The following is a 112,690-nucleotide window of genomic DNA, read 5'->3' as shown; positions in this document are numbered from 1 at the left end:
ATGAAATTACATTTTATTTCGTTATTATTTTAAATTATATTTTTATATAAAATATAATTAGATTTAAATAGAAAGGATTTATTTGCATGTACGAGCATACATATGAACAATATATGGATACAAATGAGGTAAAAGAGTATTTACGTATTACAAATTTCACATTTAAAAAATTAATGAAAGAAAATAAATTAACTCCAATTAATAAAGATACTTGGCGATTAGATGGGAGTTTTTTGTTTCAAAGAGAAGAGGTTACTGTATTACAATCACATTTACATACAGAAGGAATCACATTAAACCAAGCAAGTAAACAGTTTCATGTTAGTATGTATCAATTATGTAAATGGATCGAAGAAGGGGAGTTATCCTATACAATTCAAATACATCGAAATAAAGAAACAAAATTTGTACAAGAGGAAGAGGTAAAACAATTAGCTGAAAGATTAGATGACGCCAATGCTCTTTATACATATTCTCGAAAATATAATGTTGTTTTATTTCAAAAATTTATACAAGGAAATACAATTGCTCGTATAACGTCTATTCCTAAAAGAGGAAATATTATAGTAACAGATGAATTTGGAAATGATATGACACTGCAAGAGGCGAAAGAAAGTGGCTTTTTTCCAGCATATCAATTATCAGATAAACCGAGGAGTCATCATCAAAAATTTGTAAAGTTTCGTTTTCTAAAAACACATCATTTACGAAGTGATATTTTTCAGCGAATGGATTACTTATTGCAATATGTATCTCCACGAAATCTTCGAATTTCCGAAGAACACAATTTTTGGATCGTTGAAATTCGCCAATCACTCATTCAAGTTCCTATGCAGTTTCAACAAGAGTGGATTGACTCTCTTATGCCATATATAATAGAAGGAAAATTAGCAAAACGTCTAAATAATAGTATTTACTTAGACAGCAATAGTGTTACGAAAAGCATAGTATTATCTTCATCTGAGTATCAGTCTATCTCAAATATTGTAAATGAAGAAAAGATTTCAATAGAAGAGTTTATTACTTCAGCAATTCGAGAAAAATTGGATCGGCATATAATGAAATATTAAAAGACTTATCATGTAGATAAGTCTTTTAATATACAAAAATTTTTAAGGTATCTAAAAAGCGGCCTTTCAGATTCCTTTTTTAGAGGGTTTTATATAAGTGGTAATGATATTATACCTATAATATATGAAATTCTATACAGAGGCTCAAAGAATCCTTAGATTCATTTGGATATATTTAGGTCCTATTTTCCCACATATAGTTTACATAATAATTTTATGTGTTAGAATTTTGAGTGAAAAAGAAAAGGATGTCTTTCTGTAATTTCGTGATATTGTTTAATTTCATTTGTGATTCTTTGTCTTCCTTTTTCACTTGTGTGCCAAGTATCGCGATTAATTTGTCGTTGATCTTGCAGTGGAAGAACATCTAAGATTTTATCTTCCGCAGCATATAGTGAGGCAAGTAATAAAAATCTTCGACAGAAAAAACTTTTTCCAGCAAGTAATACATTCCTTATTTCTTGATTATTGATTATGTTAAACGCACTTTTTATTACACTTTCTACATTAGAAAAATCTCCTGTAATCGGTTGGATTTTCTCATGAGGAACTCCTAGTTGAATTAATACTTCTCTATGATACTCAAATTCATTTGCTTGTAGAAATATATTAAAAATAGAAGGAATGAAAATATGTTTTACAATTTCTTGAGAGCAATGCTTTGCAACAAGTTCATTTAATTCTAGGAAATGACCGGGATGATACAGCATAATGTCTGTTTCTGTAAACAAGTGCTTGCGATCTATAAAAACTAAATCACTAATTATAGAAAAATAGTTCATCATGATAGATTCCTCCTAACAAAAATAAAGCCCTTTAGAAATTCAATATTGATTGACTAAAATCCTGTATGAAGGTCCGACAAAAATAGTTAATCGCTGTTGTTACAAATCTTTGCGGTAAAAGAGTAAATAACATTTTTTTATAAACATTGATAAAGAAAACATTATGTTATTATTCTGTTAACTCATTTAATATATATTGTGCAGATGCTTACAGTTAGGGGGCAAACGATGAATATTCAAATTGTATTATTTGATGGTTTTGATGAACTAGATGCCATAGGACCATATGAGGTATTAAAACGTGCTAATGAGTTCGGAGCAAATTTCGATGTGAAAATGGTTACATTAAATTTGAATTCGGTGACTGGGTTTTATGGCCTAACAGTCGAAGTGAATGATTTTCTTAGTGAAGACAATTGTCCAGATATTTTAATTGTACCTGGTGGTGGGTGGAATCATCGAGGAGAAAAGGGAGCAAAAATAGAAGCGGATAAAGGTATATTACCTGAATTCATCGCTAAATTTTATCAGCAAGGGGCTGTTATCGCTGGTGTCTGTACGGGCGGAATGTTGATGGCTGTTTCAGGAATTACAGCAGGACGGAAAACTACTATGCATCATCTTGCTAAAAACGAAATGGCATCATACGGATGTGAAGTGCTAAGTGCCAGAATTGTTGATGATCATGATATTATTACAGCAAGAGGAGTAACTTCAGGTGTCGATTTAGCTATATGGCTCATTGAACGCTTTGTAAATTCTGAAGTAGCTTATTCAGTCGAAAGAAGACTAGAGTATGAAAAAAGAGGGACAGTATGGAAAAGGATTTAAATCCTTGAATAAAGAATTGAATTTTTAGGAAAAATCAGCACTTTATAATAAAGTACTGATTTTTTTATTTATAAGCTTGAAATTAAATGGTATAATCTCAATAAAAAGTGTAATATTACACTTTTCATTGAGAGGAGAGGATCAATTGAAAAGAGGTAAAATAATAATTTCTGTAGCAATATACACCACCTTACTAACTGTATTAGTACATACGTATAAGCAACAACTTACTCAGCCTGTTATAACAGATTCAGGACGATTACTTCCGACAAAGGTTAAACGAATAGAGAGTGTTGACGATGAAAAAAAGCTGCAACAATTGGTTCGAGATGCAAATACTTCAAATGAAAAACTCTCTATTGCTGGGATGCAGCATAGTCAAGGTGGCCATACATATTATCCAAATGGCACTGTTTTAGATATGAAAAGTTATAATAAAATATTGGAGTTCGATCCGGAGCAAAAAAGAATTAGAGTGCAGAGCGGTGCGATTTGGAATGACATTCAAAAAGTTATTAATCCATACGGCCTTGCCATTCAAGTTATGCAGTCACAAAATATTTTCACCATAGGTGGTTCTTTAAGCGCAAATGTACACGGAAGGGATATTCGGCATGATGCACTTATAGATACAGTTGATTCATTTCGTTTATTAATGGCAGACGGCACAATTAAATATATAAGTAGAAATGAAAACTCAGAACTATTCTCTTTAGTAATAGGTGGATACGGTCTATTTGGAGTCATTCTAGATGTAACACTAAAGTTAACAGAAGATGAACTGTACCAAATACGAGCTAAAACGCTAGATTATCACCAATATACTTCTTATTTCAAGGAGCATGTTGAGGGTGATGAACAAGTGAGGATGCATTTAGCTCGTATTTCTGTCGCACCAGATTCATTTTTACGTGAGATGTATGTGACAAATTACGTTCTCGCTACGAATCAAGAGAATCGAGAGCAGTATAGTACTTTAAAAGAAGAAACAAGTGTTGCACTTCCAAAATTTTTTCTTGGATTATCTAGGTACAGCGACTGGGGAAAAACGATGTTTTGGAATATCCAAAAAAAATATTTTGAACGTACGGATGGATCTTATGAAACTCGTAATAATGTAATGCGATCAGATAGTGCATTCATGGAATATGAAAATCCGAATCATACAGAAATTTTACAAGAGTACTTTATTCCTGTTAATCACTTTTCTTCATATATAGATGACTTACGTAAAGTATTAGAACAAGAAGAACTAAATCTTCTTAATATTACTATTCGATATGTGACAAAAAATGATAGTGCGGTTTTGTCATACGCGAAAGAGGATATGTTTGCTCTTGTACTTCTTATCAATCAAGGACGTTCTGAAGAAGAAATAGAAAAAACAAAAAAAGTGATACAGAAAATGGTGAATGTTACTTTGCAACATGATGGAAGCTACTATTTGCCATATTATCCTTATACAAAAAAACATCAATTACAAAAAGCTTACTCACGTACAAACGAATTTTTTCAAAAAAAGAGGGAATACGACCCACAAGAACGGTTTGTTAATCTATTTTATAAGGAGTATGGTCAATGACATATACAAGATTTGTAGTTTCACAAAGTCTCATTATGATGGCAGGAAGTATGGTGTTTCCTTTTTATGTATTACTACTAAGAAACGTTGGCAACAGTTTTTCACAATTTGGCTGGGCATACGGTTTATTTGCGTTAACATCAGCGCTTGCTTATCCTCTAATTGGAAAAGTCTCTGATCGGTTTGGCGATAGAAAATTACTAATCGTATACTCTTGGTCAATGGCTATTTTAATGCTATGTTTTCCGATCGCTACAGAAGTTTGGCATGTATATATTTTGCAAATTATGATGGGATTCCTAGGAGCTATACAGAAAAATGCAGAAAAAACATCGCTTGCACGAAAGGTAGAACGTCAAGAAGCTGGTTATGAAATCGGAAAATATCACGTATGGACATCCTTAGGAGCAGCAATTGCTATAATTCTAACAGGATATTTAGTTGATTTTTTAACCATTGGAACTATTTTTTATGTCGCTTCAATTCTATATATGATAAGCGGTATCGTACTTTGGCGAACAAACAGCGAAACCACATACAACCGATAACATTTGTTTTCGGTTGTATGTGGTTTGAAAAGGATTAATTCAAATTTAAATGCTGTAAAAACAAAGTAGCTGATACGTAACGCTTCGCTAACCTTTGTACATAAGCAGTATGAACAGATAACGTTGCAATAATAATTGCATTTCGAATTGCTTCGCGTTGTTCTTTGTTTATATGTTCAATTTTAGCTGCTAATTGATCAGCTTTTTCTTTAATTGTTTGTTCAATAGTACGAATCGTATTCGTTGTATTGAATTGAACGTAACCTTGTTGATTCAGTTCTTCAAATAAAGAAGAGTAAAAAACATATAATTGAATAGGATTAATTAAATCATCAGTACGATCTGCAGGATCATTCACAATAAGCTTTAACAACTTTCGAATGGACTCAAAATCGAGTGCTGTTTTTAAATCTTCTACAATAAATAATAAGGCTGCTTGTTCAATTGAATATTTTTTTCCTTTTTGCGGAGAACCGATCATTTCTTTTATATCGCGTTTCACCCAGTTTTGCAGTGCTGTAATAGAAAAATTAGTGTTTTCAATTTGATTTCCAAGTGCGACGATTTCATTTAAAGAGAATCCAATATCAATTTCTTCTATTTTAATAAGCTTTTCAAAAATAGGTGCTAGTGCAGTTGTAAGAAAGGCCGTAACACTTTGACCACTCTCAATATCTTCTTTATGCGACTTTGTCCAAGCTTCTTGTAAAATTGCAAGAGGCTTTTTTGTATTCCACCCTCTAAGAGAAAGGAGAAGCATTGCCATTTCGTTTCGTGTGAGATGAAATGTTTCCATCTTTTCACCTCCGATAATATAAAAGTTCTTATGAACTTATATTATGTATTGTTTTATATAAAGTCAATTGTATTCTCGTGATTTTTCTGGTAGTCGAATAAAGTTAATAATCATAAGAAATAACTCTTGATTATTATTACAAAAGTTCATATAATAAGTTCATAAGAACCTTTCTATTAACTTTAAGGTTCATCTATCTTTTTCATAGTTTAAGAGAAGGATAGATACTATATACTTATAGTAGAAGGAGAATGAATATTATATGTTAAAGAAAATCGTTACACTATTGACTGCATTTATGTTTGTCTTCGCCGCTGGTAGTTTTATTTCAGTAGATAGTGCTTATGCAAAAACTTACAAATCTGGTCAAAAATCTTATACTCCAAGTTCAGGCCAAACACAAAAATCAACAGTGGATTTAAAGAAAAAAGATTCTCATGTGAATTCAAATAAAACGACAGGTTCAAAAACAAAAGCAACAAATACAGCACCAAAAAGCAATAAAGGAAGCTTTATGAAAGGTCTTTTAGTTGGTGGTATTGGTGGTTTATTAATGGGTAGCTTATTTGCTAACATGGGAGCTCTTGGTTCTGTATTAGCATTTATGATTAATATGTTCGTAATGGCTGGTATTGTAATGTTAGCGGTTCGCGCATTCAAATATTTTAAAAATCAACGTAAGAAACAGGTGGAAGAAGCAGCATGGAAACGATAAAAATTTCCGAACAAGAGTTGATTAATGCACTCTGTGTATATATTGCACAAAAACGTCAAGTTCCCCCGGAACAAGTACTTGTGGAACTGATGTACGATGACGATTACGGCTTCTCAGCTGAAGTAGAAGTAAATGGACGTCAGCAAATTTTAATTCAGGCAAATTTAATCGAGGCACTTCGCTTATGGCTTGATATGGAATATCATATTAATCCGTTTGCAGCAAGATTACAGCTTGAATTAGATGATGAAGAAGGTATTATCGCTTTGGCGAATTTAAATGATTCATATGAGTAATATAAAAAATAGCTGTTGAGATGTAACTATTCTCAGCAGCTATTTTTTTGCTTTAAAGAGAAAATATACGTTATAAATTGATGGTAATTTAGGATACTGCTGTTTTTCTCGTACATACTAACATAGTACATAAAAAAGGAGGGAATATAATGGATTTTCAGCAACAAGGTTCAACATATCAATCATTACAACATTATAAAGAAGGATTAGGAAAGTTTACGCAGCAAATCCCAGAAATCGCTGAAGCTTACAACGCTTTTACACAAGCTTGCTTCCAGGAAGGAACCTTAACAAAACGAGAAAAGCAGTTAATCGCATTAGGCATTAGTTTAGCTATGCAAGATGAATATTGTACAATTTATCACACAAAAGGTTGTATGGATCAAGGGTGCTCTGATAAGGAAGTACTAGAAGCGTGCGGCGTTGCATCAGCATTTGCTGGCGGCGCTGCAATGAGTCAAGCTGTTACACTTGTACAGGAATGTATGGAAGAATTACACCGACAGAAGCATTGAAAGATCGAAAAACTCCTTCTCATGAAGGAGTTTTTGTTCATTCATGAAAATGAATCATAGGAACTTGTTAATTATGGTGCATGATTTTCATCTAACGACTGAATGAAAGTATCTACTACTTTATTAAAACGGTCTGTTTCTTCTAAGAAAGGGCAATGACAGCTATCTTCGAAAATGATAAGCTGAGAGTTTTTAATATGTTTGTGTAAATGTTCACCTGCTGCAACAGGAATAAGTTTTTCTTCTCTCCCGAAACAAAGTAGAGTAGGAGTGGTAATTTGATCTAAGTAGTCTCGATAGTCCACAACAGATTGGTCAAATAAAACAGCACTTGCTATAGACTCCGGAATAGTTGTCACTTCTTTTAACATCCACTCAAAATCTTCTTCAGAAAGAGGATTTTTGAACATTAATGGTATAAATCCTTTCAGAAAGTCAATTCGATTGATTTGAATTTCTCGCATAATATGAATTAGAGCAGGGAAATCAAAAGCTCCAATTGGAAAATCAGGCCATTTAAAATCCGAAGCTAGTTCATCTACGATAACAGAAGCTTTCACATTACTTTCTCCAAATTGTTTCAAATATTCCCAAACGACAAATGCTCCCATAGACCAGCCAACTAATACAACATTCTCAAGGCATAATTTTTCTATAAAAACATGTAAATCACGAGCGTAGTTTGCAATGGTATGCCCAGATTGAGCGTGAGAAGAACGGCCGTGACTTCGCAAGTCCAGTGAAATCGCGCGGTAGTTTTCACTAAAATAAGGAAGTTGTTTATGGAAAAAGCGACTGCTCATCCAAACCCCATGTACGAATATAATTGGCGTTCCTTGACCTTGATCTTCATAATATATATTCACATCATTATCAAGTTTTATATAAGGCATGTACATAAACCTCCTTTTCACAGAAAAAATAAGTTTATATATTCAAAAATATGCTTTATTTCAGTTATGTATTCAAATCTTCTTATGATAATTCAATATCTTCTTTGGTATTTGAACAGAATAATTTTATACATTGGCACAGAAATCTTGAATTTACATGTAAATTCAAAAGAAAGCTAGATTATTTATAAAAAAATTCGCCTAAAATATTGTCATATTCTGTCCTTTAAGATATCCTTTTGTAGAGAGGTGAAATCATGGAAAAAGTACTTATTTTCGGGCATAAAAACCCAGATACAGATGCAATTTGTTCTGCAATTGCATATGCAGAACTAAAAAAAGAATTAGGAATGAATGTTGAGCCTGTTCGTTTAGGCGAAATTAGCGGTGAAACACAATTTGCTTTAGATCATTTTAAAGTAGAAGGACCACGTTTTGTTGAGACAGTAGCAAACGAAGTGGACAAAGTTATTTTAGTTGACCATAACGAACGTCAACAAAGTGCTAATGATATCGAATCTGTTCGTGTATTAGAAGTAATCGATCATCACCGTATTGCTAACTTTGAAACAAGTGATCCTTTATACTACCGTTGTGAGCCTGTTGGTTGTACAGCTACAATTTTAAATAAAATGTACAAAGAAAACGGTGTTGCAATTCGTAAAGAAGTTGCAGGGTTAATGTTATCTGCAATCATTTCAGATTCTTTATTATTTAAATCTCCAACTTGCACAGATCAAGACGTAGCAGCAGCCCGTGAACTAGCAGAAATCGCTGGTGTTGATGCTGAAACATACGGCTTAGAAATGTTAAAAGCTGGTGCAGATTTAAGTGGTAAAACAATGGAGCAATTAATTTCCCTTGATGCGAAAGAGTTCCAAATGGGCGATGCAAAAGTTGAAATTGCACAAGTAAATGCTGTTGACACAAACGACGTTCTTGCACACCAAGCAGAATTAGAAAAAGTAATCTCTGCAGTAGTAGAAGAGAAAGGTTTAGACCTATTCTTATTCGTTGTAACAGATATCTTAACAAATGATTCTGTTGGCCTTGCAATTGGTAAAGCAGCAGAAGTTGTTGAGAAAGCATACAACGTAACATTAGAAAATAACACAGCTACTTTAAAAGGTGTTGTGTCTCGTAAAAAACAAATCGTTCCTGTTTTAACAGAAACATTCCAAACTCTATAAGAGAAGCTTTGGACGAAAAGGAAAGAACAAGCCGATATACAGTCTGCTTGTTCTTTTTTTGTTTTTAGGAAGCATAAAAATTCGGATATTAAGGTCTGTTACTTTAATGTTTCATATTGGAAAGATGAAAATTGGGTAGGAAGAAGAGAAAAACCTGATGTTTTTATCTGTGAATGAAAAATGCTATGATTTTATTGCAAATTACTATTTCATATTTTAAAAAATGCAGCAGATTATATAGGATCGAAAGAGAAAAGAGGTAAGAAGGTAACAATGAAAAGATTATGCATCATTCCATGTGGGAAAAAGAAGATTTGGGATAAGTACCCTGATGAGGGGCCGACAGAAGCAAGAGAAGTGTACATTAGTCCATTCGGAAAAGCGTGCCAAGCGTATGCTTCTCAATTTTTTACACACTGGGTAATTTTATCCGCAAAGCATGGATTTTTACTGCCAACTGATATAGTGAAAGAAAACTATGATCTTGCTTTTAATTCGAAAAGTAGTGAGATTATTAATATAGAGCAACTAAAAAAACAGATGATGGATAAAGACTTGCTAGACTTTGATGAAATTGTTCTGCTTGCAGGCAAGAAGCATAAAAAAGTAGTGACAAAGCTATATCCAGAAGAGATTATTTCTTATCCATTAGAAGGCTGTAAGGGGATTGGATATATGTTGCAGAGGCTCAAGAAGGCGGTTGAAAATCATAACGAGATTCAGTAACAGTTAAAAGAATTTGATTTATGAGGGAGATTAATAATTAGTTATTGAAAAATAAAGGGGCATTAGGGATCCCCTTTATTTTAAAGATAATTTTCATTAAGATCATACTAAATGTTAGTTATAGTTTACTACTTGCTTCATAAGATTTCTTATCTCTTTAACTGGTGGTTTTTTATCGTATATATCAATATGTGAAAAATAATAATTTAAATTTCTAACAAGACCTTTTCCGATTTTTTCCTTTAGGAAAGGAAATACTTGTCCAGTGTAGTCTTCGAGAGATTTACAATAGTATTTCTCATCCAAATAAATGCTATATTTACATGTTAGTTCTACTAGTGGGTTACCTTCAGAATCATATACATCTTTAGATTCAATAATGTCTATTAGTGCAAATCTATCATTAAGATAAACTTTTTTCTTCTTTTCAGGCTTATTAGAAAGAATAAAAGCGATACCTATTGCGTTAATCAATATGTTGCCTCCTATAAATATAAAGTGAAACTTTAATCAGCCCTCATCAATCGGACTTTTATGGACAGCACATCTCCCAACTAATTTCTTTGCCTTTGCTGAATTTTGAGGTGGGGGTCTTACTGCCTATTAATACGGTATAAAAAAAGATACTAATAAAATATATCGATATATGTTAAATGTAAAGGGATAAGGTGGATTTAGAGAAGAATCTGTTAATTATGTTGGAGAAGCAAATATTATATACATGTAATTTGTTTTCAAAAATTATGGTTATTACTTAGATAACAATGGAAATAATCATATCAAATAGCGAATGATAATTTTGATATTAGTCATTTTTTTATTAATATTATTGCTAAAAATGGTTTTCTCTAGCTTTACATGAGTTGTTAATAATTATTCGTAAGCATGCGAAGTGTTGGAGAGAAGTAGAGAGTACAATGACTTTTGACTAATGGTATAATACTAATAGATGAAAGACTAAGAAAAGCAGGTGAATCTTTTTTGTTTACAAAAGCACAAGAACTTTTAGCTTCCTATTTTGGCTACTCGTCATTCCGTAGAGGGCAGAATGAGACAATTAAAAATATATTGGATGGAAAAGATACGGTTTGTATTATGCCAACAGGTGGCGGAAAATCTTTATGTTATCAAATTCCAGCACTCGTATTAGAGGGAACAACATTAGTTATTTCTCCGCTTATTTCACTGATGAAAGATCAGGTTGATACTTTAACGCAAAATGGAATTCCCGCTACATATATTAATAGCTCTATTTCAACTACTGAAGCAAATCAACGGATTCAACTGGCGAAACAAGGACATTATAAGTTGTTATATATTGCACCAGAGCGTCTTGATTCTATTGATTTTATCGACCAACTTATCGATATGAAGATTCCGTTAATTGCAATTGATGAAGCACACTGTATTTCGCAGTGGGGGCATGATTTTCGTCCGAGTTATTTACACATTCATCGAGTACTTGATTATCTTCCAGTACAGCCAATCGTACTTGCATTGACTGCAACAGCAACGCCGCAAGTACGACAAGATATTTGCAGTACTTTAGGGATAGCAGAACATAATACGATTATGACGACTTTTGAACGAGAAAATTTATCGTTTTCCGTTGTAAAAGGACAAGACCGTGATGACTTTTTATCAGGATATATTCGTCAGAATAAAAAAGAAGCGGGTATTATTTATGCAGCGACACGTAAAGTTGTCGATCAACTTTATGAAAAACTAAATAAAGAAGACGTTTCTGTAGCACGTTATCATGCTGGTATGAATGATAACGATCGTAATGTACAGCAAGAACGTTTTTTACGAGATGAAGTAAATGTAATGATTGCAACATCTGCATTTGGAATGGGAATTGATAAATCTAATATTCGATACGTGATTCATTATCAACTTCCAAAAAACATGGAAAGTTACTATCAAGAAGCTGGACGTGCTGGACGTGATGGCTTGGATAGTGAATGTATCCTACTTTATTCTCCGCAAGATGTGCAAGTACAGCGATATTTAATTGACCAGTCAACAGGAGCTTCTCGATTTTCTAATGAACTAGAGAAACTGCAACATATGACAGATTACTGCCATACAGAAAATTGTTTGCAATCATTTATTTTACAATATTTTGGCGAAGAACCAAAACAAGATTGCGGTCGCTGCGGCAATTGTACAGACGATCGAAATAGTGTCGATGTTACAAAAGAAGCACAAATGGTGCTATCATGTATGATTCGAACAAATCAGCGTTTCGGTAAGCAAATGATTGCGCAAGTATTAACAGGATCAAAAAATAAAAAGGTAATCGAATTTAATTTCCATACGTTACCGACATATGGATTGTTATCAAACAGAAGCATGAAAGACGTTAGTGAATTTATTGAGTTTTTGATATCAGAGGAACTCATTTCAGTTGAGCATGGGACGTATCCTACATTAAAAGTAACAACAAAAGGGAAAGACGTTCTACTTGGTAACCAGCTTATTTTCCAAAAAGAACGAGTAGAAACAAAACAAATTGTGAAAGATCATCCACTATTCGAAGAACTACGTCATGTGCGTAAAGAAATTGCACAAGGAGAAGGAGTACCACCGTTTGTCATTTTCTCTGATCAAACATTGCAAGATATGTGCACAAAATTGCCAAAAACACTAGAAGAAATGCTACAGGTAAAAGGTATAGGTGAGCATAAACTGGAGAAATACGGTAATATATTTTTACAAGTTATCGTAAACTTTCTTGAACAGCATCCTGATATAGATACGATGATTACGACAGAAATTGTAACAGAACGAAAGCAATCGAAAAAGGCAATGAAAAATTCTCATCATGCTACATATGAAATGTATAAACAGGGAGATACACTTTCTCATATCGCTGAAGTACGCGAACTGTCCATGCAAACTGTAGAAAATCATTTAATTCGTTGTTTTGATGAAGGGATGGAAGTAGATTGGCCAAGCTTTGTTCCGAAAGAATATGAATCTATGATTGCATCCGCAGTAGAGCAAGCTGAAGGTGGATTAAAAGCTATTAAAGAACAGCTTCCTGATAATATTAGTTATTTTATGATTCGTGCTTATTTACAAATGAACAAATAACAGAGTGATAGCGAGGGAGGAGAATATGCATTATGTTTTTGTATATGGAACGCTGCGAAAAAATGAAGCAAACGCTCATTTTTTACAAGATTCCATATGTATTGCAAACGAATCTTGGACATACGGTTCATTATTTGATACGAATGAAGGGTATCCAGCGATGATTCATTCAAAGGATAAGAAAGTATATGGGGAAGTATATAGAGTAACAGATGCTGTATTAAGAGATTTGGATAAATTAGAGGAATATACAGGGGACTCTGAACAAGATCTATACAACCGAATTACACAAGCTATCTATATAAACGAAAAGATATTAGAAGCTTATGTATATATAGCACAAAAGCAAGATATACTGCAGCATCAGATTGTAGAAGGTGATTGGGTATCCTATCGTAAATTATTATATAAGGATAGATAATGGAAGGAGAGGGAGAACCCTCTCCTTTTTTCATAAATATATACAGAAAGATAGAGAAAGCATGCCAATGATTTAATCAGAACAACTAAAAAAACAAATGCCTTCACCAGAATGGATTAAACAGTTAGTGTAGTTATTTTATAATTCGTGCTTATATACAAATGAACAAATGATAATTTGTATGAAGTCATTCCGCTTTACATGATATGAATGATTCGTATAGAATATAATCGATCTTTATTTCATGTCACTTCTAATTTATCCAGATTTTTAATACGCTAATGAATGAGAGAGGTTTGAAAGGGGCGTAAGGTATGAATAAACTAATATTTAAACAATTTGCAATGACAAGAAGTTATTTTATTAAAAACGTAGAATCATTTTCTAAGGAAATAACAAATGTACAGCCAGACAGTTTTAACAATACGATCCAATGGCATATTGGCCATGTATTAACGGTTACTGAACAGTTTATGCTCGGCTTTCCACATAAAACGACGCATCTTCCTGCAAATTATATCGAATTATTTGGAAACGGTACAAAGCCGGCTGATTGGAAGGGAGATGTACCTACCGTAGATAAACTCATTATAGAGTTGAAAGATCAATTAGTTCGTCTTCAACAAATTCCTGCTGAACAGTTAAATGAAACGCTGGAAAAACCATTTATGGGACTTGGAACCTTTGGAGAATTAGCCGGCCTTTCATTAATGCATGAAGCAAATCATTTGGGGCAAATTCAAGCGATGAAGCGCATTATTGAACACGCGGGAATAAAGAACTAACAAAATCAAAAAAATAATTTGATGACTTTCAAAAGGAGTTATTCTCAGATGAGATAGCTCCTTTTGATTTTGCAAAAGCACTTATAGGATTCTTTTTGATTTAATTTTCGTAATAATCAATAAATAAATTTAGCATAAGAATTAATTTTTGATTAATCTTTAAAGACACGTTTTATTTATTGATTTAGACAATTTTTTAATTGAATTTTATATTAAACTAAAAATATCGTGAGAAGAGGGAGTTGAATGACTATGATTCAAGCGAAACAACTCAATTGTATTGTTGAAATCATGAAAAATTTTAAACATCCGTGGTTTATTGCAGGGGGATGGGCTATTGATTTAGGAATAGGAGTAGTAACGAGAACACATGAAGACATAGATATTTGTATTTTTAGAGAACATGCTGAAGAAGTCTTTACATATTTCTCTGATTGGGACATTTATGTAGCAATTCCGGGAGAGGGACGAGTCGATCCATGTTTAAACTTAGAAGATATAGCTCTTCCAAGATATGGTTTACATCTATACAAAGAACAAGATTTCATCGAGATATTATTAACAGATAAGGAAAATGACAAAGTTTTATTTCGAAAAAATAAAACTATATGGATGGATTATAAGCACTTTGTTCATGAAGATGCACTTGGACGTAAATTTATTGCCCCTGAATGGCAGCTGCTATTTAAAGCAAAAGAGGGCAGAATAAAAGATGAACAAGATTTTAAGGCATATATACCATATATGAATGAACAACAAAAGTTATGGTTAACGAGTGCGCTAAAAGAACAATTTCCTTCGTCAGCATGGATTAAAGAGTTAATATAGGTTTTTCTTAGGAAATTTCCTCTAAACACTTGACTTACAGGCTTCATTTTTAATAGAATTAATCTTCGACTGAAAATTTCAACGAATAGGAGGGAATTACGAACATGAAGGAAATATTTGAACTAGAGTTAGAGAAATTAAATAACACGCTTTCGCAAATTAATCAGCAATTGCATAAGCTAGAGAGTATTCCAGTTTATCATGGAGAAAACTTTACAGAACAAGTACTTGAAACTATGCGAGAATCTAGCCGGCAAAGACTTCGAATCGCCAGTCAGGAGCCTTATTTTGGACGCTTAGATTTTCAAGAAGAAGGAGAACTACAGCAAAAACCTGTCTATATTGGTAAAGTTGGTGCTTCTGATGAAGAAACGCAGCAGCCGATCGTCGTTGATTGACGAGCACCTGTTGCAAGTATGTTTTATTCATTTACTGGAGGAGAGGATGTAGCTTTTTATGATTCTCCAGAAGGAATCGTTGAAGGAATTGTTCACTTAAAACGGAACATTGCTATTCGGAAGCAAACATTAGAACGCGTTGTAGATACATATGTCAGAGGAAGTGATGATCTATCACTAGCAGATGATTTTCTTCTCTATCGCTTAGGAGAAAATAAAGATAATAAATTAAAAGATATTGTTTCAACGATTCAATCAGAACAAAATGAAATTATTCGTGCGGAAAAAAATGTTCCCCTCATTATTCAAGGTGTTGCAGGTAGTGGAAAAACAACAATTGCCTTGCATCGTCTTGCTTTTTTAATTTATCAATATCGTGAGCAGCTTCGCGCTGAGAAAATGATCGTTTTTGCACCTAACAGTATATTTCTTGATTATATATCCAGCGTATTACCAGAGCTTGGTGTTGGTGATATTCATCAAACTACATTTCAAGATTGGGCATTACATACTTTAGAAAATAGTGTTTCTGTACAGAGTACTGATAAACAATTACAACAAGCATTCTCTATTCATAAGGACAAAGATGAGATAGCGGCTGGTAAATTAAAAGGATCCATGGAGTTTCAAGTATTTATCAATCAGAGTTTGTCAAACTACGAAAAAAGTATAGTGCTAACAAAAGATTTTGAGCCTTGGGACTATTCAGTATTACAAGGAGAGGTAATTCAGCAGTGGTTTGAAACAGAATATAAACATTATCCGTTAGGAAAGCGACGGGAACGGATTGTTGCTCGCATGAAACGTTGGATTGAGATGGAACTCAAGATGATCTCAGACACAAATAAAAGGAAGCAACTAAAAAAACAAGCAACGCAAAGACTTAATAGCTATTTAAAATTTTGGCCGAAGATGAATGCGCTATCCTTTTACAGTATGTTAATGAAACAAGAAGATATTTTAAGTGTGTTACCAGCTGAACTTGTACAAGAAACAGCAAAAAATTGCCGAAAAAAAGAGGTTACTCTAGAAGATTTAGCATCGCTCATCTATATTCATCACTATTTAGAGGGAATAAAACCTGGGCAAAAATTTCATCATGTTGTTATTGATGAAGCGCAAGATTTTTCACCGTTTCAACTTTCCATCTTAAAAGAAATAACACTTGGAAATTCCTTTACTATTTTAGGTGATTTATCACAAGCCATTCACGAATATCAAGGTATTCACGATTGGCAACAGTTTCAAGATGTATTTTATCAAAATGCCCAGTACTACGAATTAACGAGAAGTTACCGCTCAACAAAGGAAATTATTCACTTTGCAAATGAAGTTATTCAAAATGCCAATATTCCAGTAGGCCTTGCTAATCCTGTTTTTCGCAGCGGTGAAAGTGTAAAAATTATCTCGACAAATGATCAATTTCAATCTGTTTTATCTACTGTGAAGACTATGCAAGAACAACATGTAAAAACGATTGCTATCATTGGACGAACAGAAGAAGAGTGCCGTGAGATACATGTGAAGTTCAAAGAAGCTGGTATTTCTACAAATATAATAGAAGCGAATCAAACCAAATATGAAGGTGGTATTTCAGTCGTTCCTGTTTATTTGGCAAAAGGATTAGAATTCGACGCAGTACTACTTATCGATGTAGATGCAACTCATTATAAACAAACAAAACAAGATGCTAAATTGCTATATGTCGGATGTACTCGTTCTCTACATGACTTACGGATTTTTTATTCAGGGATATGTTCACCTTTAATTCAACAAATTCCGAAAGATTTGTATGAAGAAAGGATAGATGTTCAATCAAACTAGAACAGAAATTAAAAAGATGTAGCGCAAAAAAGTACTTTATACTAGTACCTTTAGGGCTACATCTATTTGTTCTGAGATATTAATTTTTTCACACCATTACTTTTACCAATAACAACTATATGAGCCATGTTAATGAATAATCCGGTCTCAACCACACCTGTTAATGTTTTCAAAAATTGATGTGTTTCAATTGGGTTTGCTATGAAATCAGGAAAAGCACAATCTACAATGAAATTTCCATTGTCTGTTATGTAAGGTTTATTATTTTGAAGACGTAGAGTAGTTGTACAGCCTAATAATGTGCAGATTTTCTGTGCTGTATGCTCTGCTGCAAAAGGAACAACTTCAACAGGCAACGGAAATTTCCCTAAGCGGGATACTAATTTAGATTCACCTGCTACAATAATAAGCTGTTTTGATGCAGTTGCGACTAACTTTTCGCGAAGAAGTGCACCGCCGCCGCCTTTTGTTAATTGTAAATCATCACTTATTTCATCTGCTCCATCAATAGTCAAATCAAGTTCATCTACTTCAGATAAAGACACTAAAGGAATTTGTAGCTCTTTCGCAAGTTGTTCTGTTTGTTTAGAAGTAGGTACGCCACGAATTGTTAGACCTTCTCTTACAAGTTCTCCTAATTTTTGTATTGTCCAAAATACAGTTGAACCCGTACCAAGTCCAATTGTCATACCTTCTTTTATGAAATCAACAGCGTATTCACCAGCTAAGCGCTTTGTATGCAACATAGTACCTCCTCAACGTACAATTATTCAGTTGGCCTTGGCCCCGCATCCATTCCGGAAGTCTCCACTGTTAAGACAGGGCGTACTGTCATATCTGCATTTACATACACTTGACACGATAAACGCAAGTAATCTTCTACACCTTTTTCCGCAAATGCATGTTTTTCAACTTTGTTAGGTTCACAAAAATCACCATCTAATATTTCCACTCTGCAAGTTGTACATTTTGCTTTTCCACCGCAGCGGTGAAGAATATTTACACCGTTATCTTCTAGCGCTAATACTAATTTTGTTCCCGCTTCCACTTCAAAAGTTCCTGTTCCTAGAACGGTTATTTTTGGCATTTTATCTCCTCCTTGTATAAAATGTTAATAACATAATTATCACCTTGCAATGTATATGGTAAACATAAGACTATATAACGTTTCATTAGTGAAAAAATTACTTTGAAAAATTCGTAGATACCGTAACTTTTTTCTTTGTTAAATCGTTTATTAAGTAAGCGCGCTTAAAAGGAGTGATCACTTTGAATACAAAGAGAAAGATGATTTCACAATCCGATTCGGATATTCAACAATCAAATAAATCTGTTATTGTTAAACATTATGCGGAACTAAAGCGTTATTGTACATTTTTAACGAAAAGTACATGGGACGGAGAAGACCTCGCACAAGAAACAATATGTAAAGTATTGAAGAAATATACGAATGCGGAATGGAACCAAAGTATTTGTTTAACGTTGTTATACAAAGTGGCTCGTAATCAATGGCTGGATCAAATGCGAACAAAAGCATATGAAAGAGAAAATGATCAAGAAGATTCTTATGAACCACATGCAAACGTTGCTGAATTGTACGCTTTAATCGATACAATGCTATCTTGTTTAAATGAAATGCAAACTGTCATTTTCTTATTAAAGGATGTGTTTGAATATAGCTTGGCTGATATCGCGGCTATTACTTCTATGTCAGAAGGGGCCGTAAAAGCTTCATTATTTCGAACACGCAATAAATTAAAAATGATAAAAGAAGAGGAACGTTTTGTATCTTCAAAGGATATGGAAGAAGAAACTGAAATACTTGTAAAAGCAATTCAGCAACAAACACCTGAATTATTGGTAAAACTTGTACCAACGCTGCATTTTTCACGAATTTCGCTACAACAACCATTGCTTTTATTGCACCAAAAATCTTCTTACAACTGTTTCTCATGTGCTGCTTAAACTAAAATGCTGGAGGGATTTTTTATGAATACAATTCCTTATGTTATAGAGCAAACGAAACTTGGAGAACGTTCGTATGATATTTATTCCAGATTATTAAAGGATAGAATCATTATGATTGGTCAAGAAATTAATGAACAAGTCGCCAGCAGTGTTGTTGCGCAGTTGTTATTTCTCGCAGCAGAAGATGCAGAAAAAGACATATCTATTTATATAAACAGTCCTGGCGGTTCTACTTCTGCTGGTTTTGCGATTTTAGATACGATGAATTATATTAAACCGGATGTACAAACCATTTGTATCGGTTTAGCCGCTTCATTCGGAGCGTTATTGCTGCTGGCAGGAGCAGAAGGGAAACGCTTCGCTTTACCAAATAGCGAAATTATGATTCATCAGCCACTTGGCGGAACGCAAGGGCAAGCAACTGAAATTGAAATTTCTGCAAGGCGGATTTTGAAGTTAAAAGAACATATTAATCAAATTATTGCTGATAAAACAGGGCAGCCAGTTGAGAAAGTAGCAAGGGATACAGAACGAGATTATTTTATGAGCGCAGAAGAGGCAAAAACATATGGTATTGTAGACGGAATTATTGGTTAATACTGAAAAGGGGTTGTTTGAACATTATCGTTCAATAACCTCTTTTTAGATTGAATTTTCTCAATTAATGGAATAAGATGAAAATATTATATATTCTTCAGTATTAATATATAAAATACATATTATTTAAGGAGCTTATAATGCAAAGGAAAAGATTAAGAGATTTAGATATTAATATCGGAAAATTGAAACCAGGAACATTTAATGCAATTACCGATGTAGAAGGCGTAATCGTCGGTCACAAAACAATTTTACATACAGATGTTTGTTCAGGACTTACTGTTATTCTACCTAACAACGGAAATCTAGCTGGGTCGCATTTTCCAGCAGGATTCTTTTCTTTTAATGGAACTGGAGAGTTTACTGGAAGTCATTGGATTGATGAAACAGGTACTTTAGTAACGCCTATTGTTTTTACCGGCAGTCATTTACTTGGATTAGCTCACCATTTTCTTTCGCGTGCTACTAGAAGAATCGAAAATTTAGAGCCTTTCTCAAATGGAATAGTAGCAGAGACTTGGGATGGTTGGTTAAGTGATTTAGAAAAAACCACCATGACATATGAAGATTTAGAAGAAGCCATCTTACATGCAAAATCTGGAGTAGTTGAAGAAGGAAATATTGGCGGCGGTACAGGGATGATCTGTTTCGAGTTTAAAGGCGGAATCGGTACTTCTTCCCGAATTGTTGAGTGTGAATCCGGAACTTACACAGTTGGCGCTCTTGTACAAACTAATTTTGGTAGAAGAGAAGATCTTATTTTTAATCATAAACCTGTTGGAAGCATATTAAATGAAATAGAAGTACCATTACCATGGAGTACTCCAGAAAACGCAGGCTCTCTTCTCGTTACAGTTGCAACAGATGCTCCATTATTGCCTTCACAATGTGAAAGAATATCAAAAAGAGCATCGCTAGCAATGGCTAGGTTAGGCGGTATTGGTGAAGAAGGTAGTGGAGATTTTTTCCTGACTTTTTCAACTGGGAATTGCTATTCTTATGATAACGAAAAAGCTTATCCTGTCGATATGTTTCCATCAGAGCAGCTAGATTTTATTTTTGAAGCGGCAATTGAATCTGTTCAAGAAGCAATTATTAATTCTATGTGTATGGCAGAAACCATAACAGGACAAAAACAAAGACAAGTACACGCATTGCCGTTAGATAAGTTAGTACAAATTTTAAAATAACGAATTCTATGTATGTTTCCTCATAATCAAAACAGTTTTATTTGTAAGAAACACGAAAGGTACATATACACCAGGTAGTGTAATTTGATAGAAAGAACTTGTTAAGAAGGGGATTAACATGAAAATAGAAATAGTTTTTGAAGAATTTCCAATTTTAGAATCTATGAATCTAGTATTAAAGAAAATTGAAGATGTTCATTTACAGGACGTATATGCAATCTACAATAACGATAAAGTGTTTGAATACTGCGGAATTATACCGAAACATAATATGAAGACGGTAAGTAAGATGATTCAACACTTTGAGAGGGACTATATTAAACAGAGTAGAATTAAATGGGGGATTTTTCGAAAGAATGAAAGTGATACATTAGTTGGAATCATTGAAGCAATGGATTTTAATCGAAAGGTCAATATGGTTACAATCGGATACTTTTTAGCAGAAAAGTATTGGGGAAAAGATATTGCACCTGAAGCGGTTCATGCAATCGTAAAATTTTTATTTGAAGACGTTCATATAAATAGAATTCAAGCTGAAGTTATGCCGGCAAATGAGATATCAAAGAAAGTGCTTTTAAAGAATGGATTTATAAAAGAAGGTTTATTAAGACAGGCTACATTATGGTCCGGAAAGGGAGTCGTCGATTTAGAAATATATAGTATTCTTCAAGAAGATTATAAATGATATAGACAAAATTACATTCACTTAGTTTATGCTTTTCTTAGAGAAGTAACAACCTTCATTTAAGTTTTTTACGATAATAAAGTGAAACCTCCATCAGTGGGGGTCTTACTGCCCGTTAATACGGGATAAACCTCTATCAATCATTATTCGCCTATCATTGCATTGCTAGCAAATTAGAGAAACGGAAAACCTCCAAAACGAAAAAAAAATTAATTCTCATAATTAAATTTTTTGTTTTGAGGTATCTCTTTTTTTGCTAGCTTTATTTTGCTGGCGGCTACCTCTTGTATGAAAAAACAATCATCATTTATTCCTAACGTTCGTAATAAAATAGTAGAAGGACATTCATGGTAATGGGAGGAAAAGGAATGCACCATAACGACCGGAAAAGGAAATGGAACAACTTTTCCAAGACAATTCCGTACTCTCTTTTAGATGTAAAAAATGAATTAAAGAAAAAAAGTGAAAAAAAGCAACTTTTCGTTAAAACATGGAAATTAACAGAAGAAGAGACAATGTTAATTCACCAAATTAAAGAGCAAACAAGAAAACACAACAAAAATAATGTGACGCGAACACATGCTTATTATCGTTTTTACCTCCAATACCCAGAAATACACTGGGCGTTGCTTGGACATATGGTATCGCGTAATGGTGGTTGGAATATGACAGATTTAAAAGGGGAGTTATATACAAGGCTATTGTCAGAAAAGGATCAAGTCACCTTCTTTTCTTTTTTAGAACGAGGCAACTGGTTAATCTTCCAGGATGTATATCCGCAATTTTTATTGTACGAACAAAGTGTGAAAAAATCCGAAAGACTGTTTCATCTTCTGCCTTATTTCCATGTATCAACGTTTATGGAAACGATATGGAATCATTTTTGGAGCACAGGTGACCGCTATACGTTAGCTATTGCCACCGTTATTAATGAACAAAGCTATTTAGAAAAAAGGGTTATTCAAAATGAACGTTTTAAAAAGACTGTACTGAATAGTATTGGATTCAAACTGTATGATTTTTTCCGCTTTAATCATATCCTTTTTCCATTCTATAAAGATGAGACTAAACAAAAAATATTGCTTTTCGGCGATACAATGAAACATTTCACCTCCCTGCATGAGCGGATTTTACTCGGAAAACGATTATATTCACTACTGTTTCGACATGAGAACGCTTTACAAAGAGTAGTAAATTGGGCTCATGATCATCCGCATACTGGTTCACGAAAAGACTACTGGCCGCATTTATTTTATGATGTAAACGAATCATTCTCTCGTGCATTTTATGAACGTCGAATAAAGAACTGCCAATTAAGAAAAGGTGCAGATCGTTTATATAGCCCGCGACTAATATACGCATGGAAAGATCTTCATCATGAAGAAGCGGAAAGTGAAGACTGGTTTGAAGACTGGCGCATCATGGACTATTTAATCGATAAGGGAGAAATGGCAGATGGAAAGATTTATAATGAATACTGCAAAACGCTTGAAAAAATTGAATTTGCCATTCTGGTCAAAAAAAATGTCTTGCTCCGAGAAGAAGAAGGGGAGGAATAACTCTCAGGCTTTTGTAGCCACTATCATTTTCTCTAGTTTGATCGGAACATATTTAGACCTACTGTTTGTCAGTAAACAAATGTATGCCTTTCCAACAAGACCATTCCCACATATATTTACAATCAATGTCGCGTTTACATTATTGATATTACCAGTCTTTACTATGTTCTTTTTACGGATTGCAAGAATGTTACCTTCATTTTTAAAAATCCTATTTATCACTTTGATTGGACTTTGTATGAGTATTTCCGAACGGTTTGCGGAGCAGTTAGGATGGTTCACTCATAGCGAAGCATGGCATCATTCTTATTCTTTTTTCGGATACACAATATTCATGATTCTTATATGGAAGTTTTATCGTTGGTTTCAATAACAGGAAATTGTGTTAAAGAGATCTAAAAAATAAACAAAAAGATTGTTCGAAATCCTGTATTGAAATTTAAATAGGGTTTATTAAAAAACTATCCGTTCAATGAAGAGAATGGATGATGTTATTAAGTTAACGAGTGCTAATTGAGCAACCATATTTATTTCCAATAACACGCGTTATGTTGATATTACATGTATAATGGATACAAAAAAAACGCTGACTTTTTATCATCAGCGTTTTTTTTATATAAGAGGTTTTTGAATTAAAGTAGCAAATTCTATTTCATGGACATGTCCGTCGTCTAATGTAGTAGTTCCTTTAACATAGTGTACATGTTTTCCGTCGCCAACTGGGATGGCAGGACCTGTTTCTATTGCAACTTTATGATGATGATCAAAAAAGTCAGTATTAACCATTATTATATGTACATGACTATCTCCTTTGGGAATTACTTCACTTGTAAATCCAGCAAAACGATGATTATGCCTTTCGTTTCCTTCTTCTGCCAGTTTAGTACTAGCAACAAATTCATGTACATGTGTCTGAACCGTATCTGGTGCTTTTCCTGCAGATACTATAGCTGGTTCTGTTACGTTTTCATTATTCGTTTTTGTGCTAGATATATTTTCCGTTCTAGGTATATTCTCCGTTCTAGGTATATTCTCCGTCCTAGATGTATTTTCCGTTCTCTGTTTCCCCCTACCTGAAAATTCTCTATTCATAAAGATAATGCCTCCCTTTATATAAGGTTATGGTACATTTTATTATAATTAGTAAGAATATATGTTAAGAAAATCCCTTCAAATTTTATTCTGAAGGGATTTTCTTAACATGTTAGATAAATTGACTACCGATGACATTCGTGTAACGGTATTATGAATCATAGCGGAAGAAAAGGAATAAAATACAGTGTAAAAATCTGTTGTTTTTATAAAATTTGTTTTAGTATAAATAAGGGCACCAAAAAATAGAAAGAGGTGTCAAAATGTATGGAATAATAAATTATGAGGTATTTTTAATTACAGGAATTCTTTTAAATCTAATTCCTGGTGCAGACACAATGTATATAGTGGGAAGAAGTATTTCACAAGGCAGAAAAGCGGGTGTTTATTCTGTTTTTGGTATTATCACAGGCTCTCTCGTTCATACCTTGTTAGTTGCTTTTGGATTATCCATCATACTTACAAAATCTATAATCTTGTTTAATGCTATTAAAATCATTGGTGTTATCTACTTAGTATATTTAGGAGTTAGAATGATTATTGATAAAACGAATGTAAATTTTCATTCTACTGCAACTAGTAAACTGAACGTTAGAAAGATATATGTACAGGGACTTTTGACAAGTCTTACGAATCCAAAAGTTGCTTTATTTTTCATTGCATTTCTCCCGCAATTTATAGATACAAAAGCTTCTAGTCCTATACCTTTTATTATTTTAGGACTTACTTTTACAATCACTGGATTATTGTGGTGTCTATTTATTGCTTATTTTTCTTCCTATGTTACAAAAAAACTAAGAGGAAACGAAAAGGTAGGAACTGTTCTGAACAAAATAACAGGAATCATTTTTATCGGTATGGGGCTAAAGTTACTTCAAGCAAAAGCTCCTCAATAAGCAAACAAAAGCCCCCTTTTAGAAAAGTTATATGAAAGTTTAATTGGATATAAAAAGCCTCTTTAGAAAAATCTTAAAGAGGCTTTTCTTTTGAAAGTATTGTATCTAAAAATCTACTTTATTACGTTCTGTAAGTATTATAAATCGCACATCTAATCTAATATTTTATATCCCAACTTGATCTATAAGATTTTGAATTTGTTCTTTTGGAGTATTTGTACATATACCTCCGTGATAACAAATTACTGATTCAATATCTAAATCTAAATATTTCTCCAGAGAAGAAAGAGCCTTATTCATATCTAATGTTGTTTTCTCGACAGGTCCTTGTAAAGAACCATTTACACATATCATAGCATCACCGGCAACAAGAGTTTTGCTTTTCTTTAAATAAAGGCTAATATGCCCAGGGGTATGTCCAGGTGTATAAATTATTTGAATCCCTCCACAATAGGGAAGTTCTTGTCCATCTTTTAAAGTCTGATCTACTTTCGATTTAGGAGGATTCATATACAAGAATTGCATTTCCTTAGGAAGAGATGCCCACGCTTCTTTGCTCATACGTTCAGGATCTGTTTTCATAAGTGGGAATATTCCTTCGATATATGGCTTATCAAGTTCATGCGCATACACATCGATTTGATGAGTAGCTGCTTGTAATATTTCAGGAAGGCTTCCAATGTGATCTAAATCTTGGTGTGTTACAATGACCGCTTTTAATTTTTCAAAAGGAACCCCCACATCATTCATAGCAGTACGGATTTGATCTAACTGTCCAGGCATACCAGTATCGATCAAAACAGCTGTTTCTTCGTCCCACATAAGTGTAGGATGCAAAACGAAACCTTGTATTTTTAATTCAAGCATTGATACTCCATTTGAAATCTTCATGGATTGAATCCCCCTTAATAGGTGTGTTTGGATTATTATTAACTCCTACATATATTATTTATCACACCCAAAAAACCTAAGTCAATAAATAAATATTTAATCATAACATAAATAAATATTTTTGTCAATACTCCGAATTGATCTTATTATTAGATTCAATCAAATAGAGAGGAGGAGTTCAAAATTGTATAAAGAATATAAAAAGATATTTTAAATAAGGAGTTGTTCCTGTGGATCTTACATCAAATGTTACAGCGATTGTTTTAGATTTAGATGGTACTTTATTGAATTCGCAAAAAGAAGTATCCAAAAGAAATTTACAAGCTATACTCGAATGTTATAGAAAAGGAATAACTGTTATTTTTGCAACAGCAAGACCCCCGCGTTCGGTGAAAGCTTTTCTTCCTCAGGAACTTCAAGAGATAGCAGCCATCGTGTATTACAACGGTGCTTTAATTATTGATAACACATCAGAGTACAGACAACATTATCCGATTGAATCAGCTATTACAAATGAAATTATTGAATATGTGATCACTCATCATTCGGATGCGTGTCTGTCTATTGAATCAGAAGATACGTGGTACAGTAATAGGTCATTAGATTATAGTAAATCTATGAATACAATTGTAAACCCAATCGTAGTTTCTTTACATGAATTTAAAAGAATCAATGCTTCAAAATTATTAATCTCAGAATATCCGTATTACGAGAATTTACACAAGCAATTTGAACATAAAGTAAACACGGTGTGTACCGATTCAGGAACGTTAATTCAAATTATGGCCAAAGGCGTTTCTAAGAAACAGGCTATAATGGATCTTTGTGTTCAAAATCATATTCCGATGAACAGCATAATGGCATTCGGTGATGATTGGAATGATTTAGAGCTTTTTCATGCGTGTGGTTTTCCAATCGCTATGGAAAATGCAATACGTGAACTAAAAGCAATTGCATATTTTGTTACTAAGTCTAATGATGAAGACGGTGTAGCTCAAGTATTAGAAAAGTTAATTTGTACCGTCAATAATAGTTAAAAATGATCAAACTTTTTTATAAAAGATGGATTGAATTAAAAATATTCAGAGCGTGTTTTAATCAATTTTTTTAAAGCACGCTCTTTCTTTTTGTTTGATTATCAAGGTTATTAGTATGAATTTGATCAAATACTATTTCAAAGCTACAAATTCAAAAATTTCATTTTTTTGTAAAAAATATAGCTTGAACACCATTGACCAGGGAGGTCAACAGAAGTACAATGTGATTGACTGATGTGGTCAACTGCAATTTTTAGAATGAAAGAAAAGAGGGCTGCCCCTATGTATTCAAAATTTTTGAACCTGGATAAGGAAAAACAAGACCGCATAATAAATGCTGCGATAAAGGAATTTGCCCAGAAGGGATATGATAAGGCATCGACTAATGAAATCGTCAAGGAAGCGGGGATATCAAAGGGGTTATTATTCCATTATTTCCAAAATAAAAAGCAATTGTATTTATTCTTGTATGAACATATGATCGATATTCTAATGGAAAAAATTACGGAAAAAATAAATTGGGATGAAAAAGACATTTTTGTCCGCTATCGGCAAATCGCATTGCTGAAAATTGAAATATATCAAATTTATCCCGAAATGTTAAATTTCGCTAAGTCGATCTATAAAGACTCCTCCCCCGCAGTGAAAATTGATATAAACCGCAGGGCGAAGAAATTGTTCGAAAGTTCCTTTAATAAATTATTTTCCGATATTGATCTTTCTAAATTTAAAAAAGGGATTGATATCAAAAAGGCGATCAACATTATTAATTGGACATTGGAAGGGTTCGCCTATCAAATGCAAGAAAAAGCATTGTCCCTATCCTGGGAGCAAATCGATAGCGAGGAGACAATGGCAGAAATGGAAGAATACTTGAAAATACTAAGAAATTCTTTATACGAATAAGGAGGTGATCAATTATATACAAAATTGGTCATTTCGCATAACTGATTGAGGAGAAAAAGGGAGGTTTTATAAATGAACGTAATAGAAATTAAAAATCTAACCAAAACTTATGGCAAGGCGAGAGGAATATCCGATATTAGTTTTAATGTTGAACAGGGTGAAATTTTCGGGTTTATTGGGCCTAATGGTGCTGGGAAGTCGACAACGATTCGTACATTATTATCGCTCATTTACCCAACGAGCGGCAGCGCCACGATTTTTGGAAAAGACTGTATTCAATTTGCTCCAGAAATAAAAAAGGAAATTGGCTATTTACCATCAGAAATTTTTTACTATGACAATATGAAAGTAAAGGACCTATTAAAATACTCAGCCAGCTTTTATAAAAAGGATTGCAGTAAGAGAATCAAAGAGTTAGCAGAAATTATGGACTTGGATCTCAATAAAAAAATTGATGACCTTTCTTTAGGAAACAAAAAGAAGGTTGGGATTGTTCAAGGGCTGCTCCATGAGCCTAAACTCATTATTTTGGATGAACCGACGAGCGGGCTCGACCCATTAATGCAGCAAAAATTCTTTGAACTATTAGAGGAAGAGAATAAAAAAGGTGCTACGATTTTATTTTCGTCGCACATCCTCAGTGAGGTTCAAAGATTATGTAATCGTGTTGCCATCATTAAAGAAGGTAAAATCGTAACGGTAGAAAAGATTAGTACGTTACAAGAGAATAACTATAAAAAGTTTAAAATTGAGACAAAATCAGCCCTAGACAAGAATTACTTCCAAATCGACGGGGTCAATAAATTAGAAGTTCACAATAACGTAACTAGCTTTTTATTTAAAGGTAATATCAATACGGTGATGAAAAAAATCGCTGAAATTGAAATCGCGAATTTGTGGATTGAAGAACCTGACCTTGAGGAGATCTTTATACATTATTACGAAAAGGAGGCCTAAGAAACTATGAATATCTTTATGCATGAATTGAAGGCTTATCGAAAGTCTACAATCATATGGTCGCTATCGTTAATTGTAATCATTATTATTTTTATGTCGATGTATTCTTCATTTGCTAAGGATGCAGAGGATTTTATGAAAATATTAGAAAATTATCCAGAAGCGGTAAGAAATGCACTCGGGTTTAATCAAGAAAATTTCTTTACTATTCTAGGGTTCTATAGCTTCCCATTATCGTTTATTACTCTTTGCGCAGCAATTCAGGCAATGAATCTAGGCACTTCCATTGTCAATAAGGAGGTCCGTGAAAAAACAGCGGACTTTTTGCTAACGAAGCCTGTTACACGTACAAAAATTTTGACAGCCAAGTTATTGGCAGCACTGGTTTCGATTGTCATAACGAATATCTTTTATTTCGCTGCAGCCAGCTTGGTGGCATTACAAGTTAAAACTGATGATTTTAGCTTGAAAATTTTCTTTTTACTTTCACTTACAATTTTCTTCATTCAGCTGATATTCCTATCCTTAGGAATTATCATTTCCGTTATTGTCCAAAAGATCAAATCCGTGCTGACCGTCTCGCTTGCTACCGTCTTTGCATTCTACTTTGTGGGAATGTTCAGTGATGCGACAGGTGATGAAGTGAAACGTTATTTTTCGCCGTTTAAATATTTCGACACGGCCTATATCATTAAACATTCCAGCTATGAAACAACATTTTTGATTGTTGGTGCAGTTATTATTATTCTTGCTATTGCAGCTAGTTATGTTGTCTATATCAAGAAGGATATCCATGCTGTTTAAGAATGCTAGCTTTGCTTGCGGAAAGCTAAATGGAGGGGTTCGGTCATGAATATATTTTTAAAAGAATTGAAGTCTCATCGAAAATCGCTCATATTTTGGAGCATCGGTGTCTTCCTTATGGTGGCATCAGGAATGACTAAATACGAAGCGTATTCGACGTCGGGCCAATCAATAAATGATTTGATGGCAGATATTCCAAAATCGCTGCGGGCTGTATTAGGTTTCAGTGATTTGGATTTAACGAAGGCCAGCGGCTACTATGGTATGCTTTTTCTCTATTTATTATTAATGGCAACCATTCATGCAGTAATGCTCGGAGCAACCATTATTGCCAAAGAAGAACGGGATAAAACATCTGAGTTTTTATTCGTAAAACCAGTATCTAGAAGTAAAGTTATTACAGCAAAGCTATTGGCAGCTTTCACAAATATCGTAATCTTTAATCTCGTAACATTCGTTTCGTCCATTATTCTTTTAGGGAAATACAGCGATGGTGAGGCGGTTAATGGTGAAATCGCAATCTTAATGGCGGCAATGTTCATTTTGCAGGTTTTATTTATGGTTATCGGCAGCGCACTCGCTGCTGTAAAAAAGAAACCAAAAACAGCTGCATCAGTAGCTACTGGAATCCTATTACTTACGTATATGTTATCAATCATTATTGATTTGAATGAGAATATGAAAGGCTTAAGATATTTTACACCATTTAAATATTTTGAAGCAAAAAATGTAATGTATGGTGGTGGTTTAGATGTAATCTTTGTAGTAATTTCACTAATGTTGATTCTAACACTTTTGGTTGTAACTTATGTATATTATAAAAAAAGAGATTTGAATGTTTAGTAAAAAGACCGTAATTTGCGGTCTTTTTTTATGGTTATCAAAATCAACAATGGAATTTAACAGAACCTATAAGGAGTAACGTGAAAAAAGACAGCCTATGAGCTATCTTTTTTCATACTATTTAAATCGTCTTAAAACGAGAAACTCCCACCATTTCCACGGCAGTAGATTTTTTAATAGAATCATTAACTTTACTCCTTTTCCAATTGGATAACGTAAAGTTGGATGCTGTGATTCAGCAATAGCTACTATTTTCTCAGCGACATCTTTCGGATTTTCTAAAGTTTCACTCCCATTATGAATATGTTGTTCAATTTCCTTCATGTATTCTTTGTAGGGGGACTCGGATTCAGAAGTAGCTTCCGCGAGTTTTTGTCCGATTTCCCAAATATTTGTGTTATATGATCCCGGCTCAATTAATGAAACGTCGATCCCAAACGGTTTTACTTCTAAACGAAGGGACTCACTCCAACCTTCGAGTGCATATTTTGAAGCAACGTAAGGGGAGAGGCCAGGGAAACCCATTTTTCCACTGATGCTACTAACATTAATAACTTTCCCTCGTTTTTGTCTTCTCATAATTGGAAGAATAGCCTGTGTTACTGCGATAGCTCCGAACACGTTTGTCTCAAATTGTTTACGGTATTCTTCAATTGGAATTTCCTCCGCAAAACCACCGCTTGCGTAGCCCGCATTGTTAATAAGAATATCTATCCGTCCAAGGTTGTTTATAAAAGCTGTAAATTTCCCAATAGATTCTTCGGAAGTTACATCTAACGGATGAATTTTTATATTTTGTTCTATATGCAACGATGTAGCTTTTTCAATCAACTCTGTTTGTTTTTCAACATTTCGCATCGTAGCAATTACAAGATAGCCATTTTTAGCAAATTCTAATGAAGTGAGGAGCCCAAATCCACTTGATGAACCTGTAATAATCACGATTTTTTCTGTCATTTGTTTCTCTCTTTCTATTAAAATTAAGTTTAATTTCATCATATCGAAAGGATAAGGAGAAATTCAATAGCTTAGTAAATAGACAAATACACACATTTGTATTTTTGGTAAAAAGTAGATTTCAAAGGAATTCACTTTTTATGTCGGAATATGCGCTTACCAGGGAAATAATACGAAAGTGTTTTTATTCCCTAAAATAATCTAAACAGTATAGACAAACTAGTTTTTATGAATAAAGCCCGCCCATATACATTTCCGTTAATGTATGTACAATATCTTCAAGAGAGAAATCTCGTTCATTTCGAACGATTTCCCACAAAAACATTTCATTCGCAAAGAACCAACTTCTCGCTACTAAAAAACAGTTCAAATCTTTACGTGCTAAACCGCTGTTTTGTGAATACGTAATATCTTGAACAATCCGCTCAATAAACCGTTCTCGAATAGCGCTCCATCTGTACCGAACTTCGTCAGAAGCACCGATTGCTTCTTCAACCACTTGTAATAGTTGTCTTTCCATTTCCGCCATTTGTAAAAATGCACGCACTTGCTGCTGAATCATACTACGAGCTTCTTGCTTCGTTACTGGTTGAAAGACACATTCTGCGATTGTATAAAATTGATTCATCACATCATCCATTAATACAATAAGTAAATCATCTTTATTTTTAAAGTATACGTATGCTGTCCCGTATCCTGTTTCTGCCTTTTTGATAATCTGGGAAATTGTTGTTTTTTGAAATCCATGCTCAATAAAGACTTCACGGCCAGCAAATAATAGTTTCTTTTTTGTTTCAAGTGAACGTTGTTTTCTAGCTGAGAAAACATCTTTGCTCATATGTACCACACCTTTGTATTGAAATATCAGAAAATTTAACTTTATTCTAGGTGAAACATTTATTAAATGTCAACTGACATTATGTCATTGACGTTATGTCAATTTTGGTGATATATTTTAACTAATTAGAATTGAAAGAAAATTAAATAGAAGGTGATAGAATGCATTCAAAACCATTTGAACCATCTTACGAGCATGCTCGTCAATGTGACATTTATGATGAGCTTGCATCGTTTCAACATGAGTTTTATAAAAAAGAAGGAACAATTTATTTAGATGGAAACTCACTTGGGCTTTTATCAAAACGAGCTGAACAATCTTTATTAACATTGCTAGATTCATGGAAACAATTTGGCATTGATGGTTGGACAGAAGGACAGCATCCATGGTATTTCTTATCCGAGCAATTAGGAGAATTAAGCGCTCCACTTATCGGTGCTTCACCTGAAGAAGTAATTGTAACCGGCTCCACGACAACAAATTTACATCAAGTTGTCGCTACGTTTTATGAACCAAGGGAAGGGAAAACAAAAATCCTTGCTGATGAATTAACATTCCCATCCGATATTTACGCATTGCAAAGCCAAATTCGTTTAAAAGGGCTAGATCCTGCTGAACATCTTGTTCAAGTGAAAAGCAGAGATGGAAGAATGTTAAATGAAGAAGATATCATTGCAGCAATGACAGAAGATATTGCGCTCATTGTACTTCCGGCAGTGTTATATCGAAGCGGGCAAATTTTAGATATGAAGTTTCTTACGAAAGAAGCACATAAACGCGGTATTCATATTGGCTTTGATCTTTGTCATTCCATCGGTTCTATTCCGCATCACTTTCAAGAATGGGATGTCGATTTTGCAGTTTGGTGTAATTATAAATATTTAAATGCCGGTCCAGGTGGAGTTGGTGGCCTGTACGTTAATAAAAAGCATTTCAATCGTTTACCAGGATTAGCAGGCTGGTTTAGCTCCCGAAAAGATAAACAGTTTGATATGGAACACGAACTAACGCCAGCCGGGCATGCCGGTGCATATCAAATTGGAACACCACACGTGTTAAGTGTTGCACCGCTTATCGGTTCTTTAGAAATTTTTAAAGAAGCGGGCATAGAGCGATTACGACAGAAATCTCTTCATATTACACGCTATATGATAAACCTAATACATCATGAATTAACAGATATGGGCTTTACACTTGGTAATCCGTTAGAAGATGAAAAAAGAGGCGGACATATTTATTTAGAACATAAAGAAGCAGCACGTATTTGTAAGGCACTAAAAGCGAATGGAATTATTCCTGATTTTCGCGCACCAAATGGTATTCGTTTAGCTCCTGTCGCTTTATACAACACGTATGAAGAAGTATGGAGAGCCGTACAAATTTTGAAGAAGATTATGGTGGAAGAGCAATATAAACAATTTGAAAATAAACGAGAGGTTGTGGCATAAGGATGAAAGAAAACAAGTGGATTGATATTTCTCAACCTCTAAACAATGATATTGCCACTTGGCCGGGCGATACGCCTTTTTCCTATGAAGTGTCATGGACAAAAGAACAAAGTGGATCTGTTAATGTTGGTAAAATTTCAATGAGTATTCACACTGGCACACATATTGATGCGCCGTTTCATTTTGATAATGATGGTAAAAAAGTAAGTGATCTTGATATTAACGTCTACATTGGTCCTGCTCGAATTATTGATGTGACAGGTTATAAAAGCATCGGAGCAAAAGAGTTAAAAACGCATGATTTAGAAGGAGTAAGTAGATTATTATTACGGACCTCATCAAAAACAAATCCGCACGTATTTCCTGAAACAATTCCGTATTTACGTGCTGATCTTGCACCTTATCTGCATGAAAAGGGCGTGCGCTTAATCGGTGTAGATGTCCCATCTGTTGATCCGCTTGATGATAAAGAACTAGCAGCACATCATGAGTTATTTAAACACGGTATTCATATTTTAGAAAATGTTGTTCTAGAAAATGTACAAGACGGATACTACGAACTTATTGCTCTGCCGCTTTCGCTAACAGATGCAGACGGTAGCCCGGTTCGTGCTGTAATAAAACCATTATAAAAATAGCCTATACTGCATAGAGAGGATGTACACATATGAAAGAAAATGAAAAAGTAATTATGGAGAAGGGGATTCATACAGATTTTCGTAATAACATGACATACGGGGAATATTTACAATTAGATAGTTTACTATCTAGCCAAAAACGACTCTCTGATCATCATGACGAAATGTTATTCATCGTGATTCACCAAGCAAGTGAGCTTTGGATGAAATTAATTTTACATGAATTAGAAGCAGCTATCGAATCAATCAAAAACGAAAAACTTGCACCTGCTTTTAAGATGCTTGCACGTGTTTCAAAAATTCAATCGCAAATTATTCAATCATGGGATATTCTTGCCACGCTCACACCAGCTGAGTATATTGAATTCCGCGATTCACTTGGTCAAGCATCCGGATTTCAATCTTATCAATATCGAATGATTGAATTTGCGCTTGGCTATAAAACACCACATGTTCTTAAAATCTATGAAAAAGATGAAGAATTGCACGCTCGTCTACATAAGGCGCTTCATACACCGAGTTTATATGACGTTGCGATTCAAACTCTTGCAAAAGAAGGATTTCCAATTAACCCAAATGTGCTTCAGCGTGATATTACGCAACCATATGAAGCAGATGCAACAGTAGAAGCAGCGTGGTTAGAAGTCTACTCAGATGTAAAGAAATATTGGGACTTATATCAATTAGCTGAAAAGCTAATCGATATCGAAGATTGGCTGCAGCAGTGGCGTTTCCGTCATATGAAAACTGTAGAACGTATTATCGGACATAAAATGGGAACTGGCGGTTCTTCAGGCGTTTCTTATTTAAAACGTGTGTTGGATCAATCCTTCTTCCCAGAGCTTTGGAATATCCGGACAAAATTGTAAAAGAAAAGTCGGTAGCTATTATCAGTTACCGACTTTTCTTTTTAATAATTATTTCATGGTATAGTAAAGACTAGTAAAAAAGTCTTTATTCGGAGGAACGTATATTGGATTTTTACGCATTAGAAAATATGCTCAAAAAAAAGAAAGTACATTCATTTTTAATTCACCAACGTGGTGAATTCACTACAAAGTACTATAAAACAGAACAATGCGCACATAACTTATACAAAATCAATTCTATTACAAAAAGTATCGTATCTACTCTCATTGGAATCGCCATTGATAAAGGTTTTATAAATGGTATACATAGTCCCATAATAGAATGGATTCAAAATATACCAAAAGAAAAGCAAGACCTGACTATATATCATTTATTAACGATGACAACAGGTGAGGAGTGGCAGGAATTTGGAAACGGTGTTGTTTTCCCAAATGATTTTGTCGAGTCTGATCATTGGATAGATTATATTTTAAAGAAACCAATGATAAATCGGCCTGGAACAAAAATGAATTATAATTCAGGTTCTTCGCATCTATTAAGTTATATTGTACAAAAGGCAACTAACATGACGACGGAACAATTTGCAAAGGTACATCTATTCGATCCTTTACATATTACCGACTATGAATGGCAGCAAGATCCACAGGGAATTTTTGTTGGCGGCTTTGGCATGAAAATGAAAGCAGAAGACATGCTGAAAATTGGCTTATTATGTCTACAAAATGGATATTGGAACGGACAGCAACTTGTATCTTCAAGCTGGATTGAGCAATCCCATCAAGAAAGATTTACAACATATGAACATATTGGGGCATACGGTTATCATTGGTGGGTATTAGATCAAAACAATTTCGACATGCCCTACCATACATATTTTGCGATGGGATATGGCGGACAATATATTATCATTGTTCCTCAATTAGAGTTAGTTGCAGTCATTAGTAGTCAAATGCCAAAGCGGGGTTTAGTACCGCTTAAACTGTTTATAAAACATTTACAAGAAACGTACTAAATTAACTTAGTACAGAAAGTTTAAGAAAGAGTACACAATAAAAATAGCCTGTATCTTTGATTACTAAGTAATCGTAGATACAGGCTTTATTTTTCGGTAATTAACTGCCCTTATATATATTTAAAGAAATTCTAACCTTTTTATACAAATTGCATTGTAAAACGACAAATCTACTTACAGAACTTGTACAATGCTTACAGACGATTGTAAGTCCATGTTTTTTGATACATTTGATTGCATGAGTAATGTTTTTGTTAGTGTATTCTGCCAACGTTCCGCAATGCTAAGAATACACACTTCTGTAATTATTCATTCTAAACATGAATTTTTAAAACAACATCAGTTCATTTGTAGACTCACTCTACATAATGCTTGTTCTTCTGTTGCGGTATTTTGTTTTTTCTTATCTCGGCGTTTCTTTAAAAAGAATGTTTAAAAATGTTTCTGTTTTTGTTTCAAATTCTACATCAACAAATACTCCAAATTCTTTTCCGTTCTTCTCTCGCAACCACAACTTAAATTTTTCAACTGATACATTTGCCGTTTTTGGTTTTCTTCCTATGTGAAGATAATCGATAATATCAGCTTGTGGGTATTTTTCTTTCGTTTTTTGCACTGCAAGCTTTCCCCATTTTGCGTATGGAGGTTGAGCATGAATGATTGAAAACGGTCTGTATATAAATAAAGCTACTGTAACAAGTCCGATACATATAATTAAACGTGTATATAAAGGTTTCATATTAAGCTCCTTTATCCCGCTACTTTTGGGCAGTAAGACCTCCACCTCAAGATGCAGAGAAAGGGAAGAAAATAGGTGGAGGAATACTGCCCGTAAGAGCACGATTGGTTCAACTAACCATCAGTAGGGTATAAAGCCCCCCACTAATGGAAGTTTCATTTTATAGCATTTTCTATAGTGTTTACACTTAAGCGAATTCATATGAATTTGCCTTTTTTTGTCTTCCTTACATAAAACCGCATCATTTACAAAAAATAACCTTGAAATCATCGTCATATTCAAGGAGGTTGAACTATGCATCGTAAAGCTTTCTTCAAAGTACCGCTTTTACTCGTTACATTTGCGGCTGCTTTGTTAGTAAGTAGTGTTCATGAGAAGGAAGTAGGGGCTTTTTCTAATCAAGTCATTCAAAAAGGAGCCTCTGGAGAAGATGTAATCGAACTACAATCAAGGCTCAAGTATATTGGATTTTACAATGGAAAAGTAGATGGTGTCTTTGGATGGGGTACATATTGGGCACTTCGGAATTTTCAAGAAAAGTTTGGGTTACCGGTTGACGGACTTGCAGGTCCAGCTACAAAACAAAAACTCGTTAAAGCTACAAAATATGAAAAACAACCAAATAACACAGCAAATAAACAAAATAACAAACCGGCGCCAAATAAAGGTACAAATGTTCCAAATGGATATTCACAAAACGACATTAAAATATTGGCAAATGCTGTATACGGAGAATCTCGCGGTGAACCTTATATCGGACAAGTTGCCGTAGCAGCTGTTATTTTAAATCGCGTCAGCAGCCCGTCTTTTCCAAATACAGTGGCAGGTGTGATTTATGAGCCGCGTGCCTTTACTGCTGTTGCGGATGGACAAATTAATTTAACACCAAATGAAACAGCAAAAAAAGCTGTACTTGATGCGATTAACGGATGGGATCCATCTGATGGCGCGATTTATTACTTTAATCCAGATACAGCAACAAGCCAATGGATTTGGAGTCGTCCGCAAATCAAAAAAATTGGAAGACACATTTTTTGTCGTTAGGAGGTGGATGAGATATGTTTAGAGGTTTCATTATCGTTTTATTAACAATTGGAGTTGTAGGTACAGGATATTGGGGGTATAAAGAGCATCAAGAAAAAAATGCTGTTTTAATTCACGCTGAAAACAACTACCAGCGGGCTTTTCATGATTTAGCGTATCAAGTTGATTTATTACACGATAAAATTGGGACAACATTAGCAATGAATTCACGAACATCATTATCACCTGCATTAGCTGACGTGTGGCGTATCACATCTCAGGCGCATTCTGATATTGGCCAATTACCACTTACATTGCTCCCGTTTAATAAAACAGAAGAATTTCTAGCAAATATCGGAGATTTTAGTTATCGTACAGCTATACGCGATTTAGATAAAGAACCATTAAATGACCAAGAATATAATACACTCCAGCAGCTATACAATAATGCTGCAAATATTCAAGATGAACTGCGCAAAGTACAGCATCTGGCCTTAAAAAATAACTTACGTTGGATGGATGTTGAACTAGCCCTTGCTTCTAATAATAACCCAGCTGATAACACGATTATCGATGGATTTAAAACAGTGGAAAAAAACAGTCAATCTTACTCACAAAGCCATTTTGGACCAACGTTTACAAGTTTGGAAAAAGAAAAAAAAGGCGAAACGCACATATCTGGTCCAAAAATTTCAGAAGACCAAGCAATAAATATTGCAAAATCTTTTCTGAGCTTAAAGGGAGATGAAAAGATTTCTGTTGAAAAAAGCAGCAAGGGAGCAAAACAAAAATTTTATAGCATTACTGTGAAAGATCCAAAGACAAATAGTGAAACGAATATGGACATTACTGAACAAGGTGGATATCCAATTTGGGTCATGAGCAATCGGGAAATTAAAGAACAAAAAATGAGCTTAAATGAAGCAGGAGAAAAGGGACTTTCCTTTTTAAAACAAAATAAATTCAAAAATATGGAGTTATATGAAAGTTCACAATACGACTCTGTCGGCGTTTTCACATTCGTAACTAATCGGGACAACGTACGTATATATCCAGAGTCCATTCAAATGAAAATCGCACTCGATGACGGTTCGATTGTTGGCTTTTCGGCAAAAGACTATTTAGCTTCTCGTAAAGATATAAAAATTCCAAAACCAACACTATCGGCTTCGGATGCACGAAAGAAAATCAATCCGAATTTGAAAGTTATGGAAGAGCGTGAAGCAGTTATTGTAAATGACTTGCATAAAGAAGTACTATGTTATGAATTTTTAGGAACACTTGGCAAAGACACATATCAAATCTTTATTAATGCCAATAATGGCACGGAAGAAAAGGTGAAAAAACTACAAAGTGTAGAACAAGTTTATGATTAATGAATAGGAGTGACACCTTTGAGAAAAATCTTTTATTTTTGTATCTGTTTGCTTCTATTAGCGAGCTGTAATACAAAAAAGAACAATAATGCAGCGAGTCCAAGTCCAACTTCGAATGCTAAATTGATTTCAACAAAAAACGAAACAAATCAAGATGTTACATATAAATCAGATGAAAAAGTGGCGGATCACTTAGCAAAATTAGCATCGAGCGTACCGGGTGTAAACGATGCAACAGCAGTTGTACTTGGAAGATATGCAGTTGTTGGAATTGATGTTGACGCAAAATTAGATCGCTCTCGAGTAGAGACAATCAAATATTCAGTAGCAGAGAGTTTAAAACATGATCCACTCGGAGCAAATGCAGTTGTTGTAGCAGATATCGATACGTATCAGCGCTTAAAAGAAATGGGCAAACAAATAAAGGAAGGAAACGCAGGAAAAGGAATTCTCGATGAACTCGCAGCAATTGTCGGGCGTGTAATGCCGCAAGTACCAAATGATGTATTTGAAAAGAAACAGATCAATCCAACTAAAGAAAACGATCAACAATTACAAAAAGGCGAACAAAGTGAACTAAAACAAGAACAGGTTGATCAATCCAATCAAAATTTAAAACGATAAAAATAATCCCCGTGTTATATAGCACGGGGATTATTTTTGGGGAAAAATCGAATATTTTATTTATTCATAAAAATATTATATGATTTTGTATAAAAGAAAACATACGTTTTTGTAAATGGAGGAATATATGTCATGCAAATAAATGGATCTATTCAACTCGTTCCATATACGGAAAAATTTAAAGAATCTTTGCAAACATTTACTTTACCTGAAGAACAAGTGCAATTTACAGCCCATCCAATGGAATTACTCAAAAAAGTAGAACAAGATCCAACTCGAAATCCTATTGTTATTTTAGCTGATAACAAGCCAGTCGGTATTTTTGCGTTGCAATCGGGAAGTCGTGTACAAGAATATACAAATAAAGAAAATTCTTTACTGCTTGTTTCATTTTCAATCGATTACATAGAACAAGGGAAAGGATATGCAAAACAAGCGTTATATCAGTTAACACATTATGTAGATTCATATTTTCCGAACATAGAAGAAATTGTGTTGGCAGTCAATGAAAGAAATATTCCCGCTCAAAAATTATATGTAAAAGTTGGATTTGAAGATAGAGGCCATCGTAGAATGGGACCAATTGGACCGCAATTTGTTTTATACTTATCATTGGAAAAGAAAACTTCAAAAGACACAAGATAAATTAACTATACTATAATAATGAGAGGATTATGCGTATGATGTAAGAGTGTATATCCTCCTTATTTATAAAGAAATTTTAATAACAAAGCAAAAACTATTGAAGTTGTTTACGGAGGATACTATGCAGATAAAACTAATACTTGCCGGTTACGGCACTGTTGGAAAAGAATTTGTAAAACTCATTCATGAAAAAGCACCCTTTATTCGAAAAGAATTCGGTTTAGAGTTAATCCTTGTTGGTATTATTGGACGTGATTTTAAATTATATCATCCAGAGGGACTTTGTATCGATACTTTGCTTACACTAGGCGGGGGATCAGTAGCCTTACACAAATACATAGAACAACATTCGGTTCATAATGAAAAAATGAATGGTCATGTTTTAGTTGAATCTACACCAACCAATCTCGAAAATGGCGAACCAGGAAAACAAAATATGTTACAAGCTATTGAAAGTAGCATGGATATTGTTTCTATTTCCAAAGGAGCACTTGTCACGTCTTGGAAAGAAATAAACGAATCGGCTAGATTAGCAAATGTACGCATCCGCTATAGCGGAGCGACAGCCGCAGCACTTCCTACATTAGATATAGGTCAATTCAGTTTAGCGGGATGCAAGATTGAACGCATCGAAGGAGTTTTAAACGGGACAACAAATTATATTTTAACGAAAATGCATGAAGATAACACTTCGTACGAAAAAGCGTTGCAACAAGCGCAGCAAAAAGGAATCGCTGAAACAAATCCTTCATTAGATGTAAGCGGCATGGATAGCGCTTGTAAGTTATTGCTACTCGCGAATAGTTTGCTGCGTACAGAATATTCACTTGAAGATATTACTGTTAAAGGAATAGAAAATCTATCAAAACAGGATATACAAAAAGTAAAAGAACAAGGAAAACAAATGAAACTAATAGCGAGAGCATATACAGATGATGATGGAGAAGTGCGGCTTGAAGTACAACCATATGCAGTAGACCCGAACCACTCACTAGCAAGTGTTATAGGAACTGAAAAAGGAATTACCTTTTACACGGATACGATGGGGACAGTTTCTTCCATCGGCGGAGCTTCCAATCCACGAGGAGCTGCAGCAGCAGCTTTAAAAGATGTAATCAATCTATATCGAAAAGATATTATGTAACTTTACATACGATTATGTACAAATCCCGCTTATTTGGAAAGAGTGGGATTTGTCATTTCTTAATATAAAAATAGTAATCTATTGTCAATTATCATTGAGTTTTTTGTTTACTTTTTGGCATGAATAGGATTAAGATGTTTTGTAAGCATGTTATTGTTTAGCTGATTGTACATATACAAAACAGAAAAATACCAGTATTATATAGAAGCTAGAAAGAAAGCTGAAAGGGATTGAGAATTGTGAAGAAACTTGATGTACTGTTAATGGTGCTCAGCGTCCTGTTCCCAGTTGCAGGTATAATGAAACAAATTCCTCTACAATTATCATTATTTATGGGAGGATTATTGTTTTTAACTAGTTTTGGAAGTTATCATGCAAAACGAATGCATTCACGAATATTTAGTTGGGTAGCTTATACAGCATTTATCACACTCTTGCTGACTATTTGGAATCAATTCGTAACAACCAGCTCCTTAGTAGCAAACGCAAAAATTGCTGCATGTATTGCTGTGATCCCGTTTTTATTCCGATTCCGTACATATGCCATTACACTAGGATTACTCGCATTATGGGGCGCAATGTTGTGGGATATAAAACAAGTACATTCATTAGCGGTTCTAGGACGGATGATGAACCTACTCACAACAGAACGATTGTATTTCCTTATTCTAGTAGCAGGATTTTTAATTGGCGGATTACTTGCAAATGCACTATATCGTGATAACAGTCGTAACGGACAAGACAAAACAAGCGCATTTAAACAAAAAAAGAAGCGAATGAGACCTACATTTAAAATTCGTATTCCGAGTTTACCAAGAATTAAATTTAAAATGTTCAAGTTCGGTAAAAAATCTTCCAAACAAAGAGAAACTCGTCCGTATGAACGAAACTATGAAGAGAGAACACCAACTTACCATACAACGCAAACAGAACAACATAACAATACTGGAACAGGACATGGACAAACGAGAATGGAACGAAGAAAAAATCGTTATAATGCATAGAGAATATGTTTGTACAAATATAAAAACCCGCAATTTCCCTTCATACAATTGATGGGGCATTGCGGGTTTTTACTATATAATAATTAATATATCAAATATATTACTCATAAAATCCCTTGATTTGAAGAGGTACTTGGATAAAGTAAAGTTTCCGCTAATTACATACTTAGAGAAATGGTAATGAAAATACACTCATAAAGGAGAAACTATGCTCAAACACTTACAAAAAACAATCGAACATTTAACTGAAGAAGAAGCAAAAGAGGTGCTCTTTAATTTACTCACACAACTTCACTCACTAGAAACACATTTTAATAAAGAAACATTAACTTCACTTACAAATATACCAAAAGAACTAATTCAACAGTACATACAAAAGACTGATATTACGAAAAGTAAGCATGTTCATATCGCTTTTGGTGATTCAGCAGCAGGTTCTTTAAAACACGCTCTAAAAGAAGCTAACATTCAAGAAGAGTATGTTTTGTTATTTTCCGATGCTTTTTCTGTTGGTCCTCTTTTTCACTTAGATCAAGAGGCAGGGCAAGTGGCGCGTCAGCAATGGCTTCAGGAGAAATTACCGATAGAAGGCTACTTGTATGAAGAATATTTGCAAGAAATGAAAGTAACTTTAGAGAAATTATATGCGATTCCGTCTCATATTCCGATTACAATTTGGACAGGGAACAATGCATATGAACATGTAGGACTTATTTTTGTTTTATTTTTACTAAAAGAGGCTACTCATGATATATATGTCGTGAATACAGCTGATGGTTTTGATAAGTTATTCCGCACACCAAATTTGGATTATACAGTACGCCATACCGCAGAACTTGCTCCTAACAGGTTAATGGCAATACGCGAGAGCAATCTCCTTTAATAAAAGAAGAGCGACAAGTACTTGAAAATGAATGGAAAGCATTACGCGAAGATTACGATGTTTTACGTATTTGGGAGAATAATCGTGTTGTTTCTGTTTCAGAAGATTATATCGATCATTTCATCGTACAATGTGCAAAAAGTTTAGAAACTGATGGTTTTACAGATCAATTTTATAAAGCTTCTCGATTAGTCGGAGAAGTTTTAGGACATTTCGAGCAATGCGTAGGTGATGCTTTTATTGAATATCGCCTGAAATCATTAATACAAAAAGGGATTTTTCATATGACAGGGTCTTTACATTCCATGAGGTCTTATAGTGTACGATTAGCACAGCCAGAAAAATGATAACAAATGAACGGAGATGTATATGTCAATAAGTAGTTCCAATAACGTAGAGAATATCTTAAATAATATAAAAAACATAAAAAACATAAAAAACAACATACTTATTAGCATTAAAATTAGCAAATAAATTAATAAGAAAACCGCAAAGGATATTTTTCCTTTGTGGTTTTTATTTATCGAAGATATTTAACAGGTTTAATTTCACTACAATTAGCCGCCTAGATCGTGGTCAATCTGTTAATTGGTACGCTATTAATTAATATGTTATAATGTTTCTCCACAAAAACGGAACTACTTAATATGTGAACATCTCCTTTTATTATCTTCATATAAAAAGTAATATATGATTGCAATTTTCTAAACTTTTATAAAATTAAATGCGTTATAATGATGATTAAATGGTAAGTTTACCAGATATTTCTGAAGATGAAGATTGTAGAGAAATCTTTAAAAATGAAATATATTGTAGTTTTCAAACAGCTACTACACGATTCAAGGAGAGTAAGAATGGTATATTTACGACAATTATTTTATTTTGGTTATCAACAAGCTCTTTCATGCGTTTTTCCTGTACTGATCTTTTTGACACTTGCTCTTTCAAAACTGATCCATATTCCTGGTCTATACCGTTATGATTTTATCTTACTCATCTGCCTTCTCATTCAATATGGAATGTATAAAACCGGGTTAGAAACAAAAGACGAGCTCAAAGTGATTACCGTTTTCCACTTCATTGGGTTAGCATTAGAAATATATAAAGTACATCATGGTTCTTGGTCCTATCCAGAACAAGCATGGACAAAGGTAATGGGAGTGCCACTTTATAGTGGTTTTATGTATGCGAGTGTTGCTAGTTATATATGTCAAGCATGGCGCAGGCTACACTTGCAAGTAGAAGGATGGCCAAAAGCGATATGGACGATACCACTGGGAGCAATGATTTATTTCAACTTTTTCACACACCACTTTATGTATGATTTCCGCTGGATTCTAACGGCCTTATTATTTGTGGTCTTTTTTCACACTTATGTGCATTTCTCTGTGCAGGAAATTACATATAAAATGCCGCTTGTTCTTTCGTTTTTATTGATTGGTTTTTTCATTTGGATTGCAGAAAATATCGCAACTTTTTTGGGAGCGTGGCAATATCCAAATCAACATGGAACATGGAAACTCGTTCACATTGGGAAAATTAGTTCATGGTTTTTACTCGTTGTCATTAGCATTATGATTGTGGCACAACTAAAACAAATCAAAATCCAAAAAAGTAATAGTTCTTCTTACCATAACTATGATAGCTAAAAGTATGTATGAATACTAAACAAAAGAGGCGATCTGTTTTGAAGAAAAGAAGAGTAATAGCCTTTTTTACATGTATTGTAATAATTGCTTTTGGAATAGTGATTGCTGTATTTAATAAAATGAATAATGAAAACGACTTAGATTGTAGAGCTAATGCTGTTCAAATCAAAGCTGTTGCGGTAGATGATAAGAATAAACCTGTATCTAACGTGAAAGTTTATGAAAATTCAATCACTAATCAGGAACGAACTGTTACAAATTCACAAGGAGAGTTTCAATTTTACTCCAGTGTTTGTGGCAAAATTACTTTACTATTTGTTACTCCAGATGGAAATACATACACAAAAAAATATGATAGGGAAGATGTACCTAACATAGTAAAGTTAGAGTAGTGAATTATATAAATTAAAAAGCAAGGGGTGTGCATATGAACATCTCTTTTTTTATTTCCACATAAAAAGCAATATTCAGTCGCAATTTTCTCAACTTTTATAAAATTCAATGCGTTATAATGGTCATTAGGTGCTATGGTCACCAAATATTTCTAAAGATGGAGGTTGGAAGTATGTCTTCAAACAATGAAATGAATCGCAACACATTGCCTGAGATACAATTAACTTCATCAAAATTTAAGCATGAAGCATATGACATTTACAAAGAGTTACGTGCATCTCATCCTGTCTATTCGGTATATCCTCAAAATTGGCTTATTACAAGATATGAAGATGCAGTGAGTCTTTTGAAAGATGCACGATTACTGAAAAATGCTGAAAGTGTGTTTAGTAAAGAAGAATTTGAAGCCTCTTTTACACTAAAAAATGGAGAATTTTTGAGAAAACAGATGCTGAACTCTGATCCACCTGACCATAGTCGCTTAAGGTCCCTTGTTCAAAAAGCTTTTACTCCGCAGATGATTTTACAGCTGAAAGATAGTATCCAATCCATTGCTGATGCTTTACTAGATAAAGTAGAACACCAGCACACTATAAACCTCGTAAACGATTATGCTTTCCCGCTGCCAATTATTGTGATTAGCGAGATGCTTGGTATCCCACAAGAAGATCGAGATAAATTTAGAGTATGGTCACATGCGGTTATCGATTCTCCAGAGACGCCAGAAGCTATTCTTGAAGTCGATAAAAAACTAGGTGAATTTCTTCACTATTTACAATATTTAATAGATAAAAAACGAGAAAATCCTTCAGATGATTTAGTAAGTGCATTAATACAAGTAGAAAGCGGAGGAACAAAATTAAGTGCTCCAGAATTAAGTTCGATGATTATGCTGCTTATCGTTGCTGGACACGAAACAACTGTCAATTTAATTACAAACATGATGTTAGCGTTGCTTGAGCATCCTGATCAGTTGCAGCTTCTGCGACAAAATCCTGATTTAATTGATTCAGCAATTGAAGAATCATTACGTTTTTACAGCCCTGTTGAATTAACGACTATGCGCTGGGCAACGGAACCATTTACATTACATGGTCAAAACATTCAGCCAAAAGATGCGATTATCATTTCATTAGCTTCTGCCAATCGCGATGAAAAGATATTTCCAAACGCTGATGTTTTTGATATTACAAGAAAAAATAACCGTCATCTTTCTTTTGGACATGGCATTCATTTCTGCCTTGGTGCGCCGCTCGCTCGTTTAGAAGCGAAAATTGCAATTCCTACCTTATTACACCGAATGCCTAATCTTAAAATAAAAGGAACAAGAGAGGACATAAAGTGGAGTGGTAATTATTTAATGAGATCATTAGAGGAATTACCATTATCTTTCTAGACAAATGAATACGAAACAGTATGACACCTCTCAATACTGTTAATACTAAGCAAAAAGGAGGTGTCATACTATGGCTCAAGATGTGCTTTGTGAAGTAAATAACTGCCAGTACTGGGGTAATGGAAATAAGTGCAATGCAGATTCTATTTATGTAGTAAGTCATACAGGAAAACAGGCATCTGATAGTAAAGAAACAGATTGTAAAACATTTATACCAGAAGTTTAATTTTCTAGGGGTAACCACAATGTAGGTTACCCTTTTATTATTTATATTATCGATAATAAATATCATTTTCATTCATGTTTTTATACATTTTTTATTTAAAGAAAATTAAAGAGGTCAACTAAAAGGACTAGTTTCTCATTTAAATTGTTCCATTCGATTTTATAAAATAGATGAATAAGAGAATTCATATCTCTAAATGAATCTCATTTTTACAAAACAGGCATGGATTATTTTTTGATAATCAAGAGAAATATCCTTTATAACGTCACTCAAATCATGACGTTATTTGTGTTTAGCGCATATTGATAATTTTATTATAAGAAAAAAACATTTAATCCTTGACCTGAAATGCGTTTCATAAATTATAACTAAGATATTGTTGAATACGAACAAAAATATACTCATATATGAAAACGATATCACTCGTTATACAGAAACGAAAGCAGGGGATCGAATGAAACTTATTGCAATTGATTTAGATGGAACTCTTCTTACATCAAAGAAAGTAATTAGTGAAGAAAATGTTACCGCAATTAAGGAATGTCAGGAAAAAGGACATGTTGTAACTATTTGTACAGGGCGCTCTATAATAGATGTCCAAAAACTTTTGCAAGAAGCAAATCTAAAATGTCCAATCATTGCCGAAAACGGTGCAATTTTGTATTCAAGTAACAAAATGTTGCAACGATATCCAATCGTAACTGAACATGCGAAAGAAATTGTTGATTATCTAGAAGAAAGAAATATATTTTATCAATTGTATACAGATCAAGGTGTATACGTTCCAGAATATGGTGAAGAAAGCGTTCAATTTGAGATGGATTTTATAATAGAATCTGATTCACATGCTGATAAAGAAGAACTGAAACATATAGCAGCTTTATATTTACAGCATACTGAAATTAAAAAAATTGCAAGTTGCAAACCACTATTTTCAAAGCAAATTCATATTCATAAAATACTACCATTCTCGTATCAGAAGGACAATTTAAAGTTATTAAAAGATCAATTCATCAATAATAAGGAATTATCAATTACTGCATCTTACTGGCACAATCTTGAAATCAATCATATCCATGCTCAAAAAGGAAATGGATTATATACGCTAGCTAACCATCTTGGTATATTAAGAGAACATACTGTTGCAATTGGTGATGGTTTAAACGATATGTCTATGATGGAGAAAGCTAGCATATCTATCGCAATGGGCAATGCAGTAGAAGAAATCCAGGCAATTTGTCGTTACAAAACACTTTCAAATGATGACCACGGTGTTGCTTATGCCCTTCGACGCTATGTCTTAAATAATATAAATAGTTAATGACGAAAAAGAGAGCAAATTTTGTTGGAATTTGTTCTCTTTTTTTTGTTTTTATCCACTTTCCTCCTCAATTCTATTAAAAAACAAAAAATTTCTAAATAACTCTTCTTTTTCTATGTACCTTGATGAATATAATTCGTATAATAAAAAAGCTAAATAAATTAAAAATTAGACATAATTAAAAAATTAATATAAATACATTTAAATTATATATAGAGGTAGAGGTGGAAGTATATGTACCGGCTTAGGGAACTTATTAATATTAAGGAAATACAAACAATAGCAGAACAATTTTATCTTTTAACACATATTTCACATCAGCTTCTTGATTGTAATGGAGAGGCATTCTTTCATTACGGCATACAATCCATCGATTTAAATTTACATATAGAAATTCATGTCCCAATTATAATAAATGAACACACCATTGGAGATTTCATCATTTTTGCTCCTAAAAATAAAGTTGAGCCTTGCACAACATATTTCAAATCCCTTGCAGCGTTTATGACCGATATCGGAATGAATAAATTGCAGCAACTTGAGGAAAATCAGTCGATACCTGCTAAAAATATATATACCATTTTACAAAACATGCCTGTTATGGTGGACGCATTTGATGAAGAAGGAACTTTTGTTGTATGGAACAGAGAATGCGAACTAGTAACGGGTTATAGTGCAGCTGAAATTATTAAAAATCCTCACGCATTAGAGTTACTTTATCCGGATGAAGTATATCGAAAACAAATGCAACATGAATTTTCCATACGGGGCAAAAATTTTCGAGATTGGGAAATGACACTTACTTGTAAAAATGGTGATAAGAAAACGATTATGTGGTCAAACATATCGGAGGAATTTCCTGTCCCTGGATATAGCTATTGGGCAGTTGGTGTTGATATTACACATCGAAAACAGATTGAGGAGGAGCTCATACAAAAATCCTCAGAATTAGAATTAATTTTCAAAGCACTTCCAGATTTATGTTTTTTAACAAATTTTGATGGAACAATCGTTGACTATAAAGCAGGCTGCCCATCAAAGTTTTATGTACCTGTCGAACAATTTATGGGAAAAAAATTTCAAGATGTTTTACCTTCAGATGTCGCCGAGCAGCTGAACGAAGCAATTGCAAAAATACAACAGAAACATTCTATGGAAATTATAGAGTATTCCTTACCAATGCATGATAGTACTTATTTTTTTGAAGCGAGATGTTTGCCACTTTTAACAGATAAAGTTATGGTTATGGTTCGTGATATTACAGAGAAGAAAAAGACAGCAGAATTATTAAATAAATCAGATACATTAGCTGCGGTTGGTCAACTTGCTGCAGGAGTTGCGCATGAAGTACGAAACCCTCTAACTGTCATTAAAGGATTTATACAATTATTACAAACTCGAGAAAGACATGATACAGAATTTTTTCGACTCATGATTTCTGAAATTGAGCGAATCGAATCTATCATTCATGAATTTTTATCAATCGCTAAACCTGAGATTACTTCTTTCGAAAGGAAGAACCTTTGTTTTATATTAGAAAATGTTGTGTCATTAATTAACACAAAGGCAATTATGACAAATATTCACATTGCATGCCAATCAAATCCTGACTTCTTATATATTGATTGCTGCGAAAATCAATTAAAGCAAGTATTTATCAATATTTTACAAAACTCTATTGAAGCAATGCCAAATGGAGGGGAAATCATAATTACTGCTAAAAAAATAAACGACAATGAGGTAGTTATTTGTATTTCAGATGAGGGACTAGGGATTCCGGAAGAAAGGATTATAAAACTCGGAGAACCTTTTTATAGTACGAAAGAAAAAGGGACAGGTCTTGGTCTAATGATTAGTTATAAAATTATTGAAAGTCATCAAGGAAGAATTCATATAGCAAGTAAAGTTCGAGTAGGGACATCGGTTGAAATTTATTTACCAATTTCTCAACCTGTTTAATATAAGATATATTTTTGTTGCTTCAATTTGCAGACATATTAAACGGATAACGCAACAAAGTGAAAATATTTCAATTCATTTATTTAAAATAAATCTGCAAAACAAGAGTAAAAGAACCTTCTATTTGGTAAATTCTTTTACTCTTATTTTGTATGTAAATAGAACTTCGAGTGATTATGCTATCATTTTGTGGTATGGTGTTCCTTTTAGATGTCATGCCAATATATTGTTTTTTCGATTATTACAATGAAAAATTATACAAGGTTTTAGAAATCCAAATATTAATTAATAGACAAGAAGAGGATATATAAAGAAGAAGTATTTATTATGTAAGTGTACTCAAAAATGACGTATTACTTCGAGGGTTCTTATTACTACAATCGAAAAGTCTTTGGCTAAAAAACTCTTTTACCTAGTGATGTTGTCCAATCTTTTTCCCCTTTTTTTGCATTAACTAGTAGTAGCTTGGAAAGGAGAGAGGAGAGAATAAAGATGGAGAACAGAGAATTTAGGCCTAAATTATATAAGCCTACGGATGAAAAAAATCTGAATATCCCTAGTCGAAATAAAAACGAACGGAATAAAGATTATGATATAGAAGTAAGCATTATTATTCCTTCCTATAATAAATACCCGCTAAATTTATTAACTTTATATTCTTTAAATAACCAAACATTTGACCTTTCGAAAATGGAAGTCCTCTTTATCGATGATGCTTCAACTGATCAAACCTTACAAATGGTACGCAAGCATCATTTTTCTTATCATTTTAAGTATATTAAATGCCAACGAAATCTTGGCAGAGCGAAAGTTCGAAACGTTGGAATGAAATATTCAAGAGGGAAAGTTCTTATATTTTTAGATGCAGAAATGATTGCAGAGCCTGAATTTGTTGAAAATCATTTTAATTATCATCAATCAATGGATAACTTGGTTTTATCAGGAGCTATGTATTATAACGCGGTATATTCTTGTATATTTTCGGAATTTAGTCAAGAACAAATAAAAGAAATATCCACTATGGCAAAAAACGACCGAGTGCTCTACGACCGAATTGAAAACTATAAGCATTCCAACATTTCTGCTCCTTATCCGCTATTAGAAAGAAAAGATATTGATACTAAGCTTTATAGAGAATTAAAGGTTAAGACGCCTTCATCACATTGGTATAATACAATACAAGAAAATTTTGATGCACAATTAAATGGATTTCATTTTCCGTGGATGGCTTTTTTAACCGGAAATGTTTCCGTACGTAAAAAATTAATTGAACAAGTGGGGCCATTCGACAAAGAGTTTATAAATTATGGTTATGAGGACTGGGAGTTAGGATATCGCTTGTATAAGGCTGGAGCTAGATATTTAGTTAGTAATACTGTTACGGCTTATCATCAAGAGCATCCTGTCGGAGAAAGCAGATGGAAAGAAGCGACGGGAAATTACCACTTATTCACGCTAAAACATCCTGACGTGGATGTTCTTATCCTAGGTCTAGAGCTTGCCCGAATTACAGATTTATTAATGATGAACAAAGTATTAGGCGAGTATAAGTTACTCGTTCAAAATCACCCAAATGATTCACTATCTTTTCAAAAAAAGTTCACTGAAATTCTAGAGACTATTGCACTTTTGTTAAAGATTGATATTCGACATATAAATATATTAGAAGCAGCCGGTTTTGACTTAGAGCAGAAAAATGAGCTTCTATCGGATATCAATAAAATAAAAAAACTAAGAAAGTATAGCAATTTGGTTTATGTCGTAGAGAAAATTTTTGGAAAAAATTACAATAGAGTGGGTTTCCTAAAATAAATCGCAAAGTTTTAATCGTTATTTTATACACTTTCTTTGTCTAAGTTATCTATATTATGTTAGGAGTGGGAACGTAAATGGTTTCAATTATTACTTGTACAATAAGAGAGGAGTATATAGAGAACGTTTTCAGAAACTATGAACAGCAAGTATGGAGAGATAAAGAATTAATTATTATTTTAAATAAGGATACTATGGATCTAAATAAATGGAAAAAAAAGGCTTTTAGTTATCATAATATCCGTGTGTATCAACTACATGAACAGGCAACTTTAGGCGATTGTTTAAATTTTGGAGTAGAAAAATCTAAATATAATCATATAGCCAAATTTGATGATGATGATTACTATGGTCCATATTATTTAGCTCATGCAATGCCCGAATTTAAAAATACAGAAATTTCTGTTTTAGGAAAAAGCTCTTATTATGTTTATTTTAAGAATAAAAAAGCTTTGATGTTAGTATCAAATACAGAAAAAGCCTTTACTGATTCTGTAGCAGGAGCTACTCTAATCTTTAAAAAAGAAGTATTCAAAAAAGTTCAATTTGAAAAAGTAAATAGAGCTGAAGATTATTTTTTTATAGACAGCTGTAAAAAGAATGGTTTTAAAATCTATTCTACTGATAAACATAATTTTGCTGTCGTACGCCATGATACGGAGAAACACACATGGAAATTATCTGACGAAGATTTTATGCAGTGGGGGGAAATGATCGCTAATACAGATGATTTCCGATCATTTGTTGAACGTTCTAAATTTCCATATAAATAGTCTTTAGGGAGAATGGTATGATTCCTATTATAAATCTAATAATAAAAACATAGAGATTTCTTCATCTCTATGTTTTTACTTTTGACTCTGTTAAACGATAGATAATGTTAATAATTTAGCAAAAACGAGAGATTTAAACCTTCCTTGCTAAGCTAACTTGTCAGTTAATTTAACAAGAAATGCAACAACACTATTTAACAGAGCATTATTTTAAAACAACTTACTTATAAATTTTCAACAACTACAAAGTAACTAACATATATGGTCTCAAGTTTATAAATGTGCTTTATCTAGACATCAAGTTAAATGAAATTCCAATAAAGTGAAACGTCTATTTGGAAAAGACAAACAGAAATTTTCTTATTTCTATATCTACTTTAAAAATCGATTATCCACTTTCTCATTTAATTTTAATCTTTCTTTCATGGTCTTTTCTTTTTTTGTGGTTAAAATATAAATCAACAATTACTTTACATAATCACAGGGAGAAGGGAATGAAAATGTCAAGAAGTCTATTCAATCAAATTTTTCATTTATCTATAAAAATTATAGGGTCTTGTATTATTGCATTTAGTGTTACAATGTTAGTGTTGGATTTCATGGTAGGAGATCGAATAGTATTAAAAGGACTGAATAAAAATCTTGGTTCTTTTGCAGAATATGGAGCGATTGCAGCAGGTTCTTTATGGTTATTTCGTAATATTTGGTTATATTTTCATAAAAGAAAAATAACGGTTGCAAAATACACAAAAGAACTTTACATGTTATTAAAGCAATATCATACGTTTATCGGATATGCAGTTTTTTCAGTTGCTACTTGTCATGGTATATATTTTTTAATGGTAGGCAGCAGTCATATGATTCGGATTTATAGTGGAATTTTCACCTTGATAGGATTAGTTCTTGTTGCGATAGCAGGGATTCTATTACACAAACTAAAAAATAAGAAAAAATATATAACGTATCGAAAAGCTCATCAAATTGTTGCCATTTTATTTGGAATTGGATTACTCATTCACCTTGCCGTATAGGAGTGATAGTATTGCAACGTATTTTAATTATCGAAGATGAAGAAAGTTTAGCAGAATTTTTAGAGTTAGAACTAAAATATGAAGGATATGCAGTAGATGTTGTGTATGATGGACGAAAAGGATTAGAAACCGCTCTTAATCATAATTATGACATCATTCTTCTTGATTTAATGCTTCCTAATCTGAACGGGATAGAAGTATGCCGTCGATTGCGTGCAACAAAAGAAACACCTATTATTATGCTAACAGCTCGTGATAGCATCATGGATCGTGTAACCGGATTAGATAGCGGTGCAGATGATTATTTACCAAAACCTTTTGCCATCGAAGAATTATTAGCAAGAATGCGTGTAATTTTGAGACGAAATCAAAAAGAAGAACATAAAAATAAACTCCTTTTAAGATTTAAAGATTTAGAGCTCGATGTAGAATCTCGAACTTTGCACAAAATAGAAGAGATCATTGAATTAACAAATAAAGAATTCGAGTTGCTTATGATGTTTATGAAAAATATTAATCGTGTATTGACGAGAGATATGCTTTTGGAGCAAGTCTGGGGATACAATGCAGTGGTAGAGACAAATATAGTAGACGTATATGTTCGTTATTTACGTAATAAATTGAGTAGCCAAGACAAGGAAGATTACATTCAAACTGTCAGAGGCGTAGGGTATGTGATGCGATGATGAAGCAATTAAAAAAACACATCCGAAATCTTCCTATAAAATGGAAATTAACACTATGGTCAAGTGCATTATTATTTATCTTGTTCTTTTTATATAATATTTTACAGTTTGTTATCATTGACCATTGGACGCTAAATTATGAAAAAAAACAAATTGATAGGCAAGTAAAAGAAATAGAAGCCTATTTCAATAACGAGAATACAAATCACACAGCAAATACGATTGAAAATAGCAAAGAGTTTCTTGCAAGTATAAATGATAAAAATCAAATGATTCGAATTTTGGATGCAAAAGGAAAAGCGCTTGTCACTGTTTCACGCGACTTTAATCCGAACTGGGTTGTTCCAAAGAATGTCGATCAATCAGAAACTTCTATGACAAGGCATCTTGAAGATAAGGTACTTGTGCAGCGTATGCCTATTACAACACGTACATTCACTGGCACAATTGAAGTTGGGCAAAATTTCGAAGCTTTCGATCATTTAATGAAGCTGATTTTTCTTGTTATGGTAGCTGCTGGTATCGGCGGATTATTACTTAGCTTTTTAGGCGGTACAATTCTTGCAAAGCAACTTTTATTAAGTGTTCAAGCTATTACAGATACGATGAACAAAATTAAGACAAATGGTTTAAAAGAAAGAGTGCCGATTCACGAAAATAACGATGAATTTGCCAAGCTTGGATTACTTTTTAATGAGCTGATGGACAATTTAGAAACTTCCTTCATGCAACAAAAACAATTTGTTGAAGATGCATCCCATGAATTACGCACACCACTTGCGATTATACAAGGACATCTCTCTATGTTAAATCGTTGGGGAAAAGACGATCCTGATGTCTTGCAAAAATCTCTGAATTCGAGTTTAAAAGAAGTGGATCGTCTCAATAAGCTTGTATCAGAGTTATTAGAATTATCCCGAGCAGAATCAGAACAAATATATCCTGCTGCAGCCGAGCCTGTACATGTAAATTCAGTAATAGAACAAGTCACACAAAATTTTGAATTGTTGCATGCTGACTTTCAATTCGCTAGACAGCTACATGCGAATCAGGCATATGTCTCTATTCCTTCTTCTTATCTCGAACAAATTTTAGTCATCATACTAGATAATGCTATAAAATATACAAAAGAACATGAAAAATACATTTGTTTGCAAAGTAAGGTAGAAGAAGATAAAATTAAAATCACCATTGCAGATCATGGTGTCGGAATACCTGAATCTGACCTACCATATGTACTCAATCGTTTTTATCGAGTCGATAAAGCAAGAAGCCGGAAACAAGGTGGCAATGGATTAGGACTTTCCATTGCCAAGCGTCTTACAGAAAAATACAATGGACGCATCATGATAGACAGCAAAGAACAAGAAGGAACAAAGGTTACTTTATCGTTTTATTGTGTAAAAAATATATAACAAAAGCGGAAGATATCGTATATATCTTCCGCTTTTGTTATTAGGAACTAGCATAGGAATTTTTAAGATACAAAAGAAAAATGAGAAAAAGATGAGAAAAATTTAAAGAGTATTTCATATAGCTCGTGTATACTGTGTAAATCAACAATAATTGATAACATGTTTAATTAATTAAGGAGAGGCTGATATGAATTACACAATATTTCACTGGATCAATAGTTGGGCAGGATCGTCTGCTTTTCTAGATAAAGGGATGATATTCATTACAAAGAGCGCACCCTATATTGCAATTATTTTCATGCTTTCTTTATGGTTTAGCAACAAACAAAAAGAAGCCGCTATTCGTAAGCAATATACAGCTTTGTATACGGTTCTTTCTCTTGGTATAGCATTACTTTTAAATGCTGTGATTCACTTAGTATATTATCATCCACGACCATTTATCACATACCATGTACACCAATTAGTACCACACGCTAATGATTCTTCGTTTGTAAGTGATCATGCTGTACTTGTATTTTCTATCGCATTTACAATGCTTTTACGTGGAGAAGCTTGGAGAAATATAGCTTTACTTTGGGCTATATTGGTCGGGATTTCACGTATATATGTTGGTGTCCATTACCCAGCAGATATTATAGGAGGAGCCATTTTATCTTTCGTAACAAGCGCTTTAGTCATCAAATATACAAGTAAAATAGAACCTTTGGCACATCTATTGTTTCAAATTTACGCTAAAATAACAAAACGAATTCCGTTGTTATCTAAGTATAATCACACAACTTGAAGTGTTCACCGCCTATCAATATAATATGTCCTATTTGTAGATTAGAATACAGATAAATGGTGATAATAGTAATACTGTACATCAATTTAAAGGATGATATTATGATTTATATCTATACGGACTATGGCGGAACACATACAACTTCACTAGCAGCAGCGTACCATCTGAAAAAGTTACCGACTGATCGAAAACTTACAAAAGATGAAATATTAAACGTTGATTATTTTAATAAATTAAAAACCTCTGATATGGGGAAAATCATTTTTCATGGACGCGATGAAAATGGAGATCCTGTTTATACGGTTGGCCACGGTGCATCTAAAGTTGTCGTTCCAGCTTTAAAAAATTTAAGTGTACTATTACAAGATAAATATCAAAACCATGAAAAAATTGTGTTCTCTAATACATCACCAACTGTTCCAATCGCTATGACATTTGGTGGTTTATTTTCAAGAAGATTAAAAATCGATTTTATTGGTGTACCATTATTAGTTTTCGGCGCAAAACAAGCCTGTAATAATATTATCAGGCTTGTAGAATATACGAAACAAGCCGGAAGACTAACAAATGAAGATGTTGTGATATTAGAAAATGAAAACTTTAAATAGTTTATAACAAAAAGGATGGCTAACAACATATTAGCCACCCTTTTTACTATAATATCTCAACTTTTTTTCGAATCACAATCTTGTCAATGTCCTCTTCTTCATCACCAACATATAAACCACGTTCTTTCAAATACATCTCAAAATACAAATCAGCTTCAGCACGCTCATCGTAGGGCTTCACTGATAAAACAAATCCCATTTTATGTTGTTCTTCCAATTCAACCGTAGAAATATAGGCGGGGATTTTATTACGTAAAAATAACTCTTTAACTGGAATAATCATGTCTTTCATTAACTTTGATAAAAGATTCATTTCAAATTCAAAATTAAAGCGATCAATGCTAGATAAATCTGCAAAAACAACCCCAATAAAACCAGTATTAAAAATTTCTTGGTAATCTTCCTCTTCTATCTTTCCATTGTAAAAATTCTTTTCAATTAAGTAATTTTTAAAATAAGCAACGCCTTCAGACTCTTTAAAAGGTTTCGTAGAAAGAACGAAACCGATTTTCTTTTGTTTATGTAAATACACGCATGATAAGTAAGCAGCAACATTATGTTCAGCAAAAAGAGAACTTGTTGCTTGTACAAGACCATCTAATACATGATGTGCAATATGTAGTCGTTTACGGGAAAAATAATATGATTTTTTTTGTAATTCCAATGTATCGATAAACACAGAGCCAATAAAGCCTGTATTTGAAATGGTAGGAGTATGCTTTTTTCTTCCTCTGCGTTTATTTTGAGCCAATGTAATCCATCCTTCCTAATACCTATCCGATAGGGGAGAGGGAGTATAAAACGAACATTTGTTCTTATATTAATATTGTACTATTTACTGGTTAAAAAGTAAATGTTTAATCTTTAAAAATAAAGTGAAACTTCCATCAGTGGGGGTTTTTTCCCACTGATGGAAAGCTCTCACCAATCGGGCTTTTACGGGCAGTTATCCCCACCTATCTTGAATCTTGAGATGGGGGTCTTACTGCCCGTTAATGCGGGATAAATAAAAAGATGCCTCAAAAAGGCATCTAAATTAAGAAAAGGGGCGAGTAATCACCCCTTATGAATAATGTATATTTATATTAAGAAATAGAGACAATTTCTTCTGCATCTTCGACGTCTAAATGACAATCCATTGTACGTACATCTTGATCTTCATGGCTTCCAAAATAAATAGTAATTTTCATATGTATCGCTCCTTTATTTTAGGAATACCTAAAATAATCATTTATTGATTTCTATTATATACCACTTTACATATTCGTACAATCTTACCAATATTAAAAAAGAGTTTATTTAATATTAAGAATATTGATATAATAAAGTTATCTATATTGAAGGAGGAATTAACATGCAAAAAACACTAAAACCATTTTCAAATGAAGGAAGAGGAGTGAATATCAACTAACGTAAGATAACACTCCTACTTCCAAAATCATCATAAAAAACGAATGGTAGAAAGTAGGAGAACAATTGAAGAAACAAACTATCGCGTCACATAACATTGGAATTTTATTTTGGGTACAGTTTTTTGGAACGATAAGTTTTTTGCAGCCGGTAATGACACTTTTTTATATGGAGAGAGGCTTAACAGCAGCAAATATATTTGTTGTACTCATGTGTTGGAGTGGGGCCGTACTTGTTGGAGAATTGCCAACAGGTATTTTTGCTGATAGGTTCGGTGCAAAGTTGTCATTTTTAACAGGATCTATCATAAAAACGATTAGTATTTCTATCTTATTATTTGTAGATAATCTATGGCTATTTTGTCTATATAGTTTATTGAACGGTTTTTCGGTTACATTTTTCTCTGGCGCAGACGAAGCATTAATTTATGAGTCATTAAAGGAAACAAATGAACATCATTTAATGGATAAAGCCATGGGGAAGATCCAATCAGCAGGCTTTATTTCAATGTTAATCGCTGTAATCTTCGGTTCGTATTTCGCTAAAGATTTACGCGAAGAACAATTTACACTTTTAATTGTACTCGGAATATTATTTCATCTGATAGAACTTGTTTTATTACTTTTTATTAAAAGCCCAAAGAAACTGTCATCTTACCGAGAAGAGTCTTTTTCACAAGTAATCGAAGGAATAAAGGTTATTCGTGAAGCACCACAATTACTCGTTATGTTTTTAAATGTCTCTCTTGTATTCATTCCGGCAAGTGCAGTTTATGATACATTTAACCAACCATTGTTCACGAATGCAGGCCTTCCTGTATTTGCAATTGGTATTATGTATGCTTTAGCTGCCATCCTTGGATACTTTTCTTCAATATCAATCGGATGGCTTACTAGCAAATTCTCACGTATAGTTTTAATGAATGCAACAGGTGGTTTAGCTGTTTTAGGACTGCTTTTATCAACGTTTTATGGAAATACACTGTGGGTCGTATTAGGAGCGTTCTTTATTTTACGGTTTGTACGTGCCATTCGATATCCGATTTATTCGCAGCTTAGTAATGACATTATTCCATCCCATGTACGAGCAACAACGATTTCGTTACTATCTATTCTAGATTCGATATTAGATCTTGCTATTTTCGGAACACTATCATTTTTAGCCGTTAATGCATTACCATTTGTCTTTGCTGGCTGCGCATGTATTGCATGTATCGGAACGTTTTTACCGATTAATGGTGTTAAAGCAGGCGTTGAAATACATCATTCAACGAATCGAAATGTAGAGTAAAAAATACCCCACAAGTTTTCAATAAACTTGTGGGGCTGTAAAAAATAAGGAAAAACAATTATTTTATCCCATTTTCGGGGGAAGTAAGATCCCATAAAATCTCGATTTGGCGAGCTTTCCATTAGTGGGGAACCACTGATGGAAGTTTTATTTTATATCAAGGAGGGAAAGAAAATGTTAAATATACAAAAAGCTAACCTAGATGATATGCAATGGGTTAATTTTCAATATAAAAAGGCTAACTTTGTACCGTCACATTTAGACAATGAAGAGATTGGAATTGCATATTTAAATGGCCAAAAAGCCGGCTTAGGAAGGCTAGTAAAAATTGATAAAAATAACTTTGAAATAGGTGGAATATATACGTTAGAAGACTATAGAGGAAAGAAAATTTCTGATAGTATCGTTGCATTTCTTATTAAAGAAGCTCGGAAACTTCAAATTCAAAATGTATATTGCATTCCATATGAACATTTACAACCTTTTTATAGTAAACATGGATTTAAAGAAGTAGTAGATTTAGCTGCGGTTCCTAAACAAATTATAGATAAATATAATTGGTGCTTAAAGCAATATGATATAAAAACATTGTTAATGAAATTATAGACTTGAGAACACACATAAGCTGTGTTTTTTTGTTTTTCGAAAAAGTACGGACAAGGAAAACATATTTATTCCTTCATAATCTCTCTCTAATATTCCAAACGATTTGCTGTATACTTGTTTCTCGATATTGATATATTTATATTCCTTATTTTATCTCAGGAATTTTTTATATTCACACTCTTAGAATTATTTTTACATAACCCTAAATTAGGCATTTGAACAAGTTACAATACCTAATTATAGGTCATACTTTGTTGAAGAGTGCATTCACAATAATCTATCGTCTTACTTATTGCGGGACGTATCTTTATTATGGCTTGCTAATTATTTACACGGGGGTTATGAAATGAATAATTTTCAACATGAATTACAAGCGTTAAATCTGAATGATTATCAAACTGGAAATGTCGTATACTGGGATAGCCAAATTCCTTCTCCATACTATATTGATGAGGACTATACTCGTCGTTGCGGAGGATGTGGCCGTTGCGGAGGATGTGGCCGTTGCGGAGGATTCGGTCGTTGCGGAGGATTTGGATGCTTTGGATGCTTTGGATGCGGTGGATGCGGTGGTTGCTTCGGATGCTCGTTGTTCTGGTTTATTTAATACTGATTTGTTAACGGAAATTTTACTTCAAGAAAAGTGTTGCCACATGATTTTTGTTGTAGAAACACTTTTCTTGAACCGTTCTTCACTTTTCCATTTGACATAAGAAAAAATAGGATACATAAAATTGTTATGACGGAAGTTATCACGCTCATTCAAGAACAATGAACAGAGAAGGAGGAGTACAATGACAAAATTAAACGCTTCTACACGTTTAAAAATGAAAAGAGATACTTTTTTTCTCTCTGATCCAAAAGGAGAAGTGTATTTTAGAAATAATGCCAGTTCATTCCGAATGGAAGGGACGTCTATCAACCAATGGATTGAAAAACTGATACCAATGTTCAATGGAGAATACACATTAGGAAATTTGACAGATGGCTTATCTGAGCCATATCAAAAGCGAGTATTTGAAATAGCAGAAATACTGTACCAAAATGAATTTGTAACAGATATAAGTCAAGATCATCCACACCAATTGCCAGAAAATATTCTTAAAAAATACGAATCTCAGATCGAATTTTTAGATAACTTCGGTGTTTCGGGTGCATATCGTTTTCAATCTTATCGCCAAACTGAAGTATTAGTTGTCGGCTCTGGTTCTTTTTTTGTTTCTCTTATTTCCGCATTACTTGAATCCGGGTTACCGAAATTCCATATGATGATTACTGATCCAGTATCAACCAATCAAAGACGAATAAAAGAATTAATAGAACATGCCCAAAAAACAGACCCCGAGGTAAAAGTCGAAGAAATTTTTCCACAAAAAGAAAATATTTTAAAAAAAGTTTTGCAACCATTTCAAACAATTTTGTATGTATCACAAGGAGAAGACATAGCGAAATTAAGAATTCTCCATGCCATTTGTAAAGAAGAAAAAAAAATATTCATCCCTGCCATATATATGCAAGGAGTCGGATTAGCTGGGCCACTCGTACACCCAGAAAATGATGCTTGCTGGGAATCAGCTTGGCGACGTATACACAAGTCTGCATTTTCTAAAACTTCTCAAGAACACACTTTTTCTTCTACAACAGAAGCAATGTTAGCAAATGTAATTGTATTTGAACTATTCAAAAGGGTTACAGATGTAACAAAACCTACGCAAACGAATCAATTTTTCCTCTTAAATTCGGAAACGTTAGAAGGAAACTGGCATTCATTTCTACCGCATCCCTTAGCAACTGAAAAAATGGAAATTAAATGGATCAAAGATTTTAATACGAGAATCAAACAGAACGCAAATAAAAATGAATTGAATGAGTCTACTCTGGACTTAAATTACCTTGTATCAAAGGAAGCAGGGATTTTTCATATTTGGGAAGCTGGGGACTTAAAACAACTGCCATTGGCTCAATGTCGTATTCAAACAGTTGATCCGCTGTCGGAAGGACCGGCTGAATTATTACCAGATATGATTTGTACAGGGTTAACACATATGGAAGCAAGATACGAAGCTGGATTAGCTGGAGTCGAGACTTATATGTCACAAATGGCTAGCTTACTTGTTTCAAAACTTCCCGAACATCAACAAATAAAGAACGGCATGATAGATTCTCAGGAATTTGTAGGCATTGGAGCAGGAAAAACAATTCCAGAATGTGTTTTACGAGGATTACAAAAGTGTTTAAATAAAGAATTCTATAAGAGACAGCAGCGCCAAAATATTGCCGTTTCTCGAATAGAGTTAGATGTCATAGACGATGAGCGCTGTCGCTTTTATTTGCAAGCACTTACCACTCTGCAAGGAACACCTACAATTGCATTTGGAGAAGCCATTTTCGATTTCCCTGTTATATGGGTCGGCACGAATAATCGTTGGTACGGTAGTGTAGGATTCGATATAACAATAGCACTACGAAATGCATTACAGCAGGCACTTTTGGAAGCGCAAAATTGTGATGGCTGTCTTACATCACAAGCATTAGAGTCTTCATCAGTTTTATTACCAGATAAAACGCCATTACATTTTGTTATTTCTTCTTCCGAAGACAAGACACACTTAGAAATATTACAATCTGCTGAACAGACACTAAAACAGAACGGAAAACGGCTCTGCGTATTTGAAATAACGCTAGAAGAAGTCTGGAAGGAGGAATTGGCAGGAATATTTGGAGTATTATTGGGAGAGGAGGAATCCCGGTGAGCGCTTCCATTTTAATTATCGGAGAGGGACTATTGGCAAATCACGTATATGAAGAATTATCTGTCCAATATGAAGTAAATCAACACACTGACTTTGATCTAAAAATACCCGCAACAACTGATTTAATTCTCGTATTACACGATACTTGGAATCCTTCTTTTCATAAAGAAGCAGAAAGTATACTTCAATCAACGAATATTCCTTGGCTGCGAGCCTTCGTTTCATTCGGAGAAGGAATAATCGGTCCACTAGTTCGGCCTGGCACACCAGGATGTTCCCAATGTGCAGATATACGCCGTACTTTCGCAGGAAATGATTCTAAAGAGATGTGGAAGATATTGCAGAGCCTAACAACAAAAAAGGAAATACCCCGAGACACATGGGCATCAAGGAATGGATTATTACAGATGACGCATATTTTGCTAGAAGAAGTGCGGTGCATTTTACAAGATGATCATGCACGATTAGAAGGACACATGTTTTTCGTTAATTTACAAACATTGAAAAGCTCATATCATTTTTTTCTACCTCATCCTTTATGTTCAAATTGTAGTCAAATGCGTAATGATTCATCAAATTTAGCCGAGATTTCATTACAATCAAGCCCAAAGATTAACATAAATGATTATCGTTGTCGTTCAATCTCTGAACTGAGTAACGTATTAGCCAAGGATTATCTAGATTATGAAACTGGGTTTTTAAATGATAAAATGTATAACCTTACACCTCCATTTGCCGAGGTAACTGTAAATCTTCCGTTTCTCTTTGGAAATGAAGTAACAGCTGGCCGTACCCATTCATATGCAGCGAGTGAATTAACCGCTATTTTAGAAGGATTAGAACGATATTGCGGTCTAGAACCTCGAGGGAAACGTACAGTTATTCAGGACACATTCCGCAATTTAGCTCATCAAGCACTTAATCCCCTTGAAGTGGGTGTACATGCAAGAGAACAATATATGCAGCCTAATTTTCCATTTAAACCGTTTCATCCAGATCGTCCAATGAATTGGGTATGGGGTTATTCATTTTTGCAAGAACGTCCAATTTTAGTTCCAGAACTACTTGCTTATTATAGTTTAGGCGGTAGAGATGGTTTTGTTTATGAGACTTCCAATGGTTGCGCATTGGGTGGCAGTTTAGAGGAAGCGATTTTTTATGGCATTTTGGAAGTGATTGAGCGCGATTCATTTTTGCTAACTTGGTATGCTCAGCTTCCTCTCCCGCGTCTTGATCTTTCTTCTGTCAATGATCAAGAGTTGCAGTTAATGGTCGAACGAGTGCATGCAGTAGGGGGATATGATATACATTTATTTAACTCGACCATGGAGCACGGAATTCCAAGCGTCTGGGCACTAGCAAAAAACAGAAAGGAGAAGGGAATAAATATTATCTGTGCAGCTGGAGCTCATTTAGATCCGGTACGGGCAACGAAAAGTGCAATATATGAATTAGCTGGCATGATGTTAACGCTTGATAAGGAATTTGAGGCGAATCGCAAGAAATATGTACAGATGTTCCATAATCCTTCCCTCGTGAAGCAAATGCCTGACCATCCTATGGTATGCGGTTTGCCAGAAGCGGAAGAACGGTTTCAGTTTTTGCTAGATGAGAATTGCCCGTTACAAACATTTACCGAGGCATTCAAACAGAAAACAAGACATGCGGATTTGACAGATGATTTAAGAGAAATGCTTCAGATGTTGCACCAGTTAAATTTCGATGTGATTGTAGTAGATCAGACAACACCAGAAATAATGCGAAATGGATTACATTGTGTGAAAGTACTCATCCCAGGAATGTTGCCAATGACATTTGGGCACCATCTTACGCGCTTAACAGGTCTAGAGAGAGTATTACGGGTACCAATGGAAATTGGGTATACGAAGCAAGCGCTAACGTTTGAACAACTCAATCCACATCCGCATCCGTTTGCGTAAGCGATGATTAGGAGGGAGAAGGATGGGTTTAGAGACATTTTTGAACAATTTACATTTTAATACCGACGAATCAGCATCTTCGACTTGGGAAGTGGATTGGGAAGACGGTCCACTTTCATATAAGCTTTATCGGGACTTACCGGGAATTCCATTATCTTCAGAAGTAACACTGTCACTTGAAAATCTCGAAGTATCAACAGAACCTAATCTTCGCGAAATCGGTCACTTTCTCTGGTACGTATTTGGGATTACTCAATTCTGTCAGTCAACCTTACCAACACCAGAAATAAATTTTATGCAGTCGTATCGGAGATTTGTTCCCTCGGGCGGAGGCTTATATCCAAATGAATTGTATATATATTTAAAGACAGAAAATGTGCCTGTTGGAATTTATCACTATGATGTAGCGCACCACCGCTTAGTGTTATTAAGAGAAGGTCATTTTGATTCATATGTAACGCGGGCACTTGGGAATAGTTGTGACATATCCACTTGTTTTGGTGTTGTTTTTGTATCGACAATGTTTTGGAAAAATTTCTTTAAATACCATAACTTTTCTTATCGTCTGCAAGGATTGGATGCAGGCGTGTTAATCGGACAATTGCTAGAAGTAGCAAACCGATTTCAGTTCACATCAAGCGTGCATTTTCAATTTCTAGACCGGGCCATCAATCATTTACTTGGGTTATCCGAAAAAGAGGAGAGTGCGTATGCAGTTATCCCTCTATCGGTAAATTCTATAACCCCACAGTTTAATAATGATGATGATGCTACGAATAAAGAAGTCTCTGCTACTCAATTATGCGAAGAATTACCAGTTATTCATCATAATCACTATGTCCGATCACGAAAGATTGCAGAGTATCCGATGCTGATTCAAATGAATGAAGCATCTATGCTTGAATCTACACAATCGTTTCAAAAAATCAAGAGTGAAACGAATAAAATGCGTGATGGTCAAGCGTTAGTTCTTCCCCGTATAAAGCGAATGTCGTACGACTTAGCATCAGCGTGCCAAAATCGATTTTCACCGGAAATGGATTTTACTTTTAGGAAAATGAGTCAAGAACAATTGACTAAGTTATTATATGAAGCAACTGCTTCCTTTGCCTATCAAAACGATTTGGATACAAAGCACGAAGAACTCGCATCCCGTGTTTCCCTATACGTATGTTTATTTGGTGTTGAAGGTATCCAAAGCGGCGCTTATCATTATGATAATAATGCTCATACATTACGACAAGTACATCTTGGAGATCATCGACTCTTATTGCAAAGCGGGATGACATTTCACAATGTGAATTTATTCCAAGTACCACTTTGTATACATGTAGTAGGGGATAGAACTCATCTCAAAACAGCACTTGGCTATAGAGGATATCGCATTCAACAGATGGAAGCAGGCATCCTTGTACAAAAATTATTGTTAGCAGCTTCTGCCCTGGGGCTAGGAGGACACCCGCTTCTTGGATTCGATGCCAACTTATGTGATGAAATTTACAAGCTAGGTTCAGAAGAAAAAACGAGCCTAATCCAGATCCCAATTGGTTTCCATCGTCAACGTCCTTGGTTGAAAGGGAGTTTGCATAGTTAAATAGTTATAAATTAAAAATAACCTAGTTTATAAGGAGTATCAGAAAGCTTGAATTCAATTGAATTCAAGCTTTTTAATGCTGTAAACACTTTTAAAGGGTCACACCACATAGCCTTCAAGCTAAGATTTCATGATGTTCCCCAAAACGAAAAATTGTGACTTTTATAGTAATAGGTTAATGGATGGTTCCTCTATCATGCAGTCTATTCAAAAGAGGATACCATTGACTTTTTTCTTAGTAAAACGAGAGATACCAAATTAGGCCAAGTGCTTCTTGAAAAAAGCCAAGGCTTTTTCTTATGTTTCCAAAATTTCCAAGGGGAGAAGTCTGTCCAAAACCAAATGAATCTCATTCATCAACTATTCAGTAATCCAGCATTAAAGCGGATTCCATTAGGAATATCTTCTTTATCCTACATTAACGGGCAGTAAGACCCCCACCTCAAGATTCAGAGGGAAGTGAGGAAGATAGGTGGGGGATAACTGCCTGTAAAAGCCCGATTGGTGAGAGCTTTCCATCAGTGGGGGATGAACAAATCCCCACTGATGGAAATTTCACTTTATATCTTCAAAAAATGTTTGCATCAGAACCGTAAAAATTCTTCTTATACATGTTGTGCACTTTTAGAATCTTACTTTACAAATCCTTAACACTAAGTTTATTTCGGCAACATAATAATTTGATAATTTTTAATAGAATTAATATTTTGTAAAAATATGCCGAAGGAGTGTGGATGATGAAGAAGGAATATTTGTCGATAAAAATACGGCAAATTAGTATTGTATGGTTGGTAGTCTTTTATGTTGTAAGTATGCTAGCATCAACTGTTTCTGTGCCTGTATATGCGGCTGAGTCTTTATTTCAAACAGTAAAAGAAGATGGTTTTACCGTTGGGCCTGGTGTTGTGCATAAGAGTCTCACTCTTAAGAATGAAACTCATATTGAAGCGGTAAATATGATAGAAGTAGATCCGAGCAATCCTCATATTAAGCTTGAAGTCACTTCTCCGAAAGGGAAGGTAGTGGCACTGGATACGGTGCGTAATCAAGCGAAGCAAATTGACCGCGAAGGAAATCGGGTAATCGCTGGCTTCAACATGGATTTTTATAATACCGATCCGAACTATGCAGGTGTACCAAACGGATTGCAAATTACACAAGGAGAAGTGATAACTGCTCCTGTAAGTACGCAATCAGCGCTTGCTGTAATGGCAGATGGAGACATTAAGATTGCTAAGAATCTTAAAATGACAGGTACTATTTTGAATCCTGCAAACGGTCAGGAGAGAACGGTTGATGGAGTGAACAGACCGCGTACAGATTCTGCTTCTAACAACCTGTACTTATATACTTCTAAGTTCAACTCTACTACAAAGTCTGCTGGCGCAGGAGTAGAGGTTGTGATTAATCCTTCAAACACGAAGCTCGAGGCAAATAAAGTGTTAACCGGAAAAGTAGAGGCTGTCTATGAAACAAATAATACAGCTATTCCTGACGGGAAGTGGGTTCTTTCTGCGACAGGCGATCAAGCAGCTTGGGTGAAGGAAAACTTTTTTGAAGGAAAAGAAGTGCAAATCAATATACAGTTCAATGAGGGTTTTAACAATGCAGTGCAAGCAGTTTCTGGCGGTGCTGTGCTTGTAGAAAACGGAAAGCCTACTGAACAAGCTTTAAATGATGATAAGGATCGTCATCCGAGAACGTTTGTTGCTTCTAAGCAGGGAAAGCTGCATGTAATTACATTTGACGGAAGGCAGCCGACATATAGTGACGGTGTAACTTTGGCGGAGGGTGCCAAATATCTTGCTGAGCTTGGTATGGAAACGGCCATTAATGTTGATGGTGGCGGTTCTACGACATATACAGCCAGAATGCCAGGGGATCAAACACTTTCTGTTTTAAACAGTCCATCTGACGGCTATGAGCGTTCTAACTCTAACTCTTTAATGATTGTATCAACAGCGCCGGTTTCAGATCTTGCATATCTTGTTCCGGTACCAAAAGGACCATTAAAGGTTCTTGTAAATGGAGGGATTGATTTTTCTGCAAAAGGGCAAGACCAATATTTTAATGGTGTGCCTGTTGATACACAAAAGTTAACCTTTGCAGTAGATGGTGCAATTGGAAATATTTCCTCAGCGGGTAAGTTTACTGCAAGTAATACAGTAGGACAAGGAAATGTAAACATAAACTTAGGAGCTATTTCTCAATCTGTACCTGTAGAGGTTGTAAATGAACTTTCCTCAATTAAGATTTCACCAAATCCGGTTATTGTCAATCCAGGGCAAAAACAAACTTTTCATGTAAAAGGGTATGACCAGAGCGGAAATGAAATCATCGTTTCACCAAATCTCCTTAAGTGGGAAGTGACGGGGAATATTGGCACCATATCTCCTAATGGGGAATTGACAGCTGCAAATGAAACGGCGACAGGATCTGTTATTGTTTCCTATGGAAGTACAAAAGCGGAAGTCGCGGTAAGCGTCGGAAAGCCTCCTGTTGTGATTGAGGATTTTGAAGACCTAAACGATTTATATGTTTCCTCGGCAAGAGCAAATAGCGTAAGTCTGGATTTAATGAGTCGTTCAAAGCCTGTAAGAGTCGGCACCCATTCTGCAAGGCTTTCCTATGATTTTACTGGAACAATTGGAACGTCTGCAGCTTATGTGAACTTTAAAGGTGCAGATGGAAATATAGGACGTGAATTAGAAGGAAGACCTTCTAAGCTTGGATTATGGGTATATGGAGATGAAAAGAACCATTGGCTCCGTGCGGTTATTCAGGATGGCAACGGTAAAAACATTCCGCTTAGTTTAACGGGTGCAGGAGAGTTGAACTGGGAGGGATGGAAGTACGTATCAGTAGATATCCCATCTGATACAGTAACTCCAATTAAGCTGCGTCAAATTTATGTTGTGGAAACGAGTAATAGTAACAAAAATAAAGGAGCCGTTTATTTTGACCATTTACGTGCAATTTACTCTGATACTGGAGAGGATCTAATAGGGCCCGTCTTTTCTGATGTGTCTCCCGCAAAGGGAAAGCGCGTCTATACGAATACACCTGATATTTCAGCAGTCGTAAAGGATGAAGGAAAGGGTGTAGACACTGGTTCCCTTAAGATGATGATTGACGGCAACGTTGTACAGCATCAATACGATGCAACAACAGGCAAGATTTCTTACAAGCCTGCTGAGCCATTAGCAGATGGAGAGCACCACGTTGTTATTGATGGCATGGATATTGCAGGAAATCCTGCGCTGCCAAAAGCAGACTGGAAGTTTGTTGTGTATACAGGAGATGATCTGGATAAGCCGGAGGTTACTATTATTTCTCCTGCGGATGGCATCACAACACGTACAAACCAGCCGCGCATTGCTGCAAAGTTGTTTGACGAGTATAAGGGAATCGATGTAAGTAAGATACAAATGACGATTGATGATAAAGATGTTCCGTTCCAATACGATGAAGCGAGCGGAACCGTGTATTATATGCCTAGAATTGCATGGGAAAACGGAACAAATCATAAAGTAAAAGTAACCGCAGTGGATAAAAGCAATAATGAAACGGTACAAACATGGTCATTTACCATTGGTTCGCCGCTCGGACAGCCTAAAAAACAAAATCATTTTCAAATGAGCGTTATCGGTGATGGCGGTTATTATACAGCAGGACAGGGACAAACGGCAGCGGATATTTTGCTTCGAGAACAAATTAATCGGATTAACCAAGAGCCTTCAGAGCTTATAGGGTATACGGGAGACATCGTAGAAAATGATACAGCCGAAAATTTTGCGACAGGTCTTGCAAATATGAATCTCTTTAAAATGCCGTATATTGTAAGTATAGGAAACCATGAAATTTCCGGTACAAATTCGCGCTTAAACTATCAAAAAACGTTTGGTGAGCCGACATATATGTATGATTATGGAAATACGCGCATCATTGGACTGGATAGTGCAAACGGAGGTCTTACAAATTCTGATGCATCACAATGGCCTTGGCTGCAAGAAGTGCTAGCAAACAATAATAAAAAAAATGTACTTGTGTTTATGCATGTACCGCCAGATGAAATTAGCGCAGATGGAGAAGACTATAATACAGGACACGGATTTTCCAATCGAGAAGAAGCACAGAAGTTTTATGATATGATGGGTGCCTACAAACAGCAGAACCGTAATAAAAATATTGTAGTATTGAGCGGCGATCTTCACGCATATCAGCATAAAAATGTACAAGGTGTAGATTATATCATTTCAGGCGGAGGTGGAAAGTATACGCATATCCCTCCGGAAAAAGGCGGCTTTTATCATTACCTCAACTTAAAGATAAAAGGTAATACAATAAGCTGGGATGTTATTCCTTTATTAGACTCCATCAGCTTCAATGCAGATTCCGTAACGGTAGAAACAAATGCGAAAGTGAAACTGGAGGCAAATGGCAAGTTTATGACGAGCACGAACACCCCAATTACGCTTCCAATTGCACCGCCATTCAAGACAGAATGGAAATCGAACAATGAAAAGGTTGCCTCTGTAGATGACACAGGAACCGTTACAGCTTTATCTCCTGGAGAAGCGGTAATTACGGTAAAAAGTGGCTGGCGAGAAGGACAAATAAAGCTTATTGTGCCAGATTCTCCTGCAAAAGCTGCAGTGATATATGCAGCGCAGTTGGCGAATGGAGATTTAACTACACAAGAAAAAATTATGGATGCCTATAAAGCTATTTCTTCTGCGGAAGACCTAGTAAAAGCATTGCCAAATAGCAGGGAAAAAAGTGACTTAATAAAAAGAATAAGCATACTTAAGGAAATCGTTAATTTTAACCAGCGTATATACGAAATTCAGTCAGCTGCATATACAAGCGCCGAATCAATAGATCAAGGAATTACCAACTATGAAAAGGTAGATGCGCTCATGAAGGTAATTCCGGCTGAAACAGAAAGAAAGCTTGTGAAGGAAAAGTTGATACAAGCAGAAGTGCCGATTGTACAAGGTATAAAGGTGGTGTTGGAGCAGCAAGATAAAATGAACCGAATGAAAGATACGTGGATTCGTTTTGTAGTCACACATGGAATTCATAAGTTCAATCCAGCCGATGAATCTGGTATGCAGCAAGTATATGGTTATATTAAAGATATTGTAAAAGAACATGCGACAGAGCAAGAAATAAAAGCTGCAATTCAAAAATATATGAAACACGATAAAAACATCTAAAATAGTTAGTTTCAGATACTATACGCAAGTTACTTTTCAGTCTTTAGTATTTTAAAGACTAAAGCTGTTTAAAAGAATATCCAAGAAATTTAAGAAAACAGCCGGCTGCATATATGCAGCCGGCTGTTTTCGTTCAGACTTATTCAATACCGTACTAATAAAAACTGTAGTTTTTGAGACTTTTGTTTGCAATATTTATTTTATCGGCAATATTTCTAACAACGATTAGGATAGGTGTTTAGCATTCTTTGTTACTTCAATTTTACTGTGAGCGTACTTCTTATGAAGCCACTCATAAATAATTGGAATGATAATAAAGCTGTTAATTGTTGATGTAATCATTCCTCCTATAACCACGATACCTAATGTTTGAGAAATAACCGTATCTGTACTATGAGAAAATGCAAGTGGTAACAAAGTAAGAATTGTTGCCGCTGCTGTCATTAAGATTGGTCTAATCCTTGAAAGACTACCATTCAATACAGCTTCTTTAATAAGCATTCCTTCTTTTCGATTTCGTTCGATTTTGTCGATTAATACAATTCCGTTCGTTACCACGATTCCCGTCAACATAAGTACGCCAATTAAGGCTGCTAAGTTCCACTCCCCGCCGAATAACATTAGTGCAATTACTACACCACTTAAGGCAAGCGGAATGCTGAGGAGTACAGCTAACGGAGCTCTCCAACCTTTAAATACTGATGAAATAATCAGTAACACTAACAAAATGGAGAACGATATAGCGATGGACATATCAAAAATCATTTGTTTGACTTGTTCTGATATACCTCCAATAGAATAACTCACACCATTCGGAAGCTTCATGTTTTGCAGTGTTTGATCCACTTGGTTTGAAACTTTGCTAATGTCATTTGAAGTAATTTGAGCTGTAACGGCAGAAAATGGTTGACCATCTCGTTCACTGATTGTAGACGGAGATGTATCTTTTGTAATCGTTGCTAGCTGGTCAAATCTTACACTATTTCCGTCTTTCGTTTGGAACGTTTCAGCTCCTAATGAAGCCATTACATCACTTGGCGAAGCATCGATCTGAACCTTTGAATCCTGTCCAGAAGCAATTTGATCTAGATATACGTCTACTGGAAGGTTCTTGTGATCAATGGTAATCGTTGCATCCTTCGCCTGTGCCATATATCTGTTTACTACTTTTAGGATATCGGCAACATTTACACCTTGTTGTTCAATAGCTGAACGATTTAAAGTTACTTTATATTTCGGTAATCCATTCGTTAAATCTACTTGTCCATCTACGCTTAATCCAGGTATTTTTGCTAACTCCGTTCTTACCTTTTGAGCCGTTTGATCGAGTGTAACTTGGTCTGCACCAGTCAGCAATAGTTTCATTTGTGAATCATCACCGGAGATATTTTGACTAGTTACGGTATAGGCTACTTTATCGGAAAGATGCGGCAATTGAGATTGTAAATTTTGAATAACAGAATCGGCATCCTTGTCATTTTTCAATGTAACAGAGAGATTCGCGACATTTGGACTTTGAATAAATCCTCCTCCTTGGTCGAACACATCATCACTTTGAGGAGTCATAGTGGAACCAAAGCTAGACGAATACGATTTCACCTTCGGATTTTCTTTTAAAGTTTGTTCCACTTTTTGAACTTCTGCATCTACCTCTGGTAATGTACTTCCTTTTGGTAATTCTACCTTAACGGCAATTTGACCAGATTTGGCGCTTGGCAAAAAGTTAATAGGAAGGAAGGCAGCATAAATGGCTGCGAACACAAAGATAATTACAGATCCAAACACCATTGCTTTTTTATGATTTAGAGCAGATTGTAAAACTGGCTTCATCATCGGCTCTATGCTTACTGATTTTTTATTGGATGGAGCACCTTTCCAGCCCATGAATGCTAAAGCTGGGATGACGCACATCGCAACAAAGAATGAAGTAATAAGCGCAATGACTACTGACCAAGCAAATCCACTGTAAGATGCACTGATCATACCTCCTACCATGGTGATTGGTATAAATACTGCAATAGTTGTTAAAGTGGATGCGAGAATCGCAGGTAACATTTCCGTTACCGCAGATCCTAGTATTGAGAGTAAAGATTTCTCTTTTGATTCTTCTCTTTTACGGTACATGTTATCCAAAATGACAATCGAATCATCCACAATTCGTCCCATCGCTACAATCAAACCGGAAACCGTTAAAATATTTAACGTGATACCCATAGATTTTAATATCGCAGTTGTTGCCAATAAGGAAATCGGCAATGAGATTGCAATGAGCAAAGTAGATCGAACATTACGGAAAAAGAAAAATACACAGATCATAGAGAATACACAGCCGAGTAATCCTTCTCGAACTAATCCGAATAAGGAACTGTTTAACTCCTGTTCGCGATCCAATAAGGTTTGCATTGAAACGTCACCATTTTTAACGGGTGCAAGATTTTGTACTCGATCTTTTACTTGTGCTGCTACGTCTGTAATATTAGCAGAAGGTGTTTTAATGACGTTTAGCACTACGCTAGGTTGACCATTTGTTCTAGACATGGTCTTCACATCATTTAAGGAACGAGAGATATCCGCAACCGCTGATAAAGGTACAGTTTTTCCTTGTGCGTTTTTAATAGGTACATTTTTAAGTTGTTGTTCATCTAGTGTTAATCCATCAAAGCTTACTGGAATGGATAATTGATTATTTTGCATTGTTCCTTTTGGCAAACTTGGAAGAGATGTAGATAATGATTTATTTACATCATCCAGTGTTAGTCCGTTTTTTTCTAAATCCTTCGTGCGTACGTTTAATACAAATCCATCTTTTGCTCCGCCAAAGACGCTCACATCTGAAACACCTGGTACGGATTTGATTTGTTTTACAATGTCTTGTTGTACGGTAGAGCGCAGTTCTTGTTCATTAAATTTAGAGCTTGTTAAGCTATACGTTAAAACAGGAAATGAACTTGTAGTTACTCTCGTCACAGTTGGTTTCGCTGTAACAGTAGGCGGTAACTGTGCATTTGCCAACGCTTTGTTTACTTCGTCTTCTGCTTTCTTCATGTCAAAATTCATAGGGAAATACAAACTCATAAACAAACCACCGTCATATGAGGTTGTCTCTACGTTTGCTAATCCGTCTACAGTTTGTGCAGCACTCGCAAGTGGATCTGTAATCTCTTTCTTGATTTGATCTGCTTGCTCCGCAGGAACACGCATACTTACTGTAAGAGTGGTGTTGTTAATTCCTGGTAGATAGTCACGTTGCATTTGGAAAGCAGAAATGCCTCCCCAAGCCAATATAATGAGAGCACAAACAATCATTAATATGCCTCGTTGCATCGCTCCCTCAACAATCTTTTTCATTTTCTTACCTCCTCGTTTCATTCATGTAAATAGAATCAATCACAAGTGACAAAAATAGAAAATATAACATTGCTCTAGTAATCAGAGGATCTATTTCAGCCTATTTTCCTCATTTTTTCTTAGCTTAGGCCTCTATAGCTATACTTAGCTAAAAAGGGGATATGTTCTGTTAATCTCTTGTACATGTAGAACACCAATTGTACTAAAGGCTCCAATTTTTTTGAGAACTGCATAACCAATATACTTGTCCCATATGAAACAAGAGCACCGCCAATCACATCTGCAGGATAATGGACTCCGACGAATATACGGGAAATGCCAACAATGATAGCCCATACTAATACGGGATATTTCCACGAATCGTTTCGTAGCAACAGCGTACATGCTATAGAAAATACTAATACCGAATGATCACTTACAAATGAAGAGTCAGCAGGATGCGATATTAATTGATGAACATGATGTGCCACGAATGGACGTGGATGGTAGTAGACAAGGTGAAGGATTGCGTTTATGGACAATCCAAGTAAGCAAGAAAAGACAATGTATATAGCTGTATACTGTTTCTCTGCTCTTTTTTCTTTGTTTGCAGTAAACCATAGAAATAACATAAATGCGATTACGACATAAGGGACGCTATTAGTGATGAATATCATACCTCTATCTAGAAAAGAGGAGCGACCGGCCAAATCGTTAATCCATTGAAATATTTCATAGTTCATATTGTTCAGCTCCTTATTTATAGGTTTTGGGTGTCTTATGTAGAAAGATAAAAACGCAAGCTCACCAAAAACGTGTATTCTGAGTGTATCGTGGGAAACTGAACATCCTATGAAAATTACATTAAAAATGGATTAAAAATGAAAAAGCACCTAGAGTTTAGTGCTATAGTGGTTTATAAATGAAAATAAAAACAAAAAAAGAATGAGGCTCGGAGGAACGACATGGAACATTTTATATCATTATTTGAACAGCACAGTTATATTATTTTATTCACTGTTATTTTGATTGAACTGCTTGCGATTCCGATTTCGGCTGAATTCTTTATGAGTTTTGCCGGATATTTTGTGTTTCAAGGAAAAATGGATTACACTTTGGCCATTCTGACAGCTATTGCTGCTGGAGGAGTCGGAATTACAGTTACATACTGGATCGGAAGGTTAGGAGGCTATAAACTGATCGAGAAGTATGGACGGTATATTCACCTTGGACCTAAGAACTACAAAAAAGTAGCTGCCTGGATGGAACGATCAGGCAGTAAATTGTTGGTAGTTGCTTATTTCATTACTGGGGTTCGGCACTTCACAGGATACGTATCTGGTATTTCAAGAATGCCCTATCGAACCTTTTTTGTTCCAGCATATATAGGGGCAAGCTTATGGGCAATTAGCTTTATTACACTAGGTAAAATTTTAGGGCCGCGCTGGCAGGATTTTCATAAATTGGCCGGACAATATCTCATCTACATTGTCCTTGGACTCGCTATCGTTATCGGAGGGTTACTAGTTTATAAATTTTACAAAAAACAAATCAAAAACTTTTTCGTACGACTGCTTAATCGGCTTATTTCTTACTTTCGAACCATTCGAGCAACGGAAGTGTTCCTTATCAGTCTTACACTAGTCTTATTAGGAATGATAACCTTAATGTTGGGAATGGCACAGGATTATTTATATAATGAGTTTACTCAGTTTAATGAGGTTACTATATATATTGTTCATTCTATACTTCAAACAGGTTGGACAAATAGCATGAGCAGATTCCTATCGTTGCAGTCACCTATCGCATTTAGTATTCTCATTATTATTACGATTTTAGCCATTTGGAGAAAAGGAAGGAATAGATGGCTTGAAGGCCTCTTACTTATCGTTTCCATACTTGGAGCGCATATGTACCATAATGCGGTCACACACACACTGTCTTATTTTCATTTTATTGGAAAAGAAGCGGCAACTCGTTCTTCTACTTTTCCGGATGAAAAAGCAACAATTACCATTATTGTGTATGGCACCTGCTTATTTCTAATGGTACGTCATATGAAGAATAAATATATACAATTTGTTCTCCCTCTTCTGGGTATATTGCTTTTACTATGTATAGCAATTGCAAACATTGGGTATTCTCATATACTTCCAAGCGATATCGTGGGTGGATATGTATATGGCGCGGTGTGGATGTTCTTGAATTTCTTGCTATTTGAGATGTTTCGCCTTATCGTAAATAAGCAAATTTAATATTCAGTGCATACAGGAATATGACAGACAATGAATGTAGAAAGAAGAGGAGATTATGAACAAACGGATTTTAGTTGTAGAAGATGAAGTGCAAATAGCAAGGGTACTACAGTTAGAACTGGAGTATGAAGGGTACGAAGTATTAGTAAAATATGATGGGAAATCAGGATTAGAAATAGCCTTACACGAAAATTTAGATCTAATCTTGCTAGATCTAATGTTGCCAGAATTGAGCGGTATAGAGGTGTTACGACGATTAAGAAAGGCTGGTATCCATGTACCAGTAATCCTTTTAACAGCTCGAAATACAACATTAGATAAAGTTATGAGCTTAGATCAAGGGGCAAATGATTATGTTACAAAACCGTTTGAAATGGAAGAACTTCTTGCGCGGGTACGTTCAAGCATTCGTTCGAACACCATGATTACAGCTGGTGTTCCGTTAAATGAACAAACACCTCTTTTATCCATTGCTGATTTGTCGGTAAATATGGATACGAGAGAAGTGACAAGGAACGGGAAATCCATTTCACTAACTCCAAAAGAGTATGATTTATTAGTATATTTACTTACAAATAAAAACAAGATTGTAACACGTGAAGGTATTCTTACTCATGTTTGGGGATATGAATACGAAGGAGAAACGAACGTAATCGACGTGTATATTCGTCATCTTAGAAAGAAGATAGACGAGGAGTTTTCTTCTCCGTTAATTCATACGATCCGGGGAATAGGGTATTCCATAAGGGAGAAATAAGATGAAGATCACAACAAAAATTAATTTGTTAACGACAGCTTGGCTATTTTGTATATTACTCATTATAAACGTTGTTGTATTTTTTGCTTTTATGAAAACGACTGTAAATATGGAAGAAGAAGTGCTGTTTGAAAAAGCGAACGATATTATACAAGAACTTCATAAACAAAATACAACGACGCTAACAGAAGACAAATTAAAATCATATTTAGTCGAGCATTCCTTCATTCGGATTATAGATCCTGATTCTCAAGTGATTAGCCAAGTCACGGATGATAAACATTTATCTAATATAGAAGCTAAATTCTCTAAAAAATCTGAGTCACAGTTATACAAAATTCGAGAGGAACAAATCTTAATCACTCGCGTTCCCATTACTTCGGATAATCATGTTGTGGGCACATTGGAGATTGGCGAGCGATTAACCGGACTTGAAACGAGAAAAGACATTTTATTATCTATTCTTATCGCTTGTTCCGCTATCGCCATTATATTATCTCTTCTCAGTGGAAGATGGTTGTCAAATATTATTATGCGACCTATTTCTAATATGATTAAAACGATGGAAGATATTGAACAAAGTGGTGTTCCAAAAACAATAGCTATTCATAAACAAACAAAGGATGAACTTGAAAAACTGGCTACAGCGTTTAATCTTATGATTAAGAGGCTACAAGAAAACTCTGAAAAACAGAAACAATTTATTTCAGATGCCTCTCATGAACTAAAGACTCCTCTTACAGTCATTAGAAGTTATGCCAATTTAGTAAGAAGACGAGGCATCCAAAACGAAGAAATGACAATAGAAGCGATTGAGGCAATCCATTCAGAAGCAACTCGAATGCAAAGAATGACGGAAGCGTTATTGGATTTAGCAGCATCAGAAAAAGAAACTGTTTTAGAAATAAAATCATCTGATTTAGTATCACTATGTCATAGCATTCTACAGCAATTTAAAGATGTTTATAGAAGAGAAATTACACTCCATTACGATCAAGCACCTATCATGGTTAAAATGGATGAGCTGAAGATAAAGCAAGTCATCATCATATTGCTCGATAACGCTATTAAGTATAGTTCTGACAAAATTGAAATTTTCTTGGACAAGAATGAAAATCATGCTGTGATACGAGTAAGCGATTATGGTATCGGTATACCGAAGGAAGAAATAGAGCATATTTTTGAACGATTTTACCGGGTAGATAAAGCAAGGAGTCGAGAGACAGGAGGAACGGGATTAGGACTAGCTATCGCAAAAAATATTATGAAACAGCATAAGGGAGAAATCAAGATACGAAGCGAGGAAGGAAAAGGAACAGATGTGGAATTACTTTTACCTGTTTCCTCTATGAATGAATAAAGTAGTGAGACTAAAAAATAATAGTGAGGATAGATTTTAGAAATCTAAATCATCGTTTTATTTGGTTTCTTTAATTTCTACACTTTTTACGTTTGGTCATCTCTCTGATGCATCATGGTAGATATTTAGGTCTATGGTTGCCTGCATTTAACATGTTGTAATCGCTGCATTATTGATGATAGGCATGTGTATTTAAGGAGGATTTTTTTAACGAAATGAAATTGAAATTACAACTAACTCGCGCGTTTTTTATTAGTCTTTTGTGCGCTATTGCATTTGGGCTCATTGCACTGCTTATAAGTGACCAAAAAATTGTTGGATTTGACAATGCTGTCATTTCTTTTATTCAAGGACTGGAATCTCCAACACTTACAAGTATCATGAAGTTCTTTACTTTTATCGGGTCGGGATTACCCGTTGTTTTTCTTACGTTAGCTATAATCCTTTTTTTATATAAGGTTTTGCACCATCGAAGAGAATTGATTTTATTCGTGTGGGTTGTTATTGGATCGGCACTTCTAAATTGGATATTAAAGATGATATTTCATCGTGCCAGACCGACTATTCATCGCATTGTTGATGCGAATGGATTCAGTTTCCCTAGTGGTCATTCGATGGCGGCATTTAGTTTGTACGGAATCGTCACTTTTTTGCTGTGGCGGCATATCAAAAGTTCATTTGGTCGTGTTATTTTAATTTTAATTAGCGCAACAATGATTCTTGCTATTGGCGTAAGTCGTATATACTTAGGAGTTCATTATCCAAGTGATGTACTGGGAGGTTATCTAGCTAGCGGATCGTGGCTTACCACTTCAATCTGGGCATATCAGTTATATGAAGAAAGACGTTATAAAGCAACACAAAATTAACATGAAAGTCGTTAATTGATGCAGGAATTCTACTGTCCGTTAGTGCGGGATAAAACAATTGAATAATAAAAATCAATGGCTAATTTCATTTACCGTATTTTTACAATTAATAAAAATCAAAAAAGAATAAACATGTGGATTAATTCCTAATCATTCAAATAGAGTAGAAAAGAGTAGTATAGGACATAATTACATTTGAAAAAACGTTAAGGAGATGATTTAAATGAAAAAACAGCCTAATTATAATAAAAAATCAAACATAAAAAAATTAAATACTGAAGAAAATGCTATTTACAGCGATCCAAAAGATGCAAGTAATATGCAGCCAGTACCACAGCCGAAAGACTATGATGAAATAGAATATTAATCAATTAGCAAAAAGAAACCGAAACGATATTGTTTCGGTTTCTTTTTCAATGTACTGTTCACTTAAAAGAGAATTTTCTTATTTTTAAGCTACTCAACAGATAGTGATAATTCAATAAGGGGTACCTTCACATCCCCGTCAAGCTAAAAGATTTCATAGCTTACAAACAAAAAGAATGATATTCTATCCGTAGAGTATTTGTAATAATTTCCTTTTATTTTTTGATTTTAAAGAGAAATGTATCTAAATCTCTTTAAAACAAACGAAAAATTTTAAAGCGGGGGACATAGGATTATGATTCAGTATAAAGATAATCACATAACCATCTTTCAAAGCGCTCTTTATCAAACAAACTCAGTTATTATAGAAACTGATAAATTAGTATTAGTAATAGATCCTACTTGGTTACCTAATGAAGTAAAGAAGATTCAGAACTATGTTTATAAAAATAAAAAACATAAAGACGTTTACTTACTTTTTACACATTCCGATTTTGATCATATTTTAGGTTATGGTGCGTTTTCTCACATCAAAGTAATTGCAAGTAAGAAATTAAATGATACCCCCGACAAGCAATCAATTATCAATAGCATTAAAGATTTTGATGATTCCTATTATTTAACAAGAGAATATGAAATAAAATTTCCAAATGTAGATATTTCAATTAGCAAAGAATATGAGGAATTAGAAATAGGAGACATAAAATTTTATTTTTATCATGCTCCAGGTCATACTGAAGATGGCATTATTACAGTTCTCGAACCATTTGGTATCGTAATAGCTGGAGACTACTTATCTAATGTGGAGTTTCCGTATATTTATCATAGCAGTGATGACTATTTAGCAACTTTAGAAAAATTCGAATCTATAATAGAAAAATATGACATTAACATCTTAATACCGGGACATGGTGGATTTACAAATGATAAAACAGAGATGAAAAAGAGAATATCCGAATCAATTGATTATATTTTACAAGTTAAACAGTTACTACTAGAAGACAAACAAGAAGAAACATACGCCCTCATAAAAAAATATAATTATCCAAAAGCAATGAAAAAATTTCATGATTATAATCTTACCTTGTTAAAAAAAGAGTTAGCATTATAAAGTAATCTCTTCTTTTATTCCAAGCCATATAAAAAACACTCAAGAGTGATTAAAGGGATTAGTCCGTCTGTTCACTCTCCTACAGAAAAACCGATGAAAATCTCATAGGTATGGGAAAAAGACAGTCTTTGATATATTAGATGTCATTTAAATTTGTATCAAGTTTGACGATTAAGCACCTTAATTTTTTAAAAAGTGAAACTCGTTAAACTTTCCTTACATAAGCTTAGCTTAATCGTGATGTGGCTGTCCTCCAATAATCATATTAGATGACAGCTTTTTGGTGTTATTCCTGATTATCAGGCGGAAGAGAAAGAAAGACTAATGAACCAATGAGTTCAACTGAAATGCTAAAATCGTCGTTAATTGTAATTTCTACACATGCAACTAACGGTAACGTAATGATGATTACGTTACCATCAATTGAAACCCCTGGTGTACATGTGTCGTAGTCACTTATAGAAAGCTCTATTTCTGTCTCTGGAGCAATTAAAATTTCTAAGCATATATTCATGCATTGTTCGAATGAATAAGCTATTGTAGACCTCTCCTTTCCAAATAACCCATAATTCCTATGTAGATAGACACATAAAGTAGCGTTTATAAGAACAAGAATGAATAGAAAAGTTCACGATATGTTGGCTATCTTTTTAATTACATCTTTGAAGGTAGTTCTCATACCATTCTATTTAAATGTATACCCTCTTGATTGGACATGTTATCTATTTATCAAAAATAATGTACGTAGTAAGGAAATGATTGGGGAAATAATCTAGAGTAAAAAAACACTATATAGGCTATCTCCTTAAAATGAAGAACAATAACAATGCTTCTTAGATGGTTTGCTGTTAAGAAGCTACTTAGTTCATAAGGATAAAGATCGGCGAAAAAATCATCTTAACATAGGTAATTTATTGGAGGTTTTATCATCTCTTATGTGGAATAAAATCTTATCCATACATTACTAATTTTTTAGGGGGAATTGTAATGAATTTTAAATTAGCCTCTGTAACACTAGCCACAGCTTTAACATTCAGTGCTCTCGCAGGAAACACTGTGTTAGCACAAACAAAAACAACAAACAACTCAGCTCAAACGGAAAAAAATTACTTGATTGCCTTTAAGAAAGATTTACCAAGCAATTATCAATCTATTATTTCGAATGCAGGTGGACAAGTTATCCGCGCCATTCCTGCCATCGGTGCTTTAGAAGTAAAGTCGAGCAATGCTTCCTTTTTAGATGATTTGAAAGGGGTTTCTTCTATCCAAGCTGCGAATCAAGAGATTGTCCATGCTTTAGATAAAGAAGAAATAAGTCCAGCAGCAGCGGACGGAATGCCCGTAACCGATATCCCGCAGCCAGAAAATATAGATAGCTATTGGGACTATCAATGGGATATAAAAAATATAACGAAAGACGGCGCATCCTATAAGATTAATGGTGGAACTGGAAAAGGAGCAACAGTTGGTATAATTGACAGCGGTATTGACGCGAATCATCCTGATTTAATAAAAAACTATACCGGCGGCCAGAACTTTGTACCAGCTGGCGAAGACGAAACTGAAACAGGCGATTCTGCTGATGTAAAGGATCGCGGGGGACACGGAACTCATGTAGCAGGATCAATTGCAGCAAACGGTAAACTAAAAGGGGTTGGACCAGATCTTAAAATTCGTTCATATCGTGTTTTCCCTGAATCGGGCAGTGCACCAACAGCTTGGATTGTAGACGCTATTGTTGCTGCTGCAAATGATAAAGTAGACGTTATTAATATGTCTATCGGTGGATTTGATAGCTTGAAATACTATTCTAAAGGACAAAGATATAACGATATTGCCGATGTTCTTCTTTGGAAACGTGCAATTGAGTACGCTGTACAAAAAAATGTAACAGTCGTAGCTGCCGGTGGAAATGAGTCATTGAATATGAATGATAAAAAGATGGTAACTGATTACTTAAATAAGGAATACGGATCAGCTGACCTTATTTTTAAAGGTCCATCCGTTGAAACTCCTGGTCAAATTCCGGGTGTAATCACTGTATCTTCTTCTAATCAATGGTCAACTGATAAAATTGCATTCTACTCTAACTATGGAAACAGCTTTATTGATGTAGCAGCACCAGGCGGTGATAATGGTCCTACATATGCTGAGACAGGAGAGTTAATGAAACGTGATTTCCATTATCGTGCATTAAGTACATGGCCAACATATTTAGAGCCATATTTTACTTCAAATCTGCATAACTATGCTTTACTTCACGGAACATCAATGGCTTCGCCAAAAGTAGCGGGAATTGCAGGAGTTATTAAAGCAGCTCATCCAACATACTCTCCTGCACAAGTCGCAAACTTAATCAAGCAAACAGCAAAAGATTACGGTAAACCAGGACAAGATGCTTTATTTGGAGCTGGTGAGGCAAATATTTATAATGCGTTATCAAATATAAAAAAATAATCTAGAAAGTTTAGGATACTGATACACTTCTCAAATGATTCTATTCCTTCAAACATTACATTTATTATAAGTCCGATATAACCTTAATACGGTTAAAATCGGACTTTTTTACGTGAAAACAAACTTATTAATGTGGTTTAATTAGCGAATTTCAAATAAAACTTTATAAATTTGTATACCTCATCCAACCACTCTCAGATCGTTCCGCATTATACTTACCGTAAGATAAAAGCTTCATCGCCGAACGATTAGCTGTATGAAAAACTAAGCTCAGTTTCCACTCCTCATCCATTTCATCAGGATAGGCTGTGGATTCGTAAACATAATAAGCCGCCATAATGCAAGGGATTACTTGCTTTGGCTCAAATTCATAAGTATTTGCATCATCAACAACCAAATCAATGACACTTCTTTTTCCAGGTTGAATTTCTTTTTGGAGCAACTTCTTTACCGTCTCTGGTACTAATTCTAATATCTCTTCCCTCATGGTAGTCATTTTTTGGGTCTTTCAGCACGAAGTATCGCATCATTTGTTGGGGTGTTAGGTACATAATTCCCATGGCTGTCGATGCTGTGTGCTTCCTTATCGTATTGTCCATTGGCATTACGTTTCTTTGTTGTGAACGGGTCTTGATTGTGTCCCATGATTGTCACCTCCAATAAGAATAGTATGTGCTAACAAGTATATATTTTGCCTAAAAGAAAGTTCACAAAAAGTGGAAACAAGAGTTGTACATCTCATCAATTCATAGTGAATTTACTTAGAAAGAAAGGAACAATTTTATCTGTATCAAATTGTTCCTTTCGTACAAAATAGGTACAAACTTAAAAAAGGAGGATCATTTATGACGAACCGAAATGATAATCGAGAACGCAAAAACAAATATCCTAACAACTTAAAAAACGATACTGAATTCTCCAAAGATGTAAATATTAGAAGCGAAGTGACGAAAAAAGATTTAAATAAGTAATGGTTTGAACTATTAGATATGAAAAAAGCTTGGATTTAATCAGATCCAAGCTTTTTCATATAACAAAAATTCAGTCATACTTCTTATAAAATAGAACAAATTTCATTTACCGTATTTTGGTAAAAAATAAAAACAATTAAATACATAAAGAAAAAGAATACACAAACCATATTTCATGAAGGATGTGTAAATCATTATTGAATATAAAAGAAAGAGGGGAATTTCACCATGAAACTAACACCAGAACAGCGTATTCAATTGCATGGATTTAATAATCTTACTAAATCATTAAGCTTTAATATGTATGATATTTGCTATACAAAAACAAGAGAAGAAAGAGAAGCCTATATAGAATACATAGATGAACAATATAATGCAGATAGATTAACAAAGATTTTAAAAAACGTATCTGACATTATAGGTGCACACGTATTAAATGTAGCCAAACAAGACTATGTTCCACAAGGAGCAAGTGTAACAATTCTAGTTTCAGAAGGCCCAATTGTAGAAGTTCCAACTGAATCATTTAACGAATCACCTGGACCTCTTCCCGGATCGGTCGTCATGCAGTTAGATAAGAGCCACATCACGGTTCATACGTATCCTGAATATCATCCCAATGAGGGGATTAGTACGTTTAGGGCCGATATCGATGTGTCTACATGCGGAGAAATTTCACCACTTAAAGCATTAAATTACCTTATTCACTCATTTGATACGGATATTATGACAATTGATTACCGAGTGCGGGGATTCACAAGAGATATAACAGGTAATAAATTATTTATTGACCACGAAATAAGCTCAATCCAAAATTACATCCCAGAGAATGTAAAAAATTTATATGATATGATTGATGTTAACGTATATCAAGAGCATATTTTTCATACGAAATGCAAACTAAAAGAATTTGACCTAAACAACTATTTGTTTGGATATACACAGGAAACATTATCTATAAACGAACAAGAGGAAATTACAAAGAAATTAAAAGTGGAAATGGATGAAATATTTTATGGAAAAAATATGAATCACGGCTCAATTGAAGAGAGTTCAAATGAATGAGACATCCAAAGTAGCAGTTAAAAAGCAGGGAAACAATCCCCTGCTTTTTTGCTTTTAGTTATGAAAAAGGCTTTTCGCTCTTATGGTCAGTACTCGAAGTATTAAAGAAAGGTGTTCTTCATTTTTTGTCGAAATTGAAATTTGGTATAGATCCAATAAAGAAAGGGATAAAAAATGAAAAAATGCGAGCAATTAATTTCATGGGTAGAACATATAAAAGAACGAAACCATAGCTCCGCAGCAGCACTTTTTATTATGAAAGACAATAAAGTTGTATTGGAGCATTATAGCGGAACCCATTCTAATACAAAAAATAGCCCTCCTATTACAGCGACTTCACAGTTTAATGTTGCTTCTGCAAGAAAGAGTTATTTAGGACTTGCGATTGCCTATGCAATTTATGAGGAGAAAATTAGGAGTTTAGATGATTATGCTATAGATTACTTCGAAGAATATGATAAAACTTTACTCGGTAAGACAACTTTAAGACATTTAGTAACACATTCTCACGGTTTACATATGAGTGACAATGGAATCATTTATCGAGAGTTTCAACCAGGAGAGGAATGGGCTTATAGAGGCGTTAACATCGAAATGATGACACATCTAATCTGCAAATTATACAATAAAAGTTTTCCAAAATTGCTGAGAGAACGAGTCTTCATACCTGCAGATTTTAAGGAAACAGCTTGGCAAACAACAGATCATGAAGGTTTAGTAAAAGTAGTAATAAATCCAAATGAAGAAGCTGTATGTAAGATAGGGGTATCAGATGATGGAACAGAAACAAATCTTTTTGTCTCCGCTAGGGAATTCGCTTATTGGGGAAATCTTCACTTAAATAAAGGGTATATGAATGGAAAACAAATCGTACCGAAAGAAGTCATTGAATTAGCAACACAAATACAAAGTCCTGATTATAAAAATAAAGATTTACCGCAGAACGGATTATTTTGGTTTGTTCAGAATACACCAGCATTACAAAGTGAAATCGGTGAAAGAGTTCCAAAAGGATCTTATCAAATATTAGGTGTGACAGGACCAACAATTTTAGTTATTCCTGAATATAATGTCGTTGTCGCAAAAATGTATAACAAAAGATATAACTATGGAGGAAGCAACTATCTTCAATATTTAAGAGACTTTAGCAATTTAGTGGCCGATACATTTGCTCACTAAACCATTTGTTCATACAAACTGTTATCATAAGTAAAAGCATCTAAATTAGAAGATGCCTTATCTTAACACAGCTTTACTGCAATAAAATCGTATATATCTAAGCAACAAAAAGACACTTATCAATGAAGTGTCTTTTTGTTGCTAAAGAACAATACAGCTATTTTTATATGAAAGGTATTATTCCGTATTAATTTTTATTTCAATATCCGTATTTCGCGTAGCATTGTGGTTATAATAAACATCGTTAGACAATCATTAAAAAGAATTGAAATAAGAAAAGAGAAGGAAGGATGATATGAAACATTCATCTGTTAATCCATGGCTTGTTGTCTTCGGTACAATCATTGTACAAATAGGCCTTGGAACGATTTATACATGGAGCTTATTCAATCAGCCTTTAGTGAATAAATTTGGTTGGAATCTTAACGCTGTTGCTATAACCTTCTCAATCACTAGCTTTTCTTTATCATTTTCAACTTTGTTTGCGAGTAAATTACAAGAGAAATTGGGAATTCGCAAACTCATTATTATAGCCGGATTAGCTCTAGGAATTGGCTTGATGCTTAGCTCACAGGTTTCCTCATTACCAATGCTTTATGTGCTAGCAGGTGTTGTTGTAGGTTACGCAGATGGTACAGCCTATATCACTTCACTATCCAATTTAATAAAGTGGTTTCCAGAGCGTAAAGGTTTAATTGCTGGTATTTCTGTCTCTTCATACGGCACGGGCAGCTTAATTTTTAAATACATTAATGGAAAGCTAATTGATTCAGTTGGCGTATCACAAGCGTTTTTCTATTGGGGCTTAATTGTTGCAATTTTGGTAGTAATAGGCGCGTGTTTTATACATAAAGCCGCTGAACATGATACAGTTCAGGAAACAATGAGCCATGATTATACAACAAGGGAAATGCTACGTACAAAAGAAGTTTATATGTTATTTATCATGCTATTTACATCATGTATGAGTGGCTTATATTTAATTAGCATGGTAAAGGATATTGGTGTTCAACTTGTAGGGCTTAGCGCGGCAACAGCAGCTAATGCGGTTGCTATGGTCGCTATCTTTAATACGGTTGGTCGAATCATTTTGGGGCCGTTATCAGATAAAATCGGCCGTTTAAAAATTGTTTCGGCAACTTTTGTCGTTATAGGTATGTCTGTTTTTGTTCTCAGTTTTGTGAACTTAAATTATGGTATCTATTTCGCCTGTGTAGCAAGCGTTGCTTTTTGCTTCGGTGGAAATATCACTATTTTTCCAGCCATTGTTGGTGATTTCTTTGGTCTAAAAAATCATAGTAAAAACTACGGTATCGTGTATCAAGGTTTTGGTTTCGGAGCACTCGCAGGTTCCTTTATTGGTGCACTTCTAGGTGGATTTAAGCCAACTTTTATGGTAATTGGCGCATTATGTATTGTGTCATTTATCATCTCTATTTTGATTAGACCACCTAATCAGCAAAAGGAACAACAAAAAATTTATCGCGAAACAGCGTGAGTATGTTTAATATTTATTACATTCTAAAAAGAGACTCATTTAAGGTTTAAAGACAAAAGAAGAGGGGTTTACTTTTCATTAGAAAAGCAAATCTCTCTTCTTCATTCATACTTCTAAATACATATGATTTTTAAATTTGATTAATGTGAATTCACATACTCTCTAGATCTTAACATAAAGATCTAAGCTAGGATGTGATCCGCGTTGATATGTGAACAAAAATAAACTTCTGAATTTTCATCATTACACTCAAAAAAGGCGTATCCAGCAATTATGGATTTAGTAAATAAATAGATTAAATTTGATTTTAGAGATGCAGTTACAGGCGAACAATTGGTACAGTTCTTATGTAATGCTATGAAATTATAAATAGAGTATGGCATATAAAGAGAAATATAAGGTAGTATAAAAAATAAGATGTAAAAATTTTAAGAGAGGACAGAAAATATTATGATGGACCAATACGAATTGAAACAGGAGCTACAACATATCAAAAATAACAATTACTCCGTCCCGGAAGATGTAGATGCATATCCATATGCACAATGGATGCTTGATTATATCGGATCATCCGATGCTGAGCTGCGTGATGAATTGATTTACAGTACGCTCGAACGATGGATTAAAGGCGAAGTATTTAGACAAAAAGAGCTACGCGGACTGCTGCTGCAGGCACTAAGTCCTGATTATTTATTTTACAAAATCGGTGAAAAGGAAACAGATTCTGTTTTTAAGCGTGCATTTTCTATTCTAATTCCACCACTTATTTTATCTGTTCATGAAAAAGAACTGTTATTATCTGAAGAACAGCTGTATAGCGTCGCAGAACAAGTTCTTGAATATGTGTACCTTGAACAAGATGTAAGAGGATATGTAGAAGGGAAAGGATGGGCGCATTCCACAGCGCATGCTGCAGATGCCCTAGACGCTTTAGCCCGTACGATACGAAATCGCGAATTTTCGCACGCAATCCTTGCTGCTGTTCGTCATAAGATTCGTCTGCATGATTACTTGTACATAAACTTTGAGGATGAGAGATTAGTGACAGCAGTAATGTCTTTATGGAACCAAAATATCTTGGTACAAGAAGAATGGAAAAACTGGCTTTACAGCTTTACGATAATTGAAGCAGCCCCAGTTCCTCAAAATGATATATTAGTACAAAATATTAGAACGTTTTTAAGAAGCTTGTATTTCCGAAGTTTGGAACAAGAGGGAAACTCTGCGTTTACGATTGCTGTGTTGGAAACTTTGAAAGAATTGAAGAAATTTTAATATAGAAAAATGTTGGAATTCCGTTAGCAAGTGTTACTCTCATAGTGTTATATAAAACATAACTGGATTGCTGGATCGGATTATTCGAGCACAAGTGGATAGATATTGGGAATGGTCTAGTAAAATTGTGTATTTAGATCCCTAAATGTTTATTTTGAAGATACTTTATGATTAGGTACATAAAATTAGTTTTTCTCACAATTAATAAAATCGAGGTAGAAGAAATGAAAAAACTTTCAGCATTCATGTGTATTTGCCTACTCTTACTAGGGGCATGTGAACAAAAAGAAACGAATACATCTAAGAATCAAACAGAAAAGCAACAAGAATCCCATACATCGAAACAAACAGAAAAACAACAAGAGTCTCATGCATCAAAACAAAAAGATGTATTTGCAGCTACTCGAACAGCTTTATCAGCAAAGACAAAAATGAATATATTCTTACCAACAGAAATCCCTCTGTCTAATGAAAACAAGTTTTTATCTGCATACACAGAAGGTCAAGATAAAAATTACACTGTTACATTTTTTGAAAGCAATAGCCCATTACCTGTCGATTCCGCTGCACTTTCGGATTCTAATCAAGCTAAGCAAATTGCAAAACTTTTTGTCCAACAGTATGAGACAAAGGAAGAAGCGGGTAAAAGTTTATGTTCAACGTTTGCATTAAATCCTGATTACGATAAAGGTATACCAAGCAATGATGATCCTAGCGGAATAGATTTAGGATATGGAGTCAAAGGTTTTACCGATGGGGCAGCAGGAACGATGTATTTGAATGCTGTTAAGGATCATTGGGCAATTTTCGTAAAAAGTCCATCGGCAAATAAAGATGACAATATACCTGTAGCAAAATCCATAGTGAAGCAATTAGAGAAAGAGCCACTACCAACTCCAGACTCTTACGCAGTTATAGAAGTGGATACGAGACAGAAACAAAACCGTGTATATTGGCAAAATGGAAATACTTTATATGGGATAGAAACAAGCGGCGCTATCCAAGATGCATTATCTATTGCCGCTCACTTTGAGTCTACGTTTAAGTGATTAACAAATGTATTTGCTCAATTAAGTGGATAAAAGGATCTAAAAAGGTCATTGACCTCTAATCAATTTAGTAAATATATTTCTGGGATAAAAAATAACCAATTGTTTATCAAAAAAGAGTCTTAATTATTAAGACTCTTTTTTTGTGTATTTAGCATAGCAGTGTAAACAAAATAATATCCATGTAGAAAATGAAAAGATCATCAAGCAATAAACCTTCACAAAGTGTTGATGTAAATAGATATGAACTTATCGATTTTTGATGAACTAGAATTGTTTTCTAAAGAGTTACAACGATATATGTCACCTGATGCCTTAGAGCAATTAGTTAAAAATGTAGGATTTGTTAAACGAAAAAGTAAATACCGCGCACAAGATTTAGTGGCCCTATGTATTTGGTTAAGTCAAAACATAGCTCATACTTCATTGACACAATTTGAACTTATCTTTAAAACATGGAAATTATTTTTTCGTATTCATCAGTGTAATTCTGTAAAATTAGAACGACTAGAATGTCATTTATATGGACAATTAATTAGCATCCTTCTTTGTTCATCCACCATGTTTCAAATGCGTCAATTACTCCTCATCAAGAAGAAACGAAAATTAAGCGAATATAAAGCGATTTATATCATAAAAGATTATTTTCCACTTCTTTATCAGGCTCTACAAAAAGACACCCAAGAGATATCAAAGATACTACTTCGTCTGTTCAATCTTCTACAGAGAAATGGGCGAAAATCCCATAGGTATGAGAAGAAAACAGTCTTTGATATCTTAGGTGTAGTATACAAATTTTCTATTTCTCACAATCATGTAGCATAATCCAAAAAATTGAAACCCGATAAGGTTTATTTGGTATGCAAATCTTTAAAGAACTTACACTGGATCTTTAGAAAAAAGAAAAAATCTCACCTGAAATTAAACTTATATAATCTTAGCTTGATGGGCATGGGGGTCCGCCCACATTTTAACGAAAATATATGCTAAGCAAACTTCGACATAAAATGAGCCGAGTATAAACTTTTTTATAAAAAAGTTTGATCATTTCAATGAGCCTTATTCCACAAAAGAACCCTTTACTTTAAGTACAAATCTTCATTTAGTAGTAATATCATATATCCTCATTCCTGTTTATTATTCAAATATTTCTACTAAGCTGCTAAACTTTAGGGGAAAGTGATGATTGGACAGGACCGCCATAAAAAATCGAAACGTGATTCTAGTTGCTCCTTTCTAGTTGGCTAGAAGATAGGAATTTTGCATACTCTAATGGATTAAGGAATGCCCGGTCAATCGTTTGTTCATCACAAGACCATAATGACTTCTTTCCTGGCTTAATATTACATTCAAAAAGAAATAAAGAACCTTCTTTATCAATCCCAATATCAATGCCCATTTCTCCATAGCTGCCATAGGTCAATTCAAGCTTTTCAAAAATGTTGAAAAGTAATCTCTCTAATCTAGTTTTCAAACTACATATTTCTTTATCCGAAAATCCTAATTTTTCACGAAAGAATTCCTCAAATGGGTAAATAGATGACTTTGTCTTTGTGTTCGTAACATGTGAGTTTTTTGCACTGACACGGACCGCATGGGACACACATTCTAATTCACCCTTTCCGTTTCGTTGGACATCACATCTTAAGTCTAAAGTGCTGTGTTTATATTGTAATAAATCAATCGACTTTTGGACTATAAACTCATTACCTGCATAGAATGAATGTATAATCTGTATCAATTCTTCTAATGTACTTGCAGTCCCTTTCTTTAACTTTCCTTTTATAAAATATTTATATTCATAGCAGTTAGTTTTTTTGGTTACGTATATTATCCCGTTTCCATTATTTTGTCTGAATGATTTTAAATAAAGACTTGAAGTATCTTTTAACATATTAACTAAATCACTTTCATTTTTATACAATATTGTTTCAGGCAGATGAGGACGTATTTCTTCATATTTATATAATTCTTGGCAGGAATACCATTTATTATAAAAATGATTAGAGTTTATTTTTGTTATACTCATTTTTTCGATCGTTTCCCTGACTTTTTGTACATCTTTATCATTTTTGGATTCTCCTCTCCGGTTGTAATATACATCAGGAAATGGGAATTCAGCAACAGTCCACTTGCTTGTTTTAATATTATAATAGACCCCTTTAATTTTTTTTTTGCTATATTCCACATCTCTTTCTGAAAAAAAATACAGGTTTGTTTTGGCTATATTATTCATTTTTTGGAGCCTGTTATTATTGCGGCCTACTTTTTGTTTTTTTAATAAGTTTATGACACTCCATGTAACATGTACGCCAATAAAGGGGGAGTTGTTATCTGACTCATATTCATTCACTTCCATATTTATCACCTTCTTATATTAATAAGTTTATGACACTCCATGTAACATGTGCACCAATAAAGGGGAAGTTGTTATCTGACTCATATTCATTCACTTCCATATTTATGTTTAATCTCTAAGCTTATATTATAGTTTTTACTTTAAACCGCAACGGCACCTATCCAACTAAAAAGAAATAATTCTTTTGATCCGCAGCAGCTTCTCTTAAGTACTTTTTTGTATTTATGGAAATTTTACTCTTCCTTTTTCTTAAACAAAGATTCTGGCTGAATTTTTTACCAGTTGCTGAAATAACAGCAGGTTGTAAGCCGTTACAGATAAAAACAGAACTACATAAATATATATATAATTTTGTGAAAGGATGTTAAAAAAATGTGCGTACCTCACATAGAAAACCTTCCAAAACCGATAATTGGTGTTTTTATGAATTCTAAGACTAAACTATTTAAAAAAGGTCCCTATAACGGTTACAATTTACTAAATAAAGCAAATGAACGTACTAAGGCTACTTTATATTTTTTTACAAGAAAAAATGTTGACATAGATAGGAAACTCATTAATGGTTATGTTTATGACAAAGAAAATGGCCAATGGATTCAAAAGGTTTTTCCATATCCTGATGTTGTATATAATAGAATTGTGCAAATGGACAACATGAAATACAAGTATATTAGAGATAGTTTTCGAAAAGAGAAGGTTATCTTTTTAAATCCAGTCGCACGTTTAGATAAATGGGACCAGTATAAGATTTTTAACGAAAATTATACCCTTAAAGAATATCTTCCTGACACAGTCTCTTTTTCAGAAGAAAATTTAAGGACAATGTTAAACAGGTACAAAGAGGTTTATGTAAAGGGTACTGTGAGTGGACAAGGCAGACATGTAATCCAAGTTATCCAAACCCTTGATAATAAATTTCAGTGCAGATATTACGAAAGTGAATTAATAACATATACTACTGATAGTCTGGTCAAAGTTATAAAAAGATTAAAAAAAAGATTAAATGGAAAAGAAGCAATCATCCAGAAAAAAATTGAATCGCTAAATAGAAAAATTGATTTGAGAATAGAGATACAAAGAAATAAACACAATAATATTGAAATTGTCGGAGCAGCAGTCCGTGTTGGTGATAAAAAAGTTCCTATCCTAAATACACGTTCTCAGCCAACGATATATAATTTAGAAGAATTCTTTTCGGAACAACTGTATTATTCAAGAAAAGAGTTGCAAAGTTTACAACAGGAATTAACTACATTAGTAAAAGCAGTTTTTCTGACTTTAGAAGAAAAATACGGAACTTTCGTTGAAATGGGTATTGATATAATGTTAGACCAAAACCATGATTTGTACCTGATTGAAAGTAATTCTACCCCAGGACGTAAATCGCTATATCATGGATGTGGTTCAGAAAGCGTCTCTAAAGCGTTCTCTAATGTTCTGGAATATATAAAATGGTTGACCCAGGATAAATTGAACGGTAGCTAAATGACATACAAGGATACCACTTACCTTTTTCACAAAAAAATAACATAAAAAACCTCCAGTTATTGATGGAGGCTTTGAAAGAATTGAAGAAATTTTAGTATAGGTGGATAAGAGCACTGAACAAAAACATTGTCCTCTAATCGACTTAGTAGGTATATTTCTGTTTTAAAAAGTAATCTAGAAAAAGAAATACCTATTATTTATCAAAAAAGAGTCTTAATAATTTAAGACTCTTTTTTGAGCATTTAGCATAGCAATATAAAATAAATAGTATCCATAGAGAAGATGAAACATCATCGAGTACATAGATATTATTCCTTACATTTTGAAATTAAATTTCATAACATCAATAAAATATTGAAATTATATTTCATTGATGTTATGCTGTAACCAACAAAAGAAAGCGGTTTCAATAAATGAATGAGGGTGAGAATTATGCTAGAAAATTTAACAACCGAAACACGTAATAAAAAAACAATGAATTTAGACGAAATGTCAACAATTGATCTTTTAACAATCATGAATGAAGAAGATGCACAAGTCGCAGAAGCAGTGAAACAAGAACTTCCACAAATCGCAAAAGCAGTTGAAGCGATTGTTGCAGCAAAAAGAAAAGGCGGCCGCTTAGTATATATAGGTGCTGGAACTAGCGGACGTATTGGTTTGTTAGATGCGGTTGAATGTCCTCCAACATTCGGAACAGATCCAGAAGAAGTAATTGGATTAATCGCTGGTGGTGAAAAAGCCTTCATTAAAGCAGTAGAAGGTGCAGAAGACAGTAAAGAATTAGGTATTCAAGATTTAAAAAATATTAATCTAACAAACAAAGATATTGTAGTAGGAATTGCAGCAAGCGGCCGAACTCCATACGTTATTGGTGGATTAGAATATGCAAATTCAATAGGCACACAAACAGTCGCAGTATGCTGTAACAAAGGATCAGCAGTAGGAAAAGTCGCAAACATTGCCATTGAAGTAGTAAACGGACCAGAAGTATTAACTGGTTCAACTCGCTTAAAAGCGGGTACATCACAAAAATTAATTTGCAATATGCTTTCAACAGCCTCTATGGTAGGAATCGGTAAAGTGTACGGGAATTTAATGGTTGATGTTCAACTAACAAATGAAAAGTTAGTAGAGCGCGCAAAGCGTATCGTGATGGAAGCAACATCTTGCGATTATGAAACAGCTGAAACCTACTTAGTAAAAGCAGATAATAAGCCCAAAATCGCGATTATAATGATTTTGACAGGACTTTCAAAAGAAGGAGCAATGAAGAAATTAGAAGAAAGACAAGGATTTGTTAGACAAGCATTAAAATAACCGAAAAGAGGGAGACATGATGAACAAATATCATAGCATGGCATCTCAAATTTTAGATGCGGTTGGTGGTAGCGCAAATGTTTCAACATATACAAACTGTATGACACGTCTTCGTGTTACACCTGTAGATCGTGATTTAATTAATGAAGAAGTATTAAAAAAGATTGATGGGGTTCTTGGTACTGTTGATGATGAAACATACCAAATTATCCTTGGACCAGGTGTTGTAACAAAAGTAGCAGAACAATTCGGCATTGTGTTAGCAGAGAAAAAAGGACAAGGTGGTTCTTTAAAAGCTTCTTCTGCAGAAGAACTACAAGCAAAAGGTGCAGACATCAAGGCAGAATTAAAGAAAAAGAATAATACACCTTTTAAAAATTTTTTAAGAAAAATTGGAAGCATTTTCATTCCTCTTATACCAGCATTCGTTGGAGCAGGGTTAATTGCTGGTATTGCTTCTATTCTATTAAATAATATTACAGCAGGCAATTTAGACAAAGAAACTTGGGGACAATATGTAACAGTTTTAAATGTGATAAAAAATGCACTTTTTAGTTATTTAGTAATTTATGTCGGCATTAATGCGGCAAAAGAATTCGATGCAACGCCAGCACTTGGTGGAGTAATCGGTGGTATTACCCTTTTAACTGGCATGACGCCAGAAAATCCAATTCCTAATATCTTTACTGGTCAGCCGTTATCACCAGGACAAGGTGGAGTTATTGGGGTATTATTGGCTGTTTGGATCTTAGCATTTGTAGAAAAGAAATTACGTAAAGTGATTCCCGATGCAATTGATATTATTGTGACACCTACAATCGCATTATTAATAGTAGGACTTGTAACCATTTTCTTGATTATGCCGTTTGCAGGTTTTGTTTCAGATAACTTAATTGGTGCTATCAATTGGGTATTATCACGCGGTGGTGCATTTGCAGGATTTGTACTTGGTGCATCATTCTTACCACTTGTTATGTTAGGATTACACCAAATATTAATACCAATTCATATTGAAATGATCAATACAACAGGTATGACACAATTACTTCCTATTCTTGCGATGGCAGGTGCTGGGCAAGTTGGTGCAGCAATCGCATTATGGATTCGCTGCCGTAAAAATAAATCTTTAAGAAATGTAATCAAAGGTGCACTCCCAGTAGGAATTCTCGGAATTGGGGAACCGTTAATTTACGGTGTTACACTACCATTAGGCCGTCCTTTTATCACCGCATGTATCGGTGGAGGTATTGGAGGAGCGGTCATCGGATTACTTGGTAACGTTGGTGCAATTGCTATCGGACCATCTGGTGTAGCATTAATTCCTTTAATTGCTGGTGGAGTATGGTGGAAATACGTCATTGGATTATTTGCAGGTTACATCGGTGGGTTTATCGTAACCTATTTCTTTGGTGTACCAAAGGAAGCGATGACGGAACAAGAATAATATATCTTAAAAAGTACGATTAGACTTTTGGTCAATCGTACTTTTTTTGTATAATAAGAACAAATGAAAAGGGGCTGACAGAGTGAAAGTGAGCAGTATTCAATCTCAAATTAAGTTAGTTTTGAATGAATTACCTGTATCTGAAAAAAAGGTAGGAGAATACATTCTGCTACATGCTAAAGACGTCACAAATATGACTATACATGAATTAGCAAAAGCGGCAGAAGCAAGTAGCGCAGCTGTTATTCGCTTTTGTCGTTCTTTAGGAATATCAGGATTCCCAGCTTTAAAAATGCGTTTATCTGCAGAAGTAGAACACATTCGACATGTAGGATATTTAGATATTGAATCAAACGAAGAAGTGCAATCAATTATTGAGAAAACAGTCTCTAATACGGTACAAACATTTCATGACACTGCTAGTCAACTAGAACCAGAATCTATTGAAAAAGCAGTAGATATATTACATAATGCAGATGTTATCTATATTTACGGAGTAGGAGCATCATTCCTTGTCGCTGAAGATGCTGCACAGAAGTGGAATCGCGTAGGAAAAAAAGCATATGCTATTTCAGATCCTCATGTATTGGTAATGACAATGGCAACACAATCAGAAAGCGCAGTATTTTGGGGAATTTCTTATAGTGGAGAAACAAGAGAAGTGATTCAGTTAGTGAAAAGCGCAAAAAAATTTGGGATGAAAACCATTGGTCTTTCTCGTATAGGAAATAATAAACTTTCACAAATGGTTGATGTTTCTTTATTTACAGCTCGTGCTCCAGAAGCTGAGCTTCGTAGCGGTGCAACAAGTTCTCGTTTTGCACAATTATTTGTAGTAGATGTAGTATTTTTTACATATGCCTCTTCTCAATATGAATTTACAGTAAAACAACTAAAAAAGACAAAACAAGCGATTCAGGATCTTTATGATTAATAAAAGGTGCGAAATATATAGTTTTTTATAGTAACGGCAGCAAGGTATTATCCTAGAAGAGGAACCCGAGATTCAAATTGTTAATAAAGAAAGAAGATGAGTCTTATTGTAGACATTCATCTTCTTTATATTTATACCAGATATTTGTCAACACTCACTGCTATATTTGTTTTTTAATAAAACACTTAGTTATCTTTCTTTTTTCCTATGTAAAGTAAGTGAGAAGATACTCCTAAAACGTGAGGATTGGTTGCTGTTTCTTTTAATAATTCAATAAGTTGAGTGAACTCATCTTTTCCACGATTTTTCCAGTATTCCCATTGCTCTTTTGATAAAAGAGTACCTATGTTAGATGAACCGATAAGATTTAATGTCTCAAAGCCATAAGACTCCATAAAAGGTTTTATGTCTTCAATATTAAAGTAATAAGCTCCTGTAAATCGTCCTTCGTCACTATGATTAAATTCACCCGTACGGATAAATTGCTGAATGGAATCCATGTTATCATTCGGTTTCCACGTCTGAGGATATAGCAGCGATGAAAGAACATGCTTAATTCTTGGCATAAAAGCTACGTAAACAATCCCATCGTTCTTTGTGACTCTATATAATTCTTTAATTGCTAAATTACGGTCTTGCTCTGATTGTAAATGATACATAGGTCCCATCATAAGAGAAGCATCGAACTGCTCGTTTTCCAATAAAGTAAGACTTCTTGCATCTGCAGCATGAAAACCATCAAACCGGTCAGATAAACCTAGTTCTCTTGCTTTATTTTCACCAACCTCAACTAATCTAGGCACAAGATCAGTTAATGTAACTCTATATCCTTGTTCAGCCAATTTCATAGCATATTTACCAGGTCCAGCTCCATTATCTAGTACTTTCCCTGTCTTAGGTAAATATTTTTGTATATAGTGCCAATTAACCTGAAATTCTAATGGTTCACGATCAAGACGTCCCCACTCATCAAAGGTAGAATAATACTCAACAACCTTATTTACCTCTGTTTTCAAAGAGTTTTTCATATTCATTATTTTTATCGCTCCAATCAATATGTACTAATTGATATATTTTCGATTTAAAATTTTAAAGTCCTTCTAACAATTCAAAACTCCAATGTCCTTAATTTTTACAAACATTTTCTTCAGCAAAAAGGGGAGTTATAGAAGTAAAATACAAAAACACCTAAACTATGAATGAACTATGCTACAAATTTAAAAAGAGAAGCTAAAGAGAGGGGGATGTCTAAGCTGGCAATAGGCTGGCTGATTGTGGATTGAGTCACATGAAGATTCCGTGCAGCTATAGTCAGAGAACCGTGTTTTGTACCTTCAACAATATAGTAATTATTAAACATTAATGGCTGCATCCCTTTTCGAATATTAGTAGCACTTACTTACAAATTAAAATCTTTAATTTTATTTAATTATAATTTATAAGTATAATCAAAACGGTAATAATATTTATAAAATTTAAAATATTTACGATATAGGAGGGGGTAGAATGTCATTACAAATACCTATTTGTTGGTCAACGAGTTTTTTCTAGTTTTATAGACAGTACATAATAGATATTATGTATGATTTATTATTTGAGCGGAAAATAAAATAGCTAAAATTGAAAAACCTAACTAAACCACTTGATTCGTTGGGCTTCTTTAAAAATATTTTTAAAAATCGATATTTTCTTTTATAATGTTCAAACCAATTTGTCCATCTGTACGTTTACATAGAACGAAGGGATAAAAATTCAGACACGATTACAAAAGGAGGGAATCAAAAAACGTGTAGGTGTCTTGAAGATTTATCATGCAAAAAATTTTTAACGAGGTGAAGAAATGTTAAAAAAAATGAAATTTAAAAGTGTATTGGTTGTAGCTTTGATGTTTGTTATTATTCTTCCGACTGCCATTTTTGCCTCAGTTACTGAAAAGAAAAGCCCTATGGCAGAGGAGAGCTTCGATGGCAACATCACTAACAACTCCCTCGCTATAAGTCCCGATGAGCAGATTGCGATTGTTTCAGATAGTCGCGAACAATCCATCCGTATCTATGACCTTGCTAAAGGCACTTTACGAAAGGAAATCGATGGCTTTGTCACACCGAGAAACATCGTGTTCATTAACAATGGCTCAGAGTTCGTCGTCTCGGATAGTACGCTTGGCACTTTGCGCTTCTATAACGCAAAAAGCCTAACCTTAAAGGATGAAGTCGTAGTCGGTCCAGGTGCATTCGGCACCGCTGTCAGCCCTGATGGAAAAACGCTATACGTGAACAATCAGGCACACAGTTCTGTAACTGTCGTGGACCTTGAGAAACGCAAACCAACTGCGGTCATCACTGGTTTCACCCAACCACGCCAAGGTATTACAGTCTCTCCGGACGGAAAATATGTGTTTGTAACAAACTTTAAAGGAGATAAGGTGTCCGTAGTTGATGCAGCCACTAAGAACATCGTACGTGAGATTACTGGTTTCTCTATGATTCGTGGAATCTCCGTGAGTGCTGATGGTCATACATTGTATGCCGCAAACAGCGGTCGTGACAGCATTTCCGTGGTGGACATCTCTCTAGGACAAATCGTCAACGAGGTAAAAGTTGGACATGAGCCATACGGTGCAGCCTTGTCACCCGATGGTAAATTGCTTTTCGCAAGCAACAAGGCAGACAATACTATCGATGTGATCAACGTCTCTGATAACCGTGTGATTAAAACAATCAGTGGTTTCACAGAACCCCGTCAAGCAATTGTCTTTAACCGGGAGGGAGAACGCGCTTATATCCTTAATCGGGATTTTTCCATTTCCCGTGTGAATGTAAAAGAATTATCCATCACCGATACGATCAGTGATAAGTCAAACAAATACAAGCTTCAAGTGTTAGAATCGGATGGAATCGGAAAATATTTAGCAGATGATCAAGGAATGACACTTTATTACTTCACAAAGGATGAACCAGGAGTAAGTAATTGTAAAGGTAAATGTTCTGAAATTTGGCCTACATTCCATGCGGAAAACATAGTGGCTCCTAGTGGATTTAACAAAAGCGATTTTGGAACCATCACAAGAGAAGATGGACAGAAGCAAACAACGTATAAAGGCCATCCTCTTTATTACTATTTTAAAGATACGCAGGTCGGTGATATAAATGGACAAGGCGTAAATAATGTCTGGTTTGTTTTAAATAAAAAGATTTTTGAGAAATAAACAATTGCTTCAAGTAACATAATCCGTATAAGCAAAAACCTCTTCGAAACCAAAAAGAAGAGGTTTTTGCTTTATTTTAACTTGATAGATTTTTGTCATTTAAGTGTTGAGACAACAAACTGAAGCATATTGAGGAAGTAAAACAAAAAGTTGCGGAGATGATTGGCAAATGAAAATAAATGAAATCGAATCAACTAAAAATATGGAGTACCTTCAAGAATTGAATCCAGAAAAAGATATTAGCGAACTATTTAAAAAAGGACGACGAATTGGTATATATGGTTCATCATTTGATCCTATCACAAATGTTCATTTGTGGACTGCTTCCACTGTGGCACATCGTAAAAAACTAGATTACATTATCTTTTTACCTTCTACAAACAAGCGTATCGATAAGAAAATACAAACGACCGGTGATCACCGTGCTAAAATGATTAGTTTAGCCATACAAGATAACCCGAAGTTCATTCTAGACACTCATGAATTAAACGTATTACCAGGCAAACATTATACATACTATACAATGAAGCATTTTAGGACTATATTAAAAGAAGCAGAATTGTTCTTTATCATGGGTGCAGACCTTTTAGTAGATATCGCTGATGGAAAATGGAAGATGGCTGAAGAATTAATAAGTGAAAATAATTTTATCGTTATGGCTCGCAATGGTATCGATATGCTCCAAACGATTAGTCGATCTGCTCTCCTTCGCAATTATGACGATGGTAGGTTTCAATTAATCGATAAAGGATTAGCTATGGAAATAAGTTCTACATATATACGCGAAGAATTTTCTAAAGGCGGCGAACCGCGTTACCTTCTCCCGGATAGCTGCTACTATTACATCAAAGAAAAAGGTTTGTATCAATAATAGGGATTACATTTCATATAAAACTCTAAAAACCGAAAGGGAAGATTTTGTAATGACAACTCTACAACAAAAAATCATGTCGGACTTAAACGTATCAGCAGTAATTGATCCTACTCAAGAAATTCGTAAAAGAGTCGATTTTTTAAAGGAGTATGCACTTAAAACAAGAGCAAAAGGCTTCGTTTTAGGAATTAGCGGTGGTCAAGATTCAACATTAGCTGGAAGACTCGCTCAACTAGCAGTAGAAGAACTGAGAGCCGAAGGGCATAATGTAAAATTCGTAGCTATTCGCTTACCTTACGGAGTTCAAAAAGATGAAGCTGATGCACAAGCAGCGTTACAATTCATTCAAGCAGATGAAGAACTTGCATTTGACATCAAAACTACAGTTGACGCTTTTGCAGAGCAATATAAAAAAGATGCAAAAGAGCAACTTACAGATTTCAATAAAGGAAATGTGAAAGCTCGAGTTCGAATGATTACACAATATGCAGTAGGTGGTCAAAATGGCTTTCTTGTAATTGGTACAGACCACGCAGCAGAAGCTGTGACCGGTTTCTTTACTAAATACGGCGATGGTGGTGCTGACATTCTTCCGTTGTCTGGATTAACAAAAAGACAAGGAAGAGAACTATTGAAAGCTTTAGACGCTTCAGAAAGATTGTATTTAAAAGTTCCAACAGCTGATTTATTAGATAATAAACCACAACAAGCAGATGAAACCGAGCTAGGAGTTACTTATGATGAATTGGATGATTATTTAGAAGGTAAGAAAGTAGAAAAAGAAGTAGCAGAAGCGATTGAAAAACGATATTTAGCTACAGAACATAAACGACAACTTCCTGTAACTATATTTGATGGTTGGTGGAAGTGATGAAAAGCTGCGGTTATTCCCGCAGCTTTTCTTATTTATCCTGCATGAAAATAAAGATTAGATCTCTAATTTTTATTTTTGTATGCCGTCAATCATGAGTTTATTTTTCAAAATGAATTTATTGAATATATAATCATATCAATATAATAAATTAGTGATGTAAAATCGTTATTTTTATCATTTAAGTTAAGTAAAAATAAAGGCTTTAGCATCTTTCTTATAGTTGCTAAAGTCTTTATTTTATTGATTATCTTTTTATTAACGGCAGACAGAATGTTTGTTCTTTCATATGATATAGAAGAAGATATACTCAATTTTTATATCTGTTGAAAGGGGATACTGTTAATGTGTAGAAAGGACGAAAAGAAGTCTAAATGCACGATGGAAAAGGCAGAAATGATTAAGTTATATTTAGAAGGTTCTAGCACATCAGACATCGCAAATTTAGCTAATGTTTCTTCTAGATACGTTCGCATGGTCCTAACAGATAACAATATTGAAAAGAGAGCGCGTGGAAGCTGGAAGCGTAAATATGATTTAAATGAAGATTATTTTAAAATTTGGTCTAACAACATGGCATATATTTTAGGTTTTTTCGTTGCTGACGGTGTAATAGCCAAAAACAGTCACACAGTTAGTATTTCTCAGTTACTAAAAGAAAAAAAGATTTTCTTATTGAATATCAAAAACACAATTCGATTAGCAAATCCTGTGAAAGTATCGGAATCAAAAAAACAACATTTCAAAGTTGGATAAAAAGCGATTTAGAATTTAAAAACCAATTTGAGCCCCTGACCGAAATACTCAACAAAGTTCAATGATTGATACTAAACAACAAAAAAGATTAGCGCGTTTATAGAGCAATATAGCAAACGCAATAATCTTTTTTGTATTTCATTGTTCACTCTTAAACCTCAGAAGGGAAGCCGAGATCAAAAATAGCACTTACTTAATTATAGTTGATTTATTTTTTTACAGTTAACATAATATAAATTATAGGAAGTTGTAAAATGAGAGTGGTTTCATATCTCTAAAACCAAGTAAACTATATATTTTGAGACGGAATAGGGGTTTTTGAAACAATCTATAGCATGTTCAAATAATCATTTGAAACTCCATATTTCAAATGAACCATTATGATTTCATTCAGTAAAATTTATCACAACACACAGCTGGAGAAATTTCATGCTAAATGATCAGAGCCATAATTTATATTTATATTGCACTTAAAAGTTTATTTTCTAGCTTAGTTTCAATTATACATTTAATATTGATATCTTATTTTCTAAATATACACAGAAATATGTTTTATATAAAAATGTGTCATAATTCCAACTCTAACCTATTTTTCCTTTACTCAAATTTAATCATTTTCAGTTAACATAATATATTTATAAAATATAAAAATCCTCCCTTATTTTAGGAAGAATTTTAATAAATGACTTGTATTCTATTAGATATAATTTTTTCTACAAAATCCGTATTTACTATCTTTTCTGTTTGACGAATTAAATGTAAAATGCCACTTTTTCGATTATGATAAATCACTTTACGTTCTTCATTTCGATATATTTGCACCAGTATTCCCAGTGTATCAACATCACCTTGTTGTACGTTATAACTTTGTAGCAAGACATCATTACAAATAATGTAAATCACATGAGGATTATTTGTCACGCTCTGTTTATTTCCAACAAATGTGATGGTTTGCTTGATTCAATATACTGGCTGTCCATAATAATGACATTTCTCCATGATTTTTATGATTACAATTCACAAAAAACGCCTCATAGTCGTCAAATACAATCTTTTCAGCAATTTGAAATGTATTTCTTGCTTTTCTAATGCTTTCTCGCAATGGTTGTATGCAGGAAAATGCTTTTTCATTTGCAATTAAAAACTTTTGTTTCGCTTGTGCTGCTGCATATTCTACTTTAAGTAATTCATACAAATCACGCTCTTCTACATAAAGAACTGTATCAAATTTTGATAAATAAGCTAAATATCACCCTTCTAAATCCTCTGTAAGACGCATTTCTTTTGCGATTACAATCTGTGACTAAGATAGGAATATCTTTTCGTATGTTCAAGAAATAACGTCGCTTTATGCTGATAAAAAGCTTTCTCGTGAGAAGAAATAACTGACGTATCATATAAGAACACATGGCCTTTCTTTAAAATACTCTCTATACTCTCTTCAATGTCTGTAATGAAGTGTGTTTATTGTTGGATAAAACTTTTTAGTTCTGAAGATGTCACTCTGCTGCCTCTCCCTTCATTTTATGGAAATACCCAATAACTTCTTCAAGAACTTGTTGGTTAGCTTGTTGTGCTGTATAAGGTAAAGTATACTGATTCATTAACTTTTCTAGTTTTCCAAAGTTCACAACATTACTTCGTTCAATCATATAAGGATCTAACCCAAGAGCTTCAAATTCTCTATGATAATCAATTGTTTTATCAAAATATGTTTCCAATGTTTTTTCATCAATTAGGTACAATTTATAGAGACGAATAAGAGTTGCTTTGTACGGCGCCTGAAAACGGCTCATACAAAGAAGAATCTTTGTTAATGTAGTTTCAAATTCATTTTCTGTATCCGTATAAAAAGCATTTAACTCATGTTCATCAATTAATAGAACCTATGCAAAATAATCAGCTTTTTGTTCAGATTGATTTTTATCAAGGTCTACATGAATAATATGTAATTGCTGCTTAAGCTATTGAAATGAAATAAGATGATACAGTTCATGAAGCAGACTAAAATTTTGATAAATTCGAGATTGATACGTATTCACATAGCAAATATACTTATCCGTATTTGTAGAACGAATAAAACCACCCAAAGACTGATCTTGAATTGGTGCTTCAATGAAAAAATGTTGTGTAGAAATATATTTTTTGCACCTTCAATCATTGTCCAGCCTCTTGGGTGGTAATGCTGTAAATACTTTTTCATTAAATTTTCTACTTCAGACTTTATCTTTTGATTTTCTTCTAAAATTTGCGGAAGATCTGCAAACGAAAGCTCAGGCATGTGAATCACCTCTATCATAAATTTCAAGTAAGTCACAAATTTTTGTTANNTGGCTCTTGATTCAAATGATGAAACGAATCGTTCATAAAAAACGTTTGTTCATGACCTAAAGTATTAGCTAGTTTAGCCGCAAAATCATAAATACCATTCATTTGTTTTCCATTTAGATAGTCAGAGAAATTTGACTCAGACATGTTCATACATTTCGCTAAACGTTTTCTTTTTAAACCTTCTGCTTCAATATATTGATTTATATTACGAAAAATAATAGATTCTGAATGCCTCTTCCTCACTTCCGTCCTAATAGTACACTTCGTTATATATGTTTATCCTACCTTTAACGCACATGAAAAATCCATTTAAAGAGAATTCTTGTAAAATTCATTTTCATAAACAATTAATTTCCTCAATAATTGATCATAAAAATCCGTTTATAACGACTTTTTCTACTAAAAATACTCTTTCCGAGTTTATTCTCAAAAAGAGTATCGATCATCCAATATTAACTTGGTTTACTTATTTTCATTTTTTGTGCTGATGGTGGACAAGTTAAATTGTGCTCGTAAATTTTTTTATTAATGATTTCAACCATTACAGCACATCCTTCCTTCTCCATGCATGTATGCAATTTTTCCTTTAACGCATCAATTTCTTTCGAAAGTTCAATCCACCTCGGTAATATATGATTATCTTTCATTGTCTTATATAGTTGTTTTTCTGGATTATAAGAGAGACTTTTATCAATTTGTAGCGGCTTTCCTTTTCCTACTAAATCATCAAATACGCCTTCTTTTTGAGAACGTTTAATAATAGAACTAATATGATCTTCGTACGTATATGACCAAACTTTCTCATCTTTCACTAAAATTTCTTGTTTCTTTAATGCCTTATCTATTTCTTTTTCTCTATCCTTCATATGTTTTCTCCTCCCTTTTTATTATTTCATAGGTATTTTAAATTGTTGTAAGGATACTAATCCTTGAGCAAACTGTCTATGCCACCACAATTCATCGTGACCACCAGGGAATTCAACATAAGTGCTTTGATACTCTTTTTCTTTAAGTACTTCTGATAACTTCCTATTTGCTTCTAACAATGGCTTATTTTCCAACTCCCCAGCACTCATATAAATTTGTAATGGTAATGTGCTGCTTCTTTTAAATTGATTTTCAATCCAAGGGTGTGATTCTGCGTAATCTTCGTTTTTCCAATGTACAGAACCAGACATTGATAAAACGTTTCCAAAGAGATCTGGATATCGCAATGCTGTATAAAAAGCTGCTAAACCACCGAGACTGAATCCGCCAATTGTTATATGATACGGATTTGCATTAACATGATATCTTTGTTGGAGCCACGGAAGTAGCTCTTTTGTTAAAAACATATTCATTTCCTCGTAAAATGTGAGTTCTGTAAATCGATCTACATGATCAATGCCAATTAGAATACACGGTGGAATTTCCTTTGTATGTATAAGATGATCTAGTGTTGCAGCTGCTGATAACGTCTGCAGCATAGAACTGCCATCAAACATGATAAGAAGGTCATAAGGAGCTTGTTCAGGTGAGTAATTATGCGGAGTATATATCCAAAGTTGTCGTTCATTCTTTAATATAGAACTATGAAACTGATGTGTTTCTACTTTTCCTTTTGGAATATGAGTTTGTTGCTTAGTTTTATCAATTTGTGACGATAGGCCTAACTCGAAAACAGATATTGGTCCTGCTTTATGCCCAAATATTTTAGAATTCAATGGATCACGCTTATAATTTTCACTTCGTTTTACCCAATCTTGTTCAAAGTCATCATTAATTGAAAAATAATACGTCGAAGCAAACTTATCTTTTGTTCGAAATGTTTTAAACCATATGTTTGTATGTAAAAGCTTATTCATTTCATTGGCCGTCAAATCCCACCCAGGAAAACTGCCAAATACATATGCATTTTCGGTTTGTTCATCACCTAACCAAATATATGTAACAAGATGGTACTCATCATCAATTGGGCAAGTCTCCACAATAGGTGTTTCTTGTTTCTTTATGCTCTCTAAAAACAATGTAACAGCAGCAGGATTCCCTAGATTTAATTGCTTCGCCAAATCATACATAATTGGACTCATTAGTTTCTTCATTTTTTGCCTCCTTTCCTCTGTTCAACTCAATACTTATTTCAGTAACAAGTGGGTTGTTTCCTCGTTATTTACTATGGATATAGTGTATTTTTTGTGAACAAATTTTATATTTAAGACTAAATAGAATAAAGTATTCGACTATAAAAACTTTACAAACCAAAAAGGTGTTTTCTAGACGTGAAAACACCTTTTTAACATAAATCCAGTTTCAAGAATTTAAAGTGTACTAACCCAACATGTTTCTATGTCATGCTCTTGAATTTTTTTCATAAGTGTTTGTACGGCAGCATCCGGCATGACTTTATATCTTTTTAAATTTTCTTCAGTAGGTATCATCCAATAAAAATCCAGATGAGATTCTCTAGATTTAGGAGGTGTTTCCGTGTTTAATTTATCACTGTTAACTTTAAAGACATGATTAATTTCATAATGTAGTGTGTCTCCATCTTTCCACTGATTTTCAATTACACCAAGGAATTTTTCGATTGAACAAGCTGCACCTATTTCTTCTTCCCACTCTCGTATAAGTGCATTTTCGACTGACTCACCTAATTCAATATGTCCTCCTGGTAAAAAAGAATGATGCCCCTTAAAATGTGCTACCAAAAGCTTTCCGTCTTTTATAAGTACACCCCTGACAATATGGTGAAAGCGAGTTCTCATACTTTGGCCCTCCTTATTTACTCATCAGATATTAAATTCTAATGTAGGAAGTCAAATTCCTTTGCCGGTTGAATATAGATGACATCATTAAAACTATTTGTTTTTTTGTTGTAAAAATACGGTAAATGAAATTAGATTGAACGTAAATTGTTCAATCTAATTTCATTACGCTCTTATGCTTTTCATTAAAATCACCTAATCATGACCGCGATTTCAACTTTCTCCATCTAACAAAATATTATTTTACTTAATCCATTGTCTTAGCTGCTCAAATTGATTCTGAGCATCGTTATAACCAAGTTCATATAAATGAACTAATCTTTCTTTATTCCGTTCCAATCCACTTGCAGGTAACTGAACACTTGGTTGTATAACAAAGAAATTCTCTTTTTGTTTTTCTGAATAGAGATAAGATATAGTATTATTATAGATTTCATAATGCTCAACAAGACGATTTGCCACATTAGGATAATGTCGATACAACCATTTCGCAATAGACGATAGCTTATTCCGTTGTTTTTCAAATCCTGCTGGTTTCGTCATAATAACCACATTTTTTTGAAATCCATCAGCCTGCGCTTTCTGAATCGGAATTGGGTCTGTAATCCCTCCATCTAGTAACTGTTTATCATCATATTCAACTGCCGGAGCAATAAATGGTACAGAGCTTGATGCACGAATAATTTTTAAAATATCATTTCCGTGTTCATGTTTATTGTAATACACAGCTTCTCCTGTCTCACAATCAGTTGTGCCAATAACAAACTGTTCTGCCCCGTTTTGGAATGTGTGAAAATCAAATGGAACAATTTTGTTAGGTACTTCATCAAATAAAAAATCCATGCCAAACAATTCACGTTTTCGTAAAAAATTTCGAAATGAGATGTAACGTGGATCGCTTACAAGTTCCGTGTTTACTTTCTTATTTCTTCCTTTTTGACGAGATAAATACGTAGCAGCCATACAAGCCCCTGCTGAAACACCTATCACATAAGGAAAATACAACTCTTTTTCCATGAAAAATTCTAATACACCTGCTGTATAAAGTCCTTTCATTCCTCCGCCTTCTAAAACTAATCCGATATTGTTCATATATTGTCCCTCTGTCATATTTCAAATTAGTAGTGTATAAAAAGTTCTTACACAAATATATTAGCATAAGATATTATGATGAAGTATTAAATTGTTTCATTGCAATTGAAAATGAATTCTCATATCGAAAAGTAAGAATCTGCTTTTCCGTTTCATGTTACAATAAAAGAAACTCATTCTATACATAAAGGAGGACTTCATAATGGGTTTATTTAGTGGCATTTTAGGAAATGCATCTGATGCAGATATAAGCAGCGTAGAACGTGATTTACAAGCGATTATGTTAGACGATGAGCAAGTAGAACACGCTTATAAGTTAATTCGTGATTTAATTGTATTTACAAATCGCCGAATGATTTTAGTAGACAAACAAGGTATGACTGGTAAAAAAACAGAATACCATTCTATTCCATATAAAAGTATTACACAATTTAGCATAGAAACAGCTGGTCACTTTGACTTGGAGGCTGAATTAAAAATTTGGATATCAGGTATGCATGATCCAATTACGAGAGAATTTAGAAAAGACGATAGTATTTACAGCATTCAAAAAGCACTTGTAGCCTACACAACAAAATAACAATATTGTATTTTTATACAACATCTAAAGTATTTACCCCGTATATTTTGGAACGATATACATAAATTTTGATTAAAAATACAAAAAAGACTATCNNGATAGTCTTTTTTGTATTTTATCAAATTATCTCAACGTAATTTATTATTTACTAAAAAATATTGTAAAAACTTTTTTAATGATACTTGTCCAAGCCATATCTATTCTATTCCATATAATGATTGTAGTTAGATGATACTAACTAATAATTTAAACCCAATTTGGAGGGATATTGGAATGGATGATTTAAAAAAAATGATTTCTTCAACACTTAATGAAAAACAAAAGAACGAACTATTCAATATAGTACTTTCAGAT

105 protein-coding genes and 5 pseudogenes are annotated in these 112,690 nt (G+C 34.2%); 83 read left to right on the top strand and 27 right to left on the bottom strand.

The features are described from left to right. Positions 1 to 86 precede the first annotated feature (86 nt). A complete protein-coding gene (locus CN326_RS17990) occupies positions 87 to 1,070 on the top strand; it encodes a DNA-binding protein (protein ID WP_098310342.1) in 984 nt (327 codons plus the stop codon). A 221-nt stretch (positions 1,071 to 1,291) separates the two neighbouring features. Here CN326_RS17990 and CN326_RS17985 read toward each other — a convergent pair whose 3' ends face one another. Then, entirely contained in the window at positions 1,292 to 1,855 is a 564-nt protein-coding gene (locus CN326_RS17985) for a hypothetical protein (RefSeq protein WP_098310341.1), read from the bottom strand. 228 nt (positions 1,856 to 2,083) lie between these two features. Between CN326_RS17985 and CN326_RS17980 the strand changes: the two genes are divergently transcribed. The 3 genes from CN326_RS17980 to CN326_RS17970 all read left to right on the top strand — a co-directional run bounded on the left by CN326_RS17980 (position 2,084) and on the right by CN326_RS17970 (position 4,816). Continuing rightward, positions 2,084 to 2,686, top strand: coding sequence for a DJ-1/PfpI family protein (locus tag CN326_RS17980; RefSeq protein WP_098310340.1), 603 nt, complete (start codon positions 2,084 to 2,086; stop codon positions 2,684 to 2,686). A gap of 145 nt (positions 2,687 to 2,831) precedes the next feature. Continuing rightward, positions 2,832 to 4,268 carry an FAD-binding oxidoreductase gene (locus CN326_RS17975; RefSeq protein ID WP_098310339.1) on the top strand — a complete coding sequence of 479 codons (1,437 nt, stop codon included), beginning with the start codon at positions 2,832 to 2,834 and terminating at the stop codon, positions 4,266 to 4,268. Beyond that, positions 4,265 to 4,816, top strand: a complete 552-nt coding sequence (locus CN326_RS17970) for an MFS transporter (RefSeq protein WP_098310338.1) — start codon at positions 4,265 to 4,267, stop codon at positions 4,814 to 4,816. The genes CN326_RS17975 and CN326_RS17970 overlap by 4 nt, the downstream gene beginning before the upstream one ends. A 34-nt stretch (positions 4,817 to 4,850) precedes the next feature. Here the strand turns inward: CN326_RS17970 and CN326_RS17965 are convergent, their stop codons facing one another. Next, positions 4,851 to 5,612: a DUF1836 domain-containing protein gene (locus CN326_RS17965; RefSeq protein WP_098310337.1), complete on the bottom strand. Its 762-nt coding sequence runs from the start codon at positions 5,610 to 5,612 to the stop codon at positions 4,851 to 4,853. 262 nt (positions 5,613 to 5,874) lie between these two features. Between CN326_RS17965 and CN326_RS17960 the strand changes: the two genes are divergently transcribed. From CN326_RS17960 to CN326_RS17950, 3 genes are all read left to right on the top strand, one after another. After that, the gene (locus tag CN326_RS17960) at positions 5,875 to 6,327 is read left to right on the top strand and encodes a hypothetical protein (RefSeq protein ID WP_098310336.1); all 453 of its coding nucleotides are present in this window, start codon (positions 5,875 to 5,877) and stop codon (positions 6,325 to 6,327) included. After that, on the top strand, positions 6,315 to 6,623 hold the full coding sequence (locus tag CN326_RS17955) for a YxcD family protein (protein WP_098310335.1): 309 nt from the start codon (positions 6,315 to 6,317) through the stop codon (positions 6,621 to 6,623). The genes CN326_RS17960 and CN326_RS17955 overlap by 13 nt, the downstream gene beginning before the upstream one ends. Before the next feature lie 149 nt (positions 6,624 to 6,772). Beyond that, entirely contained in the window at positions 6,773 to 7,138 is a 366-nt protein-coding gene (locus CN326_RS17950) for a carboxymuconolactone decarboxylase family protein (RefSeq protein WP_098310334.1), read from the top strand. A gap of 71 nt (positions 7,139 to 7,209) precedes the next feature. On the opposite strand, the gene CN326_RS17945 is transcribed toward CN326_RS17950, so the two are convergent. After that, on the bottom strand, positions 7,210 to 8,031 hold the full coding sequence (locus tag CN326_RS17945; RefSeq protein WP_098310333.1) for an alpha/beta fold hydrolase: 822 nt from the start codon (positions 8,029 to 8,031) through the stop codon (positions 7,210 to 7,212). Between the two features lie 257 nt (positions 8,032 to 8,288). On the opposite strand from CN326_RS17945, the gene ppaC reads away from it, so the two are divergent. After that, on the top strand, positions 8,289 to 9,221 hold the full coding sequence (ppaC, locus tag CN326_RS17940; protein ID WP_098310332.1) for a manganese-dependent inorganic pyrophosphatase: 933 nt from the start codon (positions 8,289 to 8,291) through the stop codon (positions 9,219 to 9,221). Positions 9,222 to 9,494: 273 nt separating this feature from the next. Further along, complete coding sequence (locus tag CN326_RS17935) at positions 9,495 to 9,947, top strand: DUF6884 domain-containing protein (protein ID WP_098310331.1); 453 nt, start codon at positions 9,495 to 9,497, stop codon at positions 9,945 to 9,947. Between the two features lie 114 nt (positions 9,948 to 10,061). On the opposite strand, the gene CN326_RS17930 is transcribed toward CN326_RS17935, so the two are convergent. Further along, positions 10,062 to 10,421, bottom strand: a complete 360-nt coding sequence (locus CN326_RS17930) for a cytoplasmic protein (RefSeq protein WP_098310330.1) — start codon at positions 10,419 to 10,421, stop codon at positions 10,062 to 10,064. A 507-nt stretch (positions 10,422 to 10,928) separates the two neighbouring features. On the opposite strand from CN326_RS17930, the gene recQ reads away from it, so the two are divergent. The 5 genes and pseudogenes from recQ (at position 10,929) to CN326_RS17900 (ending at position 17,302) form a co-directional block, all read left to right on the top strand. Next, complete coding sequence (recQ, locus tag CN326_RS17920; RefSeq protein WP_098310329.1) at positions 10,929 to 13,046, top strand: DNA helicase RecQ; 2,118 nt, start codon at positions 10,929 to 10,931, stop codon at positions 13,044 to 13,046. A gap of 25 nt (positions 13,047 to 13,071) precedes the next feature. Further along, entirely contained in the window at positions 13,072 to 13,467 is a 396-nt protein-coding gene (locus CN326_RS17915; RefSeq protein WP_098310328.1) for a gamma-glutamylcyclotransferase family protein, read from the top strand. A gap of 314 nt (positions 13,468 to 13,781) precedes the next feature. After that, positions 13,782 to 14,252 carry a DinB family protein gene (locus tag CN326_RS17910; protein ID WP_098310327.1) on the top strand — a complete coding sequence of 157 codons (471 nt, stop codon included), beginning with the start codon at positions 13,782 to 13,784 and terminating at the stop codon, positions 14,250 to 14,252. 246 nt (positions 14,253 to 14,498) lie between these two features. Next, a complete protein-coding gene (locus tag CN326_RS17905; protein ID WP_098310326.1) occupies positions 14,499 to 15,080 on the top strand; it encodes a nucleotidyltransferase domain-containing protein in 582 nt (193 codons plus the stop codon). A gap of 104 nt (positions 15,081 to 15,184) precedes the next feature. After that, a pseudogene (locus CN326_RS17900) lies at positions 15,185 to 17,302 on the top strand (HelD family protein). 62 nt (positions 17,303 to 17,364) lie between these two features. On the opposite strand, the gene rpiA reads toward CN326_RS17900, so the two are convergent. Both rpiA and CN326_RS17890 read right to left on the bottom strand, forming a co-directional pair. Beyond that, the gene (rpiA, locus tag CN326_RS17895) at positions 17,365 to 18,045 is read right to left on the bottom strand and encodes a ribose 5-phosphate isomerase A (RefSeq protein ID WP_141525075.1); all 681 of its coding nucleotides are present in this window, start codon (positions 18,043 to 18,045) and stop codon (positions 17,365 to 17,367) included. 23 nt (positions 18,046 to 18,068) lie between these two features. Next, positions 18,069 to 18,389, bottom strand: a complete 321-nt coding sequence (locus tag CN326_RS17890; protein ID WP_098310324.1) for a 2Fe-2S iron-sulfur cluster-binding protein — start codon at positions 18,387 to 18,389, stop codon at positions 18,069 to 18,071. 182 nt (positions 18,390 to 18,571) lie between these two features. On the opposite strand from CN326_RS17890, the gene CN326_RS17885 reads away from it, so the two are divergent. The 6 genes from CN326_RS17885 (at position 18,572) to CN326_RS25190 (ending at position 23,674) form a co-directional block, all read left to right on the top strand. Then, entirely contained in the window at positions 18,572 to 19,267 is a 696-nt protein-coding gene (locus tag CN326_RS17885; RefSeq protein ID WP_098310323.1) for an RNA polymerase subunit sigma-70, read from the top strand. A 9-nt stretch (positions 19,268 to 19,276) separates the two neighbouring features. Then, the gene (gene clpP, locus CN326_RS17880; RefSeq protein ID WP_098310351.1) at positions 19,277 to 19,867 is read left to right on the top strand and encodes an ATP-dependent Clp endopeptidase proteolytic subunit ClpP; all 591 of its coding nucleotides are present in this window, start codon (positions 19,277 to 19,279) and stop codon (positions 19,865 to 19,867) included. Between the two features lie 140 nt (positions 19,868 to 20,007). Beyond that, complete coding sequence (locus CN326_RS17875) at positions 20,008 to 21,057, top strand: P1 family peptidase (RefSeq protein ID WP_098310322.1); 1,050 nt, start codon at positions 20,008 to 20,010, stop codon at positions 21,055 to 21,057. 118 nt (positions 21,058 to 21,175) lie between these two features. After that, positions 21,176 to 21,742 carry a GNAT family N-acetyltransferase gene (locus tag CN326_RS17870; RefSeq protein ID WP_098310321.1) on the top strand — a complete coding sequence of 189 codons (567 nt, stop codon included), beginning with the start codon at positions 21,176 to 21,178 and terminating at the stop codon, positions 21,740 to 21,742. Between the two features lie 368 nt (positions 21,743 to 22,110). Then, the gene (locus CN326_RS17865) at positions 22,111 to 23,301 is read left to right on the top strand and encodes a DUF2515 domain-containing protein (RefSeq protein WP_098310349.1); all 1,191 of its coding nucleotides are present in this window, start codon (positions 22,111 to 22,113) and stop codon (positions 23,299 to 23,301) included. Beyond that, entirely contained in the window at positions 23,198 to 23,674 is a 477-nt protein-coding gene (locus CN326_RS25190; RefSeq protein WP_483295653.1) for a CBO0543 family protein, read from the top strand. The genes CN326_RS17865 and CN326_RS25190 overlap by 104 nt, the downstream gene beginning before the upstream one ends. Before the next feature lie 239 nt (positions 23,675 to 23,913). On the opposite strand, the gene CN326_RS17855 is transcribed toward CN326_RS25190, so the two are convergent. Then, a complete protein-coding gene (locus tag CN326_RS17855) occupies positions 23,914 to 24,393 on the bottom strand; it encodes a YmaF family protein (protein ID WP_098310320.1) in 480 nt (159 codons plus the stop codon). 263 nt (positions 24,394 to 24,656) lie between these two features. Between CN326_RS17855 and CN326_RS17850 the strand changes: the two genes are divergently transcribed. After that, a complete protein-coding gene (locus CN326_RS17850; RefSeq protein WP_098310319.1) occupies positions 24,657 to 25,289 on the top strand; it encodes a LysE family translocator in 633 nt (210 codons plus the stop codon). A gap of 165 nt (positions 25,290 to 25,454) precedes the next feature. Here CN326_RS17850 and CN326_RS17845 read toward each other — a convergent pair whose 3' ends face one another. Beyond that, positions 25,455 to 26,180: an MBL fold metallo-hydrolase gene (locus tag CN326_RS17845; protein WP_098310318.1), complete on the bottom strand. Its 726-nt coding sequence runs from the start codon at positions 26,178 to 26,180 to the stop codon at positions 25,455 to 25,457. A gap of 230 nt (positions 26,181 to 26,410) precedes the next feature. Here CN326_RS17845 and CN326_RS17840 point away from each other — a divergent pair, with 230 nt between their 5' ends. The 5 genes from CN326_RS17840 (at position 26,411) to CN326_RS17820 (ending at position 30,727) form a co-directional block, all read left to right on the top strand. Further along, positions 26,411 to 27,217: an HAD family hydrolase gene (locus tag CN326_RS17840; protein ID WP_098310317.1), complete on the top strand. Its 807-nt coding sequence runs from the start codon at positions 26,411 to 26,413 to the stop codon at positions 27,215 to 27,217. Positions 27,218 to 27,451: 234 nt separating this feature from the next. Beyond that, positions 27,452 to 28,123: a TetR/AcrR family transcriptional regulator gene (locus tag CN326_RS17835; RefSeq protein ID WP_255258155.1), complete on the top strand. Its 672-nt coding sequence runs from the start codon at positions 27,452 to 27,454 to the stop codon at positions 28,121 to 28,123. A gap of 72 nt (positions 28,124 to 28,195) precedes the next feature. Next, positions 28,196 to 29,080 carry an ABC transporter ATP-binding protein gene (locus tag CN326_RS17830; protein WP_098310316.1) on the top strand — a complete coding sequence of 295 codons (885 nt, stop codon included), beginning with the start codon at positions 28,196 to 28,198 and terminating at the stop codon, positions 29,078 to 29,080. 6 nt (positions 29,081 to 29,086) lie between these two features. Continuing rightward, positions 29,087 to 29,884: an ABC transporter permease subunit gene (locus tag CN326_RS17825; protein ID WP_098310315.1), complete on the top strand. Its 798-nt coding sequence runs from the start codon at positions 29,087 to 29,089 to the stop codon at positions 29,882 to 29,884. Between the two features lie 45 nt (positions 29,885 to 29,929). After that, positions 29,930 to 30,727: an ABC transporter permease subunit gene (locus CN326_RS17820; RefSeq protein WP_098310314.1), complete on the top strand. Its 798-nt coding sequence runs from the start codon at positions 29,930 to 29,932 to the stop codon at positions 30,725 to 30,727. A 117-nt stretch (positions 30,728 to 30,844) separates the two neighbouring features. Here the strand turns inward: CN326_RS17820 and CN326_RS17815 are convergent, their stop codons facing one another. Together CN326_RS17815 and CN326_RS17810 are read right to left on the bottom strand one after the other, a co-directional pair. Then, the gene (locus CN326_RS17815) at positions 30,845 to 31,684 is read right to left on the bottom strand and encodes an oxidoreductase (protein WP_098310313.1); all 840 of its coding nucleotides are present in this window, start codon (positions 31,682 to 31,684) and stop codon (positions 30,845 to 30,847) included. A 226-nt stretch (positions 31,685 to 31,910) separates the two neighbouring features. Next, on the bottom strand, positions 31,911 to 32,522 hold the full coding sequence (locus CN326_RS17810) for a TetR/AcrR family transcriptional regulator (RefSeq protein WP_098310312.1): 612 nt from the start codon (positions 32,520 to 32,522) through the stop codon (positions 31,911 to 31,913). Positions 32,523 to 32,683: 161 nt separating this feature from the next. Here CN326_RS17810 and kynU point away from each other — a divergent pair, with 161 nt between their 5' ends. From kynU to CN326_RS17790, 4 genes are all read left to right on the top strand, one after another. Next, positions 32,684 to 33,970, top strand: a complete 1,287-nt coding sequence (kynU, locus tag CN326_RS17805; RefSeq protein WP_098310311.1) for a kynureninase — start codon at positions 32,684 to 32,686, stop codon at positions 33,968 to 33,970. A 2-nt stretch (positions 33,971 to 33,972) separates the two neighbouring features. Continuing rightward, positions 33,973 to 34,602 (top strand): arylformamidase, encoded by a 630-nt coding sequence (gene kynB / locus CN326_RS17800; protein WP_098310310.1) that lies wholly within the window; start codon positions 33,973 to 33,975, stop codon positions 34,600 to 34,602. 35 nt (positions 34,603 to 34,637) lie between these two features. Beyond that, the gene (kynA, locus tag CN326_RS17795; protein ID WP_098310309.1) at positions 34,638 to 35,477 is read left to right on the top strand and encodes a tryptophan 2,3-dioxygenase; all 840 of its coding nucleotides are present in this window, start codon (positions 34,638 to 34,640) and stop codon (positions 35,475 to 35,477) included. Positions 35,478 to 35,581: 104 nt separating this feature from the next. Beyond that, entirely contained in the window at positions 35,582 to 36,490 is a 909-nt protein-coding gene (locus tag CN326_RS17790; protein ID WP_098310308.1) for a serine hydrolase domain-containing protein, read from the top strand. Positions 36,491 to 36,893: 403 nt separating this feature from the next. Here CN326_RS17790 and CN326_RS17785 read toward each other — a convergent pair whose 3' ends face one another. Next, complete coding sequence (locus tag CN326_RS17785; protein WP_098310307.1) at positions 36,894 to 37,229, bottom strand: DUF3889 domain-containing protein; 336 nt, start codon at positions 37,227 to 37,229, stop codon at positions 36,894 to 36,896. Positions 37,230 to 37,523: 294 nt separating this feature from the next. Here CN326_RS17785 and sleB point away from each other — a divergent pair, with 294 nt between their 5' ends. The 21 genes from sleB (at position 37,524) to CN326_RS17680 (ending at position 57,984) form a co-directional block, all read left to right on the top strand. Next, on the top strand, positions 37,524 to 38,273 hold the full coding sequence (gene sleB / locus CN326_RS17780; RefSeq protein WP_098310306.1) for a spore cortex-lytic enzyme: 750 nt from the start codon (positions 37,524 to 37,526) through the stop codon (positions 38,271 to 38,273). 14 nt (positions 38,274 to 38,287) lie between these two features. Next, positions 38,288 to 39,628 (top strand): germination protein YpeB, encoded by a 1,341-nt coding sequence (gene ypeB / locus CN326_RS17775; protein WP_098310305.1) that lies wholly within the window; start codon positions 38,288 to 38,290, stop codon positions 39,626 to 39,628. A gap of 18 nt (positions 39,629 to 39,646) precedes the next feature. After that, a complete protein-coding gene (locus CN326_RS17770; protein WP_098310304.1) occupies positions 39,647 to 40,252 on the top strand; it encodes a YhcN/YlaJ family sporulation lipoprotein in 606 nt (201 codons plus the stop codon). A gap of 132 nt (positions 40,253 to 40,384) precedes the next feature. Beyond that, positions 40,385 to 40,897 carry a GNAT family N-acetyltransferase gene (locus CN326_RS17765; protein ID WP_098310303.1) on the top strand — a complete coding sequence of 171 codons (513 nt, stop codon included), beginning with the start codon at positions 40,385 to 40,387 and terminating at the stop codon, positions 40,895 to 40,897. 121 nt (positions 40,898 to 41,018) lie between these two features. After that, the gene (locus tag CN326_RS17760) at positions 41,019 to 42,041 is read left to right on the top strand and encodes a homoserine dehydrogenase (protein WP_098310302.1); all 1,023 of its coding nucleotides are present in this window, start codon (positions 41,019 to 41,021) and stop codon (positions 42,039 to 42,041) included. 239 nt (positions 42,042 to 42,280) lie between these two features. Beyond that, the gene (locus tag CN326_RS17755) at positions 42,281 to 43,045 is read left to right on the top strand and encodes a DUF3959 family protein (protein ID WP_098310301.1); all 765 of its coding nucleotides are present in this window, start codon (positions 42,281 to 42,283) and stop codon (positions 43,043 to 43,045) included. Between the two features lie 208 nt (positions 43,046 to 43,253). Continuing rightward, positions 43,254 to 43,928 (top strand): DUF1835 domain-containing protein, encoded by a 675-nt coding sequence (locus tag CN326_RS17750; RefSeq protein ID WP_098310300.1) that lies wholly within the window; start codon positions 43,254 to 43,256, stop codon positions 43,926 to 43,928. After that, positions 43,928 to 44,275 carry a DUF3658 domain-containing protein gene (locus tag CN326_RS25445; protein WP_098310347.1) on the top strand — a complete coding sequence of 116 codons (348 nt, stop codon included), beginning with the start codon at positions 43,928 to 43,930 and terminating at the stop codon, positions 44,273 to 44,275. The genes CN326_RS17750 and CN326_RS25445 overlap by 1 nt, the downstream gene beginning before the upstream one ends. 507 nt (positions 44,276 to 44,782) lie before the next feature. Then, the gene (locus CN326_RS17740; protein ID WP_098310299.1) at positions 44,783 to 45,577 is read left to right on the top strand and encodes a DUF817 domain-containing protein; all 795 of its coding nucleotides are present in this window, start codon (positions 44,783 to 44,785) and stop codon (positions 45,575 to 45,577) included. A 38-nt stretch (positions 45,578 to 45,615) separates the two neighbouring features. Further along, positions 45,616 to 45,969: a hypothetical protein gene (locus CN326_RS17735; protein ID WP_098310298.1), complete on the top strand. Its 354-nt coding sequence runs from the start codon at positions 45,616 to 45,618 to the stop codon at positions 45,967 to 45,969. A gap of 173 nt (positions 45,970 to 46,142) precedes the next feature. Further along, on the top strand, positions 46,143 to 47,366 hold the full coding sequence (locus tag CN326_RS17730; protein WP_098310297.1) for a cytochrome P450 family protein: 1,224 nt from the start codon (positions 46,143 to 46,145) through the stop codon (positions 47,364 to 47,366). A 70-nt stretch (positions 47,367 to 47,436) separates the two neighbouring features. Beyond that, positions 47,437 to 47,592: a DUF1540 domain-containing protein gene (locus CN326_RS17725; protein WP_098310296.1), complete on the top strand. Its 156-nt coding sequence runs from the start codon at positions 47,437 to 47,439 to the stop codon at positions 47,590 to 47,592. Between the two features lie 454 nt (positions 47,593 to 48,046). After that, a complete protein-coding gene (locus tag CN326_RS17720; protein ID WP_098310295.1) occupies positions 48,047 to 48,913 on the top strand; it encodes a Cof-type HAD-IIB family hydrolase in 867 nt (288 codons plus the stop codon). A 234-nt stretch (positions 48,914 to 49,147) separates the two neighbouring features. Continuing rightward, positions 49,148 to 50,872 (top strand): PAS domain-containing sensor histidine kinase, encoded by a 1,725-nt coding sequence (locus CN326_RS17715; protein WP_098310294.1) that lies wholly within the window; start codon positions 49,148 to 49,150, stop codon positions 50,870 to 50,872. A gap of 492 nt (positions 50,873 to 51,364) precedes the next feature. After that, positions 51,365 to 52,684: a glycosyltransferase family 2 protein gene (locus CN326_RS17710; RefSeq protein WP_098310293.1), complete on the top strand. Its 1,320-nt coding sequence runs from the start codon at positions 51,365 to 51,367 to the stop codon at positions 52,682 to 52,684. Positions 52,685 to 52,761: 77 nt separating this feature from the next. Continuing rightward, positions 52,762 to 53,457: a glycosyltransferase family 2 protein gene (locus CN326_RS17705; RefSeq protein ID WP_098310292.1), complete on the top strand. Its 696-nt coding sequence runs from the start codon at positions 52,762 to 52,764 to the stop codon at positions 53,455 to 53,457. 500 nt (positions 53,458 to 53,957) lie between these two features. Then, a complete protein-coding gene (locus CN326_RS17700; protein ID WP_098310291.1) occupies positions 53,958 to 54,488 on the top strand; it encodes a hypothetical protein in 531 nt (176 codons plus the stop codon). An 11-nt stretch (positions 54,489 to 54,499) separates the two neighbouring features. Then, a complete protein-coding gene (locus CN326_RS17695) occupies positions 54,500 to 55,174 on the top strand; it encodes a response regulator transcription factor (RefSeq protein WP_098310290.1) in 675 nt (224 codons plus the stop codon). Then, positions 55,171 to 56,589 carry a HAMP domain-containing histidine kinase gene (locus tag CN326_RS17690; protein WP_098310289.1) on the top strand — a complete coding sequence of 473 codons (1,419 nt, stop codon included), beginning with the start codon at positions 55,171 to 55,173 and terminating at the stop codon, positions 56,587 to 56,589. The genes CN326_RS17695 and CN326_RS17690 overlap by 4 nt, the downstream gene beginning before the upstream one ends. Before the next feature lie 187 nt (positions 56,590 to 56,776). Next, positions 56,777 to 57,376: an undecaprenyl-diphosphatase gene (locus tag CN326_RS17685; RefSeq protein WP_098310288.1), complete on the top strand. Its 600-nt coding sequence runs from the start codon at positions 56,777 to 56,779 to the stop codon at positions 57,374 to 57,376. A gap of 101 nt (positions 57,377 to 57,477) precedes the next feature. Continuing rightward, complete coding sequence (locus tag CN326_RS17680; protein ID WP_098310287.1) at positions 57,478 to 57,984, top strand: DUF3189 family protein; 507 nt, start codon at positions 57,478 to 57,480, stop codon at positions 57,982 to 57,984. 46 nt (positions 57,985 to 58,030) lie between these two features. Here CN326_RS17680 and CN326_RS17675 read toward each other — a convergent pair whose 3' ends face one another. Then, a complete protein-coding gene (locus tag CN326_RS17675) occupies positions 58,031 to 58,735 on the bottom strand; it encodes a hypothetical protein (protein WP_098310286.1) in 705 nt (234 codons plus the stop codon). A 725-nt stretch (positions 58,736 to 59,460) separates the two neighbouring features. Between CN326_RS17675 and CN326_RS17665 the strand changes: the two genes are divergently transcribed. The 8 genes and pseudogenes from CN326_RS17665 to CN326_RS17635 all read left to right on the top strand — a co-directional run bounded on the left by CN326_RS17665 (position 59,461) and on the right by CN326_RS17635 (position 72,796). Beyond that, the gene (locus CN326_RS17665; protein WP_098310284.1) at positions 59,461 to 60,684 is read left to right on the top strand and encodes an MFS transporter; all 1,224 of its coding nucleotides are present in this window, start codon (positions 59,461 to 59,463) and stop codon (positions 60,682 to 60,684) included. Between the two features lie 174 nt (positions 60,685 to 60,858). Next, entirely contained in the window at positions 60,859 to 61,290 is a 432-nt protein-coding gene (locus tag CN326_RS17660) for a GNAT family N-acetyltransferase (protein WP_098310283.1), read from the top strand. Positions 61,291 to 61,636: 346 nt separating this feature from the next. Then, positions 61,637 to 61,897: a heterocycloanthracin/sonorensin family bacteriocin gene (locus tag CN326_RS17655; protein WP_098310282.1), complete on the top strand. Its 261-nt coding sequence runs from the start codon at positions 61,637 to 61,639 to the stop codon at positions 61,895 to 61,897. A 187-nt stretch (positions 61,898 to 62,084) separates the two neighbouring features. Then, positions 62,085 to 64,043, top strand: a complete 1,959-nt coding sequence (locus CN326_RS17650; RefSeq protein ID WP_098310281.1) for a putative thiazole-containing bacteriocin maturation protein — start codon at positions 62,085 to 62,087, stop codon at positions 64,041 to 64,043. Further along, on the top strand, positions 64,040 to 65,983 hold the full coding sequence (locus tag CN326_RS17645) for a TOMM precursor leader peptide-binding protein (protein WP_098310280.1): 1,944 nt from the start codon (positions 64,040 to 64,042) through the stop codon (positions 65,981 to 65,983). Before CN326_RS17650 ends, CN326_RS17645 begins: the two co-directional genes overlap by 4 nt. 22 nt (positions 65,984 to 66,005) lie before the next feature. After that, on the top strand, positions 66,006 to 67,577 hold the full coding sequence (locus tag CN326_RS17640; protein ID WP_098310279.1) for a SagB family peptide dehydrogenase: 1,572 nt from the start codon (positions 66,006 to 66,008) through the stop codon (positions 67,575 to 67,577). Between the two features lie 186 nt (positions 67,578 to 67,763). Then, positions 67,764 to 67,887 (top strand): annotated as a pseudogene (locus tag CN326_RS25600) (DDE-type integrase/transposase/recombinase); the annotation flags it as partial. 427 nt (positions 67,888 to 68,314) lie between these two features. After that, entirely contained in the window at positions 68,315 to 72,796 is a 4,482-nt protein-coding gene (locus CN326_RS17635) for a phosphodiester glycosidase family protein (protein ID WP_176524673.1), read from the top strand. A 225-nt stretch (positions 72,797 to 73,021) separates the two neighbouring features. Here CN326_RS17635 and CN326_RS17630 read toward each other — a convergent pair whose 3' ends face one another. Together CN326_RS17630 and CN326_RS17625 are read right to left on the bottom strand one after the other, a co-directional pair. Continuing rightward, positions 73,022 to 76,144 (bottom strand): efflux RND transporter permease subunit, encoded by a 3,123-nt coding sequence (locus CN326_RS17630; protein WP_098310277.1) that lies wholly within the window; start codon positions 76,142 to 76,144, stop codon positions 73,022 to 73,024. A 119-nt stretch (positions 76,145 to 76,263) separates the two neighbouring features. After that, complete coding sequence (locus CN326_RS17625; protein ID WP_098310276.1) at positions 76,264 to 76,866, bottom strand: undecaprenyl-diphosphatase; 603 nt, start codon at positions 76,864 to 76,866, stop codon at positions 76,264 to 76,266. A 222-nt stretch (positions 76,867 to 77,088) separates the two neighbouring features. Here CN326_RS17625 and CN326_RS17620 point away from each other — a divergent pair, with 222 nt between their 5' ends. From CN326_RS17620 to CN326_RS17595, 6 genes are all read left to right on the top strand, one after another. Further along, entirely contained in the window at positions 77,089 to 78,378 is a 1,290-nt protein-coding gene (locus CN326_RS17620; protein ID WP_098310275.1) for a VTT domain-containing protein, read from the top strand. A gap of 55 nt (positions 78,379 to 78,433) precedes the next feature. Then, positions 78,434 to 79,135 (top strand): response regulator transcription factor, encoded by a 702-nt coding sequence (locus tag CN326_RS17615; RefSeq protein ID WP_098310274.1) that lies wholly within the window; start codon positions 78,434 to 78,436, stop codon positions 79,133 to 79,135. Position 79,136: 1 nt separating this feature from the next. Beyond that, entirely contained in the window at positions 79,137 to 80,495 is a 1,359-nt protein-coding gene (locus CN326_RS17610) for a HAMP domain-containing sensor histidine kinase (RefSeq protein WP_098310273.1), read from the top strand. Between the two features lie 215 nt (positions 80,496 to 80,710). Continuing rightward, positions 80,711 to 81,364, top strand: coding sequence for a phosphatase PAP2 family protein (locus CN326_RS17605; RefSeq protein WP_098310272.1), 654 nt, complete (start codon positions 80,711 to 80,713; stop codon positions 81,362 to 81,364). A 223-nt stretch (positions 81,365 to 81,587) separates the two neighbouring features. After that, positions 81,588 to 81,731: a hypothetical protein gene (locus CN326_RS24710; RefSeq protein ID WP_098310271.1), complete on the top strand. Its 144-nt coding sequence runs from the start codon at positions 81,588 to 81,590 to the stop codon at positions 81,729 to 81,731. Positions 81,732 to 82,025: 294 nt separating this feature from the next. After that, positions 82,026 to 82,841 (top strand): MBL fold metallo-hydrolase, encoded by an 816-nt coding sequence (locus CN326_RS17595; RefSeq protein ID WP_098310270.1) that lies wholly within the window; start codon positions 82,026 to 82,028, stop codon positions 82,839 to 82,841. A 286-nt stretch (positions 82,842 to 83,127) separates the two neighbouring features. Here CN326_RS17595 and CN326_RS17590 read toward each other — a convergent pair whose 3' ends face one another. After that, a complete protein-coding gene (locus tag CN326_RS17590; protein WP_098310269.1) occupies positions 83,128 to 83,355 on the bottom strand; it encodes a hypothetical protein in 228 nt (75 codons plus the stop codon). 473 nt (positions 83,356 to 83,828) lie between these two features. Between CN326_RS17590 and CN326_RS17585 the strand changes: the two genes are divergently transcribed. After that, positions 83,829 to 85,298 (top strand): S8 family serine peptidase, encoded by a 1,470-nt coding sequence (locus tag CN326_RS17585; RefSeq protein ID WP_098310268.1) that lies wholly within the window; start codon positions 83,829 to 83,831, stop codon positions 85,296 to 85,298. Positions 85,299 to 85,461: 163 nt separating this feature from the next. Here the strand turns inward: CN326_RS17585 and CN326_RS17580 are convergent, their stop codons facing one another. Both CN326_RS17580 and CN326_RS24705 read right to left on the bottom strand, forming a co-directional pair. After that, complete coding sequence (locus tag CN326_RS17580; RefSeq protein WP_098310346.1) at positions 85,462 to 85,785, bottom strand: hypothetical protein; 324 nt, start codon at positions 85,783 to 85,785, stop codon at positions 85,462 to 85,464. A gap of 5 nt (positions 85,786 to 85,790) precedes the next feature. Continuing rightward, positions 85,791 to 85,943: a hypothetical protein gene (locus CN326_RS24705; RefSeq protein WP_176524671.1), complete on the bottom strand. Its 153-nt coding sequence runs from the start codon at positions 85,941 to 85,943 to the stop codon at positions 85,791 to 85,793. Between the two features lie 200 nt (positions 85,944 to 86,143). Between CN326_RS24705 and CN326_RS25185 the strand changes: the two genes are divergently transcribed. From CN326_RS25185 to CN326_RS17550, 8 genes and pseudogenes are all read left to right on the top strand, one after another. Continuing rightward, positions 86,144 to 86,269 carry a hypothetical protein gene (locus CN326_RS25185; RefSeq protein ID WP_255258154.1) on the top strand — a complete coding sequence of 42 codons (126 nt, stop codon included), beginning with the start codon at positions 86,144 to 86,146 and terminating at the stop codon, positions 86,267 to 86,269. A gap of 228 nt (positions 86,270 to 86,497) precedes the next feature. Then, a complete protein-coding gene (speD, locus tag CN326_RS17575) occupies positions 86,498 to 87,334 on the top strand; it encodes an adenosylmethionine decarboxylase (RefSeq protein ID WP_098310267.1) in 837 nt (278 codons plus the stop codon). Between the two features lie 174 nt (positions 87,335 to 87,508). After that, the gene (locus CN326_RS17570; RefSeq protein WP_098310266.1) at positions 87,509 to 88,513 is read left to right on the top strand and encodes a serine hydrolase domain-containing protein; all 1,005 of its coding nucleotides are present in this window, start codon (positions 87,509 to 87,511) and stop codon (positions 88,511 to 88,513) included. Between the two features lie 295 nt (positions 88,514 to 88,808). Further along, positions 88,809 to 90,011: an L-lactate MFS transporter gene (locus tag CN326_RS17565; protein ID WP_098310265.1), complete on the top strand. Its 1,203-nt coding sequence runs from the start codon at positions 88,809 to 88,811 to the stop codon at positions 90,009 to 90,011. Positions 90,012 to 90,461: 450 nt separating this feature from the next. Next, a complete protein-coding gene (locus CN326_RS17560; protein WP_098310264.1) occupies positions 90,462 to 91,286 on the top strand; it encodes a DUF2785 domain-containing protein in 825 nt (274 codons plus the stop codon). Positions 91,287 to 91,510: 224 nt separating this feature from the next. Further along, on the top strand, positions 91,511 to 92,335 hold the full coding sequence (locus tag CN326_RS17555; RefSeq protein ID WP_098310263.1) for a hypothetical protein: 825 nt from the start codon (positions 91,511 to 91,513) through the stop codon (positions 92,333 to 92,335). Between the two features lie 243 nt (positions 92,336 to 92,578). Next, positions 92,579 to 92,770: pseudogene (locus CN326_RS25595) on the top strand (IS4 family transposase); the annotation flags it as partial. After that, positions 92,768 to 93,160, top strand: a pseudogene (locus CN326_RS17550) (IS4 family transposase); the annotation flags it as partial. The pseudogenes CN326_RS25595 and CN326_RS17550, both read left to right, overlap by 3 nt. Before the next feature lie 397 nt (positions 93,161 to 93,557). On the opposite strand, the gene CN326_RS17545 reads toward CN326_RS17550, so the two are convergent. After that, positions 93,558 to 94,694, bottom strand: coding sequence for a YheC/YheD family endospore coat-associated protein (locus CN326_RS17545; protein ID WP_098310261.1), 1,137 nt, complete (start codon positions 94,692 to 94,694; stop codon positions 93,558 to 93,560). A gap of 372 nt (positions 94,695 to 95,066) precedes the next feature. Between CN326_RS17545 and CN326_RS17540 the strand changes: the two genes are divergently transcribed. The 4 genes from CN326_RS17540 to CN326_RS17525 all read left to right on the top strand — a co-directional run bounded on the left by CN326_RS17540 (position 95,067) and on the right by CN326_RS17525 (position 99,880). Further along, a complete protein-coding gene (locus CN326_RS17540) occupies positions 95,067 to 96,179 on the top strand; it encodes a YheC/YheD family protein (protein ID WP_098310260.1) in 1,113 nt (370 codons plus the stop codon). Positions 96,180 to 96,614: 435 nt separating this feature from the next. Next, on the top strand, positions 96,615 to 97,502 hold the full coding sequence (gene murQ, locus CN326_RS17535; protein ID WP_098310259.1) for an N-acetylmuramic acid 6-phosphate etherase: 888 nt from the start codon (positions 96,615 to 96,617) through the stop codon (positions 97,500 to 97,502). A gap of 19 nt (positions 97,503 to 97,521) precedes the next feature. Next, a complete protein-coding gene (locus tag CN326_RS17530) occupies positions 97,522 to 98,946 on the top strand; it encodes a PTS transporter subunit EIIC (RefSeq protein ID WP_176524669.1) in 1,425 nt (474 codons plus the stop codon). 82 nt (positions 98,947 to 99,028) lie between these two features. After that, entirely contained in the window at positions 99,029 to 99,880 is an 852-nt protein-coding gene (locus tag CN326_RS17525; RefSeq protein ID WP_098310257.1) for a MurR/RpiR family transcriptional regulator, read from the top strand. A 185-nt stretch (positions 99,881 to 100,065) separates the two neighbouring features. On the opposite strand, the gene CN326_RS17520 is transcribed toward CN326_RS17525, so the two are convergent. After that, positions 100,066 to 100,914: a class I SAM-dependent methyltransferase gene (locus tag CN326_RS17520; protein WP_255258153.1), complete on the bottom strand. Its 849-nt coding sequence runs from the start codon at positions 100,912 to 100,914 to the stop codon at positions 100,066 to 100,068. Positions 100,915 to 101,084: 170 nt separating this feature from the next. Then, positions 101,085 to 101,240: a helix-turn-helix domain-containing protein gene (locus CN326_RS24305; protein WP_141525070.1), complete on the bottom strand. Its 156-nt coding sequence runs from the start codon at positions 101,238 to 101,240 to the stop codon at positions 101,085 to 101,087. A gap of 480 nt (positions 101,241 to 101,720) precedes the next feature. Between CN326_RS24305 and CN326_RS17515 the strand changes: the two genes are divergently transcribed. From CN326_RS17515 to CN326_RS17495, 4 genes and pseudogenes are all read left to right on the top strand, one after another. After that, on the top strand, positions 101,721 to 103,088 hold the full coding sequence (locus tag CN326_RS17515) for a beta-propeller fold lactonase family protein (RefSeq protein WP_255258152.1): 1,368 nt from the start codon (positions 101,721 to 101,723) through the stop codon (positions 103,086 to 103,088). Between the two features lie 169 nt (positions 103,089 to 103,257). Further along, entirely contained in the window at positions 103,258 to 103,959 is a 702-nt protein-coding gene (gene nadD, locus CN326_RS17505) for a nicotinate (nicotinamide) nucleotide adenylyltransferase (protein WP_176524668.1), read from the top strand. A gap of 52 nt (positions 103,960 to 104,011) precedes the next feature. Beyond that, positions 104,012 to 104,833: an ammonia-dependent NAD(+) synthetase gene (gene nadE / locus CN326_RS17500; RefSeq protein ID WP_098310256.1), complete on the top strand. Its 822-nt coding sequence runs from the start codon at positions 104,012 to 104,014 to the stop codon at positions 104,831 to 104,833. A gap of 345 nt (positions 104,834 to 105,178) precedes the next feature. Continuing rightward, positions 105,179 to 105,547, top strand: a pseudogene (locus CN326_RS17495) (helix-turn-helix domain-containing protein); the annotation flags it as partial. Between the two features lie 970 nt (positions 105,548 to 106,517). Here the strand turns inward: CN326_RS17495 and CN326_RS25180 are convergent. The 7 genes from CN326_RS25180 to CN326_RS17455 all read right to left on the bottom strand — a co-directional run bounded on the left by CN326_RS25180 (position 106,518) and on the right by CN326_RS17455 (position 111,756). Next, the gene (locus CN326_RS25180) at positions 106,518 to 106,784 is read right to left on the bottom strand and encodes a hypothetical protein (RefSeq protein WP_253629578.1); all 267 of its coding nucleotides are present in this window, start codon (positions 106,782 to 106,784) and stop codon (positions 106,518 to 106,520) included. Between the two features lie 304 nt (positions 106,785 to 107,088). Beyond that, a complete protein-coding gene (locus CN326_RS17485; protein WP_098310254.1) occupies positions 107,089 to 107,385 on the bottom strand; it encodes a hypothetical protein in 297 nt (98 codons plus the stop codon). A gap of 242 nt (positions 107,386 to 107,627) precedes the next feature. Then, positions 107,628 to 107,870, bottom strand: a complete 243-nt coding sequence (locus CN326_RS17480; RefSeq protein ID WP_098310253.1) for a hypothetical protein — start codon at positions 107,868 to 107,870, stop codon at positions 107,628 to 107,630. A gap of 502 nt (positions 107,871 to 108,372) precedes the next feature. Next, positions 108,373 to 108,786, bottom strand: coding sequence for a DnaJ family domain-containing protein (locus tag CN326_RS17470; RefSeq protein WP_098310252.1), 414 nt, complete (start codon positions 108,784 to 108,786; stop codon positions 108,373 to 108,375). A 21-nt stretch (positions 108,787 to 108,807) separates the two neighbouring features. Continuing rightward, positions 108,808 to 110,001, bottom strand: coding sequence for an alpha/beta hydrolase (locus CN326_RS17465; RefSeq protein WP_098310251.1), 1,194 nt, complete (start codon positions 109,999 to 110,001; stop codon positions 108,808 to 108,810). 216 nt (positions 110,002 to 110,217) lie between these two features. Continuing rightward, on the bottom strand, positions 110,218 to 110,664 hold the full coding sequence (locus CN326_RS17460) for an NUDIX domain-containing protein (protein WP_098310250.1): 447 nt from the start codon (positions 110,662 to 110,664) through the stop codon (positions 110,218 to 110,220). Positions 110,665 to 110,907: 243 nt separating this feature from the next. After that, positions 110,908 to 111,756 (bottom strand): patatin-like phospholipase family protein, encoded by an 849-nt coding sequence (locus tag CN326_RS17455; protein WP_098310249.1) that lies wholly within the window; start codon positions 111,754 to 111,756, stop codon positions 110,908 to 110,910. Between the two features lie 202 nt (positions 111,757 to 111,958). Between CN326_RS17455 and CN326_RS17450 the strand changes: the two genes are divergently transcribed. Next, positions 111,959 to 112,336: a PH domain-containing protein gene (locus CN326_RS17450; protein WP_098310248.1), complete on the top strand. Its 378-nt coding sequence runs from the start codon at positions 111,959 to 111,961 to the stop codon at positions 112,334 to 112,336. Positions 112,337 to 112,690: the final 354 nt, after the last annotated feature.

The sequence above is a fragment of the Bacillus sp. AFS018417 genome (assembly GCF_002560985.1).
Taxonomy (GTDB): domain Bacteria; phylum Bacillota; class Bacilli; order Bacillales; family Bacillaceae_G; genus Bacillus_A; species Bacillus_A rhizoplanae.
Note: the sequence above shows the minus strand (reverse complement) of the source record. Positions and strands in the feature narration are given on the sequence as shown.

Excerpts from the sequence above, each read along its gene's own strand:
- CN326_RS17810 (WP_098310312.1), bottom strand. The coding sequence starts at position 32,522 with ATGAGCAAAGATGTTTTCTCAGCTAGAAAACAACGTTCACTTGAAACA.
- CN326_RS17960 (WP_098310336.1), top strand. The coding sequence starts at position 5,875 with ATGTTAAAGAAAATCGTTACACTATTGACTGCATTTATGTTTGTCTTC.
- CN326_RS17450 (WP_098310248.1), top strand. The coding sequence starts at position 111,959 with ATGGGTTTATTTAGTGGCATTTTAGGAAATGCATCTGATGCAGATATA.
- CN326_RS17910 (WP_098310327.1), top strand. The coding sequence starts at position 13,782 with ATGAATAAACTAATATTTAAACAATTTGCAATGACAAGAAGTTATTTT.
- CN326_RS17615 (WP_098310274.1), top strand. The coding sequence starts at position 78,434 with ATGAACAAACGGATTTTAGTTGTAGAAGATGAAGTGCAAATAGCAAGG.
- CN326_RS17520 (WP_255258153.1), bottom strand. The coding sequence starts at position 100,914 with ATGAATATGAAAAACTCTTTGAAAACAGAGGTAAATAAGGTTGTTGAG.
- nadD (WP_176524668.1), top strand. The coding sequence starts at position 103,258 with ATGAAAATAAATGAAATCGAATCAACTAAAAATATGGAGTACCTTCAA.
- CN326_RS17720 (WP_098310295.1), top strand. The coding sequence starts at position 48,047 with ATGAAACTTATTGCAATTGATTTAGATGGAACTCTTCTTACATCAAAG.
- CN326_RS17865 (WP_098310349.1), top strand. The coding sequence starts at position 22,111 with ATGCACCATAACGACCGGAAAAGGAAATGGAACAACTTTTCCAAGACA.
- CN326_RS17530 (WP_176524669.1), top strand. The coding sequence starts at position 97,522 with ATGAACAAATATCATAGCATGGCATCTCAAATTTTAGATGCGGTTGGT.
- CN326_RS17965 (WP_098310337.1), bottom strand. The coding sequence starts at position 5,612 with ATGGAAACATTTCATCTCACACGAAACGAAATGGCAATGCTTCTCCTT.
- CN326_RS17690 (WP_098310289.1), top strand. The coding sequence starts at position 55,171 with ATGATGAAGCAATTAAAAAAACACATCCGAAATCTTCCTATAAAATGG.
- CN326_RS17660 (WP_098310283.1), top strand. The coding sequence starts at position 60,859 with ATGTTAAATATACAAAAAGCTAACCTAGATGATATGCAATGGGTTAAT.
- CN326_RS17625 (WP_098310276.1), bottom strand. The coding sequence starts at position 76,866 with ATGAACTATGAAATATTTCAATGGATTAACGATTTGGCCGGTCGCTCC.
- CN326_RS17610 (WP_098310273.1), top strand. The coding sequence starts at position 79,137 with ATGAAGATCACAACAAAAATTAATTTGTTAACGACAGCTTGGCTATTT.
- CN326_RS17855 (WP_098310320.1), bottom strand. The coding sequence starts at position 24,393 with ATGAATAGAGAATTTTCAGGTAGGGGGAAACAGAGAACGGAAAATACA.
- kynB (WP_098310310.1), top strand. The coding sequence starts at position 33,973 with ATGAAAGAAAACAAGTGGATTGATATTTCTCAACCTCTAAACAATGAT.
- CN326_RS17565 (WP_098310265.1), top strand. The coding sequence starts at position 88,809 with ATGAAACATTCATCTGTTAATCCATGGCTTGTTGTCTTCGGTACAATC.
- ypeB (WP_098310305.1), top strand. The coding sequence starts at position 38,288 with ATGTTTAGAGGTTTCATTATCGTTTTATTAACAATTGGAGTTGTAGGT.
- CN326_RS17845 (WP_098310318.1), bottom strand. The coding sequence starts at position 26,180 with ATGAAGATTTCAAATGGAGTATCAATGCTTGAATTAAAAATACAAGGT.
- CN326_RS17605 (WP_098310272.1), top strand. The coding sequence starts at position 80,711 with ATGAAATTGAAATTACAACTAACTCGCGCGTTTTTTATTAGTCTTTTG.
- CN326_RS17515 (WP_255258152.1), top strand. The coding sequence starts at position 101,721 with ATGTTAAAAAAAATGAAATTTAAAAGTGTATTGGTTGTAGCTTTGATG.
- CN326_RS17740 (WP_098310299.1), top strand. The coding sequence starts at position 44,783 with ATGGTATATTTACGACAATTATTTTATTTTGGTTATCAACAAGCTCTT.
- CN326_RS17635 (WP_176524673.1), top strand. The coding sequence starts at position 68,315 with ATGAAGAAGGAATATTTGTCGATAAAAATACGGCAAATTAGTATTGTA.
- CN326_RS17705 (WP_098310292.1), top strand. The coding sequence starts at position 52,762 with ATGGTTTCAATTATTACTTGTACAATAAGAGAGGAGTATATAGAGAAC.
- CN326_RS25185 (WP_255258154.1), top strand. The coding sequence starts at position 86,144 with ATGACGAACCGAAATGATAATCGAGAACGCAAAAACAAATATCCTAAC.
- CN326_RS17890 (WP_098310324.1), bottom strand. The coding sequence starts at position 18,389 with ATGCCAAAAATAACCGTTCTAGGAACAGGAACTTTTGAAGTGGAAGCG.
- CN326_RS17640 (WP_098310279.1), top strand. The coding sequence starts at position 66,006 with ATGGGTTTAGAGACATTTTTGAACAATTTACATTTTAATACCGACGAA.
- CN326_RS17760 (WP_098310302.1), top strand. The coding sequence starts at position 41,019 with ATGCAGATAAAACTAATACTTGCCGGTTACGGCACTGTTGGAAAAGAA.
- CN326_RS17590 (WP_098310269.1), bottom strand. The coding sequence starts at position 83,355 with ATGAATATATGCTTAGAAATTTTAATTGCTCCAGAGACAGAAATAGAG.
- CN326_RS17710 (WP_098310293.1), top strand. The coding sequence starts at position 51,365 with ATGGAGAACAGAGAATTTAGGCCTAAATTATATAAGCCTACGGATGAA.
- CN326_RS17915 (WP_098310328.1), top strand. The coding sequence starts at position 13,072 with ATGCATTATGTTTTTGTATATGGAACGCTGCGAAAAAATGAAGCAAAC.
- CN326_RS17850 (WP_098310319.1), top strand. The coding sequence starts at position 24,657 with ATGTATGGAATAATAAATTATGAGGTATTTTTAATTACAGGAATTCTT.
- CN326_RS17725 (WP_098310296.1), top strand. The coding sequence starts at position 47,437 with ATGGCTCAAGATGTGCTTTGTGAAGTAAATAACTGCCAGTACTGGGGT.
- CN326_RS17825 (WP_098310315.1), top strand. The coding sequence starts at position 29,087 with ATGAATATCTTTATGCATGAATTGAAGGCTTATCGAAAGTCTACAATC.
- CN326_RS17785 (WP_098310307.1), bottom strand. The coding sequence starts at position 37,229 with ATGAAACCTTTATATACACGTTTAATTATATGTATCGGACTTGTTACA.
- CN326_RS17655 (WP_098310282.1), top strand. The coding sequence starts at position 61,637 with ATGAATAATTTTCAACATGAATTACAAGCGTTAAATCTGAATGATTAT.
- CN326_RS17460 (WP_098310250.1), bottom strand. The coding sequence starts at position 110,664 with ATGAGAACTCGCTTTCACCATATTGTCAGGGGTGTACTTATAAAAGAC.
- CN326_RS17815 (WP_098310313.1), bottom strand. The coding sequence starts at position 31,684 with ATGACAGAAAAAATCGTGATTATTACAGGTTCATCAAGTGGATTTGGG.
- CN326_RS17870 (WP_098310321.1), top strand. The coding sequence starts at position 21,176 with ATGAAAATAGAAATAGTTTTTGAAGAATTTCCAATTTTAGAATCTATG.
- CN326_RS17595 (WP_098310270.1), top strand. The coding sequence starts at position 82,026 with ATGATTCAGTATAAAGATAATCACATAACCATCTTTCAAAGCGCTCTT.
- CN326_RS17980 (WP_098310340.1), top strand. The coding sequence starts at position 2,084 with ATGAATATTCAAATTGTATTATTTGATGGTTTTGATGAACTAGATGCC.
- CN326_RS17985 (WP_098310341.1), bottom strand. The coding sequence starts at position 1,855 with ATGATGAACTATTTTTCTATAATTAGTGATTTAGTTTTTATAGATCGC.
- CN326_RS17830 (WP_098310316.1), top strand. The coding sequence starts at position 28,196 with ATGAACGTAATAGAAATTAAAAATCTAACCAAAACTTATGGCAAGGCG.
- CN326_RS17630 (WP_098310277.1), bottom strand. The coding sequence starts at position 76,144 with ATGAAAAAGATTGTTGAGGGAGCGATGCAACGAGGCATATTAATGATT.
- CN326_RS17715 (WP_098310294.1), top strand. The coding sequence starts at position 49,148 with ATGTACCGGCTTAGGGAACTTATTAATATTAAGGAAATACAAACAATA.
- CN326_RS17485 (WP_098310254.1), bottom strand. The coding sequence starts at position 107,385 with ATGAGCCGTTTTCAGGCGCCGTACAAAGCAACTCTTATTCGTCTCTAT.
- CN326_RS17990 (WP_098310342.1), top strand. The coding sequence starts at position 87 with ATGTACGAGCATACATATGAACAATATATGGATACAAATGAGGTAAAA.
- CN326_RS25190 (WP_483295653.1), top strand. The coding sequence starts at position 23,198 with ATGGAAAGATTTATAATGAATACTGCAAAACGCTTGAAAAAATTGAAT.
- CN326_RS17540 (WP_098310260.1), top strand. The coding sequence starts at position 95,067 with ATGTGCGTACCTCACATAGAAAACCTTCCAAAACCGATAATTGGTGTT.
- CN326_RS17455 (WP_098310249.1), bottom strand. The coding sequence starts at position 111,756 with ATGAACAATATCGGATTAGTTTTAGAAGGCGGAGGAATGAAAGGACTT.
- CN326_RS17570 (WP_098310266.1), top strand. The coding sequence starts at position 87,509 with ATGAAAAAATGCGAGCAATTAATTTCATGGGTAGAACATATAAAAGAA.
- CN326_RS17700 (WP_098310291.1), top strand. The coding sequence starts at position 53,958 with ATGTCAAGAAGTCTATTCAATCAAATTTTTCATTTATCTATAAAAATT.
- CN326_RS17585 (WP_098310268.1), top strand. The coding sequence starts at position 83,829 with ATGAATTTTAAATTAGCCTCTGTAACACTAGCCACAGCTTTAACATTC.
- CN326_RS17685 (WP_098310288.1), top strand. The coding sequence starts at position 56,777 with ATGAATTACACAATATTTCACTGGATCAATAGTTGGGCAGGATCGTCT.
- CN326_RS17875 (WP_098310322.1), top strand. The coding sequence starts at position 20,008 with ATGCAAAGGAAAAGATTAAGAGATTTAGATATTAATATCGGAAAATTG.
- CN326_RS17970 (WP_098310338.1), top strand. The coding sequence starts at position 4,265 with ATGACATATACAAGATTTGTAGTTTCACAAAGTCTCATTATGATGGCA.
- CN326_RS17465 (WP_098310251.1), bottom strand. The coding sequence starts at position 110,001 with ATGAAGAAACTAATGAGTCCAATTATGTATGATTTGGCGAAGCAATTA.
- speD (WP_098310267.1), top strand. The coding sequence starts at position 86,498 with ATGAAACTAACACCAGAACAGCGTATTCAATTGCATGGATTTAATAAT.
- CN326_RS17935 (WP_098310331.1), top strand. The coding sequence starts at position 9,495 with ATGAAAAGATTATGCATCATTCCATGTGGGAAAAAGAAGATTTGGGAT.
- CN326_RS17820 (WP_098310314.1), top strand. The coding sequence starts at position 29,930 with ATGAATATATTTTTAAAAGAATTGAAGTCTCATCGAAAATCGCTCATA.
- CN326_RS17765 (WP_098310303.1), top strand. The coding sequence starts at position 40,385 with ATGCAAATAAATGGATCTATTCAACTCGTTCCATATACGGAAAAATTT.
- CN326_RS17680 (WP_098310287.1), top strand. The coding sequence starts at position 57,478 with ATGATTTATATCTATACGGACTATGGCGGAACACATACAACTTCACTA.
- CN326_RS17545 (WP_098310261.1), bottom strand. The coding sequence starts at position 94,694 with ATGGAAGTGAATGAATATGAGTCAGATAACAACTCCCCCTTTATTGGC.
- CN326_RS17560 (WP_098310264.1), top strand. The coding sequence starts at position 90,462 with ATGATGGACCAATACGAATTGAAACAGGAGCTACAACATATCAAAAAT.
- CN326_RS24705 (WP_176524671.1), bottom strand. The coding sequence starts at position 85,943 with ATGGGACACAATCAAGACCCGTTCACAACAAAGAAACGTAATGCCAAT.
- CN326_RS17950 (WP_098310334.1), top strand. The coding sequence starts at position 6,773 with ATGGATTTTCAGCAACAAGGTTCAACATATCAATCATTACAACATTAT.
- CN326_RS17555 (WP_098310263.1), top strand. The coding sequence starts at position 91,511 with ATGAAAAAACTTTCAGCATTCATGTGTATTTGCCTACTCTTACTAGGG.
- nadE (WP_098310256.1), top strand. The coding sequence starts at position 104,012 with ATGACAACTCTACAACAAAAAATCATGTCGGACTTAAACGTATCAGCA.
- CN326_RS17470 (WP_098310252.1), bottom strand. The coding sequence starts at position 108,786 with ATGAAGGATAGAGAAAAAGAAATAGATAAGGCATTAAAGAAACAAGAA.
- CN326_RS24305 (WP_141525070.1), bottom strand. The coding sequence starts at position 101,240 with ATGTTTAATAATTACTATATTGTTGAAGGTACAAAACACGGTTCTCTG.
- kynU (WP_098310311.1), top strand. The coding sequence starts at position 32,684 with ATGCATTCAAAACCATTTGAACCATCTTACGAGCATGCTCGTCAATGT.
- CN326_RS17580 (WP_098310346.1), bottom strand. The coding sequence starts at position 85,785 with ATGAGGGAAGAGATATTAGAATTAGTACCAGAGACGGTAAAGAAGTTG.
- CN326_RS17730 (WP_098310297.1), top strand. The coding sequence starts at position 46,143 with ATGTCTTCAAACAATGAAATGAATCGCAACACATTGCCTGAGATACAA.
- CN326_RS24710 (WP_098310271.1), top strand. The coding sequence starts at position 81,588 with ATGAAAAAACAGCCTAATTATAATAAAAAATCAAACATAAAAAAATTA.
- CN326_RS17945 (WP_098310333.1), bottom strand. The coding sequence starts at position 8,031 with ATGCCTTATATAAAACTTGATAATGATGTGAATATATATTATGAAGAT.
- CN326_RS17955 (WP_098310335.1), top strand. The coding sequence starts at position 6,315 with ATGGAAACGATAAAAATTTCCGAACAAGAGTTGATTAATGCACTCTGT.
- CN326_RS17835 (WP_255258155.1), top strand. The coding sequence starts at position 27,452 with ATGTGGTCAACTGCAATTTTTAGAATGAAAGAAAAGAGGGCTGCCCCT.
- sleB (WP_098310306.1), top strand. The coding sequence starts at position 37,524 with ATGCATCGTAAAGCTTTCTTCAAAGTACCGCTTTTACTCGTTACATTT.
- CN326_RS17650 (WP_098310281.1), top strand. The coding sequence starts at position 62,085 with ATGACAAAATTAAACGCTTCTACACGTTTAAAAATGAAAAGAGATACT.
- CN326_RS17480 (WP_098310253.1), bottom strand. The coding sequence starts at position 107,870 with ATGCCTGAGCTTTCGTTTGCAGATCTTCCGCAAATTTTAGAAGAAAAT.
- CN326_RS17620 (WP_098310275.1), top strand. The coding sequence starts at position 77,089 with ATGGAACATTTTATATCATTATTTGAACAGCACAGTTATATTATTTTA.
- CN326_RS17905 (WP_098310326.1), top strand. The coding sequence starts at position 14,499 with ATGACTATGATTCAAGCGAAACAACTCAATTGTATTGTTGAAATCATG.
- CN326_RS17750 (WP_098310300.1), top strand. The coding sequence starts at position 43,254 with ATGCTCAAACACTTACAAAAAACAATCGAACATTTAACTGAAGAAGAA.
- ppaC (WP_098310332.1), top strand. The coding sequence starts at position 8,289 with ATGGAAAAAGTACTTATTTTCGGGCATAAAAACCCAGATACAGATGCA.
- kynA (WP_098310309.1), top strand. The coding sequence starts at position 34,638 with ATGAAAGAAAATGAAAAAGTAATTATGGAGAAGGGGATTCATACAGAT.
- murQ (WP_098310259.1), top strand. The coding sequence starts at position 96,615 with ATGCTAGAAAATTTAACAACCGAAACACGTAATAAAAAAACAATGAAT.